Raw genomic sequence first — 115,343 nt, forward strand, 5'->3', positions numbered from 1 at the left:
GGTGACCGAGGGGTGGCCGGCCCACCAGGCGTAGTGCTGGGCGGCGGCCAGGGCCCGCTCCCGTACGTCGTCGGCGTACCCGGCGCTCTCCAGCTGGGTGAGCACACCGGCGGCCAGCCGGTAGCGGGAGCCGACCGGGGAGACCAGTCCGCAGTCGGCCAGCTCGCCGAGGGCGGCGTCCGCGTGGGTGTCGCCGACCAGCGCGGGCAGGTGCGCCTGGTGCGGCACCTCGCCGCCGAGCGCGACGGCGAACTCCAGGGTGGCGCGCGCGGCGGCGCTGAGCCGGGAGGCGAGCAGCGGTGCGGGCGCGGCGGCCTCGCCGAGGGACGGCAGGGGGACGTCGTCGGTCTCGGCGGGATCGTAGGGGGTGTCGTCGGCCGGGCGGGCGTCGGCGAAGACGCCGAACTCGTCGACGGCGTCGGCGCCGGCCCGTTCCCGGTCCCGGCGGCGCAGCAGGGCGCCGGCCTGGACGAAGCGCAGCGGCAGGCCCTCGGACTCGAACCAGAGGTCGCCGGCCCAGTTGGCCTCGTCCTCGGTGAGGGTGCGGCCGGCGGCGCGCTCCAGCAGCACAACGCCGTCGGAGCGGTCCAGCCCGGTGAGGAAGACCTCCTCGACGGCCGAGTCGGCGGAGGGTGCGGGCACGTCCGGGGTGGCGCCGAGGAGGAAGGCGCACTCGGGGGTGGCGTCGAGGAGTTCGTCGAGGGCGGCGCCGCCGAACTCGACGTCGTCCAGGACGACGACCGCGCCCACCTCGCGCAGGTGCCCGAGGAGTTCCGTGCGGTCCGGGCGGTGCAGGGGCGCGCGGTGGACGGCGCGGAAGAGGTCGTGGAGCAGGCCGTCGGCGGTGCGGTGGTGGCCGCTGAGCCGGACGACGCCGTCGGGGGCGAGACCCGCGCAGTCCTCGGCGACGACGTCGAGGAGGCTGGTGCGGCCGGAGCCGGCCGGGCCGGTGAGGCGGACGGAGCGGCCGCGGGCGAGCAGCCGCACCAGGCGTTCGCGTTCGTCCTCGCGGGCCAGCAGGCCCAGGACCGTGCGGACCGGCCCGGGCGGGACGGGCGGGCGCGCGGCGCGCTCGGCCTCGGCGCGCTCGGCCGCGGTGAGCTTCTCGGGCCGCTCGGGCCGCTCGGTGGGCGGGCAGACCTCGATCTCGCTGCCGTCGACGGGGTTGACGGTGAGCAGGAAGTCGCCGGACACCAGTCGCACCGTGCGGGCGAGGGCCGGCGCGTGCTGTCCGAAGTCGGAGGTGAGGGGATCCCTGGGCGGGCGCGGGCGCGACGGCTGGTGGTCGCCGTCCTGGCCGTACTCCTCAGGGCCCCGGTCGTTCGGGTCCATAGGTTCCTAGCCCCCCAAAAGCGTCGTGTGCAGGGCCCCGGTCGGGACCACCCTCCCGGCCTTGCCGCACACCGCGCTGTCGCTTCTGGTCCGGGCCCGCCGGTGGGTCGCAAGTGAGCGGGCAGCCAGACCCTAAACCTTCGCCCAGTATCTCCGACAGCCCGGGGTGCCGGACCGCCCGAGAGGTCACGGTCTCGTGAGGATTGCGTGTGTCGGACGTGTGGCCGCGCTCTTCACACCCGGGGCAGGGTCTCCACGCCGATGCCGCCTTCGATGGCCAGGATCCGGTGCAGCCGGGTGGCCACCAGCAGACGCTGCATCTGCGGCGGCACGCCGCGCAGCACCAGGCGCCGGCCGCAGCGGCCGGCCCGCCGGTGGGCTCCCATGATCACGCCGAGTCCGGTGGCGTCCCAGGAGTCCAGCTCGGACAGGTCCAGCACCAGGTCGCCGACTCCGTCGTCGACGGCCGAGTGCAGGACCGTACGGGCGTCCGCCGCGCTGCGGACGTCGAGGCGGCCCCCGACGACCAGCTCGACGTGGTCGCCCCTGATGTGCATATGCGCTCCCCGGCGTGCGTCTTCTCTTCGTCGTCTCTGCGTGGTGATCTCTGGGCGGCAACAGGTGTTGCACCCTCTGACTGGCCGGAACGACCGGAGGTTGCCGCCTGTAAGCGAACCGATACCGAATTCACCCCGGCGTGTGATGTCCGCCGGGACGGGTGCGACCTCAGTGCTTGTAGAAGCCCTGCCCGCTCTTGCGGCCGATGTCACCGGCGTCCACCATCCGGCGCATCAGCTCCGGCGGGGCGAACTTCTCGTCCTGGGACTCGGTGTAGATGTTGCCCGTGGCGTGCAGCAGGATGTCGACGCCCGTCAGGTCGGCGGTGGCCAGCGGTCCCATGGCGTGGCCGAAGCCGAGCTTGCAGGCGAGGTCGATGTCCTCGGCGGTGGCGACGCCCGACTCGTACAGCTTCGCCGCCTCGACGACGAGGGCGGAGATGAGACGGGTCGTCACGAACCCGGCGACGTCGCGGTTGACGACGATGCAGGTCTTGCCGGTGGACTCGGCGAACTCCCGCGCGGTGGCGAGCGTTTCGTCACTGGTCTTGTAGCCGCGCACCAGCTCGCACAGCTGCATCATGGGGACCGGCGAGAAGAAGTGGGTGCCGACGACCCGCTCGGGGCGCTCCGTGACTGCCGCGATCTTGGTGATCGGGATCGCGGAGGTGTTGGACGCGAGGATCGCCCCGTCCTTCACCAGCTTGTCCAGGGTACGGAAGATCTCGTGCTTGACTTCCAGTTTCTCGAAGACGGCCTCGACGACGACGTCCGCGTCGGCGGCGGCGTCCAGGTCGGTGGTCGCGGTGATGCGCCCGAGGGCGGCCTCGGCGTCGTCGGCGGTGAGCTTCCCCTTGGCGACGAACTTGTCGTAGGAGGCCCTGATGCCGTCGGTGCCGCGCCGCAGCGCCTCGTCGGTGACGTCGCGCAGGACGACGTCCCAGCCCGCCTGAGCGGAGACCTGGGCGATGCCGGACCCCATGAGACCGGCTCCGATGACGGCGAGCTTCCGTGCCACTGTGCGACTCCCCTGATACGCGCTGATTCTCGTCTCTCGGCCGGAGATTAGCGGGCGTGAGGCGCTGTGTGACCGGTTAGTAACGCGCGTCACGTCTCAAATGACGGACGTCACACCGAGGGGTGTCGTCCGGGTGTCACTCGGCGCCCCGTACGGCGTAGTTGAGCACCTTCTCGCTCAGCAGGTCCTCCATCTCGTCCAGCAGCACGAGGACGTCGCGGGACACTTCGGCGGGTTTCCCGCCGGCCGTCATGCGGCGGCCGATGCTCGCCATCACCGTGCTGTGCAGCCAGCTGATCTGACCCGCCATCAGCGAGGGGACGGGCTCGTCGTCCGGGGCGCCGGTCTCCTCGCGCAGGGTGCGCTCGAGGTCGTCCTGCACCTCCTGGCCGATCGCCCAGAGCCGGGAACGCAGCGCGGGCGAGGAGTGGATGACGCCCATGAAACGCGCATATCCGTCCATCAGGCCGATCCGGGGCGAAACCGACTCGACCTCCTCGCGCAGTTCCCGGAGCACGGCCCGAGCGGCCGACTCCCCGTCGCGCCGGCCGCGCACCCACCGCGACAGCCGGTCGACCACGCCCCTGGAGCGGTCGAGGAACAGGTCCTCCTTGGCCGGGAAGTAGTTGTAGACGGTGTTGACGGAGACGTTCGAGGCGTCCGCGACCTCCGCCACCGTCACGGCCTCGAAGCCGCGCTCCAGGAACAGCCCCGTGGCGACATCCGAGATGTACTGCCGGGTCTGCCGCTTCTTCCGTTCCCTGAGTCCCTCGGCCATGCCCGCATCCTAGCCGCGCCGGCCTCATCGACTGATGTCGATGAAAACTTGGGGCCATTGCAAAATTTCAGTGTCTCTGTTTTTCTGGGCGGCATGGCAATCATCAGTACGGCCCGGCTGGCCCGCACCTTCACGACGAAACGCGGCCCGGTCGAAGCGGTGCGCGGCATCGACCTCACCGTCCGCGAGGGCGAGATCCTGGGCCTGCTGGGGCCCAACGGCGCGGGCAAGACCACCACCCTGCGGATGCTCACGACGCTGCTCGCCCCCACCGGCGGCGTGGCCACCGTCGCCGGGCACGACCTGGCGACCGACCCGGCCGGGGTGCGCGCGGCCTGCGGTTACGTGGCCCAGTCGGGCGGCTTGGACACCCAGATCACGGTGCGGGAGGAGCTGGTCACCCAGGGGCGCCTGTACCGCCTGCCCCGGGCGCGGGCCGGTGAGCGCGCCCGGGAACTGGCCCGCGACCTGGACCTCACCGAGCTGCTCGACCGCAAGTGCGGCACGCTCTCCGGCGGGCAGCGGCGCCGGCTGGACATCGCGATGGCGCTCACGCACCGCCCGAAGGTGCTCTTCCTGGACGAGCCGACGACCGGCCTTGACCCGGGCAGCCGCGCCGGCCTGTGGGACCTGGTCCGCCGGCTGCGCGACGAGTACGGCACCACGGTCTTCCTGACCACCCACTACCTCGACGAGGCCGACGCCCTCTCCGACCGCCTGGTGGTCGTGGACGGCGGGGTGGTGGCCGCCGAGGGCACGCCCGCCGCCCTGAAGCAGGAGTACGGCGGCTCGCCGGAGGCCTCCCTCCAGGACACGTTCCTGGCCGTCACCGGCCGCGGCACCGCCCCGGCCGACGCCGCCCCCACGACCGTATGAGACACCGAGGACCCGAGGACCCGAGAATCCCGATGCTGCTCCACGACACCGGCCTGATCTACGGCCGCTACCTGCGCCAGTCCCTGCGTTCCCGCTTCGCGCTGCTGTTCGGCGTGCTGATGCCGCTGCTGTACCTGCTCTTCTTCGGCCCGCTGCTGACCGACCTGCCGCTCGGCGGGCGGGGCAGCTCCTGGCAGGTCCTCGTCCCCGGCCTGCTGCTGCAACTCGGGCTCTTCGGCGCCTCCTTCGCGGGCTTCTCGATCATCATCGAGAACGGTCAGGGGGTGGTGGAGCGGATGCGGGTCACGCCCGTCAGCCGGCTCGCGCTGCTGCTCGGGCGGGTGCTGCGGGACGCCACCGTCTTCGCCTTCCAGGCGGTGCTGCTGGTCCTCGCGGCCCTGGTGATGGGCCTGCGCGCGCCGCTGCCCGGCGTGCTGATCGGCTTCGTGTTCGTCGCCCTGCTGACGGTGTCGCTGGCGTCGCTGTCGTACGCGCTGGCGATGAAGGTCCGCACCCCGCAGGAGTTCGGGCCCGCGGTCAACGCCCTCACCATGCCGTCGATGCTGCTGTCCGGTCTGATGCTCCCGATGACGCTCGGCCCGGCGTGGCTCGACGTGCTCTCGCACCTGATGCCGTTCCGCTATCTGGTGGACGCGGTGCGGGACGCGTATGTCGGCTCCTACGCGACGGCGCACATGCTGTACGGCACCCTGGTGGCCCTCGGCTTCACCGCGCTGGCCGTGACGGTGGGCACACGCGTGTTCCGCACCGCCGGGGCCTGACTACGCTGGCCGGATGGTCAACCTGACGCGCATCTACACCCGGACCGGCGACCAGGGCACCACCGCCCTCGGTGACATGAGCCGGGTCCCCAAGACCGACCTCAGGATCTCCGCGTACGCCGACGCGAACGAGGCGAACGCGGTGATCGGTACCGCCCTCGCCCTCGGCGGCCTGTCCGAGGACGTGGTCAAGGTCCTCGTCCGCGTCCAGAACGACCTGTTCGACGTGGGCGCGGACCTGTCCACGCCGGTGGTGGAGAACCCGGAGTACCCGCCGCTGCGGGTGGAGCAGTTCTACGTCGACAAGCTGGAGGCGGACTGCGACCGCTACCTGGCCGAGGTGGAGAAGCTCCGCTCCTTCATCCTCCCCGGCGGCACCCCCGGCGCGGCCCTGCTGCACCAGGCGTGCACGGTGGTCCGCCGGGCGGAGCGCTCCACCTGGGCGGCGCTGGAGGTGCACGGCGAGTCGATGAACCCGCTCACCGCGACCTACCTGAACCGCCTCTCCGACCTCCTGTTCATCCTGGCCCGGGTGGCCAACAAGGAGGTCGGCGACGTGCTGTGGGTGCCGGGCGGGGAGCGCTGAGCGCTCCGCGGGCGGGGACCGACGGCCGCCGGTCGTCTACCGCTTCGTGGTGGTCGATCGCGCCGTTCCCCGCGCCCCTTCGGGGGCGCCCTCGCCCGTCTCCGCCGACGACGTGCCCGCCGGGGCCTTCTTCGGCCAGATCAGGTACGTGAGGGCGATCAGGCCGTGGATGCCGGTGACGCGCAGGGCCGTCCACTGGAAGGACCGCAGGGACGAGACGTCGCCGTCGCCGCCGACGTACCGGACCGCGCCCTGGAGCAGGGCGCAGGCCACGGCGGCGCCCAGCAGCGTGCGCAGCCACAGCGCGCCCTCGTGCCGCGCCCGGGGCATGCCGTGGCGCGGGGGTCTGACCGGGGGCGGGCCGCCGGCCAGGCGGTGGGCGGCGTGGCCGTCGAGCCAGCGGATCGTGTAGTGGCCGTAGGCGACGGTGTAGCCGATGTACAGCGCGGCCAGGCCGTGCTCCCAGCCGGGCTCGGCGCCGGTCTTCAGGTCGTACGCCGTGACGGCGAACAGCACCAGTTCCAGCACGGGCTCGCACAGCAGCAGGACGACACCGGTGCGCCGCCACTTCAGCAGGTAGCGGGCGCCCAGGCCGAGGGCGAGCAGGACCCAGAAGCCGACCTCGCAGGCGATGATCAACGCGACGACCACGACGCACTCCCTTCGTTCACCGTTCCAGGCTCCTTCGGGAATCCGCCGGGGTCGTCGTCGCCGGTGACGAACCTCCGGTACATCGAAAGATGCAGTGCGGGACCCTTCCCGGGGATCAGGCGGGCGGCGCGGGGGCCGTGTTGGATGGGGGCATGGCCCCACGACTCCCCCGCCCGCGCCGCTTCGACGTGTACGCCGCGTCGGCCGGGCTGCTCGGCGGGCTGCTGCTGTGGGGCATCGGTCTGGGGGTGCGGCCGGCCGACGAGCCGGTCGTCCTGTTCGACGGCCGCTGGCCGCTGCTGGTACCGCTCGTCGTCATGGCGGGCTGCGAGCTGCTGCGCCGGGCCGCGCCCCGCACCGGCCTGCTGGCCGGCACCGCCGCCCTGATCGCGGACACCCTCACGCAGGGCAGCCTGGTCACGGTGATCATGTACACCGACCTGATGTACGCCGCCGTGCTGTACGGCCCGCCCGCCTCGGCCCGCCGCATCCCGTGGATCACCGGGCTGCTCACCGTGGCCGGCACCGTCGTGCCGTTCGCGCTGTGGCGGGTGCCCGAGGCGCTGCTGATCGGTGTCGCCGTCGGCATCGTGTCGTTCGCTCCCGCCTCCACGGGGCTCATCGTCCGCAGCCACCGCGAGGCCGCCGACGCCGCGCTGCTGCGGGCCGAGCAGACCGCGCTGCTCGCCGAGATGGACCGGTCCCAGGCGGTGACGGCGGAGCGCTCCCGGATGGCCCGCGAGCTGCACGACCTGGTGGCGGGCCACCTCTCCGCGATCGCCGTCCACTCCACGGCCGCCCTCTCCCTGGACGACGCGGCGACCACCCGGCAGGCGCTCGGCGTGATCCGCGAGAACAGCGTGGCCGGCCTGGCCGAAATGCGCCGCCTCATCGGCATCCTGCGGGACGAGGGCGCGGACACCGAACCGGCCGCCGCACCCACCCTCGACGGGCTCGGCGCGCTGGTCGACGGCGCCCGCGCCAACGGGCTCGACGTCACGCTCGACGCCGCCCTCGACGCCGGCCCCGGCTCCGCACCCCGCGCCGGAGCCGGCGAGAACCTGCCCGCACCGGTCGGGCTGGCCGCGTACCGCATCGTGCAGGAGTCGCTCACCAACGCGCTCAAGCACGCCGCGAAGGGGACGGTCCGTGTACGGCTCGACCGGCACCAGGGCGCCCTGCGGGTCGAGGTGACCAGCCCGTACGGCGACCGGGACACCCCGCGCGTCCCCGGCTCGGGCGCCGGTCTGGTCGGGATGCGGGAGCGGGCCGCACTGCTGCACGGCACTTTCGAGGCGGGACCGGCGCCGGGTCCCGGTCCTGCGGGCGGCACGATCTGGGCCGTACGCGCCTCCCTGCCCGTCACCGAAGGAGACTCCGCATGATCCGCGTCCTCGTCGCCGAGGACCAGTCCGCCGTCCGCGCGGGGCTGGTGCTGATCCTGGGCAGCGCACCGGACATCGAGGTGGTGGGCGAGGCCGCCGACGGCGAGCAGGCGGTGGCGCTCGCCCGCGAGCTCCATCCCGACCTGGTGCTGATGGACGTGCAGATGCCCCGCCTGGACGGCGTCGCGGCGACCCGGATCGTGGTCGGGGAGCGGCTCGCCGACGTGCTGGTGCTGACCACCTTCGACCTGGACGAGTACGTCTTCGGGGCGCTGCGGGCGGGGGCCGCCGGGTTCCTGCTGAAGAACACCGAGGCCGAGGACCTGCTCACGGCCGTGCGCACGGTGGCGGGCGGCGAGGGCATCGTGGCCCCGGCCGTCACCCGGCGGCTGATCGCCGAGTTCGCCGCGAAGCCGGTACGGGAGCCGGCCGTCGATCCGGCGGTGCTGCGGGACCTGACCCGGCGGGAGCGCGAGGTGCTGTCCTGCCTCGGCCAGGGACTCTCCAACGCCGCGGTCGCCGAGCGGCTGGACATGGCGGAGGCCACGGTGAAGACGCACGTGAGCCGGCTGCTGGGGAAGCTGGGGCTGCGCAGCCGGGTGCAAGCGGCGGTGCTGGCGCAGGAGTTGGGGATCTAGTTTCCCCTCTTCACCACCGGCCCAACCGCCGCCCGCCACATTGGTCCAGACCTATTGACCTATGGTCCAGACCTTTCTATTCTCGCGGCACTGCGGGCATGAGGCTCAGTCATGCCCTCGACAACATCCCCATATAAGGAGGCGCACATGCGCTTCAGACACAAAGCCGCGGCACTCGCAGCGACCCTGGCGCTTCCCCTCGCCGGCCTGGTCGGCCTCGCGAGCCCGGCGCAGGCGGCCACCAGCGCGACGGCCACCTTCACCAAGACGTCGGACTGGGGCACGGGCTTCGGCGGCAGCTGGACGGTGAAGAACACCGGCACCACCTCCCTCAGCTCCTGGGCCGTCGAGTGGGACTTCCCCTCCGGCACCAAGGTCACCTCCGCCTGGGACGCCACCGTCACCAACTCCGGCGACCACTGGACCGCCAAGAACGTCGGCTGGAACGGGACGCTCGCCCCCGGCGCCTCGGTCTCCTTCGGCTTCAACGGCAGCGGCCCCGGCTCCCCGTCCAACTGCAAGCTCAACGGCGGCAGCTGCGACGGCACCTCGGTGCCCGGTGACGCGGCCCCCTCCGCGCCCGGCACGCCCACCGCCTCGAACGTCACCGACACCTCGGTGAAGCTGTCCTGGTCGGCGGCCACCGACGACAAGGGCGTCAAGAACTACGACGTGCTGCGGGACGGCGCGAAGGTCGCCACCGTGACCGGCACCACCTACACGGACACCGGCCTCACCAAGGGCACCGCGTACTCGTACAGCGTCAAGGCCCGTGACACCGCCGACCAGACCGGTCCGGCCAGCGGCTCCGTGAAGGTCACCACCACCGGCGGCGGGGACGGCGGCAATCCCGGCACCGGTGACGAGGTCAAGATGGGCTACTTCACCAACTGGGGCGTCTACGGGCGCAACTACCACGTGAAGAACCTGGTCACCTCCGGCTCCGCCGCGAAGATCACGCACATCAACTACGCCTTCGGCAACGTCCAGGGCGGCAAGTGCACCATCGGCGACTCCTACGCCGACTACGACAAGGCGTACACCGCCGACCAGTCCGTCGACGGCGTCGCCGACACCTGGGACCAGCCTCTGCGCGGCAACTTCAACCAGCTGCGCAAGCTGAAGGCCAAGTACCCGAACATCAAGATCCTCTACTCCTTCGGCGGCTGGACCTGGTCCGGTGGCTTCCCCGACGCCGTGAAGAACCCGGCCGCCTTCGCCAAGTCCTGTCACGACCTGGTCGAGGACCCGCGCTGGGCCGACGTCTTCGACGGCATCGACCTGGACTGGGAGTACCCGAACGCCTGCGGACTCAGCTGTGACGAGACCAGCGCCCCGAACGCCTTCAGCAGCATGATGAAGGCCATGCGCGCCGAGTTCGGCCAGGACTACCTGATCACCGCGGCCGTCACCGCCGACGGCTCGGACGGCGGCAAGATCGAGGCCGCCGACTACGGCGAGGCCTCGAAGTACATCAACTGGTACAACGTGATGACGTACGACTTCTTCGGCGCCTGGGCGAAGAACGGCCCGACCGCCCCGCACTCGCCGCTGACCGCGTACGACGGCATCCCGCAGCAGGGCTTCACCACCGCCGACGCGATGGCCAAGTTCAAGTCCAGGGGCGTGCCGGCCGCCAAGCTGCTGATCGGCATCGGCTTCTACGGCCGCGGCTGGACCGGCGTCACGCAGGCCGCACCCGGCGGCACCGCGACCGGCCCGGCGACCGGCACCTACGAGGCGGGCATCGAGGACTACAAGGTCCTCAAGACCAGCTGCCCGGCCACCGGCACGATCGCGGGCACCGCGTACGCCCACTGCGGCAGCAACTGGTGGTCCTACGACACCCCGGCCACCATCAAGTCGAAGATGGACTGGGCGGAGCAGCAGGGCCTCGGCGGCGCCTTCTTCTGGGAGTTCAGCGGCGACACCACCAACGGTGAACTGGTGAGCGCCATCGACAGCGGCCTGAAGTAGGAACCGTCCCGTAGCCGCATTCGCCCTCCCGGTCTTCGTCCAGGGGAGGGTGAGTGCGGCTACGCCACGTTCACCCGCTGTCCGGGCGGGGCTGCCTCCAGCCACGCGAGGAAACCGGTCAGCGCGTCTTCGCTCATCGCCAGTTCGAGCCGGGTGCCCCGGTGCAGACAGGCCAGGACCACGGCGTCGGAGAGCAACGCCAGCTCCTCCTCGCCGTCCGGCACCCGGCGGCCGGCCACCTCGATCGCCGAGCGTTCGAGCACGCGGCGGGGGCGCGGGGAGTACGAGAAGACGCGGTACCACTCGACCCGGTCACTGTTGTAGCGGGCCACCCCGTAGGCCCAGCCCTTGCCGCCCGAGTCGCCCTCCTCGGGGGCGTCCCAGCGCAGGGAGCAGTCGAAGGTGCCGCCCGAGCGCTGGATCAGCCGGCGGCGCAGACCGAAGACGAAGAGCCCGATCACCACCAGGGCGACCACGATTCCGCACACAGTCAGAGCGAGGGCCATCGACACCGACCTCCTCGTCTCCTAGGTAACGGAACGGAAAAAACACCCGGATCTGCCTCAGCCGCGGCCGGGTCCGGATGACTCCGGTCCCAGCCGCGGCTGAGTGACGTCATGGCACGACGCTATCGCACAGTGCTGTGGATCAGCGTCCCGCCGCCGCGCGCAGTCGGACGTCCGCGCGGCGCTCGGCGTGGGCGTCGCCCTCCGCCTTCGCGCGCTCGAGATCGCGCTCCACGCGGTGCACGTCGATCTCGTCCGCCAGCTCGGCGGTCTCGGCCAGCAGCGACAGCTTGTTGTCGGCGAACGAGATGAAACCGCCGTGCACGGCGGCGACGACCGTCCCGCCGTCACTCGTACGAATGGTCACCGGGCCCGACTCCAGCACACCGAGCAGCGGCTGGTGACCGGGCATGACGCCGATGTCGCCGGACGTGGTGCGCGCGACGACCAGGGTGGCCTCGCCGGACCAGACCTCTCGGTCGGCCGCGACCAGCGCGACGTGCAGCTCAGCAGCCAAGGTGGCTCCTCGGGTCACCACCCGGCGGGAGAGCCGGGTGTTGGTTACAAGTCTAAGGGGCGTGCCGGAGGGGACGGGACGCGCCCGCCCCCTCCGGATGATGAGCCGTGCGGCTCACCGCGAGCCGAGGCTCAGGAGACGCCCAGCTCCTTGGCGTTGTTCTTCAGGTCCTCGATGCCACCGCACATGAAGAACGCCTGCTCCGGGAAGTGGTCGTACTCGCCGTCGCAGATCGCGTTGAAGGCCGCGATCGACTCGTCCAGCGGGACGTCCGACCCGTCGACGCCGGTGAACTGCTTGGCGACGTGGGTGTTCTGGGACAGGAAGCGCTCCACGCGACGGGCACGGTGGACGACGAGCTTGTCCTCCTCGCCGAGCTCGTCGATACCGAGGATCGCGATGATGTCCTGCAGGTCCTTGTACTTCTGCAGGATGTTCTTCACGCGCATCGCGGCCTGGTAGTGGTCCGCCGCGATGTACCGCGGGTCGAGGATGCGGGACGTCGAGTCCAGCGGGTCCACGGCCGGGTAGATGCCCTTCTCGGAGATCGGACGGGAGAGAACCGTCGTCGCGTCGAGGTGGGCGAAGGTGGTGGCCGGGGCCGGGTCGGTCAGGTCGTCCGCGGGGACGTAGATCGCCTGCATCGAGGTGATCGAGTGACCACGGGTCGAGGTGATGCGCTCCTGGAGGAGACCCATCTCGTCGGCCAGGTTCGGCTGGTAGCCCACCGCGGAGGGCATGCGGCCGAGCAGGGTCGACACCTCGGAGCCCGCCTGGGTGAAGCGGAAGATGTTGTCGATGAAGAACAGCACGTCCTGCTTCTGGACGTCACGGAAGTACTCGGCCATGGTCAGGCCGGCCAGCGCGACGCGCAGACGGGTGCCCGGCGGCTCGTCCATCTGACCGAAGACAAGGGCGGTCTTGTCGATGACGCCGCTCTCGCTCATCTCGTCGATGAGGTCGTTGCCCTCACGGGTGCGCTCACCGACACCGGCGAACACGGAGACACCGTCGTGGTTGTTGGCGACGCGGTAGATCATCTCCTGGATGAGCACCGTCTTGCCGACGCCGGCGCCGCCGAACAGACCGATCTTGCCGCCCTTGACGTACGGGGTCAGCAGGTCGATGACCTTGACGCCGGTCTCGAACATCTCGGTCTTCGACTCGAGCTCGTCGAAGTTCGGCGCCTTGCGGTGGATCGGCCAGCGCTCACCGGTGTACTGCTCGTCGACGTTCAGCACCTCGCCGAGGGTGTTGAACACCTTGCCCTTGGTGAAGTCGCCGACGGGGACGGAGATGGCCGCGCCCGTGTCGGTCACCGCGGCCTGGCGGACCAGACCGTCGGTGGGCTGCATGGAGATGGTGCGGACCAGGCCGTCACCGAGGTGCTGGGCGACCTCGAGGGTCAGCGTCTTGAGCTCACCCTCCTTGGCCGGGTCGGCCACCTCGACGTGCAGCGCGTTGTAGATGTCCGGCATCGCGTCGACGGGGAACTCCACGTCGACGACCGGGCCGATGACCCGGGCGACGCGGCCCGTGGCCGTCGCGGTCTCAACAGTGGTGGTCATTAGTTGTCACTCCCCGCGTTCGCGTCGGCCAGGGCACTGGCGCCACCGACGATCTCGCTGATTTCCTGGGTGATTTCGGCCTGGCGGGCCGCGTTGGCAAGACGGGAGAGCGTGTTGATCAGCTCGCCCGCGTTGTCGGTGGCCGACTTCATCGCGCGCCGGGTGGCGGCGTGCTTGGAGGCAGCCGACTGCAGCAGCGCGTTGTAGATGCGGCTTTCGACGTAGCGCGGCAGCAGGGCGTCGAGGACGTCCTCCGCCGACGGCTCGAAGTCGTACAGCGGGAGGATCTCGTCCTTCGCCGCCGACTCCTGCGCCACCTCTTCGAGGCTCAGCGGCAGCAGTCGGGAGTCGACCGCCGTCTGCGTCATCATCGAGACGAACTCGGTGTAGACGATGTGGAGTTCGTCCACGCCGCCCTCGGCCGTGTCCTTCTCGATGGCCTCGATCAGCGGCGCCGCGACCTTCTTGGCGTCCGCGTACACCGGCTCGTCGGTGAAGCCCGCGAACGACTCCACGACCTTGCGCTCGCGGAAGTTGTAGTGGGCCAGACCGCGCCGGCCGACGATGTACGTGTCGACCTGGCGGCCCTCACGCTCGAGGCGCTCGGTCAGCTGCTCCGCCGCCTTGATGGCGTTGGAGTTGAAGGCGCCGGCCAGACCGCGGTCGCTCGTGAGGAGCAGGACCGCGGCACGGACCGGGTTGTCCGCCTCCGTGGTGAGCGGGTGCTTCGTGTTCGACCCGGTACCGACCGCCGTGACCGCGCGGGTGAGCTCCTGCGCGTACGGCGTGGAGGCCGCCACCTTGCGCTGCGCCTTGACGACGCGCGAGGCGGCGATCATCTCCATCGCCTTGGTGATCTTCTTGGTCGCGGTGACGGATCGGATGCGACGCTTGTAGACCCGGAGCTGGGCTCCCATGAGTCAGGTCCCTTCCTTACGTCACTTGGCGACGGACGGGGCGTCCTCGCCGAGCAGCTTGCCGTCCGAGGTCTCGAACTGCTTCTTGAACGCCGCGATCGCCTCGCCGACGGCCTGCAGGGTGTCGTCGGACATCTTGCCGCCCTCGCGGATGGAGGTCATGAGGCCCTGCTCCTGGCGGTGCAGGTACTCGATCAGCTCCTTCTCGAAGCGGCGGATGTCGTTGACGGGAACCTCGTCCATCTTGCCGGTGGTGCCGGCCCAGACGGAGACGACCTGGTCCTCGGTGGCCATCGGCTGGTACTGGTCCTGCTTCAGCAGCTCGACCATGCGCTGACCGCGCTCCAGCTGCGACTTCGACGCGGCGTCCAGGTCGGAACCGAAGGCGGCGAACGCCTCCAGCTCGCGGAACTGGGCGAGGTCCACGCGCAGTCGGCCGGAGACCTGCTTCATGGCCTTGTGCTGGGCCGAGCCACCGACGCGGGAGACCGAGATACCGACGTTCAGGGCCGGACGCTGACCGGCGTTGAACAGGTCGGACTCCAGGAAGCACTGGCCGTCGGTGATGGAGATGACGTTGGTCGGGATGAACGCCGACACGTCGTTGGCCTTGGTCTCGACGATCGGCAGACCGGTCATCGAGCCGGCGCCCTCGGCGTCGGAGAGCTTCGCGCAACGCTCCAGCAGACGGGAGTGCAGGTAGAAGACGTCACCCGGGTAGGCCTCGCGGCCCGGCGGGCGGCGCAGCAGCAGCGACACGGCGCGGTAGGCGTCGGCCTGCTTCGACAGGTCGTCGAAGATGATCAGGACGTGCTTGCCCTCGTACATCCACTGCTGGCCGATGGCCGAGCCGGTGTACGGCGCCAGGTACTTGAAGCCGGCCGGGTCGGACGCCGGGGCGGCCACGATGGTCGTGTACTCCAGCGCGCCGTTCTCCTCCAGCGCACCGCGCACGGACGCGATGGTGGAGCCCTTCTGGCCGATGGCGACGTAGATGCAGCGGACCTGCTTGTTCGGGTCGCCGGTGCGCCAGTTGTCGCGCTGGTTGATGATCGTGTCGACGGCCAGCGCGGTCTTGCCGGTCTGCCGGTCGCCGATGATCAGCTGACGCTGACCGCGGCCGATCGGGGTCATGGCGTCGACGGCCTTGTAGCCGGTCTCCATCGGCTCGTGCACCGACTTGCGCTGCATGACCGTGGGGGCCTGCAGCTCGAGGGCGCGGCGACCGCTGGTCTCGATCTCGCCGAGGCCGTCGATCGGGTTGCCGAGCGGGTCGACGACGCGGCCGAGGTAGCCCTCGCCGACGGCCACGGAGAGGACCTCACCGGTACGCGAGACCGGCTGCCCCTCCTCGATGCCGCTGAACTCACCGAGGACGATGGCACCGATCTCGCGCTCCTCGAGGTTGAGGGCGAGGCCGAGGGTGCCGTCCTCGAACTTCAGCAGTTCGTTGGCCATGGCCGAGGGCAGGCCCTCGACCTTCGCGATGCCGTCGCCGGCAAGGGTGACCGTACCGACCTCCTCGCGCGAGGCCGCGTCCGGCTTGTACGACTGGACGAAGTTCTCCAGTGCGTCCCGGATCTCCTCCGGCCGGATCGTGAGCTCCGCCATCTGAGTTCCCTGCTCTCCTTGTTGGGCCCGAAGTTTCACTTGGGGGGTATTCCACGAGTCGGGACTCCCCCCAATGAGAGGTGAATCCTCTGCACGGCCCAACCAGGGCCGTCGTAAGTACGTACTGCTACTGCTCTGTTACTGCTGTGCTGTTGTAGCGACGTGCATCGCGTGAGGCTCAGCTCGCCAGCCGGCGGCCGGCGTCCTCCAGGCGGTCCGCGATGGAGCCGTTGATGACCTCGTCGCCGACCTGCACCCGGATTCCGCCGAGAACCTCGGGGTCCACGTCGAGGTTCAGGTGCATCGGACGGCCGTAGACCTTCGCGAGGGCCGCGCCGAGGCGCTGCTTCTGCGTGGCGCTCAGCGGCACCGCCGAGGTGACCACGGCGACCATCCGGTCCCGCCGGTCGGCGGCGAGCTTGGACAGGGACTCGAGTCCCGACTCCAGGCTACGTCCCCGCGGCGCGGTGACAAGGCGCGTCACCAGACGCTCGGTGGTCCGCTCCGCCCGGCCGCCGAGCAGGCTGCGCAGCAGCTCGCCCTTGGCCGCGGTGGTGGCCGACCGATTGGTGAGCGCGGCGCGCAGCTCGGTGTTGGAGGAGACGATCCGGCCGAACCGGAACAGCTCGTCCTCCACGTTGTCGAGCCGGCCCCGCTTCTGCGCGGCGGTGAGGTCGGCGGTGTTCGCCAGCTCCTCCAGCGCGTCCACCAGGTCGCGGGACTGCGACCAGCGGGAGCGCACCATGCCGGCCACCAGGTCGACGGCCTGGCCGCTGACCTGGGTGCCGAGGAGACGCTGGGCGAGCTCGGCCTTGGCCTCGCCCGCCTGCGCCGGGTCGGTGAGGACCCGACGCAGCGACACCTCGCGGTGGAGCAGCGCGGTGACGGCGGCCAGCTCGTCGGCGAGCGAGCCGGCGTCCACGGACGTGGAGTCCGTCAGCGCGTCGAGACGCTCGCGCGCGGCCGCCAGGGCCTCGCGGCTCGCTCCGTTCATCGGGTTGCCTCTGCCTTCGTCGCCTTGTCGTCCAGCTCGTCCAGGAACCGGTCGATCACACGGCTCTGGCGGGCGTGGTCCTCCAGGGACTCGCCGACCAGCTTGCCGGCCAGCTGGGTCGCCAGCTGTCCGACGTCCTGACGCAGCGCGGACGCGGCGGCCTTGCGGTCGGCCTGGATCTGGGCGTGACCGGCGGCGATGATCTCCTCACGCTGCCGCTGGCCTTCCGCGCGCATCTCGGCGATGAGCGTGGCGCCCTGCTCCTGCGCCTCCTGACGCAGGCGCGCGGCCTCGTGCCGGGCCTCGGCGAGCTGGGCCTTGTACTGCTCGAGGACGCTCTGGGCCTCGGTCTGCGCGGCCTCGGCCTTCTCGATACCGCCCTCGATGGCCTCGCGACGCTGCTCCAGAACCTTGTTGATGTTCGGGAGGAGCTTCTTGGCGAGGAAGCCGAAGACGATGACGAAGGCGATCAGGCCGATGACCAGCTCGGGCCACGGCGGGATGAGGGGGTTCTCCTTCTCACCCTCAGCCGCCAGGAAAACCAGGGCGGAAGTCACATCAATGCCTTTCGTCGAAAGGGTCGGTCGTCAGTCTTCGTCTTAGTAGACGAAGGGCATGACGAGACCGATGAGGGCGAGCGCCTCACAGAACGCGAAGCCCAGGATCTGGTTGGCGCGGATCAGGCCGGCCGCCTCGGGCTGGCGGGCGAGGGCCTGGGTGCCGTTACCGAAGATGATGCCGACGCCGACGCCGGGGCCAATGGCGGCCAGGCCGTAACCGACGGAGCTGAGCGAACCTTCGACGGCAGCAAGGGTCTGGGACATGCCAGTTCTTCCTTCTCTTTACGGACCGGTGGGGGTTGGCCACCGGACGGCTGGGGTGTGGTGCGGGACGGACTCAGTGGTGCTCGGCGAGCGCGCCCTGGATGTAGGTGCAGGTCAGCAGCACGAACACGTAAGCCTGCACGGCCTGGATGAAGAGCTCGAAGGCCGTCATGATGATCGTCATCACGAACGAGACGCCCGCGTAGGCGATGCCGATGCCGTTCAGCATGTACCAGCTGGCGATCGTGAAGAGGAGCAGCAGCGTGTGGCCCGCGAACATGTTCGCGAAGAGCCGGACGGCGTGGGTGAAGGGGCGGACGATGAGGTTCGAGAAGAACTCGATCGTCATGGCCAGCGGCAGCACCGGGCCGAGCGACTTGTCGTAGCCGGTGACGTTCTTGAAGAAGCCGACGAAGCCGTGGCGCTTGAAGGTCAGCGAGACCCACAGGATGTAGACGATCGCGGCCATGCCCGCGGGGTAGGCGATGATCGACGTCACCGGGAACTGGGCGACCGGGATGACCGACCAGAGGTTCATCATCCAGATGAAGAAGAAGAGCGTCACGACGAGCGGGACGTACTTCTCGCCTTCCTTCTTGCCGATGGTCTCGTAGACCACGCCGCGGCGGATGAAGTCGTATCCGGCCTCGGCGACCATCTGGAGCTTGCCCGGGACAACCTTCGGCTTGTTGAAGGCGGCCCAGAAGAAGCCCACGATGACGAGCGAGCCGAGCAGGGCGAGCAGCATCGGCTTGTTGAAGTACATGCCGTTGCCGTCTGCGTTGCCCCAGAGCGGCTCGAAGAGGAACGAGTGCAGGCCGGGAGCCGGGAAGCCACACCCGTCGAACAGGTGGCAGTCGGTCTCGAAGGCGAGCACCTGCGTCGGGTCAGCACTCACCGCGGGCTCCTTCATCGTGGCGCATGGGTACGGCAACCTCGTTGTGTCGGCGCGGCGCGTAACCGCTGTTCGGCACGGGACTGGTGTTTCGGGTGTGGGGGCGGCTGGGGGGCATCTCGCCTCGCGATTCAGCAGGCGTCAGCCGAGATGCCCGCGCCCGCGATGCCGCAGTTGGCACCGGACGATAGCAGGACTTCACATGCCTCTTTATCCCGGCCCTACCCCTCACGACGAGTGGCCCGTCTTTTCGGGCTTTTCGCCCTTAGGTTCGGGCTCGACGTAGAGGATCTTGGCCTTCATGTGCGCGCGCGTCTGCGCGGCGATCCACGCGAGCGTGACGGCGACCAAAGTGATCGCGAAGGACCGGGGGTTGAACAGCGTCGTGTTCTTGAACGCGGCGAGGAAGACGAACAGCAGCAGGATCTGTGCCGCGTAGAGCATCAGGCCCATCGCCTGGAAGAGGTGCGGAAGCGATTTGGCGGTGCGCTGGAGGACGTAGAGGCCGATCCCCATGAAGAGCATCGCCACCACGGTCGCGACGACGGCTCCGACCGCGCCCTTGCCGCCGGCGACCACGGCGCTGACGACGGCGGCGACAGCGCCGACGGCAGCCGTGGGCACGGCAGCCTGAAGCAGGATCCGGACGTCATTGGACGGCATGGCGGCAACTCCGCTTTCAACACACAGGGGGCAGGTGTCGTCATGGACGAGCGTATCCCCGGGTCGGAGGGTGTCCGCACACTCAAGAGACCGTCGCACTACGGTCCTTGGGCTCTACCCCGGGATTACTCGTGAACCGTATCACAAACTATTTGATGAGGTCTTTACCTGTGGGTGTGCTTGCTGTCACACATGAGAGTGACTGTGCGCGTCTGTGCAAACACCGCGCCAACTTGTCTGGTAATGGGGCGCTTTGCCACCCGGCCCGTCGGCCCACGGGACGCGTGCACTGCACACTCATTTTCACCTGGTCCGCGTGCGGGACCCGACGGCGGTCGCCCCGTTGACGCCCGAGACGCCCACGGTGACGGGGACCCGCTCCTCGTCCGCGACCTCCGCGACGGCCTCCCCCTCGGCCCCGCCGACGGCGGCCGCCCGGCGGCGCCGGTAGCGCGGCGGCACGAAGCCCTCGGCCCAGCGGGGGGCGCGCGGGGTGAAGCGCGGCAGCAGGAGCAGGACCAGGCCGATCGCGCTGAGGAAGACGACGCTCAGCACGATCCACATCGACGCCGCGTTCACGGAGTAGGCGAGCGCGCCGAAGGCGATCAGCGCCGAGAAGAAGTACATGATCAGCACCGCGCGGCTGTGCGAGTGGCCGATCTCCAGCAGCCGGTGGTGCAGGTGCCCCCGGTCCGCGGCGAACGGCGACTGGCCGCGCCAGGTGCGGCGCACGATCGCCAGGATCAGGTCGGCGGCCGGGATGGCGATGATGGTCAGCGGCATCAGCAGCGGGATGTAGACCGGCACCATCTGGTGCACGGCGTTGCGCTCGGAACCGGAGAACAGCTTCATCACGTCCGGGTCGACCTGACCCGTGACGGAGATGGCGCCGGCCGCCAGCACGAGGCCGATCAGCATGGAGCCGGAGTCGCCCATGAAGATCCGGGCGGGGTGCATGTTGTGCGGCAGGAAGCCGAGGCACATGCCCATCAGGATGGCGGCGAAGAGCGAGGCCGGGGCGGCGGCCTCGATGCCGTACGAGTACCAGATCCGGTAGGCGTACATGAAGAACGCCGCCGCCGCGATGCACACCATGCCCGCCGCGAGTCCGTCCAGGCCGTCCACGAAGTTGACCGCGTTGATGGTGATGACGACCAGCGCCACCGTCAGCAGGGTGCCCTGCCACTGGGTGAGCGCCACCGTGCCGACGCCCGGCAGCGGGATCCACAGAATGGTCAGGCCCTGCACCACCATGACACCGGCGGCGATCATCTGGCCGCCCAGCTTGATCAGGGCGTCGATCTCGAACTTGTCGTCCAGGACGCCGATCAGCCAGATCAGGGCGGCCCCGGACAGCAGGGCCCGCGGTTCGTTGGACTTCTCGAAGACCTCGTGGAGGTTGGTGAGGTGGTCGGCGACCAGCAGGCCGGCGCACAGCCCGAAGAACATGGCGATCCCGCCGAGACGCGGAGTGGGCTCCCGGTGCACGTCGCGTGCCCGGATCTCCGGCATCGCTCCCGCCACGATCGCGAACTTCCGTACCGGCCCTGTCAGCAGATACGTCACCGCGGCCGTGATGCAGAGCGTCAGCAGGTATTCACGCACGGGCTTCCCCACAGGTCTCGCTGGCCATCCTCAACCCCACACCCTAACGATGCGCTCGGCGATGCGACGCATACGGTGGAGGACTTCCGGGTACCGACGATGGTTGCACGGGTGGCCGGGTACGCCGGTACGCCTACCCGTCCTCAGTCCGGGTAGGGCGGGAACTGCGCGGTCAGGTCCCGTACGTCGGCCCGTGCCGCGGCCGGGTCCGTGGTGCCGCGCAGCACTCCGGCGAGCAGGGTGGCCACCGCCCGCATCTCCCGCTCCCCCATGCCCTGCGTGGTCACGGCGGCCGTGCCAAGGCGCAGGCCGCGGGCGTCGCCGTGCGGCAGGGCGCAGCAGTCCAGGACGATCCCGGCGGCCGCGAGCCGCCCCCTGGCGGTCTTCCCGTCGACGCCGAGCGGGGCGGGGTCGGCGGTGAGCAGGTGGGTGTCGGTGCCGCCGGTGGTGACGACCAGGCCCTCGGCGGCCAGGTGGGCGGCGAGCGCCCGGGCGTTGGCGACCACCTGGTGGGCGTAGGCGGCGAAGGCGGGGGTCGCCGCCTCCCCGAAGGCGACCGCCTTGGCGGCGACGGTGTGCATCTGGGCACCGCCCTGGGTGAACGGGAAGACGGCCCGGTCGACCCGCTCGGCGAGTTCGCTTCCGCACAGGATCATGCCGCCGCGGGGTCCGCGCAGCACCTTGTGGGTGGTGGCGCACACGATGTCGGCGTACGGCACCGGGCTGGGCGCCGCTCCCCCGGCGACCAGCCCGATCGGGTGGGCGGCGTCGGCGATGAGGTAGGCGCCCACCTCGTCGGCGATGTCGCGGAAGGCCGCGTAGTCGAGGTGGCGGGGGTAGGCGATGGAGCCGCAGACGATCGCCTTCGGCCGGCGGGCGCGGGCCAGGGCACGCACCTGGTCGTGGTCGGTCAGCCCGGTCTCCGCGTCCACGCCGTAGCCGACGAAGTCGAACCAGCGGCCGGAGAAGTTCGCGGGCGAGCCGTGGGTGAGGTGACCGCCGTGGGGCAGCCCGAGGGCGAGGACGGTGTCACCGGGGCGCAGGAGGGCGGCGTAGGCGGCCAGCACGGCGGAGGAGCCGGAGTGCGGCTGCACGTTGGCGTGCTCGGCGCCGAAGAGGTCCTGGGCCCGCTGCGCGGCCAGCCGCTCCGCGACGTCCACGATCTCGCAGCCGCCGTGGTGGCGGGCGCCGGGATAGCCCTCCGCGTACTTGTTGGCCAGGGGCGAGCCGAGGGCGGCCAGCACGGCGGGGGACGTGAAGTTCTCGGCGGCGGTCAGCTGAAGCGTCGTCGCCTGCCGGCGGCCTTCCGCGAACAGGATCTCGGCCAGCTCGGGATCCTGGCGCGGCAGGACTCCGAGCGAGCTGTCATCGGCCTCGATGATGTCGTGGGTGACCGACATGGTGCGCTCCGGGCGTGCGTCGACGGTGACGTACGACCAATGTAGGCCCGCCGCGGCGAAGGCGCCCGGCGTGCCCGGGCGGCGCGCTACGTCCGCGCGGGCACCCCGGTCAGCGCGGTCACGACCGGGTCCAGGGCCTGGTGTATCTCGTCGCCGATCGAGCGGAAGAACGGCAGCGGTGCGCCGTACGGGTCGTACACCTCGTCCGCCTCCACCGTGGGGGCGAGGAGCCACCCGCGCAGCGCGGCCGCGGCGCGGACCAGGGCACGGGCCCGGGTCACCACGCCGTCCTCCAGGGGCGGCAGGGTGGCCGGGTCGATGGCGTTCACCAGGCGGGTGAACTCCTTGAGGGTGAAGGTGCGCAGGCCCGCCGAGTGGCCCATGGAGATGACCTGGGCCCGGTGGTCCCGGGTGGCGGTGAGCACCAGGTCCGCGCGGATGACGTGCTCGTCGAGCAGCTCGCGCCCGGTGAACCCGGCCGGGTCTGCGCCGAAGTCCGCGAGGACCGTCTCGGCGTTCGCCTCCATGGGGGCGCCCTCGTGGCCCCAGGTGCCGGCGCTCTCCACGATCAGGCCGCCGCCCAGGACGCCGAGCCGCTCCTTCACCGCGTGCCGGGTCAGCCGCTCGGTGATGGGCGAGCGGCAGACGTTTCCGGTGCTGACGTGGAGGATGCGGAAGCTGTCGCGCGGCAGTCCGACGAACGTGGTCGTGATCTCCGCGGCGCGTTCCGGGTTGCCTATGCCACGCCCCGTCTCAGGGGCCGTCAATTCGCCACCTCGAGGTCGGGTACCACCTTGCGCAGTTCCTCCGCCGACAGCGCTCCCGCGCGCAGCAGGACCGGCACCTCGCGGGTGACGTCGACGATGGACGACGGGACGTTGCCGGGCGTGGGGCCGCCGTCGAGGTAGACGGAGACGGAGTCGCCGAGCATCTGCTGGGCCGCGTCGCAGTCCTCGGGGGACGGGTGGCCGGTCAGGTTGGCGGAGGAGACGGCCATCGGGCCGACCTCGGTGAGCAGCTCGATGGCGACCGGGTGCAGCGGCATGCGGACGGCGACGGTGCCCCGGGTGTCGCCGAGGTCCCACTGCAGCGACGGCTGGTGCTTGGCGACCAGCGTCAGCGCACCGGGCCAGAAGGCGTCGACCAGTTCCCAGGCCATCTCGGAGAAGTCCGTGACGAGGCCGTGCAGGGTGTTGGGCGAGCCGATGAGGACCGGGGAGGGCATGTTGCGGCCCCGTCCCTTGGCCTCCAGCAGGTCGCCGACGGCCTCCGCGGTGAAGGCGTCGGCGCCGATGCCGTACACGGTGTCGGTCGGCAGCACGACGAGCTCGCCCCGGCGGACGGCGGAGGCGGCCTCGCGCAGACCGGTCACTCGGTCGGTCGCGTCATTGGTGTCGTAACGCCGTGCCATTTAGCGGGCCTCCTCGTACACGTACTGCGGGGTCGAAGTCAGCGGGGTGCGGTCGCTCACGGCAGTGCCTTGCGGGCGGTCGCGAACCTGGGCCGGTTGTTGAGGTCGGGGTGGTCGGCCGCGTCGGCCCAGCCCCGCTCCTCGGTGAAGATCCACGGCACCTGGCCGCCCTGGGTGTCGGCGTGCTCGACGACGACCACTCCGCCGGGGCGCAGCAGGCGGTGCGCGGTGCGCTCCAGGCCGCGGATGAGGTCGAGGCCGTCCTCGCCGGAGAACAGGGCCAGCTCCGGGTCGTGGTCGCGGGCCTCGGGGGCGACGTACTCCCACTCGGTGAGCGGGATGTACGGCGGGTTGGAGACGACCAGGTCGACCTGGCCGTCGAGGTCGGGGAAGGCGCTCAGGGCGTCGCCCTGGCGCAGATCGACCCTGGACCCCTCCATGTTCTTGCGGGTCCACACCAGGGCGTCCTCGGACAGCTCCACGGCGTGCACGCGCGAGCGCGGCACCTCCTGGGCGAGGGCGAGCGCGATGGCTCCGGAGCCGGTGCACAGGTCGACGATGCAGGGCTCCACGACGTCCATGGCCCGCACGGCGTCTATGGCCCAGCCGACGACCGACTCGGTCTCGGGACGGGGCACGAAGACGCCGGGGCCCACCTGGAGCTCCAGGTAGCGGAAGTAGGCGCGGCCGGTGATGTGCTGGAGCGGTTCACGCGCCTCGCGGCGGGCGACGACCTCCCAGTACCGGGCGTCGAAGTCCGCGTCCGGCACGGTGTGCAGCTCACCCCGCTTGACGCCGTGCAGGTGCGCGGCGAGCTCCTCCGCGTCGGTGCGCGGCGAGGGCACGCCGGCGTCGGCCAGCCGCTGGGTGGCCTGGGCCACCTCCATGAGCAGCAGGTTCACGCTGGTCCTCCGGGCTGTCGTACGGGGGGGCTTACGCGGCGGCGAGCTTGGCCGCCGAGTCCGCGTCGACGCAGGCCTGGATCACCGAGTCGAGGTCGCCGTCCAGGACCTGGTCCAGGTTGTACGCCTTGAAGCCGACGCGGTGGTCCGAGATGCGGTTCTCCGGGAAGTTGTACGTGCGGATCTTCTCGGAGCGGTCGACGGTGCGGACCTGGCTGCGCCGGGCGTCCGCGGCCTCCTTCTCCGCCTCCTCCTGCGCCGCCGCGAGCAGCCTGGAGCGCAGGATACGCATCGCCTGCTCCTTGTTCTGAAGCTGGCTCTTCTCGTTCTGGCAGGAGGCGACGACTCCGGTCGGCAGGTGCGTGATGCGCACCGCGGAGTCGGTGGTGTTGACGGACTGGCCGCCGGGTCCTGAGGAGCGGTAGACGTCGATGCGCAGGTCGTTCGGGTTGATCTCGACGTCGATCTCCTCGGCCTCGGGCGTGACCAGCACGCCGGCCGCGGAGGTGTGGATCCGGCCCTGGGACTCGGTCGCGGGGACCCGCTGCACGCGGTGCACGCCGCCCTCGTACTTCAGGCGCGCCCAGACGCCCTGCCCGGGCTCGGTGGCGCCCTGGCCGCCCTTGGTCTTCACGGCGACCTGGACGTCCTTGTAGCCGCCCAGCTCGGACTCGGTGGCGTCGATGATCTCGGTCTTCCAGCCGATCCGCTCGGCGTAGCGCAGGTACATGCGCAGCAGGTCGCCCGCGAAGAGCGCGGACTCGTCGCCGCCGGCGCCGGCCTTGATCTCGAGGATGACGTCCTTGTCGTCGCTGGGGTCGCGCGGGACGAGCAGCAGACGCAGCTTCTCGGTGAGCTGCTCGCGCTGCTTGTCCAGCTCCTTGACCTCGGCGGCGAAGTCCGGGTCGTCGGCGGCGAACTCGCGCGCGGTCTCGATGTCGTCGCCCGTCTGCTTCCAGGAGCGGAACGTGGCGACGATCGGGGTCAGCTCGGCGTACCGCTTGTTCAGCTTGCGCGCGTTCGCCTGGTCGGCGAAGACCGACGGGTCGGCGAGCTTCTTCTCCAGGTCGGCGTGCTCGGCGACGAGTTCCTCGACGGCCTCGAACATCTTGGGCTCCTGCTACTGCGTGGGAAGGGAAGGCGGGCGACCAAAAACGCCGGTCCCGGCGCTCCCCGGGGAGGGGATGCGGCCGTGGACCGGCGGTTGGGGGCTCGCTACTTCTTGGAGCCGGCGGCAGCCTTGCCGAAGCGGGCCTCGAAGCGGGCCACGCGGCCACCGGTGTCGAGGATCTTCTGCTTGCCCGTGTAGAACGGGTGGCACTCGGAGCAGACCTCGGCCCGGATGGTGCCGGACTGAATGGTGCTGCGGGTGGTGAACGACGCGCCACAGGTGCAGCTGACCTGCGTCTCGACGTACTCGGGGTGGATGTCGCGCTTCAAGGTGTCTCCTACTGTTCCGGGAGGGCGCCGGGTCGCAGCCGCGGGATGCGGGAGCGTGAACCGGAGCCGACGTACCAGTCTGCCAGGACCGGCGTCATCTCCCAAAACCGGGGGGCGGCGGGATCTATTCCCCGGCGCCGACGACGCCGTCGGCCTCGCCCGTGGCCGTGCCCTCGGTGGCCGACTTCGGGATCGGACGGTCGTTCCTCAGGGCCGTCCAGACCTGCTGGGCCTTGTCCTTCTCGACCAGGACGCGGTTGGCGTCGGCGGGGTCGTAGACCACCGGCATGGTGACCATGTGCATCTTGTCGGGGCCGATCCCCTTCAGGCCGGTCGCGAAGGACATCAGGGAGTTCACCGAGCCCAGGTCGGAGTCGGTGGTCACGGTCTTGGTGGCGGTGTCGGCGATGTCGTACAGCTTCTTGGGGTTGCCGAGCAGGCCGACGTCCTTGACCTGGTCGACCAGGGCCTTGACGAAGGCCTGCTGGAGCTGGATGCGGCCGAGGTCGGAGCCGTCGCCGACGCCGTGCCGGGTGCGGACCAGGCCGAGCGCCTGCTCGCCGTCGAGCCGGTGGGTGCCGGCCGTGAGGTCGAGGTGGCTGTCGGGGTCCTTGATGTCCTCGGTGGTGCTGACCTGGACGCCGCCGAGGTCGTCGATGAGGTTCTGGAAGCCGCTGAAGTCGACTTCCAGGTAGTGGTCCATGCGCAGGCCGCTGACCGACTCGACGGTCTTCACGGCGCAGGCGGCGCCGCCGGTGGAGTACGCGGAGTTGAACATGACGTCCGAGGCCGCGGGGTGCTCGGCGCCGTCGGTGCCGGTGCAGTCGGGGCGGTCGACGAGGGTGTCGCGCGGGATGGAGACCACGCTGGCGCTCTTGTGGCCGTTGTGGACGTGCACGATCATCGCCGTGTCCGAGCGGGCGGTGCCGTCGTCGGTGCCGCCGCCGAGCTTCTTGTTCCCGCCCGAGCGGGTGTCGGAGCCGAGGACCAGGATGTTCTCGGAGCCGTTGTCGGTCTTCTCGGGCCGGTCGGCGCCGAGTGCCTGGTCGATGTCGACGCTCGTCAGGTTGCCGTTGAGCTTGAAGTACAGGACTCCCGCTCCGGTGCCGCCCAGGACGACGATGCCGGCGGCGCTCCAGGCCGCGACGAGCAGGGCCTTGCGCCGCTTGGCTCTGGGCTTGCGGCGTCGGCCCTTGCCCCGGTGGCCGGGTCCGGTGCGGGACCTGCCGGGGTCGGGTACCGCGGGATCCGGCGTGCTCTCGGCGGACATGGGCTCCTCGGTGTTCGTCCGGTCGGTTACCCCCTGGGGTCGGGGTCGGGTCGGCCGGCTCCGTCGGTGTCGGGGCCGCTGCCTCACCATGGTCCCCCCGTGACGGGGACGAGGGGAACTCGGGACAGGGTTGCACAACGGACTGTGGCGACCCGGTGCGGAAACGGTGACGGAGCGTATTCACCGTGCGGTCCTTCGCCTCGCTGACCTGCGCGTCGGCGGGCCCCGGCCCCGCCGCGCCGGGGCGCCCGCCGGGACGGCGCGTGTGGCGAAGGTCGCAGGCGGGCGCATGACGAAGGGGCCGCCCCCGAAGCGGAGGCGGCCCCTGGCGCCGTTCTCAGCCGAACAGGTCGAACGCGTTCCAGCCGGCCCCGACGCGGGTGCGGGCCTTGAACGTGGCCGTGCCCGACTTGCCGGTGCCCTTGTACAGCCACATCACCCCGGAGGAGTCGCGGGTCAGCAGGTCGGGCCTGCCGTCACCGGTGGTGTCACCGGCGGTGGCGAAGGCGCCGTAGACGGACCAGCCGCCGCCGACCTTGACCCGGCTGCCGAGCGCCGGCGCGGCCTTCCCGGTGCCCGGGTACAGCCACAGGACGCCCGATCCGTCCCGCGCCAGCAGGTCGGCCCTGCCGTCGCGGTTGTAGTCGCCCTTGCCGGTGATCGTGTACGAGGCCCAGCCGCCGCCGATCCGCACGCGGCTGCCGAACGTGCCGTCGCCCTTGCCCGGGTAGAGCCACAGGACGCCGTCCTTGTCCTTGGCCACCAGGTCGGGCAGGGCGTCCCCGGAGAGGTCGCCCGGGACGCGGATGTCCTTCATCACGTTCCAGCCGCCGCCGACGCGGATCGACTCGTAGCGGTCGACCCCGTTGAAGGCGAGCGTGTACAGCACACCGCCGGACGTGCGGTACACGTAGTCCTGGTAGAAGTCGCGGTCCAGGTCGCCCTGGCGCACCAGGCCCCACCCGCTCCAGTCACCGCTCAGCGCGAGGCGCTTGCCCAGATAGGGCCACTGGTCGCCGAGCGAGTAGTACTCGTACCCCTTGCCGCCGGGGGTGCGGGCGAACAGGTCCGCCCGGCCGTCGAAGTCGAGGTCCGTGTCGTCGACGCGGGCGTTGACCTCACCGACGTAGGAGCTGGTCTTGGCGTAGACGCTGTAGGCGCCCAAGGCGACGCAGTCCTTGACGCCCCAGGACACCACACCGGCGATCCGCCCGTTGACGACCAGCGGACCGCCGGAGTCGCCGTTGCACGCGGAGACCGTACCGGCGTCCTGGCCGCTGGCCGGGTCGCCGGCGCAGGCCATCTGGCCGGGCACGAAGTCCGGGCCCCAGTACGAGGTGCAGGGGGCGTCCGAGCGCATCGGCACGGTCGCCTTCCTGAGGGTCGGCGAGATGTCCTGGCTGGTGGAGCTGGTGCGCCCCCAGCCGTACACCGTCGCCGGGGTCCCGTTGGCGTACGAGGCGGTGTCGCCGCTCGTCGTCGTCCGGAGCGTCTTGTACGGCAGCGCCTCGGTCAGCGTGAGCACCGCGAGGTCGCCGCCCGAGGTGTTGCTCGGCCGGTACGTGGGGTTGACCCACTGGCGGTACACGCCGGCGACCCGGCCGCCGTGCAGGTCGTCGCCGTCGGGCAGCTGGGCGGTGCCGGCGAGGACGGCTCCCTTGTCCGTCCAGTCCAGGCCGTACACGCAGTGCGCGGCGGTCAGGACCTTCGCCGGGGCCACCAGGGTGCCGCCGCAGAAGTAGCCCTCGTCGTCGTCGGGGTCGTCGGTGCCCTGGTCGTCGTAGTAGTGCAGCTGCACCATCCACGGCGCCTCGGAGAACGTGGCGGCCTTGCCGCCGATGATCTTCGGGTCGATCCGGCCGGACGGGGCCTCGGCGCTCTCGCCGGCCTCGGGCCGCGTGCCGGGGGCGGTCGCGGTGCCGTCCTGGAGGGCGGCTCCGGAGTCCTGGACACGCCGCGTCAGCTCGGCGGGGGACGCGGCGGCGGGCCGTTCGGTGACGGCCGGCCGGGGCGGGACGGGAGCCCCGCCGGAGGCCTGGGCGGGGGCGGCCGCGAGGACCGCGCCCGACAGGGCGAGTGCGGCGGTGGCCGCGGGAAGAGCCAGCCGGGCTCTTCGGGGGGTAGATGTCACTCAGGTCTCCTGTCGCGGATAGACGCGGACAGGAGAGAACAGCCCATGGGTGCGGGCCCGTGAAGGCAGCACTGATCACCCTGTGGGCGTATCCGAAAACACGTTCCCCCCCACCGCGGTGCGCTGATCCTACAAGCCCCGTACGTCAGAAGTCCCGCCCCGTCACGAGTGACGAAGCGGGACTTCCGTGCCGCTGACCGGCCGGCGGTGACTCAGTCGCCGTTGCCGGGCGTCGGCGTCGTCTTCTGGATCTGCATCAGGAACTCGACGTTCGACTTGGTCTGCTTCATCTTGTCGAGGAGCAGCTCGATCGCCTGCTGCTGGTCGAGGGCGTGCAGCACCCGGCGCAGCTTCCAGGTGACGGCGAGCTCCTCGTTGCCGAGCAGGATCTCCTCCTTGCGGGTGCCGGACGCGTCGACGTCCACCGCGGGGAAGATGCGCTTGTCGGCGAGCTTCCGGTCGAGCTTGAGCTCGGCGTTGCCGGTGCCCTTGAACTCCTCGAAGATGACCTCGTCCATGCGGGACCCGGTGTCCACCAGGGCGGTGGCGAGGATGGTCAGCGAACCGCCGTCCTCGATGTTGCGGGCCGCACCGAAGAAGCGCTTCGGCGGGTACAGGGCGGTCGAGTCGACACCACCGGACAGGATGCGGCCGGAGGCCGGGGCGGCGAGGTTGTACGCACGGCCCAGACGCGTGATCGAGTCGAGCAGCACGACGACGTCGTGACCCAGCTCCACCAGGCGCTTGGCACGCTCGATGGCCAGCTCGGCGACCGTGGTGTGGTCCTCGGCCGGACGGTCGAAGGTCGAGGAGATGACCTCGCCCTTCACCGACCGCTGCATGTCGGTGACCTCTTCCGGACGCTCGTCGACCAGGACGACCATCAGGTGGCACTCGGGGTTGTTGTGCGTGATCGCGTTGGCGATCGCCTGCATGATCATGGTCTTGCCGGTCTTCGGCGGGGCCACGATCAGACCGCGCTGGCCCTTACCGATCGGCGCGACGAGGTCGATGATGCGGGTGGTGAGGACGCCGGGGTCCGTCTCCAGACGGAGGCGGTCCTGCGGGTACAGCGGGGTGAGCTTGTTGAACTCCGGGCGTCCGCGGCCGTGTTCGGGCGCCATGCCGTTGACCGAGTCCAGGCGCACCAGCGCGTTGAACTTCTCGCGGCGCTCGCCCTCCTTGGGCTGGCGCACGGCACCGGTGAGGTGGTCGCCCTTGCGCAGGCCGTTCTTGCGGACCTGGGCGAGGGAGACGTACACGTCGTTGGGGCCGGGCAGGTAGCCGGAGGTCCGGATGAACGCGTAGTTGTCGAGGATGTCGAGGATGCCGGCGACCGGGATGAGGACGTCGTCCTCGTTGATCTGCGGCTCCGAGGCGATCTCGTCGCGCCCGCGACGGCCCCGGCGGTCGCGGTAGCGGCCCCGGCGGCCGCGGCGGCCGCCGCCGTCGTCGTCGAAGCCGTCGTCGTGCTGCTGGCGGTCCTGGCGTCCGCCGCCCTGCTGCTGACGGTCCTGGCGACCGCCGCCCTGGCTCTGCTGGTCGTCGCCCTTGCCGCGCCGGTCACGGCCGCGGTCACCGCGGTCGCCCCGGTCATTGCGGTCGCCGCGGTCGTTGCGGTCACGGCCGCGGTCGCGGCGTCGGCCCTCGCCGCCCTCGCCGTCGGAACGCGCGTCGCCCTGGCCCTGCTGCTGCGACTGCTGGGCCGACGCGTCGGCCTTCGCCTCGCCGCGGGTGTCGACGGCCACCGTCTCGGTGGCGGCGGACGGGCTGCCCGCGTCGGCGGTGGCCCGGCGACGACGGCGCTCGGCGGGGGCGTCGTCGGCGGGGGCGGTCTGCTCGGCCGAGGCGTTGACCTTGGGGGACGGCTGACCGGGGATCTCGATCTGCTGCTGGGCGGCGGCCTTGTCGGCGGTCGCCTTGTCCGCCTTCTTGTCGGCCTTGCCGGCCTTCTCCGCCTTCTCGGCGGGGGCCTCGTCGCCCGTACGGGCCCGGGAGGTGCTGCGGCGCTTCGGCTTGGTCTCGCCGGCGGTGTCCGCGGCGGACGCGGCCTTGGCGGGGGCTCCCCCCGCGGCCTGCGCCTCCTTGATGACCTCGATCAGCTGGCTCTTGCGCATCCGCGCGGTGCCCCTGATGCCGAGGCCGGATGCGACCTGCTGCAGCTCGGCCAGCACCATGCCCTCGAGGCCGGTACCGCGGCGCCGCCGGGAGCCGGCACCGGCGGCAGGCGCGGAGGCGTCCGTGGCGGGCGCGGCAGCGGTCTCCTCGACACGTGCGCCCATCAGATCGGTGGTGTCGCTCACGAAGGGTCCTTCCCTGGAGCGGACGTCGGCCTGTCTGGCTCGGCGACCGGTTGTGCTGTCCGGCTTCGGTCCTTGCTGTGCGAACCGTGCCGGGGCGGTGGTCCGCCTGAACGGCGGAAGAGATATCTGGTGATGGCGCTTCCCCTAGCCGTGGCACCCGGTATCTGTGTCATGCGGCGTGGTCGCACCGGTTCCGAAACTCCCCCAGCGGGGGGTGACCCCCACCGGCGGGCCGCTCAATGCCCGTGTCGGCCGTACTGATCACGTACGACATCCACTGCACGATGCGGCTTGGGGGGCTCCCGGAAGAATGTCTGTCCCGGACGGGGACACGAGGCACCTCGCCATGGTGGGGTCGGGTGCAGACTTGAGGTTAACACTACCGGATCCAACAAACATTCCCCCTCTCGAAATCCGGCAACCGCTCGCGCGTCTAAATGTCGCCGGATGTCGCCAGCGGCAGGACACTCGCGCCCTGCCCGTCCAGACTCAGCCGATTGGCCGCCCAGTCCGTCCCGGCCAGCGCCTCGACCTTGTCGGCCGTGTCGGCGTCGGCCAGGGCCATCACCGTGGGTCCGGCACCCGAGATCACCGCCGGGATGCCGTCGCCGCGCAGCCTCTCCACCAGCGCCGCGCTCTCCGGCATGGCCGGCGCCCGGTACTCCTGGTGGAGACGGTCCTCGGTGGCCGGCAGCAGCAGCTCGGGGCGCCGGGTGAGGGCCTCGACGAGCAGCGCGGCGCGGCCGGCGTTGGCGGCGGCGTCGACGTGCGGGACGTGACGCGGGAGCAGTCCGCGCGCGGTCTGGGTCAGTACCGGCTTCCCGGGCACGAAAACCACCGGAACGATGGAATCGGAGGGCTCCATCCTGATCGCCCGGGCGGCGCCGGACTCCATCCAGGACAGGGTGAAACCGCCCAGCAGACAGGCCGCCACGTTGTCCGGGTGACCCTCGATCTCGGTGGCGAGGTCGAGCAGCGCTGCGTCGTCGAGGCGGGCCTCGCCGCCTATGGTCACCGCGCGCGCGGCGACGATGCCGGCGCAGATGGCGGCGGAGGAGGAGCCGAGGCCGCGGCCGTGCGGGATGCGGTTGGCGCAGACGATCTCCAGGCCGCGCGGCTGTCCGCCGAGCAGGTCGAAGGCGGTGCGCAGGGAGCGGACGAGGAGGTGCTTCTCGTCGCGCGGGAGGGTCTCGCTGCCCTCACCCGCGATGTCGATGTGCAGCCCGGAGTCGGCCACCCGGACGACCACGTCGTCGTAGAGACCCAGCGCGAGGCCGAGGGCGTCGAAGCCCGGACCGAGATTGGCGCTGGTGGCGGGGACGCGCACCCTGACGGCGGCGGCGCGGAACGCTGGACCGGCCATCGCTCGATGACTCTCCTTGAGCTGCGGGACTGTCGAATGACATTCGATGACGTACATGAGCCCTGGGGCTCGCCGCTTCCTGTCGAACGGCCGGCCCGTACCGACCGCGGAGACGGCGCGGCACCGCGGCATATGCGGCAGGCGGATTAGGTACAGCCTATCGAAGGAAGGTTCTGTGGCGACATAGGGCGCACAGGAGGCGCACGATGCGTGTCGTAAGCCCCCCGTGCACCCCCCGTACTGGGCATTCCCGGCCGGGCGTCGCTTACGCCCTCTTACGCCGGGCGCCTTCCCCGGCGCCGTCGCCTGCGGTCCTCAGACCAGGCCGAGCCGCTCGGCCGCCGTCGCCGCGTCGACCGGGACGGTGACCGGCTGCGGGGCGCCCGCGACGGCCCAGTCCGGGTCCTTGAGCCCGTTGCCGGTGACGGTGCACACGATGCGCTGCCCCGGGTCGACCTTGCCCTGCTCGGCGGCCTTCAGCAGACCGGCCACCGACGCGGCGGACGCGGGCTCCACGAAGACGCCCTCCTGGGAGGCCAACAGCCGGTAGGCGCGCAGGATCTCACGGTCCGTCACCTCGTCGATGGCGCCGCCGGACTCGTCCCGCGCGGCCAGCGCGAAGTCCCAGGAGGCGGGGTTGCCGATCCGGATGGCGGTGGCGATGGTCGACGGGTCCTTGACGACCTCACCGCGCACGATCGGCGCGCTGCCGGAGGCCTGGAAACCCCACATGCGGGGCGTCTTCGTGCTGACCCCGTCGGCGGCGTACTCCTTGTAGCCCTTCCAGTACGCGGTGATGTTGCCCGCGTTGCCCACCGGGAGGACGTGGACGTCGGGCGCGTCGCCGAGCATGTCCACGATCTCGAAGGCGGCCGTCTTCTGCCCCTCGATGCGCACCGGGTTGACCGAATTGACCAGGGCCACCGGGTAGTTGTCGCTGAGCGCCCGGGCCAGCGTGAGGCAGTCGTCGAAGTTGCCGTCGACCTGGAGGATCTTCGCGCCGTGCACCAGGGCCTGGCCCATCTTGCCGAGGGCGATCTTGCCCTGCGGCACGAGCACGGCGGACACCATGCCCGCGCGCACGCCGTACGCGGCGGCACTCGCGGAGGTGTTGCCGGTGGACGCGCAGATGACGGCCTGCGCACCCTCCTCCTTGGCCTTGCTGATGGCCATGGTCATGCCGCGGTCCTTGAAGGACCCGGTCGGGTTCGCCCCCTCGACCTTGAGGTGGACCTCGCAGCCCGTGCGCTCGGAGAGCACCTGCGCGGACACGAGCGGGGTGCCGCCCTCGCGGAGCGTCACGACGGGCGTGCTGTCGGAGACGGGCAGCCGGTCCCGGTACTCCTCGATGATTCCGCGCCACTGGTGGGTCATTGCTGGTTACTCTCCTTCAACCCGCATGATGCTGGCGACACCCCGCACGGTGTCGAGCTTGCGCAGCGCCTCGACGGTACCGCCGAGGGCGGCGTCGGACGCGCGGTGGGTGACGACGACGAGGGATGCCTCGCCGTCCTTGCCGGACTGCCGCACGGTGTCGATGGAGACACCGTGCTCCGCGAACACGGTCGCGACCTGGGCGAGCACGCCCGGTTTGTCGGCCACGTCGAGGCTGATGTGGTAGCGCGTGACGACGTCGCCCATCGGGGAGACGGGCAGCGCGGCGTACGCGGACTCGCCGGGTCCGGTGGCTCCGCCGAGCCGGTTGCGGCACACGGCCACCAGATCGCCGAGGACGGCGGACGCGGTCGGCGAACCGCCGGCGCCGGGCCCGTAGAACATGAGCTGTCCGGCGGCCTCGGACTCGACGAAGACGGCGTTGTAGGCCTCGCGCACGTTGGCCAGCGGATGGCTCAGCGGGATCATCGCGGGGTGCACGCGCGCGGTGACGGAGCCGCCGTCGGCCGCCCGCTCGCAGATGGCGAGCAGCTTGATGGTGCAGCCCATCTCCTTGGCGGAGGCGAAGTCGGCGGCGGTGACCTCGGTCATGCCCTCGCGGTAGACGTCGTCGAGGCGCACGCGCGTGTGGAAGGCGATCCCGGCCAGGATGGCGGCCTTGGCGGCGGCGTCGAAGCCCTCGACGTCCGCGGTCGGGTCGGCCTCGGCGTACCCGAGGGCGGTGGCCTCGTCGAGCGCCTCCTGGTACCCGGCGCCGGTGCTGTCCATGGCGTCGAGGATGAAGTTGGTCGTCCCGTTGACGATGCCGAGCACCCGGTCGACCTTGTCGCCGGCCAGCGACTCGCGCAGCGGCCGGATCAGCGGGATGGCACCGGCGACGGCGGCCTCGTAGTACAGGTCCCTGCCGTGCTCGTCGGCGGCGGCGTGCAGGGCGCCGCCGTCCTGGGCGATGAGCGCCTTGTTGGCGGAGACCACGGAGGCACCGTGCGCGAAGGCGGTGGTGATGAGCGTACGGGCGGGCTCGATCCCCCCGATGACCTCCACCACGACGTCGATGTCCCCCCGCTTGACGAGGGCGGTGGCGTCGGTGGTGACGAGGGCGGGGTCGATCCCCTCACGCACCTTGTCGGGCCGCCGTACGGCCACACCGGCGAGCTCCACCGGGGCCCCGATCCGGGCGGCGAGGTCGGCGCCGTGCGTCGTCATGATGCGCGCCACCTCTGAGCCGACCACTCCACAGCCCAGCAGCGCCACCTTCAGCGGACGCGTACGCATCATCCGACCTCGTTTCCTCATACCGTCTACGGTTGGACCAGTCTCACGCACCGGACGGGATTTTCTGCCTTTCGTCCGGATCGTGAGACGTTTATTTCATTTTCGGACGGGTACCGGGCCGAAAAATCTTCGCCCGTTCCCTCCTCTCCCCCCAGCCTCTCCCGCGGAGTGTCACCCGACGTCGAGGCGCAGCAGATCGTCCTCGGTCTCCCGCCGGACGATGACCCGCGCCGCGCCGTCCCGCACGGCGACGACCGGCGGCCGCAGCGCGTGGTTGTAGTTGCTGGCCATGGAACGGCAGTACGCCCCCGTCGCCGCCACGGCGACGAGGTCGCCGGGGGCCAGGTCCCCCGGCAGGAAGGCGTCCTTCACCACGATGTCCCCGCTCTCGCAGTGCTTGCCGACGACGCGCACGAGCATCGGCTCGGCGTCGGAGGTGCGGGAGGCGAGGGCGACGCTGTACTCGGCGTCGTACAGCGCGGTACGGATGTTGTCCGACATCCCCCCGTCCACCGAGACGTACGTCCGCAGCCCGTCCAGGGGCTTGACGGTGCCGACCTCGTAGAGCGTGAACGCCGTCGGCCCCACGATGGCCCGCCCGGGCTCGACGGAGATGCGCGGCGTGCGCAGCCGGGCGCTCTCGCACTCCCGCGTCACGATCTCGGTCAGCGCCTTGGCGATCTCGTGCGGCTCGCGGGGGTCGTCGGCACTGGTGTACGCGATGCCGAGGCCGCCCCCGAGGTCGATCTCGGGCAGCTCGACGCCGTGCTCGTCCCGGATGTCCTTGAGCAGCCCCACCACGCGGTGCGCGGCGACCTCGAACCCGGACATGTCGAAGATCTGCGACCCGATGTGCGAGTGGATCCCGATGACCTCGAGCCCGTCGAGCTGAAGCGCCCGCCGTACGGCCTCGGCGGCCTGTCCGCCGGCCAGCGGGATGCCGAACTTCTGGTCCTCGTGGGCGGTGGCGATGAACTCGTGCGTGTGCGCCTCGACGCCGACGGTGATCCGGATCTGCACCGGCTGCCGCCGGCCCAGCGACTGGGCGATGTGGGCGACCCGCACGATCTCCTGGAACGAGTCGATCACGATCCGCCCGACCCCGGCGCGCACCGCCCGCTCGATCTCCTCCGGCGACTTGTTGTTGCCGTGGAAGGCGATCCGCTCGGCGGGCATCCCGGCGGACAGGGCAGTGGCCAGCTCCCCCGCGGAACACACGTCGAGGTTCAGCCCCTCCTCGTGCAGCCACCGCACCACGGCCCGCGACAGGAAGGCCTTCCCGGCGTAGAAGACGTCGGCGTCGTTCCCGAAGGCGGTGCGCCAGGCCCGCGCCCGGTCGCGGAAGTCGGCCTCGTCGAGGATGTAGGCGGGGGTGCCGTACTCCTCGGCGAGCTGCGTGACGGCGATCCCGCCGACGGTGACGACACCGTCCGCGTCCCGTCCGACGGTGTGGGCCCAGACCTTGGGGTCGAGGGCGTTCAGATCGTCCGCCGGGGCGGAGTAGTGCCCCTCGGGCAGGACATCGGCGTGACGGGGCCCGGCGGGGTGTGCGGAACGGCTCATGGCGTCTTCTGTGCTCTCTCAGAGGTGGTCGGGTGCGTCGATACCGAGGAGGGACAGGCCGCCGGCCAGCACCGCCCCGACGGCTTCGGCCAGGGCCAGCCGGGCACGGTGGGCGGCCGAGGGTTTCTCCCCGCCGCGCGGCAGCACGGTGAGCAGGAAGGGCAGCGCGGCATCGGCGACGGCGACGAGATGCCGGGCGAGCCGGTCGGGCGCACGGTGGTCCGCGGCGGCGGCGAGGACGCGGGGGTGGTCGGCGAGTACGGCGAGGAGTTCCGGCGCTGCGTCTGCGAGGGGGCCGGCTTGGGCGGTGAAGCCGAGGTCGGCGGCGTTGCGAACGGCGGCACGGGTACGGGCGTGGGCGTAGCGCACCCTGAAGAGGGGATTGCCCTCACGCTGGACGAGGTGCTCGCCGCCGGTCCGGGGCCGGTCGTGCGCCGCGGGGTGCAACAGGGCCCACCGTCCGGCGTCACGCCCGAGGGCGAGCAGCTCGGCGGAGGCGGATGCGGGGACGGGCACCGGCCGGACGTTGACGGGCAGCTCGGCGGGGGCGGGGGCGGGCACGGGCCGGACGTTGACGGGCGACTCGGCGGGAGCGGAGGCGCGCACCGGCCGGACCTTGACGGGCGATCCTGCGCGAGCGGTCCCGACGGCGTCGACCCGCACCCCGAGCGTGGTGGTCCAGGCGGGATCGAACCCCTCGGCGGTCACCCGCACCGGCGCCCCCTGGGAGCGCAGGAGCCGCGCCGACACCTCGGCGACGACGACGGCACGGAGGTCGCGGGGACAGTGCAGCTGGACGATACGGGCGCGGTGACCGTCGGGCCCGTCGTCACCGTGGGCGGACTGGGCGTATCCGGACTGGGCGTACCCGTACCGGGTGCCCTGGTTCAGGATCTCGCCGACGAGCCGGGCGGCGGAGGCGGCACCATCGAGACTGATGTTGAGGAACCCCGGCCCGGTGAGCACGACGTCCGTGACCCCGTCGGCCCCGGCGAGATACGGCCGCAGCACCTCGGCGACCCGGAGCGGGGCCTGCCCGGCCGGCCGGGCCAGCTGGAGGGCGATGTTGGTCGCGTAGTCCCCGCACCCCCCGGGCCCCGGCGGCGCGACGACGGCCCGCGACGGCACGACCACGCTCAGCTCCCCCGCGTCGACGGCGCGACGCACCGCGTGCAGCACGGTGCGGGAGAGCTCTACGGGGGTCACGGGTCAAGCGTATGGGAGGAGGGGGGTGCGCACGCGAACCGATTCCCGGCAGTCCCGGGATATGGACGGGGCGGGGGAAGGGGATCGGTGTCCCGGAGAATCGCCCCCAGCGCTGGACGCTGGCGTCGGGCGCTGTCATTGGACATTGGCATTGGACACTGGCGTTGGGTACTGAGCCTTGAGTGCTCACGCCTGAGGCGACGTCTCGCTCTCCCCGGCAAGCCCACGAACGGCCCGCACCGACGAGACAGGGGACGAGGCGGCAGCCGCCCCGCCCACTTCACCATCTTCCCCTTCGGCCAACTGCCGGACGAGCCGGACGAGCTCGGCGGGCTCGAAGGGCTTGGCCAGGAAGGCGTCGACCCCCACGGCGAACCCGGCGTCGACCTCGTACTGCGTACAGGCGCTGACGATCGCGATTGGAAGGTCCCGGGTATGCGGATCGGCACGCAGCCGGGCAGCGGTCCTGAGCCCGTCCAGCCGAGGCATGACCACGTCCAGTGTCACGACGTCGGGCCGCACCTGATGGACGACTTCCAGACACTCGGCACCATCGCCCGCGGTCACGACCTCGAAGCCCTCCAGCTCGAGGTTGACCCTGATCAGCTGCCGGATGACCTTGTTGTCGTCCACAACAAGAATCCGGCCGGACGCCCTAGGCACAACCCGAGAGTAGGTCCGCGCCCGCCACCGCGTCCGGGTTTTCCCCACTTCCACCCCCTGCGGGGGACGCCCTCGCGTTCCACCCGTCGCGGGGCGCCCTCTCGACTTGCCTGGCACGGGGACCGCGCCCTCCACTGGTCGCCCCGACGACCCGCGAAAACCCGTTCATGACCACCCCGGACGAGCTGGTAGTGTTCTACCCGTCGCCGCGAGCAACATCGCCCGCGACGGACACGCCCCCGTAGCTCAGGGGATAGAGCAACGGCCTCCGGAGCCGTGTGCGCAGGTTCGAATCCTGCCGGGGGCACCCCCTTGTGAGGTGCCTAAAGACCCCGTCACCAGCGGAAACGCTGAGAACGGGGTCTTCGCGTATGTGCAGACGTGTGCGGCCCGGAGCGGCCGTATGTCGGGGTCTGTGGACGAGGCGTGGACGGGATCTTGAAGCATCGCCGCAGGTGAGGTCCAGGAAAAGACGAGGCCGCACCAACGTCGGTCACCTCCGCCCGGCAGGGATCGTCACGCCGCGGGGCCGCCGGCTCAGGCCCGGGCCCAAGCCTGACGATGACGAGCGACGCCGTACACCTGCTCCACCTGGTCAGCCGTGAGCGAGCCTGAGAGTGGAGCGAGTGCCGCTACCTGGCGCTCCTCGTAGACCCGGACACTGAGCTGTGTGGCAACCACCTTCAGCTCGGAGACACCGACGAAGACCAGCACCGGCTCCACCGGTACCGGGAAGTCGCAGTAACGCTCAAGCACGCGGACGACCTGGTTGGCCTCCGCCCGGCTCTTGCGCGCGTAGGGAGCCGGTTTCCCGTGATCAACTTTCACGGAATCGTCCCCGACCCACACGGCCCTCTTGTGGTGGTGCTTCGTATTGATGCTGAACACCCCACCAGGCCCGATCAGTAAGTGATCGATATCCACTTTGTTGGCCAAGGGGATGGAGTGCAGGACACGCCAACCGTGGCGCCCCAAGCGGTTCAGCTCGGCTCCCACTCGCCGCTCCCCCTCCAATCCCTTCCGCCAGGAATCCCACTCAGTAGGTCGCCGAAGAACCCGCGCGATCATTCGCTCCAACAGTCCCGGTCCGGATTCGTCGAGCAGATCACGCAAGGAGGCCCCGGGAGGGTTCCCGGCCAGATCGTCCGCCGGCGTCAGAGGCGGCAGCTTCGGACGCTCTGCAACCCCGGGCGCACTGTCTGGCGAAACCGGCTCCGTGAGCTTCTGTAAGTGCTGTGTGAGCACGGTAATCACGTCGTCCTGATACTCCGCCACCAAAACCGTGATGTCCCCCGTCATGACATCTGCCCAACCGGCCGCGGTGCCGTCCGACGGGTTGGCATACAGGCGATCACGCCCGTACCGCTTCCAGCGCGTGACGCGCAGCTCCACAAGGCCCCCTGTACTCTCGCATTGACGTTGCCGACATGCCAGCAGCAAGCGAGAGAGGGCCACAAGACCGCGGGGCAAGCAGCGCGGCCGAGCTCGCTCTTTCCGGATGCAGCACCGTCCCCGGTAAGGCATGAAACGACTGAGGCCCCAGGCGGCATGCCTGGAGCCTCAGTGTGGGTGCGGGTTGTCTCACTCGTACTCGCGGAGCATGTCCTCGATGCGGCGGTTGGCGACGTCCTGCCGTCCGTCGAGATACTTCGCGTAGCGGGTCAGCAGGACCTCAACGCTGTTGCCGGCACGCTCGGCGACCTCCGTCGGATCCACTCCGGCATTGAGCCACGTCGACAGCGCCGAGTGTCGAAGGTCGTACGGCTCGCTCGCGAGCGGCGAGGCGGCGACGGCCGACGGAAGCGCCAGGAGCCGGGCCTCCTGCCACACGCGGTAGTAGGTCGAGGACGGGACGACCGAGCCCTTCTCACTGAAGAACAGCCGCCCGTCGTCCGCCGTGCCGAAGGTGGCCAGGTGCTCGCGGAGCACGGCGACGAGGTGGGGCGGAATGGGCACCCGCCTGACGTCCTCGGTCGGCCGATTCTTCAGCCCGCGGTCGTCATGGGTCTCCCCCGAGTCGGTCCACTGCTTGCCGACGGACGGACGAGTCCGGTGGAGCAGCGCCGAGCCCCAGCCCTGCCCGGGAAGGTGCAGGTCCGTCTCGACGAGGCCGACCGCTTCCGCCGGCCGGAGACCGCCGAAATACATGGCGGCGAACAGACCCACGAGGCGACGACCACGGGCACGCCGGTACCCACCCACGTAGGAAACCGCCGCCAGCAGGTTCCGTGCTTGCTCCGGGTTGGCGACTACCCGCGGATCGACCTGGTTGGACACCTTCGCCTTCTGCCAGCGGACAGCCGTGATGGGGTTCTCCCGCAGCTCCCCCAGGTCGACGGCGTAATTCGCGGCATTGACGAGCGTCCGACGCTTACGCCGCACGGTCTCCGCCGCTGCCGCCGCGCCGTCGAGCTTGAGCTTCAGCGAATCGAGGACCGCGCGAGCCGTGGCCGGTTCAGCAAGATCAGCGAGCGGCCGGGACGCCTTGGACACCCAGTGGAGAACGTTCCGCACGTCGTCCGGGACTTCCCGGTCATCAGGCCCAGTTGCGCAATGCTCTGCGAATCACCTCGTCGGACGGCCGTCCGGCGCGCTCGTCGAGGAGCCCCAGCGTCACGCTGGTAAGGGCTTCGTTGATGCAGTCCCGTGTGTTGGGGGCGGCATGGGGCCACTTCATGGCGAGGTACCTGAGAGCGAAGGCGTACCACGACACGGCCGACTTCTTCTCTTCCATCGAAGCCGGAAGGCCCGACTCCGTGTCGAACTCCTCGCCGTCGCGCATCGCGCGCATGAGCTTCGTGCGGTAGTGGTCGGCGAACGCCTTGGTCCGGAAGGTCCCGCTTACGAACGCTCCAGACCTTCACAGCAAGGCGGCTCGCTCCGCTCCCCGCGCGCGGCCCGGCCCCCGGCCGGGCCTGCGCTCCTGTCTCCGCCCCGCTCCAGCCCGGCCGGCGCCCATGCCGCGCACGCAGCAATCAGCCGCCTGCCGGATGAGGGGTTGTAGTAAACGGTGACCGGCCGAACACCAGGGGGCTCGCTGCGCAGTTCGCGCGACTGATCAGAACGGCTTCACCCCGGACCGACCTTCCAGACCTAGCGGCCTGGTACCAGGTAGTCAGAGCGTCGTGGGTCAGTTGAGCTTTTTCCGCTCCTCCAAGAATGCGTCAAGTACCTCTTGATTGAGAGTGATTTCGAGCTTCAAGTTGATATTAATTGATGCTACTTCACTGGATGCATACCGATCACCTAGGGCGTCAATTTCATCAAAGTATTGCTGGATGAAAGTCTTCACTTCGCGGACCGGAGTGTCCGCAATGAGGGCAGTCATTTCAATAAGACGGGCCGCCTTATGAGGCGCAACGATTCCCCTGATCGTCATAGCCCAATCCATATAGTCCTCATAAACGCCAACCAGATCGCTCGCCATTCGCTTGATAAGGTCAGGATCAGCCTGCTCCGCCGACTGCTCGAAGGCTTTATCCTGTAGTTCCTGACTCAAACATTCGTCAATTCGGTCAGTAATCCTTTGTAGCTTGTTCAGAGAACTCTCGACGTAGTGGCAAAGTTGTGCAACACTCATACGGCGAGACCGAGATGAACGACCAGCCTCGTATTGCGCCCACTTTTCATTCAGGGACTCCAGCCCGAGCCGCAAGGAAGACGCATAAAGGAGGTAATCCCATTTCGGCGGTTTGATGCGAACTAGTTCGTCCCGTCCAGCAAGCGTTCGCGGGACGCGCGGCACTTCCACCACAGCATCATCGACAAATGTCCCTGAACTGAGAGGATGCACACCGGATGCAATTCCTCCAGGAGATACGATCACAGGCTTTTCGTAATCTCGCACACTATGGTCGAATGCCGCATTTCTAGCCAAAGCCATAACATCGGCATTTTCGGTGATCTGCTGCTGAGGGATAGGATTTCCACTGGCCCGGAGCGAAGATTGCAGATGCTTGTAGATAGAATTCAGCGCCAACAGGCTTTCGGCTCCCGGAATCCCCTCTCGCAGGATTCGCAGAAGTTCACCGGTGAACGCTGTGAACGGATGTCCAGGGTGGACCTTTGCCACCCCGTGTCCGGGCGAGGCGGCAAGCACATAGGTGCCAGCCACTTGAATCTGATTAAAGAAGACGGCATCTGATTCAGAGGCAGAAAGCGCACCCGAGATTGCTCGACCTGAATAACAGCAATCTAGAATTACTACGCGAGTCCTAGCACTGCTTTCCATGCAGGCGTCGCGAATATTCGAATAATCTACCGCAGTGAACGGAAGCCGCGAACCCGGTGATGTATTGGTGGTGGACAAGAATAGCTCATGACGAGCAGAACTAAGAAGTCCATGCCCCGCATAATAGATCAGAAGAAGATCTTCCGCTTCCTCTGACGCGGAGGTTACTAACTCGCCGACACTGGACTGATCTTCGGGATTCAGAAGAGTGGTGCAATTTTCTGGAATGATGATTCCTGTGGATTTTGCCGTGAAAGTTTCGAATAGTGTCGACACGTTGTTCTCAATAGCTGAAACGTCGGGAAGTTCCGCCGATCCGTAGCGAGATGAGCCGATTAAAACAATACGGGATTTTTCGCTATCCGGAAGCCTCATTCGGTCGCTCCCTCTTCAGCTCCCAGTGCCTTATTAAGTAGCTTAGCTACTTCTTGCAGAGTGGCACGCTTGGCGTCAATTTCCACGGCGGTTCCGTTCGGTCGTGTGACCTTCAATGTGATGTCGGCTTTTCTCGGTTGCTGAAGCCATGCGCTCAGCGACGTCGCGAGAACCGAGATTACGCCGCCGCTACCGATGGCGACAGTCAGTAGCTCACCTGCTGTTCCTAGATCACCTTCTGAAGGTGTACCGGAAAGATTTGTCCGCCCCCTGAAATTGGAATCCAGTCGCAGCCAGGAATCCAGAGATTCGAGGTGCTTCCGTTCGTCAAGTTTGGTGACACTAATCTGAGCCTCAACAGGCCATTGCGTAGTCAACGGTTCGCTTACCCTTCAGGTGTACGATTAGGGCTCTTCGTGATTCTACTGTCAACGTTGGGTCTCGTGGCTGCTTTGTGTAATTTGGTCACTCGGAACAATCTCAGCCATTGTCAAGGAGCGCGTCTCGCAGTTACCCAAGCTGAGGGCTCAGGCATCGTCGTTACGGGACAGCCGTCACGACTTGCTCTGGTCGACGGCAGTGGCAGCGTGGCGAAGGCCGGTGGAGATGCAGCGAGGCATACGCGCGCCCGGTCGGTCGGTGCGCCCGCCGTCGTGGCTGACTGTCGTCGGCTGAGGTTCGTGCCACAGCCGTGCCAGATGCAGGGGTCAGCCACGGTCAACACCGGCGGCCCGCGGTCGAGTACCCGCCCGCGGCCCCGGCCGGTGAAGCCACAGCTCAGCACGCAGATCGCCCAGCCTCTCTCCTAAAGCGGTGATGGGCCGCCCGCCCGCCGTACGCCCGTGCAGGCCACCAGTGCACCGCCGTCTTCGGTGAGGAAGAGCATGAAGACCCATGCTCCATCGGTAGCTGTGACCCGCCCCAGGCGCACCGGCTGGTCATGCCCACCGAGGAGGTGCACCGCTCGTTCCAGTCCCACAGTCTCGACGCCCTTCCGCCGCGTGCTCCGAAGTCGGCGCGCATAGGTCCGGGCAAGCCACTCAGCAGGCACAGTTCCATCCCACTCCACGTAGGAAGCACCGCTGAGCACGGCAGCCAGGGCAGCCACGGACGCATCGTCATCACCCGCCAGCAGTCGCACCAACCGATCCCAGTCCATAGTCACCACCGTGTTCTAGCGGCTGGTATCGCCGGGATCTGACAGTGCGGCAGGATGCTGCCGTGCACTGGATACCGACCGTTGACACCAAGCTCAACATCTGGATGATCGCCGCGGTGTTCGGCGCCTACGTCGCCCTCTACAACACGCTGCGCGGATGGTGGCGCGGCACGCTCGGCAAGCGGGCGTTGTTCATCAGGAACTACCGGAAGCTGGCTCCGCACGTCCGGCATGAGTACGTCAAGGAGCTGTTCGGCGAGCCTGCCTGGCAGTACAAGCAGAGCGTCGAGCAGTTCGTCGGGGACCCGGAGCCTGAGGGCACAGGCATCAGCATCGCCGAGCAGGAGATGACCGTCCGCACCTGGCCGCTGGGCAGGATGGCCTACCTAACCACATGGTGCACAGAGGACGACGAGGTCGCGATGTACAGCCTCACGACCCGCAGTAGGACCTTCCGGCCGGCCATCCGAATCGGCACCGAGCATGTCATCCGCCTGGGGAAGTCGCACCTCTCCTCCCTCCCTCACCCCGAGGTCGCCGGTCCTCCCCTCTGGGCCGTCGGCGCCCAGCGGTACTCCTACTCCGAGTCTCACTACTTCGGGAGTCCTGGCGGCTACCGGACCTGGGTAGTGGGAGTCTCCGATGCCGGACACCCCGCCGCTGCCCCCGTCGGTCTAGGCGGCAACTCGGAGGCGTGCGAGGACCCTTCGCAGATCGAGGGTTACCGGGCACTGGCCCGGATCAACTCCGTCCTCATCGCGGGCGGCAGCGCCCTCCGCCTCGAATCTATCTGCCCTCAGCAGTCGGCCCGGAGATCGGCCGCGTCATCCTCGTCGAGCCCGAATACGGCCTGCGGTCGCGCCTGGATCGGCTGCGCTGGAAGGTCCGGTTCGCCGCAGCACGCCTGCGCGAGCTAAGGAGCAACGCGGAGTGATGGTTGGATCTTCCGAAGCGCGGGATACAGCGGCGGGCCCGGACAGTGGCCGTATTCCCTTCGCCAGGTGCAGGCCGTCTACGACTGGCCATGTCAGAGACCGCTTCCATCGCGCGATGAGGGAAGTGCAGTACAGCAGCGAGGTACAGCAACCACCGCGACCACGGACAACCATCAACGGCCCTCGATGGCCGGCTGACCAGCCCGCCAATCCCCGATGACCTCCCAGCCGATAGTTCGGGACGAAGAGGTCGTGGTTTCAGATCCCGCCATCTCTACAAGAAAACGCCAGGTCAGGCTGGCGCCCTCACGTGAGAACGCTGGCCTCATTGCTCAGCGGGCGTAGGGAACACGCCTTCAGCAGCGGATTTCGGTCAGCGCCCCGCATTGCCCGGCACCTGCTGTGCCATGGCCGGTACGGTCGATCAGTTCTGGCGTGCGAAACGGTCCGAAGGGGGAACCGTCCCATGTACGAAGAAGCAGTGATGGCCGTGAGCACAGGAGCTGCCAGCGGCGTCCTCTCCTACCTGCTCCAGGGCCAGGCCGACGCTTTGCGCACCCGGATCTCGGCAATCTTCCGTCGCGGTGGCAACCCTCAGGAGGAGGCCGCTGTCCTACAGATGCTGAACGAGCACGTGGCAGCCCTGGCCCGGCGTGAAATCACTGGGCGTACTGTCACCGACACCTGGACCGAGCTGCTTGCCGCCTTTCTCGACGCTCACCCCGACGCCCGAGCCGACATCGAGGAACTCAAGACGACGGCGCCGACGAAGACGGTCAACATCGGCTCCCAGCACAACCACAGCTCCGGGGCCTTCATCGGCAACGACCACTACGGCGACATCAACATCAACACCCGAGACGACCGGTGACCACCGACGACCCGGCGCCTCCGGAGCAGCGCACCGTCCAGAACAACTACGGCGACGGCGCCTTTGTCGGCCGTGACCACATCGGCGACATCAACATCCATCACGAGATCGACCCGCAAACCAGGGCCACACTCGCGAAGCTGGGGAAGTCCGCGCCCGCGCTGTCACAGATGCTCGAAGATGCTCTGCGAGACGGTGTTATCTCGCCTGACACAGTCAGTCAGCTCTCCTTGGCCGCCCGGAGCATCAACGAGGACGTCGCCGGTCAGATCTCACGCGCCTCTCACCGGATCAATGAGGACGTCGCTGGCCTTCTCACCCATGCAAGCCACAGCATCAACGAGGATGTCGCCGGCCAGCTGACCCACGCCGCAGACCGTCTGTCCAAAGCCTCCGCGAAGCTCGACTTTGACGCGCTTGACCTGCTCGTCAGACGGTTGGAGGGGGTTCTCGGCCACCACGACGGCAGCGATCTTAACGGGCTCGCCGCCCGGCTGGAGAACAGCCTGGAGGATCTCAGTACGGCGACACACCGAGTCGGCAACCTGAAGGGTGACAGCACCCAGGCGGTCAGGCTCGAGCAGGTGACGAGGTCGCTCACGGACATCGCGGAGCGAGTCGAGGCAAGGGTGACCCCGCCTCCACCGGTGGTTCTCCCCGACTGGGAGGGTCGATTGCGGTGGTTCGGCGCCGGCGTTCTACTCGGCATCCTTATATCTGTCCTGTACGCGGCCTACTCGTAGCCGTCGACATCACCAAGTCCGTTCAGCGTCCCAACTCTCCAGATCTGATCGTCCGACGCACTTGCCATCGTCGTTGACGTTCGTCGTCTGAGGGCTCAGACATTCAAGACCCAGCCTCCAGGGACGACGGGGGCAAGAAGCGTGCCATCCGTGTGCCAGAACCTGTGGGACTCCCAGGAGACAACGGGGAATCGACCGCGTACCGCCATGGGCCGGAGCACAGTTCCACCGCAGGTCAGCACCGTAGTGGCAACCAGAAGACCCAGGCTTCCCAAGCTTATGGTCGTGTGGTGGTCTGGCCGCGCTTGGCTAGCGCAACGATTCCTGTTCAGCAGACTTGGGTATCGCTGAGGGGTGCCCGGCAGGGGAGCCGTGGTGTGCGTGCAGCTTTCGAAGGTGGCGGGAGTGCAGGTGGGGGTCTCGTGGCGCGCCGTAAGTCAGTGATGCAAGTGCTTGCTGAGGCGTACAAAGCGAAGCAGCAGGCCAAGGCCGCTGAGTTAGACCTCGTCTTGATTGGCTGCGATAGGGGACCGAGCGGGATCGTGGACCTGGGTACTTCCTCTGGGCCTTCGGTCAGATTGTGCCGGCAGCGCCGTGTGGACGATCATGCGTCGATGGACATGGGCTACTGGGCGGTGCTCGCGGACTCCGAGCGGGAGCAGTGGGACTACGTCCCCTGCCAGACGGTTGGGCCGCTGAGCTTCGGAGATGATCGACATGAGGCAGTAGCGATCATGACGGGGCATGGCTTCGCTGCCGAGGAGCGTGAGATTGAGCGGTGGAATCCGCAACGGGCCCAATGGCGCGTGGAGTTTCGCAGGGCCGGGTCGGACAAGCATCGCGCCGCTGTGAAGTGCTATTTCGTCGAGGACGTGGGCTTGACCTGCGTGCTCGTTGATGGGCTGCGCGGCCCCCAGGTCACCTGCGAGGGAATCCGTCTGATCGGCCGTGTGCCGTCGGAGCTGGACGCGGAGATGGAGGCGTGCGCTGTTGAACGTGGCCTGGGCATCTCGTTTTGCCTCACGGGGGACCTGTGCTGGCCGAACTTCGCGTTCGAACGGGGCGGGCAGCGTGCTGGCGATGCGGTCCTGAGCTGGGCATCGTTTTTCAACACGGGAGAGATCGCGGGCAGCTCCTGGGACATCACTCCCGCAGAGGTTTGGCACCACTGGTAGATCGCCCCTGCGCTGGGTCGCGGAGAAGGTGGGCCTCAGCGGCTGAGTCGGCGGTAGCAGATGAGGGCGCTGGCGATGCCGACGAAGGCGAGGAAGTGCTCGGCCGTCCGCTCGTAGCGGCGGTGCAGACGGCGGCAGCCGTTCAGCCAGGACATCGTGCGCTCAACCACCCAGCGATGCCGGCCCAGGCGGCTGGACGGCTCGACGCCGCGGCGGGCGATGCGTGGCACGATCTGTCGACGGCGCAGCCAGCCTCGCAGGTGGTCGAAGTCGTAGCCCTTGTCCGCATGGAGCTTGGCCGGGCGGCGGCGACGGGGCCCGTAGCGGGAACGGATCGGCGGGATGCCGCGCATCAGCGGTATCAGGGCCTTGCTGTCGTGGAGGTTGGCGCCGGAGATGCCCACCGAGATCGGCAGCCCGTTGCGCTCGAATATGACGTGAATCTTCGACCCGAGCTTGCCGCGATCGGTCGGATTTGGTCCAGTCAGGGGCCCCCTTTGACCGCCCGGACACTGGCCGAGTCGATCGCGCAGCGCGACCAGTCCAGCTCGCCGCTCCCGCCGAGCCGGTCCAGCACCACCCGGTGCAGCTTGGCCCACACCCGGGCCGTGGACCAGTCGGTGAAGCGACGGTGGACCGTCTGCCAGGAGGCGCCGAAGACCGGCGGCAATTGCCGCCAGGTACAACCCGAGGTGGCAACGAAGATGATCGCGGCCAGTACCGCGCGGTCATCACACCGCCGCCGGCCTTCACCCTGGGTGCGTACCGGCGGCTCCGGCGCCACCGTCTGGAGGATCTCCCATAGCCCGTCCGGCACCAGCCGCTCAACTATGTCCATGCCCGGCGCAACGAGCCGGGCGCCAATCAAGACACCGTCTTAAAGCGTGCTCAGCAGAAGGAGCAGGCGGCTGCGAAGGCCGCTGAGGAGCGTCGGCGCCGTCAGAGACGGGAAGCCGCCAAAGCCGAAGCCGAGCGCGCCCGTCTGGTGGCCGCAGGACAGAAGCATCTGGAGCGGGGCCAGGGGGCACAGGCGCGTGAGGTCGCCCGTATCGAGCGCGAGTTGGCCAAGCGCCAGGCCGAACGGCAGCGCGCTGCTGAGCAGCGCGAGCGGGAGCAGGCTCGTGTGGAGAAGGAGCGGCAGAAGCAGGCGCGAGAAATGCACTTGCTGGAGCTGAAGGCTGATGCCGAGAAGCGCACCCGCCAGGCCCAAGAGCGCCTGGCGGAGCTATAGGCGGTGCTGACGGACCGGCCCAGGAACCTGAAGAGCTGGCACCCCTATGTCGAGCAAGCACTCGCCAAGCAGGCCCCGCAGGGCGTTGCAGAGGCTGTGGAAGAAGTGCTGCGCGGCTCTTCCGTGCCCAAAGGGTGCCGTGTCGATGCGGGAGCGGCGTACATACCTGAGGCTCAGCAGCTCCTCATTGAGGTAGAGCTACCTCAGCTTGACGTAGTGCCGGCCGTGGTGGCCTACCGGGTTGTGGCCCAGCGGACTGAGATCGTCGCTCAGCCGCGGAAGGAGGCCGAGACGAAGAGGGTTTACCGCACTCTGGTCGCCCGCCTTGCCCTGCGGGCACTGGACGAGGCCTTCTCCACCACCCCACCTGATCTCGTCACAACGGTGGTGTTCAACGGGCATGTGAGTGCGAAGGATCGCGCAACCGGGCGGCCGGTGCGACCTTGCCTGGTGAGCGTGGTCGCCCAGCGCGAGCAGTTGGACGAACTCGTATTAGACGAGCCCGAACTCGATGCGCAGGAGAGCCTGAAGTACCTCGGCGCTGTCGTCTCCCGCCATCCGCACGATCTGGAGGCGGTGCCCCCAGTCGTTGAGATCGATCTGTCGCGATACCGCATTACGGCGGATGTCGGCGCCGTGGCAGGGCTCGACAGCCGCCCCGACCTCCTGCAGGTGGACCCCTACGCCTTTGAGCGGCTTGTACGCGAACTGTTCGAAGCCATGGGCCTCGAGACGTGGCGAACTCAGGGCTCGCGAGATGACGGTGTGGACGCCGTCGCGGTCCAGCGGGACCCGGTCGGGACCACTGTCTTCGCCATACAGGCGAAAAGGTCTAAAAACGCAGTGCCCGTTGAGACGGTTCGGGCATTGGCGGGGGTGATGCACGACAAGGCTGCTAGTCGCGGAGTCCTGGTAACGACCTCTTGGTTTGGCAAGGCGAGCGCTGACTTCGCTCACCGAAACGGCAGGATGCAGCTCATCAACGGGCGCAATCTCAAGGCGCTGCTCAAGGAACACCTGAACATGGACGTCCTGATCGGCCTTCCCAAGACACCTCCAGGTTGGCAGCCCTCTGACATCCAATGAGCCGCCGTCCGGGAGTAGCGAAGGCCAAGCCGCAGCACTGCACCACAACCGCACCAGATCGAGCGGGGAAGAGCGGGGAATCACGGTGAAAGCGGCCAGCTCGATCGAGCCACGATCCAACCGTTCGCCCAGGTCAGCGCCCAGACCGGCCCCACGAGATCGCAGCTTCCCAAGCTGCGAGCGCGAGTTCGATTCTCGTCACCCGCTCCACACGAAACCCCCAGGTCTGTGATCTGGGGGTCCTTTGTCGTCTTCTCCCACGCGGAATGGAAGTTCCCCCCCACCTGACGATCACTCGGTTCAGCGTTGTGGATAGTTAGCGATCAGGATCTGAGGGAGGGGTTGAAGACAGTCGTAGTTCTGATCCTGTACCGCTATTCGTCGATGCCCTCGAAGTCGGTCACCATGGAGACAATCTTCGCGGGCGCCTTATCGAGGAGGAAGTCGTCGGCGAAAACGACCTCAGGGATGCCTCGGCTGTCTGCAGCCGCGGCTCGCCTGACCGCAGAGATCCGGGGGGATTCAAGTTGGTCGTCAGCTGCCTCGAAGGGACTCTTGGCGGCCACCCACATACGCTGCTCAAACAGGACGGCCGGGCCTGCCCCACCGAGGTCCGGTACGAACTCGGCATCGCTCTCCGGGAAGTCAGCCGCCCAGTTCTGCAGCAGCCGACTGGGCTGGCGCGGCTCGATACGGTTACCTGTGGCCTCCCCGGAGAGGATGGCAAGGAGGTCGTCGGCGAGCCGCCAGTCCAGGAGCGAGTGGTAGGCCATGTTGGTGTAGTCGCGCAGGCACTCGTAGCAGGAGCCCCGGCAGTCGCGGCCATGGCTGCCGTCACGGAACTTCTCGACCATGCGGTTGGCGGCGGCCAAGAGGTCGTTGAAGACCTCGGGGTCGGCCAGGTGGGTGCAGTAGCCCGCGCCGTTGTCGAGGGTGTCGGAGAGGAACGCGAACGTCCGAGCTCGGGAGCCGGCGGATCCGGCACCGTGGATACCGGAGGCAATCTCGTTCGGCTGGACCTGGAGGATATCGCCGGCGGCCACACGGAGGAGCGCGGCCAAGGAGTACCAGCCGGCACGGCGTCCGGAGCGGTCATCCGGGAATCCAGTCGTCTGGGCGACCGAGGCGAGGTTGAGGCGGAGGCCGTGTTCCAGACTTTCACCCGAGGCCGGGCCGAGGAGGAAGAGGTCGGTGTGCTGGACCGCGCCGATCGCTGTGCCAGGGGTGCTGCTGGCGTCTTCAGCGGTTCCGACCAGCCAGGGCGCGTAGACGGCAGCTTCTGCCTCTACCAAGGCACCGGACCAGTTGGAGGTCGCCTTGGCTGGGGAGAAGTGGAAGAGCCGGCCGCCGTTGTCGTTGACCGCGTAGCGGCGGCCCTTCCCGGCATGCACCACCATCCCGGATTGGGTAATCCGTTGAGGAGCACCGGACTCCAGGTCCGCTGCCGTACGCGGGGAGAGTGATCTGGCCCTCCAGGCGAAGTTGCCGTCGAAGTCGCGCGCCTTCCCTCCAGTCAAGAAGCCCGCCGGCTGATGGAGGCCGACCTCCCGGTACGAGCCGTCGGATGCTCCGCAGGCGGGGCACTCCGCAATCCGCTCTTCATCTCCGCCCGGCTCGGGAACAGTCTTGGCATCCTCGTCGAGGTGCCCGCACGCACGGCACATACCGATGTGCTGCGCTTCGCCGAGGGGGTCGGCCACAGCTTTCGGGGTTCTGCCTCCAGGCACATACCCGGCCACACCGACCGCTGTGTGGACCTTTCCGTCCTTTACGGTCTCCGCACCAGGGGCGAACTGTGAAATCGCGATGTCGAGCGAGCGGTCGACAACACCCGGCGGGGGCCACGGGTAGGACTCTCCCGGCCGCCTCGTGTAGAGGTAGCGGACCGATGTCGGGAAGCCGAACATCGGGAGGAGGCCGGACTCGGCCAGGCGCTGGCTCAGATCGTGGTGCCCACGGGTTGATTCAGCGACAGCGGTTACTTCGGCAACGAGGCGCTCCGTCGCCCATCGAAGTGCCGCTTCGAGAGAGTCGGTGCCTTTCGTGTGGCTGACGAGGGCCTCGGCCACCGCACGGATCTGTGCGGCCTCGGATGCAATCCACGCCTCGACTGCAGGGCGGACAGCATGCCAGTCGCGGACGAGTCCGAACTGGCCGTGGACGTTGCGCGTCGGGTCGAGCTCAGCGTCGCCCGTGGACTTCGCCTGTGCGGATTCGAACGCCCGACGGAGCACCTCAGAGGCGAGGACCCGCTGGTAGATGTCCTTCATATCCGTAGAGAGGTACGGAGGCGGGGTCGGAGCGTCAACAATGCGCTTGGGGTCTTGGAAGTAGTGCTCGTCGTGACTGCGCCCGCGGCAGACCGTGAGCGCAAGGGCTACGGGCGCCCCGCGGCGGCCCGCACGACCGACCCGCTGCTGGTAGTTGAAGCGGGTGGGCGGCATGTTGGCCATCAGCACGACGGAGAGCGGTCCGATGTCCACGCCGGCTTCCATCGTCGTGGTCACCGAGAGCACGTCGAGGGTGTCGGGCCGGGGGTGTTCCTCATCGTTGAGGAACACACTCTGGAAGCGGGCTTGGCGCCCTTGGGCCTCGATCCGGTCGGTCTGACCGGTGAGCTCTGCGGTATTCAGGCGAAACTTCCCAATTCCATTCTTCGCCATCCACGCGTAGTAGTCGTCCTCCGGCGCGTCGAAGTGCTCCGCCTCGGGAGGCAGCGGCCCTCCGCATTTCGTACAGATGCCGGTCCCGGGATGCAGGTGCCGACGGTGGCATACGCCGCACTCCCACGCGAGGCCTTCACCGTGGCGGAGGGACACCTCCTCCGGCTGGATCACGTACCCGATGACGGCCTTGCCCCAGGCACGCTCGGCTCGATGCCGGACATCCTCCTCGTCTTGGCCTGTGACCGCTGCAACCTTCTGCCAGTAATCGCGGAGGCGACGAGGGGGAGTGTCCGCAGCGGTACGGAGGCCTGCGAATCGGCGCAGGTGACCGAGGACACGCAGGCTTCCCCGTACGAGTGCGATCTCCGAAGCCTGGTCGCTGGTGAGGACCGACCTGTCTGACGCCAGCGAGAGCCAGCCGAGACCGAGTGATTCGAAGTCCCTGCCCGCACTGCCGAACAGTCCCATGAGGAGCTCCCGGCTGAGGGACTCCCGTATGTCGTCGCGGAGATCACGCTGCCGCGCGCTGAGAACCGTGCCGGACTCGTCGCGGACCTTCCCTTCGGGATCATCGGGCCATCGGTACAGCGACGACCACCGCCGTGTCTCAGCGTCCTTCTCATAGCGAGCCGTCTGCAGCGAGGCGTTCGGCCCTCCGGGATTCACTCCGAGGTGGACTAGCCTCTCGGCAACGGTGGCGGCGTGGCTGTCCAGACTCGGAACCCTGCTCAGACTCGCGTAGAGCTCCGCCTCCGTGTCGGGTTCTGAATCATCGGCGAGGTCGTCGAGACTGTCGGCAGAGGGCGGCTTCTGGAGCTTCTCCCATTGGTCGTATGCGGCGGGGTCCCTGGGCCGGATCCGCTTACGGGCGGCCTGAGCTGCCGCTAGGTCCTCCTGGGTCCGCGAGGCACTCTGGTAGAAGCTCTGGATTGCTGCCAGGTCGGTTGCGGGGTCTCCTTGGTCTGCGACTTCCTCGGCAAGAAGGAGACGCAGGAGATCCTGGTAATGACGCAGGCCGAGGCCGGCTGCGAGCTTCGCAGCGTCCTGGCGGCTGTCGGAGAAGACGACGGCCTGACGCGTGGGCAGTGGGGCGAGGACGGCGGTGGTGAGTACCTGGTTGACCTTCTCGAAACCGGTGCGCATCGAACGGACTGGGGTCCGGAGGCGACGGGGGTCGCTCAGGCTGAGGTGGTCGTGCCCGATACGCCGGACCTCCCAGTTGTCGCCGCAGCCAGGGCACTGGGACGGAGCAGCCGGAAGGTCTTCGAGCCGGAGGCGGGGGCGGCCGCGCTTCGGCTCTGGAACGCTGGTGTGAAAGGACCAACCGGTGTGGTCCCTGTGGTTGCGCAGCATGCCGGTGCGGGGGTCGTACGCACTCCGCTTGAACTCGAATCCGGCGCTCATCGCCCCCTTGTCGGAACTCGTCTCCCAGTCCAACTTGTCCGCGGCAGGGTGCTTCTTCCTCGGCCAGTAGACGACGTAGTTAGCCGCGTTGGGGCCGAGGGAGCCCCCGTCCGGTAGCGAGTCGAGGTCAGGCAGGTCGGCAAGGAGACCGGCTTCGAATCCCTTCCCCCTGCGCTGCTTGAAGGCGGATTCCGGGGCATACCCGCCCAGCAGCACATCGCCGCAGTTCTGGCAGTAGAGCAGTTCGAGGACCCGGGCTCCGCAGTCGCATCGCGAGGTCGGCCGCGAGAAGAGCTTTCCGACGGTCCGGTCGCTGTCCTCTCCGTGGGTGGGCTCTCCGTCAGCGGGTTCTCCTGCGGGGATCTGCGGGCACTCAGGATCTGAGCACGCCCAGACTCCAGGGATGTTTCTGAAAAAGAGGTGGCCCCGCAGAGTCGGCAACTTGGACAGCCCGCTGCGGCGAAGCGCGGCCAAAACGCCTGCCAGAGCTTCTGCTTGCTGCTCCTTCGCCACCGCCGGGAACATCCTGGCGGCGACTGCGTCGTCGAAGTCGGCGGTCAGCCGGTCGCCGTCCCGAAGTGCATTAGTGAGCGCGTCGCCGGCACCGGTACGGGCCAAGAGGTCGTCAGCCTCGGCCACTCCGGGCTCAGAGCCGAGACGCGCGAACTCGGCAGCATGATCCGACAAGTCGAAGTCCGTGGATGCAGGCAGGTCCAGTCGTCCGCCGAGCACCTCAAACCGGTCGCGTTCGATCCCGAAGAACTCCTGGAGGAAGTCGAGGTCCCGGGGTGCTTCGAGGGAGGCAGAAGCTGCGATGACCCGGAACTTGTCAGGACGGTCGGTGAGGCCCAGGCGGTGGCGGAGGTTCCTCAGCAGGTACGCGATCTCCGTACCGGCTGTGCCGCGATACGTGTGGAGCTCGTCGACCACCAGGGTGAAACGGGCGTCAGGGACCTGGTGCAGCCACTGGCGCGTCTTCTCGAAGACAGACGCTTCCCGGGACCGCATCAGCATGACGTTCAGCATGCTGTAGTTGGTAATCATGATGTCCGGGGGCGCCTGAATCATGTCCCAGCGGGAGCGCATCTCCGCACCATCGAGCCGGGGGATGAAGTACTTGCCGTCACCGTCGCCGCTCTGGGCCTGGCGGGAGCGTGCCTCAGTAGCGGCAAACTCCTTGCGGAGGTTCCTGACGCCGACAGCAGAACCGATGTCCCCCGGGACAGGTGTCGCCCCTGTGTAGCGGCCGAAGTAGAAGCGGTGGCCAGGGCGCTTGGCCTCAAACCACGCGCGCACGCAGTCGCTGTCCAGGGCCTTGCGCAGACGCATCATCTGGTCGTCGACGAGCGCGTTCATCGGGTACAGCACGAGGGCGCGAACGGCGGCGTGGCGGCCGCGCTCGCCAGCCCTCTGCGGCTGGAAAGCACCGTCGGGCGAGGTCCACCAGCGGTTGGCCGGGGCTGACGTCGCACTCCACGACTCGGACTCCCGCACCAGGTCAGCAAGGATGGGGAGCAGGAACGCCTCCGTCTTACCTGATCCGGTACCGGCAGTGATGACAACGTCGCGCCGGTCCCTGATCGCGGCGGCGAGCGCCTGGTGCTGGTGCTCGTGGAGAGAGCGAACACCCTTGAGGAGGCCCAGCTCAACGAGTTCGGCGAGTTGGGGGTGGGCGGCGGCCTCGCGGGCCGACGCGGCGATGCTCACTCCGGCAGAGACGTACTGCGGCCGGACCTCGATCAGCGGGCGGCGCCAGGCGCCCCCATCACGATCGAACAACCGACGCCGTTCCTTCTCCAGTTCATCGTCCGCCAGCCCGAAAGGGGTGTCGTAGTAGCGGAAGAGCGCATTCTTGAGGTGATCAAAGGAGCCGACGATGTCCAGTCCGTGATCTGCTGCGGGTTCTTTCGCCGCGTTGTCATGCATGAAGGTCTCCGAGCGTCTGCCCGAGCGATGCGGCGATCTTCAATGCCACGTCCCCCGGGACGTTGTCGTACGCAAGATTCTGGGCTGACTCCTGAATGCGGGGTGCGAGGCCGGAGCACATGGCAGCAACCCTCCGCTGCAGGTCCGGCAGCGGATAGCCCCAGTCCACGAAGAGCGTCCCGATGCCGTCGCGACCGCAGTCGGCCTCGGGGCGCCACCGCAATACGTCGGCGGCGCAGTTCTGCTCGGATAGCAACGTGTAGATGCCGTACTCGTGCGTGGTCTCGAACCAGGCCCCGTCGCGGAGAACTTGGCAGACCCGCTTGCTGTCCCTGCGCTTCAGCCGGTACAGACCGTCCCCCTGCGGACGGACGGTCGGCATGTACCGCCGTTGCGCCAAGTCGTAGCGCTCCAGCGGTGCTCCGTACTCCGGCGCCGAGGTGCGCTCCGCCAGGTCCAAGCCCGGCAGCAGGGTTGCACCTTGGTAGGCGAAGGTGGGAGCGAAGACAGCTCCGAGGTCTTCCGCCAGATCGCGAAGTTCGCTTTCGTCTCCGAATCGGACGAAGTACGAAGAGGGAAGCGGGATGTCCCGAGGCGGCCGGTCCGACGAGGCCCGGTACAGCTGGACGAGCCCCTCGTCCTTCAGCTCGTCGAGTCGCCGGTCGAAGGAGGCCGTGCGGCTGCCCGTGATGGTGGCAAGGCCCTGTGCTTTAGGCAGCGGGGTGAGCACTGGTGGTGCAGCGGACCAGCGGCGCCCGCTCCAGTCGACGTCGAGGTATGCCAGAGACACGGCATCACGGAGCCAACGGCCTGGTGCGCCGGACTCGATCTCGTCGGACTCCTTGGCACCGAGCCACCACAGACTCTGCTTTGCTTCGGTGAGACTCCCCGCCCCCTCTTCGCTAAGCCAGCGCAGCAACAGGTCTCCCGCGCCGATTCCCGTGCTCATTTCCCACCCCGATCGCGCGTGTTGCTGATTTCTGCGGCAGCAGCCACGTACTCGGCCCAGCCTGCCACCCGGCACGCATCGGCGGCGCTGAGTACGACGTATGCCCAGCGGTAGTCCTCCCGGGTCGGTACCGGGGCAGGAGCCGGAGTACCGGGATCAGCTGGCCGCACCCACCATCGCTGTGGAGTGCGGTAGACGAACCACACAGCACCATTAGGGATCTCTGCTTCCAACGCGGGGGTTTCGGACGCCTGGGGGATGCGCTTGCTGACCCACGACGGTGCTTCCTGCCTCCGCACCGGCGTCACGGTTCCGTGCTGGTCGAGGAAGCAGGACTCCATAACCTCGAGCTTGACGACGACTGTTCGGGCCGGGGCGGGAGCAGAAGTTGCATCCGCGCCCCGGATTAAGGCTCCGCTGTCCTCGCCGTCGCACTCGCTGACGCGGTGTGCGGAAGTGCCTACGCACCGGTAACCGAGCGAACCGGTGCCCTCCGGGAGTCCTTCGTGGAACCCGTCGTAGACAGTGAAGATCTGGCGGCTCGAAGACGTGCCTACCTCGTGCTGGCCTTCCTCGAAGGCGAGGCAGTTGAGGGGGAAGGGCACCCGGGGGTCAGCGCGCAGGTTCTCAGTCTGACCGTCGAGGGATACCTCGACGGTACGGTCGGGAGTGTCGGAGGCCGGCAGGAAAAGGTCGGGTTCCCCGCCCCTGAGGTAATGGCCCGCGACGCCGGATCCGGTGCGGTACTCGCGGGCGATGCGGAGTCCGCCGATCAGCTTCGTGTGCTGCCTGATCTGGGGGTGCAGGACGTAGCTGTGCTCAGCGCTGGAGTCCAGCGCCTGCTTGAACGCGGAGGTGTCGGCAGCTCGCACGCCCTTGAAGAGCCGCCACCCGGGGACAGGGGCGGCAACCTCCCGCACCGTCTTGGACCGGAGCCCGCTAAGCACGGCGCGTACCTGGGCTGCCGACGACGAGGACGCCAGTATCCAGTGCGGCTCACCGGGTTCGAAATACTCTGTGCTCACCCACTCGCCGAGATCCGCGTGCATGCGGAGCAGTACGACCTCCTGAGGCACCCATTCGATGACGAGGTCGTCGCCGTCGAGATGGACACCGAGGCGGAGCTGGGGCTCTGAAGGCACCAAGGTCTCAAGCCCTGAGTAGACCCCCCCGTAGTCGGTGCGGAGGGTGAAGGACCGGCCGTCGTGAATCCGGACGGTCGTCTCCTCTACACCTTCGGCAGCGTCCGCAAGCCACTCCAGCCGACGGCCCTTGTCCGTCACCGCGATACGCAAGCCCAGCGCCCGGCGCCGCTGCTGCCGCTCCGGCTCATGGAGGGTTCCGTCCCAGTCGGCGGCCAGCCGCTCCAGAAGGGCGACGATGAGTGGATCGCCGGCCTCGGCGCTACTGGGCGCAGATGCGAACTTCAGCTCCTCCATAAGCCGGGGAGACAGGCCTCGGCCACGCCCCGCACTCCACGCGTTGAGCCGCCGCAGGAGCTCTCGGCCTGGTACCTCGGTCGAGTTGTGGGGCCGCAGCCGGGTCGTGGCGAAGAAGCGTGTGAGCGCTTGGCGGTCCGACCTGCGGACGAGCGCCTGGGAGACCGGGTATCCCACGCGCCAGTAGAACTCGTCCGTGCTCACTGTGCTCGCCCCGTACAGGCCGCCGGTTTCTTCGAGCCAGGAGTCCAGTTCTTCCCACATGGCCGCTACGTCGTCCAGGGCCTTGTCGAGGCGGTTCGCTTCAGGTCCCTCCTGCGGGACGCCGAACATCTGGTACCAACGTCCGCGGAAATTCGTTCGGCGCATACCGTCCGAGGTCGCCATCCGGGTGGCCGCGAGGACCGACGCCGCCAGGACCGGAAGGCTCGGCGGCGGGCCGGGGCTTCCTTTCGCCGCCCATACCTGGCACTGGCTCATCACGCGCCAGAGCAGAGCCTTGTCCGACCCCGACCAGTAGAGCTCGTCCGCGACGGCGCTGCTGAGCGACTCCTCGATGCCGAACCGCTGGGCGAGTTCCCGTTCAACCTCGTCGTCGACATACAGCACGGTGCTCTGCAGGGCATGGTCAGCACCGAAGAACTCGTCAGAGAGGACTTCGTGCCACCGGTCGTACGCTCGCTTCATCTGCCTGCCTCTGCCCACAGCGCTGTCCGCATCTAGATCTTGCGTGGCGTGGGGGGACGTGCCCTCGCCGCGGCCTGTTCCCGGCCCGACTGTTGCGCCGCGTGGTGGCGGCGGCTTGGCCAGGTGGCTGCAACGTGGGGCGCGCAGAGAGGGACGTCCGTGGTGAGTGCACTGATGTCGGCAACGATACGACAGCACGCGTTCCCTGTCAGGAGCTTCCGCAAGCCGGTGACCTGCGCTTGCGTGACCGGCACGGGTGTCGCTACAGGTCTCCGGGCCAGCTTTCCATCTGGCGAAGGCTCCGGCGTACATCGGCACGGAGCGCTTCCGACCTTTGAACCGAGTTCTGGGCCAGGTTCGCCAAATAAGCGTCGGACATGGCCAAACGCGCACATGCGAGCTCAAACTCTTCCAAGAGGTTCGTCTCCAAGAGTCCGCGGGCGACCTAGTCCGCGCCGCCGCCCCGGAGGAACGCATCCCCGCCGACTGAAAAGGCGCCCAGGGACCGGGCCACCCGGCAACCGAGGCCGTACGCGCGGACCTTAGCAGCGGACGACAGCGGTCGCGAGCGAATCAAGGTGTACATCCGCGCCAGGCTGAGATGGCTTTGCCCCGCATTACCCAAGCCGGGTTCGAAAGCGGTGCGCAGCCATCCATGGACTATCCGTGGACTGGTCTCGCCTGATCTACCACGTGCAGGGCCGTGACCTGCAGCGTTAACCAGTTCCCAAGCGGCCTCCGGAGCCGTGTGCGCAGGTTGGAATCCTGCCGGGGGCACCCAACATGAGGTGCCCAGAGACTCTGGCACCAGCGGTAACGCTGAGGCCGGGGTCTTCGGGTGTGTGCAGGTGTGTGCTGCTCGGAGCGGAGCCGGGCCTCCCCCGGTTCTGCTCCAGTGCCTCCCCGCGGTCGGGCGGGTCCTCACCGCTCCCAGTAACCCTGATGAGGCGCGTGCTGATCACGCGCTCACCCCCGTCTGTGGGGCGGTTCGGCGGAACGCGGGTGTATGGCGACCTCAAGCTCTAGGCTCCCCGTTGCCGCTCGCAAGGTTGGTGCGACGAGGGGCAACTCGGACTTCAGTCATCCAAGTGCTGCGATGCGCAGCTGAAGCGGTGCCCGGCACACGGTCCCTAACGGCGGAATTCCTCGCAGGTGCCCGCCCGGAGCGGGTGTCAGCCGGCGTCCGGCCACTCCTCCGGGGGTGGGGGCGGCTCCGGGCTGTTCTTCCGTTCCGCTTGCCGTGCGTTCTCCTCCCGTAGGGAGGTCAGCCACGGGCAGAGGTCCGGCAAGGGCTGGGCGGGGCAAGCGAGGCGGTGGCCGACGCGGCAGCGTTGGGACGGGTCCGGTGGGCACACGCCGTAGACCGTTACGCGACCGTCGGACAGTTCGATCCAGCGGTGCTCCGCCGGGACCGTATGAGCCAGAGGTCTCATGTCCGGCTCCAGGAGCACCCAATCCTGTTCGAGCGTCGGTACCCGGTCCTGCGGTAGCCCGCAGACGGGACACGGGGACTGCCCGCCCTTCAGCCGCCTCGGTTGCTTCTCCCATCGCCCCATACCGTGAGGGTCGCCAGTCCGTGAGTCCGGGCGTAGAGCGCGAATCGGACGGGACTGTTGGGGCGGCGGTCCGTCGGTGGGACGCATGGCGATGCGGCAGGTGCGGCGGGCAACGACCGACCAACGGCACACGGCCGAGAAGTGGTGAAGGCTCGGCCAATGATGCGCGCGTGTGGGTCACTTGTGCGTCCCCGGTGGTTCTTCGGACTGGTTGGGGGCTTCGGTACCGGGGGACGGGTGGTGTGCGCCCCAGTCCCACAGGGCTTGGAGGACGGGGCCCAGACGGTGGCCACTAGGGGTGAGGGCGTAGTGGACGCGTGGGGGCCATGCGGGGTGGCGGTCGCGGTGGACGACTCCGGTCTTGGTGAGGTGGGACAGACGGTCGGACAGCACCTTGTCCGAGAGGGCGGGCAGAGCCGCGCGCAGCTCGGTGTAGGAGCGGGCGCCGCGCAGGAGTTCGCGGACGATCAGTGTCGTCCAGCGGCCGTGCAGGGCTGCCAGCGTGATCTCTACGGGGCACTCGGGGGTGGGGGCGGTGACGTCGGCGCGGGGGTCGTCGGGGAGGCCTGCGGGGTGGCCAACCGTTGGGTGAGTCACGGGGTCGCCTCCTAGCGTGTGCGGCAGTTCGTTTCCCGGTTGGAAGGAAGTTCTGTCGATCATGCGTGCCTTGGCCGAACAGCCCGAAGACGTGCCCGCGGTGTTCGCCGAGCGGTTCAACAGCGGGGATCCCGATGCGTTGGCGGAGATGTACGAGGAAGAGGCGGTGCTCGTTCCGGAGCCGGGGGTGCCGGTGAGTGGGGCTGATGTGCGTGCCGCGAATGGGCGTCTGCAGGGGCTCGGGGTTCCCATCTCGGTGCGTCCGCGGCATGTGTACGGGTGTGGGGATCTGGCGTTGTTGATCGTCGACTGGGTGATTGAAGGGGTCGGGCGGGACGGGCAGACCGTGCATGTGGAGGGTACGGCCACGGACGTCGCCCGGCGGGGTGAGGACGGTCGTTGGCGGTATGTCGTCGACAATCCCTTCGGCATCCGTACGGAGCCGGTGTGCTTCTGACGCCGCGTTGTCAGTAGGCGGTGAGACCCTGCGGGCATGAGCGGTGGATCTTGCAGCGGGGCTTTCGACTGGCGTGGGTTTCTTGAGCGTTGGCAGGCGGAGTGGGTGCCGCGGCCGGGCGATGAGGAGGGCGGTGAGTCCCGGGCCGTCGCTTTGGGGCGGGGCGGGGCTAGTGAGGCGGCGATCGGCGCGGTGGAGGAGCGGTTGGGGGTGCGGTTGCCGGCGTCGTACCGGGAGTTCCTGGCCGTGAGTGACGGGTGGTACGTGGATCAGATGGCCGGTGTCTATCAGCTGGGCGGGGTCGGGGAGATCGGCTGGTTCGGGGATCCGTTCGACATGACGTCCGTGTATGGGGAGGGCTTGGGGGATAACCCGTCGCCGGAGGAGGTGTTGTTGGCCGGGATGTGGCGGCGGGCGTTGCGGCTGGAGACGGATTCCGACATGTCGTATGCGTTGCTCGACCCGGGGGACGTGGGCGCGGACGGGGAGTGGGCGCTGTATGTGTACAAGGGGTGGGGCGGGGAGTTGCCGGATCGGTATCCCTCGTTCCGCGCGTACATGGAGGCCATGTACCGGCACTTCCACGCGAACCGGGCCGAGCGGGCCGACTTCGTGAACGCGACCACGCGTGAGCAGGACGCGCGGGTGGAGCGGGCGCGGCTGCTGGCTCTGCGGGGGCGGTACGAGGAGGCTGTGCCGTTGCTGGAGGAGGCGTTCGACTTCGGACGGCCGCACAGTGCCGTGCTGTTGCAGCAGGTACGGCACTTCTCGGCTCCGCGGGGGACTGAGGGCTACGGCGGTCTTGTGGCCGATGATCGGTATCAGGCGGAGATTCTGCCCGTGGAGGCCATGGGGCCGGCTCAGGGGCAGTGGCGGTTGGGGGGTGACGACCACTGGCTGGGGATGATGGCCGCGCGCGGTGTCGACCGGGAGGTGGCCGAGGCCGTGTTGGGTGCGGTGCGGGACGGGACCCATTGCTATGCGCCTTCCGGCGCCTGGGGGCAGGCTGTCGGTGAGGCGCGGGCGGCGGCTCTCCGGGGGGCGTGTGATGTGGCGTGGCGGGTGTTGCGGGGGGCGCTGGCGTTGTGGGAGCAGCCGGGGCCGTCGCTGATCGTTCCGCTCGGGCTGCTCGCCGATCCGGTGCTGGGACCGCTGGTGACCCCGGAGCGGGGGCGGGAGGTGCTGGCCACGCCGCGGGCCGGGGAGTCGGGGCCGGCTCCCGAGCCGGTGCCGGATCTTGATCCGCCGGGGCTTGCTTGGCTGGCGGGGCCCACCGACGGGTTCCGTTCCTCGTTCGGCGGTGGCTATCGCTGTGTCTGGGTGGAAGGGGTTGAGCCGGAGCGGCTGCCCGAGCTGGTCGGGGAGGAGGGGGCGGTCCTGAGTGCTCCCCGGCGGCCCTTCGACGTGGCCCGGTCCGCGCGCCGGGCTCATGAGCGTGAGGACGAGGGGGTGGAGCTGTGGGAGGACCGGGCCGTGGTGGCCGCGGGGCGCTCCGAGGGGGGTTGGGCCTTCGCCTTCGACGGTTACGGCCCGCACTGCATGAACCATCTGTTCCGGTCCCCGGTGACGGACGCCTCGGGGGGTGGGCGGGCCGTGGTGGTGTGGTCCGAGCGAGGGCGCGCGGAGGCGGGGGAGCGTCCGGACGTCTTCCACTTGTCGGTGGCCGAAGGGGGTGTGGAGTTGTACGGGTTCACGCTGCGGGGTACGGAGGTCGAGCGCTCGGGTGCGGTGCCTGAGGCCTTGGACCCGGACCGGTTGTTCCTCGCGGGGGACGCCGGTGCGGGCGGGCAGGTGCGGGCGCTGGATGCGCTGCACCGTGAACTGGGGCTCTCACTGCCCCGCTTCGCGCTCACCCAGGGGCGGCTTCCCACCTTCACCACCCGGTCCTGGACCCGGGCGCCCCGTGAGGGTGAGGGGTTCGCCTACCTCGGCTTCAGCAGGTCCAGGTCCAGATCCAGTTGCAGGTCCAGGTGATGGCAGCGCCCGGGGTGCGGGGGGCACCCCGGGCGCCCCGGGCGTGGGTCGACCGGTGAGTCGGCCGCGTCAAAAGGGCCTCAGGCGCGGGACAGTACCGTCCCGGCCACCTGGCGCAGCATCGACTCCGGGTCGGGGACGGGGCCCGGGGAGCGCCAGGCCACGAAGCCGTCGGGGCGGATCAGGACCGCGCCGTCGCGGGTCACCCCGTGGGCCCGTGCCCAGTCGGTCTCCTCGTCGTCCGGGATCAGGTCGGCCTGGGGTGTGCCGCCCACGCGGTACGACTTCAGCGGGATGCGCATGGCGACGGCCACCGCGGTCGCCGCCTCGTGCCAGCCGGTGGACTGGGCCGCGTCGCTGAGCAGGACGAGGGAGTCCTCGTAGAGGTCCAGGGTGGAGAGGCGGGCCTCGCCCCGGCGGAGCCAGAGGTGGGGGGCCCGGCTGCCGGGTGCGCCGGTGAGGTCGAGGCCCTCCGGTACGACCGGCGTCGCCGGGTCGGCGCCGACCACCGCGCCCTGGGGGTAGCGGTAGCCGAGGGCGACGTTGAGGATGCCGCGCTGCGGACCGCCGCCGGGGCCACCGCCCCCGGGGCCACCGCGAGGCGCGCCTCCGGGACCACCACGGGCCACGTCACCCGGGCCGGGCCCGGTGCCACCGCGGGCCGCCTCCCCACGGTCGGCCGCGCGGTCGGCCCCGGGGCCACCACGGGCCACGTCACCCGGACCACCACGGGCCGCGCCACCGGGACCGCCCTCGAAACCACCACCGGGCGCCCCGGACCCCCCGGACACCCCACCCGCGCCACTCCCCGCACCAGGCCCTCCGGGACCGCCAGGGCCGCCACGACCGCCAGGGCCCCCGGCCCCTCCGGGACCGCCGAGCCCGCCAGGACCGCCACGCCCCCCGGGACCGCCCGGGCCCCCGGCCCCTCCAGGACCGCCGACACCCCCGGACCCTCCACCCGGCCCCCCGCCCCCCATGACCGGCGGCGGTGCGAAGCCCGGGTGGCTGTGTTCCACCGAGCGGTGGGCCGCTCGGGCGCTGGTCGCCTCCGCGACCGGGCGGCGTTCCATGTCGTAGGTGTCCAGGAGGGCCTCGCCCGCCCAGCCCTCCAGTACCGCGGCGAGTTTCCAGGCGAGGTTGTGGGCGTCCTGGATGCCGGTGTTGGAGCCGAAGGCGCCGGTGGGGGACATCTCGTGGGCCGAGTCGCCGGCCAGCAGGACGCGGCCGGAGCGGTAGCTGCGGGCGACGCGCTGGGCGGCGTGCCAGGGGGCCTTGCCGGTGATCTCGACGTCGAGGTCGGGATCGCCGATGGCGCGGCGGATGTGGGCGGCGCAGCGCTCGTCGGTGAAGTCCTCGACCGTCTCGCCCTGCTCGGGGTGCCAGGGGGCGTGGAAGACCCAGTTCTCGCGGTTGTCGACGGGCAACAGGGCGCCGTCGGCGTTCTCGTCCGTCAGGTAGCAGACGATGAAGCGGCGGTCCCCCACGACGTCGGCGAGGCGGCGGGAGCGGAAGGTGATGCTGACGTTGTGGAAGAGGTCGCCGGGGCCGCTCTGGCCGATGCCGAGCTGTTCGCGGACGGGGCTGCGGGGGCCGTCGGCGGCGACCAGGTAGTCCGCGCGGATGGTGGTGTGCTCGCCGGTCTCCCGGCTCTTGACGATGGCCGTGACGCCGTCGTTGTCGGCCTCGAACGACAGCATCTCCGTGCCGAAGCGCAGGTCGCCGCCCAGGCCGGCGGCGTGGGTGAGGAGTTCGGGCTCCAGGTCGTTCTGGCTGCACAGGCACCACGAGCTGGGGCTGAAGCGGGCCAGGCCGTTGCCCGGGTCGATCTGCTTGAACAGCCACTCCCCCGCGTCCCCGGCCAGGGTGGGTGCCTGGAGGATGCCGTGGTTGTCGGCCAGGGTGGCGGCGGCCCTGCGGATGTCCGGCTCGGCCCCGGCCACCCGGAAGAGTTCCATCGTGCGGACGTTGTTGCCGCGTCCCCGGGGGTGGATGGAGGTGCCGGCGTGGCGTTCCACCAGGGTGTGCCGGACGCCCAGCCGCCCCAGGAACAGCGAGGTCGACAGGCCCACCAGGGACCCGCCGACGACGAGGACCGGGACGCGGTGGATGCGCTCGCCCACGGGGGCGGCCCCGCCGGACCGGTCGGCTCTTTCCTTCATGGTTGCTCGTCCTCCGTTGCGACAGGCGTGAGTGACAGGCGCGCCCCGCGACAGGTGTGCGCCGGGGCCTTCATGCATGCCCCGTGCGGCCCGTGGAGGCCCGCGCGGACGCAGGCTTCACCCGCTTAACCCTCACGGTTCGCGGACCTCGCGGGCACGGCTCACGATCGTGCTTACGCGACCGTCGCACCCCGCCTGCCTGGCGCGCGCCGTCGACGATCGCCCCAGTCCACGAGGAAGACCCGGAGAAGAGGTGGGCCGGATGACGGTCTCTCCCGTCGTAACGACGGATGTCCCGACCACGGACGTGAAGGACGCGACGGATGCCGCGACGGCATCGGCTGCCGTGGCGGCCGAAGCGGGTGGCGTGTCGATATCCGCGTTCGACGGTGCCCGTGTGCGGGTCGTCCTGATGCTGGACGTGCACGACGGCATGCAGCAGGAGTTCCTGGACGCCTACGAGCGCATCCGCGACCGGGTCGCCGCCGTTCCGGGACACGTCAGCGACCAGCTGTGCCAGTCCCTGGAGAACCCGACCCAGTGGCTGCTGACCAGTGAGTGGGAGAGCGCCGCGCCCTTCCTGGCCTGGGTCAACAGCGACGAGCACCTGGACACCGTCGAGCCGTTGCAGGACTGCGTCCGCGACACGCACTCGCTGCGCTACAGCGTCCTGAGGGAGACCGACGGCGCGCGTCCCGCGCCCGGGGAGCCGCGCTCGGCGCCCCGGATCGGCGGGAACGTCGTACGGCACGCGCTGACGTTCACCGTGAAGCCGGGCAGTGAGACCGAGGCCGCCCGGCTGCTGTCCGAGTACGTGTCGCCCGACGCCCATGTGGACGGTTCCACGCGGCTGTTGCGGACCTCGCTCTTCATGCAGGGCAACCGGATCGTGCGGGCCGTGGAGGTGCGCGGCGACCTTCAGCGGGCGCTGCGCCACGTGGCGCGGCAGCCCGGGGTGCGGGCCGTCGAGGAGGCGCTGAACCCGTACCTGGAGCAGGACCGGGACCTCGGCGATCCGCGTTCGGCCCGGCGGTTCTTCACCCGGGCCGCCATGCCGGCCGTCCATCACGCGACCGCCCTCGACCAGGACCGGTCCGCCACGCACACCGAGCGGGTCGCGCTGCTCTATCCGGTGCGCGCCGGCGCCGGTGGGGAACTGGCCCGGCTGCTGGCCCGCCGGGACGCGTCCGCGGCGCAGGCCCCGGGCAGTCCGGTGCTGGCCGCCACCGTCTTCCACCGCGACGACCTCGTCGTACGGCTCGTCGACGTGGCCGGTGATCCCGAGGCCGCGCCCGCCGCGGTCCTGGGTCTGGACGACCCCGAGAGCGCCGCGGCCGCCGAGCGGTTGCTGGACGGCGCCGCGATCGGCGTCGACGGGTCGCCGGCCGAGGAGGGCACGCAGGCCCGGCTGCTGGCCGCGCTCCGTATGACTCCCCTGACCGACCGGCGCTCGGCCGGTTCCTGAACCAACGCCCCCCGCGCGGGCGGCCGGGTCCGACGGTGTACCCGGTCGCCGGTCCGCGCGGAACGCTCCCTGCTTTTCCCCGCCACTTCCCCCTTCCTCCCGTCTCCCCGGAGTGAACGACATGACAGATCAGCAGGTACGCATCGTCTCCCTCGGCGACATCGCCCCGAACCGCCGTCGCGGCGGAGACCTCCGCGCGCTTCTCACGCCCACCACCGCCGGGTCGACCAGCGGCTTCATGGGCGTGGCCATCGTGCAGCCCGGCGACCGCATCGCCGAGCACTACCACCCGTACTCCGAGGAGTTCGTGTACGTCACGGAGGGCGCCCTGGAGGTGGACCTGGACGGGGTGCCGCACTCGCTCGCCACCGGCCAGGGGCTGCTGATCCCGCAGGACATGCGCCACCGGTTCCGCAACGCAGGCGACGTCGAGGCGCGGCTCGTGTTCCACCTGGGGCCGCTGGCCCCGCGTCCGGAGCTGGGCCACGTCGACACGGAGGACGCGGAGGGCAACCCGCTCGCCTGCGACGGGGCGCACGCGGGCCACGCCGGGCACGAGCGGCCCGCCGCGGCCGAGGTGGTGTCGTGAACCGGCGCCGGGTCGCCGTCACGGGCATAGGCGTCGTCGCCCCGGGCGGGATCGGCGTGCCCCAGTTCTGGAGCCTGCTGTCCGAAGGCCGTACGGCGACGCGCCGCATCTCCCTGTTCGACCCGGCCGGTCTGCGTTCGCAGATCGCCGCCGAGTGCGACTTCGATCCGTCCGCGCACGGGCTCGATCTGGCCACGGCCCAACGCTGCGACCGGTACGTCCAGTTCGCGCTCGTCGCGGCGGCGGAGGCGGTCCGGGACGCGCGGCTGGACATGAGCCGTGAGGACCCCTGGCGGGCCGGTGCCACGCTCGGCACGGCGGTCGGCGGCACCACCCGGCTCGAACACGACTACGTCCTGGTCAGTGAGCGCGGTACGCGCTGGGACGTCGACGACCGGCGGGCCGAGCCGCACCTGGAGCGCGCGTTCACCCCCGCCACCCTCTCCTCCGCGGTCGCCGAGGAGTTCGGGGTGCGCGGGCCGGTGCAGACCGTCTCCACCGGGTGCACGTCCGGTCTCGACGCGGTCGGGTACGCCTATCACGCGGTCGCCGAGGGACGCGTCGACGTGTGCCTGGCGGGTGCGGCGGACTCGCCGATATCGCCGATCACGATGGCCTGCTTCGACGCCATCAAGGCGACCTCGCCGAACAACGACGACCCGGCGCACGCCTCCCGGCCCTTCGACGCCGACCGCAACGGCTTCGTGATGGGCGAGGGCGCGGCGGTGCTCGTCCTGGAGGACCTGGAGCACGCCCGGGCCCGCGGCGCGCACGTGTACTGCGAGATCTCGGGCTACGCCACCTTCGGCAACGCCTACCACATGACCGGGCTCACCAAGGAGGGCCTGGAGATGGCGCGGGCCATCGACACGGCGCTGGAGATGGCCGAGCTGGACGGTTCGGCGATCGACTACGTCAACGCGCACGGCTCCGGCACCCTTCAGAACGACCGGCACGAGACCGCGGCCGTCAAGCGCTCGCTGGGCGAGCACGCCTATGCGACGCCGATGAGCTCCATCAAGTCGATGGTGGGCCACTCGCTCGGCGCGATCGGCTCGATCGAACTGGCCGCGTGCGTGCTGGCGATGGCGCACCAGGTCGTGCCGCCCACGGCCAACTACACGACCCCCGACCCCGAGTGCGACCTGGACTACGTGCCGCGTGAGGCACGGGAGCGGACGCTGCGGAACGTGCTCTCCGTGGGCAGCGGCTTCGGCGGGTTCCAGTCCGCGGTCGTACTGAGCGGCAGTGAAGGAGGGCAGCGATGAGCGGACCACAGCGGACCGGCACCGGCGGCGGTAACAGGCGCGCGGTCGTCACCGGCCTCGGCGTGGTGTCCCCGCACGGCACCGGTGTCGAGGCGCACTGGAAGGCGGTCGCCGACGGCGCCAGCAGTCTCGGTCCCGTCACCCGGGAGGGCTGTGCGGACCTGCCGCTGCGGGTGGCGGGCGAGGTGCAGGGCTTCGACGCGGCCGAGACGGTCGAGGACCGCTTCCTCGTCCAGACCGACCGGTTCACGCACTTCGCGCTGGCCGCCACTCAGCACGCGCTGGCCGACGCCCGGTTCGGCCGGGGCGACGTCGCCTCGCCGTTCTCGGTGGGCGTGGTGACGGCGGCGGGTTCGGGCGGCGGCGAGTTCGGGCAGCGGGAGCTGCAGAACCTGTGGGGCCAGGGTTCGCGGCACGTCGGCCCGTACCAGTCGATCGCCTGGTTCTACGCGGCCAGCACCGGCCAGGTCTCCATAGTCAACGACTTCAAGGGCCCCTGCGGAGTCGTGGCCGCCGACGAGGCGGGCGGTCTCGACGCCCTGGCGCACGCGGCCCTGGCCGTGCGCAACGGCACCGACACGGTGGTCTGCGGCGCGACGGAGGCACCGCTGGCCCCGTACTCGATCGTCTGCCAGCTGGGCTACCCCGAGCTGAGCCGGGTCGCCGAACCGGACCGTGCCTACCGTCCGTTCACCGACGCGGCCTGCGGGTTCGCACCGGCCGAGGGGGGCGCCGTGCTCCTCGTGGAGGCGGAGGGGGCGGCCCTGGAGCGTGGGGCGGACGTGCGGGCGACGGTGGCCGGGCACGCGGCGACCTTCACCGGGCCCGGCCGCTGGGAGCAGTCCCGGGAGGGGCTGGCCCGTGCGATCCAGGGTGCGTTGGCCGAGGCGGGCTGCCGGCCCGAGGAGGTCGACGTGGTCTTCGCGGACGCCCTCGGTGTCCCGGAGGCCGACCGGGCCGAGGCGCTGGCCCTGGCCGACGCGCTGGGCCCGCACGCCGCGCGGGTGCCGGTGACCGCACCCAAGACCGGGACCGGGCGGGCGTACTGCGCGGCGCCGGTGCTGGACGTGGCGACGGCGGTGCTCGCGATGGAGCACGGGCTGATCCCGCCGACTCCGCACGTGGCCGACGTGTGCCACGACCTGGACGTGGTGACCGGCCGGGCCCGCCCCGCCGAGCCGCGCACCGCCCTGGTCCTCGCCCGAGGGCTCATGGGGTCCAACTCGGCACTCGTCCTGCGACGGGGTGCCGTGCCGCCCGCGGGCCGCTGACGGACGAACGACCACCGGCGGACGACCACCGGACGACCACCGGCCGACCTTCGGCGGACGACCACCGGACGACCACCGGACGACCACCGGCCGACCTTCGGCGGACGACCTCCGGCGGACGACCTCCGGCGAACGACCACCGGCGAGCGACCACCAACGAACGACGCACGAGACCGACGGCCACGGGGGAACACCCGTGGCCGGCCAACCCGAGTCAAGGAGGACACCCATGACCGACCAGCTGGACTACCAGGTGACCGTCGAGGAGCTGTCGGAGCTGATGAAGCGCACCGCCGGTGTGCACGTCGACCCGGTCACCCTCCGGCAGCAGGCCGCCGACGGCTTCGACACCTTCGGCCTGGACTCCCTGGGCCTGCTGGGCATCGTGGCCGAGCTGGAGAAGCGGTACGGCCTGGGCCTGCCCGAGCAGGCCGAGCGCTGCAAGACGCCCGCGGATTTCCTGGCGCTGGTCAACGGCGCCCTGAAGACGGGAGTGTGAGCATGGCAGGGCACACCGACAACGAGATCACCATCGCCGCGCCGATGGAGCTGGTCTGGGAGATGACCAACGACATCGAGAACTGGCCGCGGCTGTTCAGCGAGTACGCCTCCGTCGAGGTGCTCGACCGCGACGAGGACCGCGTGACGTTCCGGCTCACCATGCACCCGGACGCCGACGGCAAGGTGTGGAGCTGGGTCTCCGAGCGGGTCGCCGACCCGGTCACCCGCACGGTCCGCGCCCAGCGCGTCGAGACCGGCCCCTTCCAGTTCATGAACATCGTCTGGGAGTACGCGGAGACCGCCGACGGCGTCGTGATGCGCTGGACGCAGGACTTCGCGATGAAGCCGGACGCGCCCGTGGACGACGCGTGGATGACGGACAACATCAACCGCAACTCCCGTACGCAGATGGCGCTGATCCGGGACCGGATCGAGCAGGCGGCGGGCGAGCGGCGGACCGCGTCGGTGCTCGCCGACTGACACCGGCACCCCGACACCGACCGACACCCGCGGAAGGCAGCACCCATGCACCACACACTGATCGTCGCCCGGATGGCACCCGGCGCGGCACCGGACATCGCGAAGGTGTTCGCGGAGTCCGACAGCGGCGAACTGCCGCACCTGGTGGGCGTCAACCGGCGCAGCCTCTTCGAGTTCGGTGACGGCGTGTACCTGCACCTCATCGAGAGCGACGAGGACCCGGCCCCCACCATCGGCAGGCTGACCGGACATCCGGAGTTCCGCCAGGTCAGCGAGCGGCTGGAGCCGTACGTCTCGGCGTACGACCCGGCGACCTGGCGCGGTCCGAAGGACGCGATGGCGCGCTGCTTCTACCGCTGGGAGCGGACTCCCGCCGGCTGACGGCACCCCGCCCCCCGTGCACGTGGGAGTCACCCGGTCGGCGGACCGGGTGACTCCCACGAAGACGTTCCGGCGCACCGGTCGGTTGCATCCCGGAGCCCAAGGCCCCCGTGAGAAGGGACACTTGGGAAAGAGTGTGGTTTTCGCACGTGCGTCCGCTTGGATCTTGGAGGTACGACAGCGCACCGGAGTCCGCTGTGCGTGCCGCCGACGACCGGCAGAGAGGACGCACACCGTGGGACGATCCACCGCCCGCCGGGACAGCCGAAGAACCGGGCCGGACGGCGCCGGGGGCGGATCTCCCCTCCGTCGACGTGGACGCCGCGGGCCCGCCCGCGCGGTACTGGCCTGCGTCGCCCTGGGGGCCGTCCTGCTCACCGCCGGGGGCGCCGTCGCGTACTGGCGCGAGACGCGGCCGCCGGTGACGGACGACCAGGTCGCCGACGTCACGGACGCCCTGGACGCCTCGACCCGGACGCCGTCCCCGTCCCCTTCCGTGAAGACCTCACCGTCGGTGACGGCCTCCCCTTCGCCGACGGCCTCCCCTTCGCCGTCGGCCTCCGACTCCCCCGGCACGATCGCCGTCCCGGCGACCGGTCCCGGCACCTTCGTCACGGCCCGGGCCGACGGTTCGACCGTGGGCACCGGCAGCCGGGTGCGCCGCTACAAGGTTCTGGTCGAGGAGGGACTCGGCGTCCGGCCGAGCGCCGCCGCCGCCGAGATATCCGACGTGCTCGCCGACCGGCGCGGCTGGACCCGGGACGGGACGAACTCCTTCCGGCTGGTCAGCGGCGGGTCGTACGACTTCGTGGTGAAGATCGCCACGCCGGGCACCGTCGACCGGATCTGCGGCGCGGCGGGGCTGCTCACCCGGGGCGAGGTCAACTGCAGCGTCGGCACCGACGTGGTGGTGAACCTCAAGCGCTGGGTGCGGGGTTCCCCGGAGTTCGACGGCCCGATCCACGAGTACCGGGCGCTGATCGTCAACCACGAGGTAGGCCACCGCATCGGCCACGGCCACGAGACGTGCCCCGGCGCCGGGCGGCCCGCGCCGGCGATGATGCAGCAGATCAAGGGCCTCAAGGGGTGCGTGGCCAACGCCTGGCCCTACACCGAGGACGGCGGCTACCTGGGCGGCCCCTCGGTGGCCTGAGCCCCTTGGCGTTCTCTCGGTGGCCTGAGCCCCTGGGCGTCCCGCGGCCCGCGCGGCGCCGTCCGGCGGGCGGTTCGCGGGACAGGGCGCGGGGCCGGGGGCGATGATCGGACCATGACCACCGCATCGCGCTTCGACCCCCGTGCCCTGCTGGCCGAGAGCCGGCTCGGCGTTCTGGCGACGATCAAGTCCGACGGCCGCCCGCAGCTCTCGCCGGTGATGCCCGCCTACGACGCGGAGGCGGACGTCGTCCGCGTGTCGACGCGCGAAGGCCTCGCCAAGACGGCCAACCTGCGCCGGGACCCGCGGGCCGCCCTGGAGGTGACCGCCCCGGACGGCAGGTCCTGGGCCACCGCCGAGGGCGTCGCCACCCTCACCGGGCCGGGCACCGACCCGCACGGGCCCGAGGTCGAGGCGCTGGTGGAGTACTACCGCGCCGCGGCCGGGGAGCACCCGGACTGGGACGAGTACCGGGCGACGATGGTGTCCGACCGCCGGGTGCTGCTCACGATCACCGTCGAGCGCGTGTACGGCGCCGACATCGGCTGACCGGGTGCGGGGCGCGGCCCTGCCGGGCCGGCGAAGTTCCGCTCCCCGGCGGTGAAGGATTCGCCCGCCGTTTGCGTACCTCCTGGCGTACCGGTACGAGCACGCGCCCGCGTGTGCGTCCTTCGCGTCGCCCCTGGAGGCACCATGCGCCCGTCCCGCAGCAGGATCGGAGTCGTCGTCCTGTTCGGTGCGATGACCCTGACCCTCACCGCGCTGGCCTTCCCGGCCGTGCTCGGTCTGGACAAGGCCGACGGCAACCAGAGCCGGGTGGTGGCCAGTACGAAGTTCGGGCCGCTCACCGAGGCGGACCGCGACTTCGTGGTCAAGGTCCGCGCCGCCGGGCTGTGGGAGTACCCGCTGGGCGAGATCGTGATGAAGCGCGGTACGACGAAGGCGATGAAGACGGCCGGTGAGCACCTGGTCGTCGGGCACGCCGGTCTGGACGCGATGTGCCGTGAGATCTCCCCGGAGTTGGGCATCACGCTGCCCAACCGGGCCTCGCCGCAGCAGGAGGGCTTCGTGGCGACGGTGGACGCCAAGAGCGGCACGGAGTTCGACTCGGCGGCGGTCAACATCATGCGGGTGACCCACGGGCAGATCTTCCCGGCGATCGCCAAGATCCGGGCCAGCACCAAGAACACGCTGGTGCGGCAGCTGGCGGACCTGGCCAACGACACCGTCCTGGACCACATCACCGTGCTGGAGAGGACCGGTCTCGTCGAGTACGACGACGTCACGTTCAAGCAGACCGGCCCGCCGAAGCTGCCGCGCGACAGGGTGACCCCGCCCCCGCCGCAGCCGGGCGAGCGGGTGCTGGTGCTCAAGCCGCGCCCCGACCTGAACGTGAACACCGCCGCCCCGGCCCCTTCTCCGTCCGCCGCTACGCCCTGAACCCGGGCGGGCCTGAACCCGGGCGGGCCTGAACCCGGGCGGGCCTGAACCCGGGCGGGCCTGAACCCCGGCGGGCCTGAACCCCGGCGGGCCGGGCGGCGCGGCGGAGTGACCATCACGACCGCGTCACGACCGGCCACCTGGGGAACGGGCCGTCGGTGCCGGCCGTCTCACCAGGTGGCGGCCGACCGAGTCCGCCGCACCACGACCATCCGGCGCCGGGCCCGGTGGCGGGCGGGCCCTCCCCTTCTTCCCGACCGCGTCCGCCCGGGGCCGACGACGAGAAGAGCGGGACCATGACCGCCACCGGGCCGGGCAGCGGCGACGACGACCGGTGCGAGCCGGACGGTACGCCGTCCGTGCCCGAGTACGTCTGGCGGCTGTTCCTGGAGGACGACGAACGCGCCATCCGCGCCTCCGCCCCGAGAGAGCCCGCTGCCCGGGACCGCTTCCCCGGTGGGCTGCCGGAGCCTTCCGCCGAGCGGCCCGGGCGGTCCGGAACCGACGACCACCCTGGGGCCTCCGGCCGTCCTTATCCCTCCGACCGTCCTGATCCCTCCGGCCGGCCCGAGCCCCGTGACCGTCCCGGTCCCGTCGAGACGGTCGGTGAGGCGTGGTGCCCGGAGGACGCGTGGGCCGGGCCTGGCCGCCGCGAGCGGGACGGCCGGTCCAGGGGGCGGCGGCTCGCCCGGGTGTTCGGCACGGCCGCCGCGCTCGCCGTCGTCCTGGGTGCGTGGTCGCAGCTGTCCACCGGCCCGGCCACGCCGGGCGGCAACCCGGCAGAAACGATTGGCCAGCGTCTGGAGGAGAGCCCCGCGCTACCCACGCCCGGCTCCGTCGTCCCCCGCGCCTCCCTCGACCCGGACGCGGACTCCCTCGCGCCGACGGTGTCCGGCGCCGCGAGTCCGGCCGTCTTCGACCCCGCTCCGTCCGCGACGTCCGGGACAACCGGCTCCCCCGGAACGGTCGGCTCCCCCGGGACGATCGGCTCCCCCGGGACGGTCGGCTGAACGACGGTCGGCTGACGGCGGTCCCCGCCCGGGGCCGCCCCGTATTCGGGGAGCCCGTCAGGCGCTGCGCCGGCGGGAGGCCGTCTTCTTGGGGGTGCTCCTGCCCGTGCTCTTGGCCGTCTCCTTGGCCGTGCCGCGCCCGGCGGCCTTCTTGGCGGTGCCCTTGGCCGCCGTCTTCTTCGCGGGCGCGGCGGACTTCGCCGTCGACTTCTTCGGCTCCGCCTTCTTCGCCGCCGTCTTCTTCGCGGCCGTCGACGTCGACTTCTTGCCGCCGGTCTCCTTGGGGGCCCGCCGGGACGAGGTCTTGCGCTGCGGCAGGGACCTGACCTCGGCCTTCTCGGCCGGCGCGGTCTCCTCGCCGTCCCGGGACTCCCGGGCCGCGCGCACGCTGCTCTCCAGGGCCGCCATCAGGTCCAGCACCTTCCCCGGCGCCGCCTCCTGGCGGGCCTCCGGGGGCCGCTCACCTGCGGCCTTGGCGGCGACGACCTCCTCGACGGCCTCCCGGTACTCGTCGTGCAGGTCGTCCAGGTCGATCTCGCCGAGGGTGTCCATGAGGGCGTCGGCGAGGTCCAGTTCCTGGTCGCGCACGGTGATGCCGCCTTCCGGGGCGACGCCTTCGGGGGCCCGCACCTCGTCCGGCCACAGCAGGCCGTGCATCGCGATGGCGTCGCCGACGACGCGGAGCATGCCGAGACGCTCCCGGCCGCGCAGCGCGAACTTGGCGATGGCCACCCGGTTGCTGCGCTTGAGCGCCTCGCGCAGCAGCGTGTACGGCTTGGCGGCGGGGGCGCCGCTCGCCGCGAGGTAGTAGGCCGACCCCATCTGGAGCGGGTCGATGCGGTCCTCGGGCACGAAGGCGACGATCTCGATGGTGCGGGCCGTCGGGATCGGCAGCTGGGACAGGTCCTCGTCGGTGATCGGGATCATCGAGCCGTCGGCGTCCTCGTAGGCCTTGCCGATCTCGGCCTGGGTGACCTCGCGGTCCTCCAGCTCGCACACCTTGCGGTAGCGGATCCGGCCGCCGTCCTCCGTGTGAATCTGGCGGAAGGACACCGCGTGGCTCTCGGTCGCGTTCACCAGCTTGATCGGGATGGTGACCAGGCCGAAGGAGATGGCGCCGTTCCAGATGGAGCGCACGTGCAGCACCGTTCCTTTCGGGCGTTTTGTACCTGTTTCGTGAGATTCTCATGGTATGGCGCCGATGACGGAAGTGGAGGGGCGGCGGGTGGCTCTCAGCAACCTGGACAAGGTGCTGTATCCCGCGGCCGGCTTCACCAAAGGGGAGTTGCTGCACTACTACGCGACGGCCGCGGAGGCGCTGCTGCCGCACCTGCGGGACCGTCCGGTGTCCTTCCTGCGGTATCCGGACGGTCCCGACGGCCAGGTGTTCTTCACCAAGAACGTGCCGCCGGGTACGCCCGACTGGGTCACCACGGCCGAGGTGCCCCGCTCGGAGGGCCCGGCCCGGATGGTGCTGGTGCAGGACCTGGCGAGCCTGATGTGGGCGGCGAACCTGGTCACCGAGTTCCACACCCACCAGTGGACCGCGGACGACCCGGGCGAGGCCGACCGGCTGGTGTTCGACCTGGACCCCGGGCCGCCCGCGACCGTGGTGCAGTGCTGCGAGGTCGCACTGTGGCTGCGGGAGCGGCTGGCGGCGGACGGGATCGAGGCGTACGCCAAGACCTCCGGCGCCAAGGGACTGCACCTGCTGGCGGGGGTACGGGGGTCGTCCTCGGAGCGCGTGTCCGACTACGCGAAGGCGCTGGCGGTGGAGGCGGAGCGGGCGCTGCCGAAGCTGGTGGTGCACCGGATGACGCGCAGCCTGCGGCCGGGGAAGGTGTTCGTGGACTGGAGCCAGAACGCCGCGCGCAAGACCACCGCCGCCCCGTACACCGTGCGGTCCCGGGACGTGCCCGCGGTCTCCACCCCGGTGACGTGGGAGGAGGTCGCCGGATGCGGACGGGCGGAGCAGCTCGTCTTCCTGCCCGGGGACGTCGGGCCCCGGGTGCAGGACCACGGCGACCTGCTGGCGCCGCTGTTCGACCGGCGCCGGGCGGCGGCGCTGCCCTGACGCCGGGCGCCGCGCAGGGGCGGGCGCGGACCGGGCGGCGCTCAGGGCGGGTGCGGACCGGGCGCCGCCCGGAGGCGGGTGCGGACGGGGCGCCGCTCAGAGGCGGGTCCAGGTGGCGCGGTCGCGGGCCAGGGCGTGCAGGGCCTCCACGTCCGCCGGTTTCAGCGTCCCGCCCTCCCGGGCCAGCTCCGGCAGGTCCCGGTCGGTGAGCAGGCGCACGGAGCGGGGCGGGGCGGCGACGGTCACCCGCGCCGGTTCGACGAGGACGAGGACGGGGCGGACCTGCGCCGTCAGGGCGTACGAGGCCCGGTCGGCGTCGGCGCGGACCCGGCGCAGCAGCGGGAACGGCGCCCCGCGGCCGAGCGCCACCAGGGGGTCGGCGACCCGTACCCGCTGCCGGCGGGCCGGCAGCACGTGGAGGGCGAAGAGGCCGCCGGGTCCGATCAGCAGGTGGTGGACGCGGTCGCCGCCGGGCAGCGGGAGAGAGTGCAGGACGTGGTGGCCCGCGCCGTCGAGACGGTCGAGGGCGCTCCCCGTGGTCTGCTCGGCGGCCAGCGCCCGGCGGCGCGGATCGGGGCGCGGTGGGCGCAGCCGGTGCGCGGGGCCGGGGTCGCGCTCCAGGGCGACCAGGAGGGCCTCGCCGGGCCGGTTGGGGGCGAGGTCGTCGTCCGGGTGGAGGGTGAGCCGGGCCAGCTCGGCCCGGGTCGGGACCGGGGGCGGACCGACGGCCACCCGGCCGGTGAGGAAGGGGGCCAGGGCTCGCAGGACGTCCTCGCGACGGTCGTCGTTCAGCAGGCTGACGCGGGCCGCCTCACGGTCGTACCAGGCGAGGTTCCCGCCGTCCGGGAGGCAGACGCACAGCTGTTCCCGGCCGTGCCGCCAGGTCGGTACGACGCGCAGTCCGTCCACGCACAACACCCCCCTCCATGGGACCAGGCGGGGCACCGCGGGGGCAAGAACCCGGTCGAAAGGGGTGGACCGGGGCAGCCCCCGGGCGGGACCGGAGAGGCGCCTGTGCGTATCCGTGGGAACGGCCCGGGCGGACCGGCCCCGGATCGGCCGTCGGCCGTCGGCCGGGACGGTGCCGGGGTTCCGGACGGGCGGGCACGCGTTCCGGCGGGCGGCGGAAGGCTGGAGATCGCCAGGGGCCAGGACGGGTTCGACCCGGTGCGACCCTGCCGCGGCTGCCGCGGCTGCCGCGGTGTGGCGTACCCGCGGGCCGGTCTGCCCACCGTGCGGCTCCCCGCGGAGCGGGCCGAGTGGCCCGGCGGGCCGGGGCGCACGCAAAATGGCCTTCCGTACGAAGACGCGTACGACGCCGTCCGCAGCCGTGCGGGACCACCGGCGCCGATCACCGAACCCAGGAGTGCAGTGCTGCCGAGCCGCCGCGGCCGTCCGGCCCGCGTCCCCGCCGCCCTCGCGCTGCTCCTGGCGACGGCGGCGGCGGCCGGTGCGCTGGCGGGCTGCGGAGACACCGGCGGGCTGCGCGCCGCCGGTGCGACGCCCGCCGCGCGGAACCCTGCCCGGCTGTGGCCCGGTCTGACCCCGGCCTCCAGTCCCGCCTACGACATCGGCGAGGTGGAGCACGCGGTGGTCGAGGGCGTGGCCGTGCCCGGCGGCGACATCCGCAGGGTGGACCCGGTGGCCGCGGTGCGCGCCGAGATCGCCGCGCACCCGGGCGACTACGCGGGCGCGAAGGCGCCGTACCACGAGACGTCCGTGCGGATGGCGGACTGCGGCGCGGACGGTGCCGGTGACGAGTCGAGCGGGTGCCCGGTGCTGCGGCCGTACTACCGCGACCTCACCGGGGACGGGCGGCCGGAGATGACGCTGGGCTTCCGGCTGCTGCCGGACAAGCTGACCGCGGTGCGCGTCTACACCGTGGAGAAGGACCGGCTCGTGCGGATCATGTCCTACGAGGACGCCGTGAGCGCGGTCGAGCTGGCCGGACGGACGGTGATCGTCCGCTCGCCCTCGGAGGTGGCCGGCTACGAGTACCGGCTCCAGTGGACCTGGGACGCCGACCAGGGCGCCATGCTGCTGACCAGCGACGAGATGCTGCGCACCGACGACGGCGGTCAGCACACGAAGCGCCCGTCCGCGCCCCCGTCGCCCGTTCCGTCCGCCTCGTCCTCCCCGTCGGCGTCCTCCCCGCCGGCGTCGTCCCCCTCGTCCTCGGCGAGCGCCCGGTGAGGCTGGCCCTCCCCCGGTGGGCCGGACCGCTCGCGGTGAAGGCGGCCGTGTTCATCACGGTGATGTGCTGCGCGCTCGCCGCGCTGCTCGGCGTCCTGGTGCACGTCTCGGTGACCGATCAGACCGTCGGCCAGGCACGTGACGTGGCGCTGTCCCGGCTGCGGGAGGCGACGGAGGCGTACGAGGCGGGCGACCCGCTGCGGCGCGGGGCCGGCGTCGACCCGGCGGGACTGCCCCGGCGGCTGCGCGAGCTGGCCGTGTCGGGGCGGCGCGGCACGATGGTCGCCGAGTACGCCGGACGGCCGACGATGTGGGCGGCGGGCCCCGCCGACGGCGGCCGGGCGCTGGCGGTGCGGGTCGACCACTCCCAGGGCCGGGCCACCATCGAGGGGCTCGACCGCGCCATCGTGTGGTCGTCGGCGCTGGCGATCGGGGCGACGCTGCTGGTCGGCGCGTTCGCGGTGACGCGGGTGACGCGGCGGCTGCACACGACGGCGCGGGTGGCCCGGCGGATCAGCGCCGGTGACCTCGACGCGCGGGTCGGTGACCCGCGCGCGCAGGACCCCACCCGTCCGCAGGACGAGGTGGCGTCGGTCGCCGCCGCGCTGGACTCCATGGCGTCGTCGCTTCAGGGCAAGCTGCTCGCCGAGCAGCGTTTCACCGCCGACGTGGCGCACGAGTTGCGCACTCCGCTCACCGGTCTGCACGCGGCGGCGGAGCTGCTGCCGCCGGGCCGCCCCACCGAGCTGGTGCGGGACCGGGTGGCGGCGCTGCGCACCCTCACCGAGGACCTGCTGGAGATCTCCCGGCTGGAGAGCGGGCGGGAGACGCCGACCACGGAGCCGGAGGAGCTGGGCGCACTGGCCCGGCGGGTGGTGCGGGGCTCGGGCACCGGCACGCGCGTGGACGTCGTACGGGACGCGCGGGTGGAGACCGACCGGCGGCGCCTGGAGCGGGTGCTGGGCAACCTGGTCGCGAACGCGCACCGGCACGGGCGGGCGCCGGTGGTGCTGACCGTGGACGGTGCGGTGATCACCGTAAGGGATCACGGGGACGGTTATCCGGAGTACCTCCTCGCGCACGGGCCGCAGCGGTTCCGCACCGAGGGCGGTACGAAGGGGCACGGCCTGGGGCTGACGATCGCGTTGGGGCAGGCCGAGGTGCTCGGGGCCCGGCTGGAGTTCACCAACCCGCCGGACGGCGGGGCGCTGGCCCGGCTGACGCTGCCTCAGCAGCCCTGATCCGGCCCGGCAGCCGTTCCGGCCCGGCTGCCCCGATCCGTTCCGGCAGCCCTGATCCGGCCCGGCGCGCGGCGCCCCGGCCTCGGGGTCCGCCCCGATGGCGCAGCACGGCGGGCGGTCCGCGCGGGACGCTCCTAACGTGGCGGTCAGTCAGCTGAAGGGCCGTTCGCTCCCGGGAGGTACTCCCATGTCGCTCCTGTCCGCACCGACCACCTCGCGCTCACCCCTGGCCCGCACCCTGGCCACCGCCCTCGCGGCCGGCGCGCTCGCCACCGCCGTCGCCGTCACCCCGGCCGTCGCGGACGACGGACGGGGCGGCGACACGAACCTCGCGGCCGGTGCCGCCGCGAGAGGAACGGACGGCGGCGCGGGCGGCGACGACCGCCGCGAACAGGGCCGCTACCGGGGTGTCGTGACGGCCGACCGGCTCGCCCTGCGCACCTCGCCGACCCGCGGCGCGGACGTCGTCCGGTACGCCCGCCGGGGCGAGGTCGTCTCCATCTACTGCAAGACGCCCGGCGACACGGTGCGGGGCAACCCCCTGTGGTACCTCCTCACGGACGGCACCTGGGCGTGGGGCGCGGCCCGCTACATCGACAACATCGGCCCCGCGCCGCGCTGGTGCTGAGCCGGACGACGCGCAGACCACACCATCTGGGTAAGTTCCGGACATGACCAAGGCCGGAACCGGAACCGGAATCACCGTGGCCCCGGCGGACACCCCCGCTCCCGTCGCCCGGCTCCCCCGGCGCCGGGGCGTCGAACTCGCGCTCATCGTGATGGCCGTGCTGCTGTCGGTCTTCGGCTACTGCAACGTCGGTCTCGCCCGGCACGGCTCCCTCCCGCCCGGTGCGGCCGGCTACGGCGCCGGGCTCGGTGTGCTCGCGCTCCTCGCCCATCTGGCGGTGCGGCTGCGCGCCCCGTACGCCGACCCGCTGCTGCTGCCGATCGGCGTGCTGCTCAACGGCCTCGGTCTGGTGCTGATCTACCGGCTCGACCTGGAGACGCCGGGCGACCGGGCGGCCCCGACCCAGCTGGTGTGGTCGACGCTGGGCGTCGCCCTGTTCATCGTGGTCGTCCTGCTCCTGCGCGACCACCGCGTCCTGCAGCGCTACGCCTACGTCTGCGTGGCCGCCGCGCTCGCCCTGCTCACCCTGCCGATCTTCTTCCCGGCGGTGAACGGCGCCCGCATCTGGATCCGGGTCGAGGGCTTCTCCATCCAGCCCGGCGAGTTCGCGAAGGTGCTGCTCGCGGTGTTCTTCGCCGCCTACCTGGCCGCCAACCGCAGCGCGCTGGCGTACGCCGGCCGCCGGGTGTGGCGGCTGCAATTGCCCACCGGGCGCGTTCTCGGCCCGATCGTGGCGGTGTGGCTGGTGAGCGTGGGAGTCCTGGTCCTGGAGCGGGACCTGGGCACCTCGCTGCTCTTCTTCGGCCTGTTCGTGGTCCTCCTGTACGTCGCCACCGGCCGCACCGGCTGGATCGCCGTCGGCCTGGTGCTGGCCTCGCTGGGCGCGGTCGCCGTGGGCTGGCTGGAGCCGCACGTGCACGGCAGGGTGGAGGACTGGCTGCACCCCTTCGCGTCGATCGAGGCGGGGCACGGCCCCAACCAGCTGGCCCAGTCCCTCTTCGCCTTCGCGGCGGGCGGGGTGACCGGCACGGGCCTCGGCCTCGGCCACTCCGTCCTGATCGGCTTCGCCGTGAAGTCGGACTTCATCCTGGCGACGGCCGGTGAGGAGCTGGGCTTCCTGGGCCTGACCGCCGTCTTCCTGCTGTACGGGCTGCTGGTGGAGCGCGGCTACCGGGCGGGCCTCGGCGCCCGCGACCCGTTCGGCCGGCTGCTGGCGGTCGGCCTCTCCTCGATCGTGGCGCTCCAGGTGTTCGTCATCGCGGGCGGGGTGACCGGGCTGATCCCGCTGACCGGCATGGCGATGCCCTTCCTGGCCCAGGGCGGCTCCTCGGTCGTCACCAACTGGGCCATCGTGGCGCTGCTGATCCGGGTGAGCCACGCGGCACGGCGCGGAGCGCCCTCGTGACCCGGAACATCCGGCACGCGGCCGTCTTCTGCGCCCTGCTGCTGGTCGCCCTGGTGGTCAACGCGGCCCGGGTGCAGATCGTCCAGAAGCCGGAGTACGACGACAGCCCGGCCAACCGCCGCCCCGACATCGCCCGCTACCAGCAGCCGCGCGGCGACATCCTGGTCGGCGGCGAGGCGGTCACCGGTTCCCGGGACACCGGCGAGCACCTGCGCTTCGAGCGGACCTACGCGAACGGGCCGATGTACGCGCCGATCACGGGCTTCGCCTCGCAGGCGTACGGGACGACGCTGCTGGAGCACGCCGAGGACGGCCTGCTGTCCGGCGCCGACCCGATGCTGGCGCCGCTGCCGCTGTGGAACGACGTCACCGGGGCCCACAACCCGGGCGGCGACGTGGTGACGACGATCGACGGGGCCGCGCAGCGGGCGGCGTTCGAGGGACTGGGCGGACGCAAGGGCGCGGTGGCCGCGATCGAGCCGGCCACGGGCCGTGTCCTGGCCCTGGTCTCCACCCCCTCCTACGACCCCCAGCTGCTGTCCGGCAACAGCGCGGCCGCCACCCGCACCTGGCGCCGACTGAACGGCGACCCGGACAAGCCGATGCTCAACCGGGCGGTGAGCCGGACCTATCCGCCGGGCTCGACCTTCAAGGTGGTCACCGCGGCGGCGGCGCTGGACGCGGGCCTGATCCGCGACCTGGACGCACCGACCCGCTCCCCCGACCCGTACCTCCTGCCCGGCACGCGGACCAGGCTCACGAACGAGGCCGACGGCTGCCGCGACGCCTCGCTGCGGGAGGCGTTCGAGTGGTCCTGCAACACGGTGTTCGCCAAGCTCGGAGTGGACGTGGGCGTGCGCGGCATGACGGCGACGGCGGAGGCCTTCGGCTTCAACGACGACGGGCTGCGGGTGCCCTTCCCCGTGGCGCGGAGCACCTTCGACACCTCGGTGGACCGGGCGCAGCTGGGCCTGTCGTCGATCGGGCAGTACAACACCCGGGCGACGCCCCTGCAGATGGCGATGGTCGCGGCGGCGGTGGCGGGCGGCGGCCAGGTGCGCGCGCCGTACCTGGTGGAGCGGACGCTGCGGGCGGGCGGCAGCCTGGTGGCGGCGGCCGGGTCGCGTCCCTCCCGGGAGGTGATGCGCCCCTCCACGGCGGCGCGGCTCAAGGAGCTGATGACCGGCGTGGTGGACAAGGGAACCGGCGCGAACGCGGCGATCCCGGGTGCCACGGTCGGCGGCAAGACCGGCACGGCCCAGCACGGCGTCGGCAACTCGGGCACGCCGTACGCGTGGTTCATCTCCTGGGCGCGGGGCGACGGGGACGTGGAGCCGAAGGTCGCGGTCGCGGTGGTGGTGGAGGGCTCGGCGGCGGACCGCGGGGGTGTCAGCGGCGGCGGGCTGGCGGCGCCGATCGCACGGGGGGTGATGGAGGCGGTGCTGGGGGGTTGAGGGCGAGTGCTATCGACGCCGGTTCACGGCGGTGAGGTCGATGTCGATGAGGAAAGGCACGGTGAGTTTGAGGCGGTTGTGGAAGATGCCGGTGGGCACGTAGGTCTTCGTCGTCGACTCCAGCTCATAGACGTAGACAACGGGAAGCCCGTTGTTCTGCTCGACCCGCCAGTAGTGAGTGATGCCCGCGGCTGCGTACTTGCGCGGCTTGGTCTCCCGGTCCCGGTCAACTGAATCCTCAGAGACCACTTCGGCGGCCAGGATGACATCTCCGTGCAGGAGCCGGGTCTGCTTGGGCCCCAAGTCGGCACCGGCGTGCGCCACGAGTACGTCGGGCTCCGGACGGTTCCGGTCGTTGAGTGTCACCGTGAACTCACGGTAGATCTCGAATTCGTTTGGCGCCTGATCGAGGAGGGCGCGGTCCAGCAAGCGGATCGTACGCATGTGAAAGACGGTCTGCGGACTCACGAAGACGAGGCTCCCGTCGATCAGCTCCGTGTGCGGAGGCAGGTTGGGAAGCTCGTCGAGGTCGTCCGCCGTCCAGCCGCCCTCCGGCGGACGGGGCCACTCGTAGTCGTCGTCCAGCCCGTAGTCACGTGCGGCGCTCATGATCGCTCCCATGTACCGGAGTCTGACGGACATGGCCAGCGTACCCAGCACGAACGCCGGCGGAGTGCTCCATCGAGTGGTCCCGCGCCGAGGCGTCGACAGCGCGCCGTCTTTACTCGCGGTCAACAAGTTCCGTCCGGGGGATTGACGAGCTTGCTGACACGCAGTCTCATAAGACGGAGCAAGCTGGAGTGACCGCGGGTAACACGATCTGTTCGACGAGGTGGGACACAGCCATGACGACCCTGACGGAAGCCGACGCGCTCGAGGGCCTGCGCGACGCGCTCGGCCTGCTGAAGGACCGGGAGCAGGTGGCCGAACGGCTGCTCGACTCGTCCGCCAAGCACTCCTTCGACCCGGACAAGGAGCTGGACTGGGACGCGCCGTTCGAGGACGGCAAGTGGTACTGGCCGCCGGAGCTGGTGTCGCTGTACGACACGCCGCTGTGGAAGCGGATGAGCGAGGAGCAGCGGATCCTGCTCTCCCAGCACGAGGCCGCCGCGCTCGCCTCGCTCGGCATCTGGTTCGAGCTGATCCTGATGCAGCTCCTGGTCCGGCACATCTACGACAAGGCGGCGACGAGCGCCCACGTGCGCTACGCGCTCACCGAGATCGAGGACGAGTGCCGGCACTCCAAGATGTTCGCCCGGCTGATATCCCGCGGCGAGACCCCCTGGTACCCGGTGAGCCCGATGCACCAGCACCTCGGCCGCCTCTTCAAGACGATCTCCACCACGCCCGGCTCCTTCACCGCCACGCTGCTCGGCGAGGAGGTCCTGGACTGGATGCAGCGGCTGACCTTCCCGGACGAGCGGGTGCAGCCGCTGATCCGGGGCGTCACGCGCATCCACGTGGTGGAGGAGGCGCGGCACGTGCGGTACGCCCGTGAGGAGCTGCGCCGGCAGATGGTGACGGCCCCGAAGTGGTCCCAGGAGTTCACCCGGGTCACCTCCGGCGAGTTCGCCCGGGTCTTCTCCATCGCCTTCATCAACCCCGACGTGTACACGAACGTCGGCCTCGACAAGCGCGAGGCCCTCGCCCAGGTCAAGGCCAGCGGCCACCGCAAGGAGATCATGCAGACCGGCGCGAAGCGCCTGACGGACTTCCTCGACGACATCGGCGTACTGCGCGGCGTCGGCCGGAGGCTGTGGCGGTCGTCGGGGCTGCTGGCGTAGTCCGGCCGGTCCGCTCCGTGGATACGGGTGGGCGCCCGGCCGTGCGGGTTACGCTGCGGTTCATGACCCCGCAGGCCTCCACCCCCGCCTACCGCCGCCTCAGCGTGGAGGAGCGCCGCGTCCAGTTGCTGGAGGCGGCGCTCGCCCTCTTCGCGCACCGGGCCCCGGAGGAGGTCTCCCTGGACGACGTGGCCGAGCGGGCGGGGGTCTCCCGGCCGCTGGTGTACCGGTACTTCCCCGGCGGCAAGCAGCAGCTGTACGAGGCCGCGCTCAGGTCCGCCGCCGACGAGCTGCGGCACTGCTTCGACGAACCCCGCGAGGGCCCGCTGCTGCCCCGGCTCAGCCGCGCCCTGGACCGCTACCTGACCTTCGTCGACGAGCACGACACCGGCTTCAGCGCCCTGCTGCGCGGCGGCAGCGTCGTCGAGACGTCGCAGACCTCGGGCATCGTGGACGGCGTACGCCGGGCCGCCGCCGACCACATCATGAGCCACCTGGCCGTCACCGAGCCGGGCCCGCGGCTGCGGATGACCGTCCGGATGTGGATCACGGCGGTGGAGGCGGCCTCCCTGATCTGGCTGGACGAGGACAAGCAGCCGCCCTTCGGCGAGCTGCGGGACTGGCTGGTGGAGCAGTTCCTCGCCGTGCTGACGGTCACCGCCCGCCGGGACCCGCAGACCGCGGCGCTGGTCGAGGCGCTGGCCGCCGACCTCTGACACCGGGCGCAGGCCCCTCACCCCGGCCTCTGACACGGGCGCGCGCCGATCACCGACACTGGTGCTGTGAAGAGCGAAGACACCCCCTTCGAGGGCGGCCCCATGGACGGGCGCGTGCTGCCCGTGCTGGTCGGGATGACCGGCCACCCGCCGAAGACGTACCGCATCCCCGTGCCGGACCCGGACGGCGGCCCGCCCACCGTGCTGGTGTACCGGCGGCAGCCCCGGGACGCGCGCGGCGGGCTGCGGTTCGCCCGCTGGAAGTACACGTACGACCCCTCGGGCCGGCAGGGCTCGGACCGGAAGTGGCCGTGGTCGAAGCCGGACCGCCCGGCGGGCGCCGATCCAGACGCCACGCCGGGTGGCAAGCCGGACGACGCCCACGGGTGACCCGGTTGCGCCGAACCGCGCACACTCGGCGCGCGGAGCCCCGGAAGGCGCCCCATGCTCGCCGTGCGGAGCGGACCCGCCGCCCCGCACCGGAGGTGATGGCGTGTCAGGAAGGCTTCTGCGTCTGGTGTGCACGGCGGCGCTCGCGGCCGGGATCGTCCTCGCACCCGTGCCCGCCGCGGCCGAACCGGGACCCGGCGCGGCCGGCGGTCCCGAGCCGGCCGGCGGCGCGCGTTCCGTGGCCGGGCTGCTGACGGACCTTCAGCGGCTGTACCAAGAGGCGGAGAAGGCCACCGAGACCTACAACGGCACCGAGGAGCGGCTGAAGGCGCAGCGCGCCCGGGTGCTGCGGCTGAACGCCGAGCTGACCCGGACCCGGCTGTCCCTGAGCGACAGCCGGGTCGCGGCCGGGCGGCTGGCCCGCCAGCAGTACCAGAGCAGCAGCGACCTCTCCCCCTACCTGCGGCTGCTGCTGGCCCGCGATCCGCAGCACGCCCTGGAGCAGGGGCACGTGGTCGGCCGGCTCTCCGAGGAGCGGGCCAAGACCGTGGGCCGCCTGACCGGCGACACCAGGAAGGCCGACGAGCTGGCCGGACGGGCCCGTGCCGCCCTGGACCGGCAGGTGGCTCTCGCCGCCCGCCAGGAGAGGGAACGGGACGCCGTGCGCGAGCGCCTGCACGCCGTCGAGGAGATGCTCGCCTCCCTCACCCCCGAGCAACTGGCCGCGCTCGCGGAGCTGGAGAAGAGCGGGGTCGCCGAGGAGCAGGAGCGGTTCCTGGCGTCCGGGGCGCTCGGTGACGACGCCAAGCCGTCCGCCGAGGGCGACCGGGCGGTGCGCTTCGCGGTGGAGCAGCTCGGCAAGCCGTACGAGTGGGGCGCCGAGGGCCCGGCGTCGTACGACTGCTCGGGGCTCACCTCCGTGGCCTGGCAGCGGGCCGGGACGCCCATCCCGCGCACCAGCCAGGAGCAGTGGGCCCGCCTGGACCACGTCCCGATGGACCAGCTGCGCCCCGGAGACCTGGTCGTGTACTTCCCCGAGGCCACGCATGTCGCGCTGTACCTCGGGGACGGCATGGTCGTCCAGGCGCCCCGCCCCGGCGCCGACGTCAAGGTCTCGCCGATCGCCGCGAACCCGGTGCTCGGCGCCGTACGCCCCGACCCGGGCGGGCAGCCCGTACGGCGGTACACCCCGCCCGCGCTCCCCGTCGGGGCGGCGGACGGGCAGGACCAGGGGTACGCGGCCCCTTACGCGCCGGCCGCGCCCGAGACCTCCATCAGGTAACCCTCGGTCTTCGCCGGGTCGTAGAAGAAGTTCTCGAAGTCGGACGGGTCGTTGAAGCCGTTGGCGAAGCGGTCGGCGATGGGCTGGAGCTGTCCCGCGGCGCCGAACAGGTTGAGGATGTGCTCCGGCGGCGGGGCGAGCATGGTGTTCGTCCACTTGGTGACGTGCTGCGCCGTCTCCCAGTAGCGGTCGAAGGTCTGCTGCATCCAGGCCTCGTCGAACTCCTTGTCGCCCTGCTCCAGGATCGAGGCGAGGTAGGAGGCGGCGCACTTGGAGGCGGAGTTGGAGCCCTGGCCGGTGATCGGGTCGTTGGCGACGACCACGTCGGCCACGCCGAGGACGAGACCGCCGCCGGGGAGGCGGCCGATCGGGTTGCGGACGGTGGGCGCGTAGCGGCCGGCCAGGGTGCCGCCGGCGTCGGTCAGTTCGACCTTGGTGGCCCGCGCGTACTCCCAGGGGAGGAACTTCTCCATGAGTTCCAGGGTCAGCGAGAGGTGCTCCGCCGGGTCCTTGACGTCCTTGAAGGCGTCCAGCGGGCCGCCGGGTATGCCCTCCCAGAAGAGGATGTCGGCGCGGCCCGAGGTGGTGAACGTCGGCATGATGAACATCTCGCCGACGCCCGGCACCAGGTTGCAGCGCACGGCCTCCGTCTCCGGGTGCTCGGGGCGCGGCGCCATCCCGTGCACGTAGGCGACGGCGAGGGCGCGCTGCGGCTCGGTGTACGGGGAGCGCGAGGCGTCGCGGCCGAACATCTGCACCAGCTCGCCCTTGCCGGCCGAGACGAGGACGAGGTCGTAGGCGCGGGAGAAGTAGTCCAGGTCGCCGACGGCCGCGCCGTGGATGACCAGTTGGCCGCCGCGCTGGGCGAAGGTCTCCATCCAGCCGGCCATCTTCACCCGCTGGTCGACCGACTGGGCGTAGCCGTCGAGGCGCCCCAGCCAGTCGATCGCGCGCTGCGAGGGGCCCGGGTCGAAGGAGCCGGGGGCCGCCACCGAGACGCCGAGTCCCTCGATCTTCGGGGCCTGGGACTCCCAGAAGTTCAGCTGGAGGTCGCGCTCGTGCTGAAGTGCCGTGTGAAACATGCACTGCGTCGACATCACCCGGCCGGTGCGGATCTCGTCCGCGGTCCGGTTGGACATCAGGGTGACCTCGTAGCCGTGCGACTGCAGGCCGAGGGCGAGCTGGAGACCGGACTGGCCGGCTCCCACGACGAGTATCTTCCGCATGCGGTTCTTTCCTTCTCCTGCTCGGGGTTCGACTACTCGGGTGTTTCGTCGAGCGCGTGGCCCACGAGGGACAAGAGGGTCTCGATGGCCGAGATCCGACGGCGCGCATCCATGATCATTACAGGTATGTGCGCCGGGATCGTCAACGCCTCCCGCACGTCCTCCGCCTCGAACAGCTCGCTGCCGTCGAAGTGGTTGACCGCGACGACGTAGGGCAGTCCGCAGCTCTCGAAGTAGTCCAGGGCCGGCCAGCAGTCCTTCAGGCGGCGGGTGTCGGCCAGGACGACGGCGCCGATCGCGCCGCGCACCAGGTCGTCCCACATGAACCAGAACCGCTGCTGGCCCGGTGTGCCGAACAGGTAGAGCACCAGGTCGTCGTCGAGCGTGATGCGGCCGAAGTCCATGGCCACGGTGGTGGTGAGCTTGCCCGGCGTGGCGGTGAGGTCGTCGGTCTCCTCGCTCGCCTCGGTCATCAGCGCCTCGGTCTGCAGGGGCGTGATCTCCGAGACGGCGGTGACCAGCGTGGTCTTGCCGACGCCGAACCCTCCCGCGACGACGATCTTCGTGGCGACCGGGGCGCGGGTGGGGTCCGTCTGCCAGGGCTGTACGGGCCCGTCGGTGTCGACGAGCGGGGGGACGCCGGAGGCGGCGGCGTCAGAGACGACGGAGTCCACTGAGCACCCTTTCGAGCAGTGCGCGGTCCGGGCGGCCCGTGCCGTGGCCGGTCCCGGTGCCGTACACACGGATCTTTCCCTGGTCCGCGAGGTCGCTGAGGAGGACCCGGACCACGCCGAGCGGCATCTTCAGCAGCGCGGCGATCTCGGCCACCGTACGCATACGGCGGCACAGTTCGACGATGGCCCGCATCTCCGGCATCACGCGGGAGGTGAGGCCCCCGTTCGTCAGTTCCTTGCGCTCCTCGGCGGCTTCGAGGGCGGCGGTGCCCGCGGTGGCGCCGACGAACGTCTCGACGAGCAGGACGTGGCCGAAGCGGGTGCGCCCGCCGGTGAGCGAGTAGGGCCGCACGCGGGCGGGTTTGCGGTCGGCGCCGCGCACCGGGAGGTGGCCCCGGCTGATCGGTCCGGTCTTTCCGGGACTGCTGCTCATCGGGCGCTCCCCGTCGGCTGGGACGACACGGACGACTCGGACGGCTCCGACTCCAGGGACTTGCGCAGTTCGCTGCGGAGTTCGGGGGTCAGGACGTGGCCGGCGCGGCCGACGAAGAGCGCCATGTGGTACGCGACGACGCTCATGTCGCACTCCGCGGAGCCGTGCACGCCGAGCAGCGAGCCGTCGCTGATCGACATGACGAACAGGCTGCCCTCGTCCATGGCGACCATCGTGTGCTTCACGGTGCCGTAGTCCATGAGCCGGGCGGCGCCGACGGTCAGGCTGCCGACCCCGGAGACGACGGTGGCGAGGTCGGCGGCGGAACCGCGCGGACCCGTCCGGGGCGTCTCGCGGCCCTGCCGGGCCTCCTCGTTGCGACCGGGGTCGGAGGACAGGAGCAGGAGCCCGTCGGAGGAGACCACGGCGACCGACCGGATGCCGGGCACCTCCTCGACGAGGTTGGTCAGCAGCCAGTGGAGATTGCGGGCTTCACTGCTCAGTCCGAAGGTACTGGGCGCGGTCAACTGCTTGCCTCCTCGACGGTGCCCCCCGTGGCTTCTTCGGTTGTGTCCGCCGCCGCGTCCGGTGCCCGGTTCTGCCCGGTGCGGTCGGCGATCTCCGCCTCGACGTCCCGGCGGCCGGCCTCCGCCCCCCGGCGGAATCCGCCCAGGCGCCTGCGGAGCGCGTCGGCGTCGACGGACCCCGACGTGCGCGGCCGCGGCACCGCGGCGGGGGTGGTGAGCTTCGGGGTCCGCTTGGGCAGGCCCTTGTCGGTGACGCGGTCGTGCGGTTCGGGTCGGTCCGGTTCCGGTCCCGCCCGGTGCGGCGCGTCCGGTTCCGGGGTCTCCGGCCGCGGTGCGGCGGCCGGGCGCGGTGCGTCGGGTTCCGGTGCGAACGGCTGCGGGGCCGGGGCGGTCGTCCCCGTGGGGTCCGGCACGCGGTCGTGGGCGTCGGGTCCGATGGCGTACGGGTCGCCCGCGGGCGCCGGCCGGGTCTCCGGTTCCCCGAGGGCGGGCAGGAAGAGGGCCATCGTGGCGTCGTCGGGGAGGTCCCGGCCGGGGGCGCGGGCGGCCTCGGGGCCCTTGGAGTCCTCGCCGGTTGCGGAGTCCTCGGACGAGGGCCTCGTCTCCGGCGCGGGCTCCGGGCCGGCCGCCCCGGCGGGGTGCTCGCGCTCGTCCGGTTCCGTGGCCCGGGGCGGGGCGGTGCCGGCGTGGGGGACGCCGGTCCGGGACGCGTCCGTCTCCGCCTCCGCCTCCGCCGCCTCTGCTTCCGCTTCCGCTTCCGCACGGCGTACGGCCTCCTCGGCCGAGGCGACCAGCGGATCGGTACCGGGGGCCGGCCGCGGGGCGTCGGCTTCCTGCCCGGCGCCCTGACCCGCCGAGTCCGCCCGCTCGGCCTTCTCCGCCCGCCCGTGCAGGACGTTGGAGTTGGCCTCCGCGTCGGCGCCGGGCAGGGAGAAGGAGCCGGTGCCGTCGGAGACCGGCACGGTCGGGGCCAGCGCGGCCGGCGGGGCCGCCGCGAGCAGGGGGCCGGGGAGCACGACGACGGCCGCGACCCCGCCCTGCTTCTGCTCCCGCAGCCGCACCCGTGCCCCGTGCCGGTGGGCGAGCCGGGCGACGACGTAGAGGCCGAGCCCGAGACCGTCCTCGCCCGCGTCGCCCTCCCGCTCGTAGGGCGCCTCGGGGTCGAACTCGGTGAGGCGGGCGTTGAGCCGCTGGAGGCGTTCGGTGGCCATGCCGATGCCCTCGTCCTGGACGGAGAGCATCACCTCGCCGTTCTCCAGGAGCCAGCCGGACACCTCGACGGGCAGGTCGGGCGGCGAGAAGGAGGTGGCGTTCTCCATCAGTTCGGCCAGCAGGTGGGAGAGGTCGTCGGCGGCGAACCCGGCCACGTGCGCGTGCGGCGGCAGCGCGGCGATGCGCACCCGCTCGTACCGCTCGATCTCGCTGACCGCGGCGCGGACCACGTCGACCAGCGGCACCGGTGAGGCGCTGTGCTGAACGTGCTCGGTGCCGGCCAGGACCAGGAGGTTCTCGCTGTGCCGGCGCATGACCGTGGCGAAGTGGTCGAGCTTGAACAGGGTCGCGAGGCGGTCCGGGTCCTGCTCGCGCTCCTCCAGGCTCTCGATGACGGCGAGCTGCCGCTCGACCAGGCCGAGGGTGCGCAGGGCGAGGTTGACGAAGGTGGAGCCGATGCTCTTGCGCACCACGTCGAGGCGGGCCGTGGACTCGGCGAGTTCGGCGCGCAGTTCCTCGCGGGCGTCGGCCATCTTCTGCCGCTGGCCGACCAGGTGCTTGCGGTCGGACTCCAGCGTCGCGACCCGTCCGGCGAGCGTGGCGGCCTGTGTGTGCAGGGCGTTGACGGAGCGGACGACCTGCGCGAACTCGTCGTTGCGGCCGGTGAAGGCGACCGGCTCCTCGGTCGTCGGGTCCTCCGCCCCGGCCAGCCGGGCCGAGCCGCGCCGCAGCACCGACAGCGGGCGGGTGAGGGTGCGGGCGAGGGCGGTGGCGATACCGACGGCGAGCAGGACCAGGGCGCCGAGGACGGCGATCCGGATCTCCAGCGCCGTGACGTCGTCGTCGCGCAGCTGCTCCAGGCCCTGGACGCGCTTCGCGTACAGCGCGGACTCGGCGCCGCGCATCGCGTCGACGCGGGCGGAGAGGGCGGCCTCCAGCCGCTTGGTGCTGGTGCGCAGGTCGCCGTCGGAGAGCGTCGGTTCGTCGGTGAGGCCGGCGAGGTACTTCTCGGCGGAGTTGACCTCGGGCCCGGCGACCGTGGCGTCGAAGCTGCTCCGGGCCTCCTTGGGAGCGCCCTCGCGGAAGCCGGCGAGGGCGGCGTCGGAGCGGACGCGCGCCTGCTGGGCGGCGGCGGAGAGCGCGTCGCGCTGTTCGGCGTCGGAGTCGGAGGTGGTGCTCGTCTCGGTCGGCAGGCCGGTGACCGGGTCGATGACCGTCCGGGTGGTGCTGGGCACGGACAGGGCCGCGAGCAGCAGTCCGCGGGTGGCGGCGGCCTGTTGGACGGCGGTGTCCAGCTCGGCGAGCGCGTGGGCGCCGGCGCCCGCGCGGGGCGGCATCTTCTCGCCCAGCTCCTCGGCCAGGGCGTGGAGTTCGGCGATGGCCTTCGCGTACGCCTGGTGGGCTTCGAGGGCGGTGCTCTTGCCGGTGAGCGCGGCCCGGCGCAGCGCGGCGACGGAGTCGAGGTCCTCGCGCAGGGAGGCGGGCGTGTCGGGATCGGCGCGCAGTTCCTCCACCTGGCGGTCGACGCGGGCGCTGCGCTGCTCCGAGGGCGCCTTGGACTTCGGGCGGCCGGCCGCGATGTACGGCGTGACCTCGTCGCGCTCGTCGGCGAGGGAGTGGGCGAGGGTCAGCGCGCCCTGGGTCTGCTCGGCGAGCGTCACCAGTTCCTGGGAGTCGTTCAGTTGCCCGGAGGCGGTCACCAGCGAGGGCGCTCCGGCTCCGGCGACGGCGGCCGCCACGACGGCCACGGCGACGATGAGGCGGTTGCGTACGTGGGTGGGGCGGCCCTTGCCGACAGGGGCCTGTGGCGGCGGAGGGGTGGAGGTGCCGGGGGTGCGCTCCACGCTCCCCGCGGGGGCCGCCTGCTTGCCTGTGCGACGAGGCCGCGTCTTCTGCACCGGTGCTCGCATTCCTGACTCGTGTACCCGTGGGCCCGGGTGGCGCTCCGTCAACTGGCCGGTCGGGGGCGCGTACGCCCGCCGCCGGGCGCTGGGCTGTCCCCCGGCCGCCGGCAGCGCGCCGGGCGGGGAGACCGCGTGAGCGGGGCAGGCCCCCCACCGGTTCCCGACCCTCCCAGTGCCGGTGGACGGTGAGCGCACATCATCCGACCCGCCACCCGAAGGAGTGAACCCCGGAGGGGAGTTGGGGAGCAAGTTCCCCTGGCTCGTGCCGAACGGCTGTCCGGTGAGCCGGTTGGACGTCTGCGACAGGCGGTGGCACTATGTGCCGCCACGCGCCGTCGGGCCATGGGATTCCACCCCAAATCCGGCGCCTGACCTGCGTCACTGCGGTGATCCCGGGGAAGTTGCCAGTCTTCTGCGGACACTGTGAAGGGGTCGTGCAGACTGGCCGGATGCGAACGGAACTCGTCTCGGAACCCGGCCTCGCCGACCACCCCAACGAGGACTTCGCGAGCGTCGCACTGCCCGCCTCGGGGCAGGGCGGCTCGCTCGTGGTGCTGGACGGTGTGACACCGCCGCGGACCCCGACGGGCTGTCTGCATTCCGTGCCCTGGTTCACGGCGCGCCTCGGTGGAGCACTGACCGAACTGACCGTTTCACTCCCGGATCTTCCCCTCACCGAAACCCTGTCCCGCGCCATCGCTCGTACCGCTGCAGCCCACGCGGAAACCTGTGACCTTTCTCACCCGCGTACGCCGCAGGCAACCGTGGTTCTCGCCCGCTGGTCCCCGGCCTCGGTCGAGTACCTGGTCCTGTCCGACTCGGCCCTGCTCCTGGAGGCCCCGGACGGTGCCCTCACAGCCGTGCTGGACGACCGGCTCTCCCGGCTGCCCCGCTCGGCCCTCGTGAGCGACGCGGTGATCGACGCCGAGCTGCGCAACAAGGAGGGCGGCTTCTTCACGGCGGCGGCCGACCCGGAGGTGGCGGCGCGTGCCGTGACGGGGGTGCTGCCGCGCGGCGCGGTGCGGACGGTGGCGGCGCTGACGGACGGCGCGGCGCGGTGGGTGGAGCGGTTCGGGGAGGGCGGCTGGGCCGACTGCCTCGCGCTGGTGCGCAAGCAGGGTGCCCAGGCCCTGGTGGACCGGGTCCGGGAGCTGGAGCGCGCGGACGCCGCGGGCGAGCGTGCCTTTCCGGGGCGCGGCAAGACGCACGACGACGCGACGGTGGTCTACGCCGAGCTGTGAGGCGGGCGGCGTCGCCGCCGGGGTCCGGCGCTACTTCTCCATGCCCCGGTTGAGTTCGTGCAGCAGCCGGGCCAGCTCCGTCACCTCGCGCGGGTCCCAGTCGGAGAGCCGGCCGGCGTACCGGGCGCGGCGGGCTTCCCGGACCCGGCCGACGCGGTCCTGGCCCTCCTGGGTCAGGGTGACCAGCCAGGCCCGGCCGTCGGCGGGGTCCGGCTCGCGGGCGACGAGCCCGAGTTCCTCCAGGGCGCGCAGCTGGCGGGACATGGTCGCCTTGCCGACGCCGATGTAGGCGGCGAGGTCGGTGGCGCGCTGGCCGCCGCACTCACCGAGCCGGACGAGCAGGCCGTACGCGGACGACTCCAGGTCGGGGTGGACCTCCCGGGCCATCTCGCCTTGGTTGGCCCGGGCCCGCCGCAGCAGGACCGTCAACTCCCGCTCCAGGGCCAGGAACTCCGGCTGGTTCACACCACTGCCGGACAGGTGGGATTCAACTCCGCGACCGCCGCCGTTGCCGTCTTCGTGCACGTCAGCCCCTGCCTCGATTTTCGGGTCCTGAAAGTTTCCGCCATGCGCCGCCATCGCCGCAGCTCGCCAAGTATTTCGCAGGCTTAGACCAACGGCGGCTTCCGGCCCCTCTTCCCCCGCCCCGTTCTACGTGCGTAGCGTCTTCACCGGACCCCCGGATGGCATGCGCACGCCAGCCGCGGGTTCTCCCCACTCGCGCTTCCCCCACCGAGCACCACCGAGCCATCGGAGGGCACGTCATGCTCGTGCACAGATCCGGATCGGCCCGCGGACGGCGCTTCGCCGTCACCGGCATCCTGCTCGCCGCGTTCTCCCTCGTGTTCACGCTCCCCGCCGACGCCTCGTCGTCCGCGGACGTCCCGGCCCGCGGCTCCGCCCACATGGGCATGGGCGTCGCGGCCCACGACGGCGAGCACGGCACCCCCGTCCCGGGCCGCGCGGCTCAGACCGAGGGCGTCGACGTCTCCAGCCACCAGGGCAACGTGGCCTGGTCGACGCTGTGGAACAGCGGCGTCCGGTGGGCCTACGCCAAGGCCACCGAGGGGACGTACTACACCAACCCGTACTTCGCCCAGCAGTACAACGGCTCCTACAACGTCGGCATGATCCGCGGCGCGTACCACTTCGCCACGCCGGACACGACGAACGGCGCCGCCCAGGCCAACTACTTCGTCGACCACGGCGGCGGCTGGTCCCGGGACGGCAGGACGCTGCCGGGCGCGCTGGACATCGAGTGGAACCCGTACGGGGCCGCCTGCTACGGCAAGACGCAGAGCGCGATGGTGACCTGGATCCAGGAGTTCCTGAACCAGTACAAGGCCCGTACCGGCCGGGACGCCGTCATCTACACGGCCACCAGCTGGTGGACCCAGTGCACCGGCAACTACGGCGGCTTCGCGGCGAACAACCCGCTGTGGATCGCCCGGTACGCGACGGCGGTGGGGACGCTGCCGGCCGGCTGGGCCTACCAGACGATGTGGCAGTACACGTCGTCCGGTCCGACGGTCGGCGACCACAACAAGTTCAACGGAGCGCTGGACCGCGTGCAGGCGCTCGCCAACGGCTGACGGCGGCGCCAGGACAAGGGGAAGGCCCGGACTTCGTGCGGAGTCCGGGCCTTCCCCCTTCTCATCCGGCCGCGTCCGTCACGCCGCGACCGGAACCTCGGGCCGCGCACCGTTCGTCGCCGGTGCGAGCGCCAGTTCCAGGACCTGGCGGACGTCGGTGACGGCGTGGACGTCGAGCTTGTCCATCACCTCCGCCGGGACGTCGTCCAGGTCGGGCTCGTTGCGCTTGGGGATGATCACCGTGGTGATCCCCGCCCGGTGCGCGGCGAGCAGCTTCTGCTTGACCCCGCCGATCGGCAGCACCCGCCCGGTCAGCGACACCTCGCCGGTCATCGCCACGTCGGTGCGGACCAGCCGGCCCGACAGGAGCGAGGCGAGGGCCGTGGTCATGGTGACGCCGGCGCTCGGGCCGTCCTTGGGGACCGCGCCCGCCGGGAAGTGGATGTGCGCTCCCCGGTCCTTGAGGTCGCCGACCGGCAGCTCCAGCTCGGCGCCGTGGCTGCGCAGGAAGCTCAGCGCGATCTGCGCCGACTCCTTCATCACGTCGCCCAGCTGACCGGTGAGGGTCAGACCCGCCGCGCCCGTCTCCGGGTCGGCCAGCGACGCCTCGACGTACAGGACGTCACCGCCCGCGCCGGTCACCGCGAGGCCGGTGGCCACGCCGGGCACCGCGGTGCGCCGCTCCGCCGGGTCCTGGGCGGACTCGGGCACGTGGTGCGGCCGGCCGATCAGAGCGCGCAGGTCGCCCTCGGTGACGGTGAACGGCAGCTCCCGCTCGCCCAGTTCGTGCTGGGCGGCCACCTTGCGCAGCAGCCGCGCGATGGACCGCTCCAGGGTGCGCACGCCCGCCTCGCGGGTGTACTCGCCCGCCAGCTTGCGCAGCGCGCCCTCGTCGACGGTGACCTCGTCGGCGTCCAGTCCGGCCCGCTCCAGCTGGCGCGGGAGCAGGTGGTCCCGGGCGATGACGACCTTCTCGTCCTCGGTGTAGCCGTCGAGGCGGACCAGCTCCATGCGGTCGAGCAGGGCCTCGGGGATGGCCTCCAGGACGTTGGCGGTGGCGAGGAAGACCACGTCGGACAGGTCCAGCTCGACCTCCAGGTAGTGGTCCCGGAAGGTGTGGTTCTGGGCCGGGTCGAGGACCTCCAGGAGGGCGGCGGCCGGGTCGCCCCGGAAGTCCGAGCCCACCTTGTCGATCTCGTCGAGCAGGACGACCGGGTTCATGGACCCCGCCTCCTTGATGGCCCGCACGATCCGGCCGGGCAGCGCGCCGACGTACGTGCGCCGGTGGCCACGGATCTCGGCCTCGTCGCGGACGCCGCCGAGGGCGACGCGGACGAACTTGCGGCCCATCGCGTGGGCGACGGACTCGCCGAGCGAGGTCTTGCCGACGCCGGGCGGGCCCACCAGGGCCAGCACCGCGCCGCCGCGCCGGCCGCCGACCACGCCGAGGCCCCGGTCGCCGCGCCGCTTGCGCACCGCGAGGTACTCGGTGATGCGCTCCTTCACGTCCTCCAGGCCCGCGTGCTCGGCGTCGAGCACGGCCTGGGCGCCCTGGATGTCGTAGGCGTCCTCGGTGCGCTCGCTCCACGGCATCTCCAGGACCGTGTCGAGCCAGGTGCGGATCCAGGAGCCCTCGGGCGACTGGTCGGAGGAGCGCTCCAGCTTGTCGACCTCCTTGAGGGCGGCCTCGCGGACCTTCTCGGGCAGGTCGGCGGCCTCGACCCGGGCGCGGTAGTCGTCGTTCTCCTCGCCGTCCCGTTCGCCGTTCAGCTCGCGCAGCTCCTTGCGCACGGCTTCCAGCTGGCGGCGCAGCAGGAACTCCCGCTGCTGCTTGTCGACACCCTCCTGGACGTCCTTCGCGATGGTCTCGGCCACGTCCTGCTCGGCCAGGTGGTCGCGCAGCTGCTGCGTGGCGAGCTTCAGCCGGGCGACCGGGTCGGTGGTCTCCAGCAGCTCGACCTTCTGCTCAGTGGTGAGGAAGGGCGAGTAGCCGGAGTTGTCGGCCAGCGCGGACACGTCGTCGATGGCCTGGACCCGGTCGACGACCTGCCAGGCGCCGCGCTTGCGCAGCCAGGCGGTGGCGAGCGCCTTGTACTCCGTCACCAGCTCGGCGACCTGGCCGGGCAGCGGGTCGGGGACGGTCTCGTCGACCCGGGTGCCCTCGACCCACAGCGCGGCGCCCGGGCCGGTGGTGCCGGCGCCGATCCGCACCCGGCCCCGGCCGCGGATGAGGGCACCGGGATCGCCGTCGGCCAGGCGGCCGACCTGCTCGACGGTGCCGAGCACGCCGGTGGCGGCGTGGGTGCCGTCGATGCGCGGGACGAGCAGGACCCTGGGCTTGCCGGGTTCGGACCTGGCGGCGGCCTGGGCGGCCTCCACCGCGGCCCGTACCTCGGCGTCGCTCAGGTCCAGGGGGACGACCATTCCGGGCAGGACCACTTCGTCGTCGAGCGGCAGCACGGGCAGGGTGAGCGGTGTGAAGGCGGCGGACTCAGCAGCCATGATCTCCCCTTCGGCAGTCAAGTTGAGTTACATCGACTCAATGAACGGGAGCCTCCGAATGTTCCCCCGGGGATGTTCGCTCTGAGCGATCACATGGCGGCCGGGCGTTCCGCCTCCCGGGAGAGCACCGCGAAAACGACCGGCATTCCCCGCCGGGCGGGTGCCAGGATGGGCCGATGCCCCTCACTTCCCACGACTCTCCCGACGCCCCCGAGGTGCTGGACCGCCGGGACGGCCCGTACGGCGAGGTGGTCCTGCGCCGGCACGGGAGGCTGCTGCAGATCATCGCGAACGGCTGCTTCCTGATGGACACCTCCGACGGGCGCTCGGAGCGGCGCCTGGTCGACGCGGCGGCCGACGCGCTGGCCGCCTCCGGCGGGCAGACCGCGCCCCGCCTGCTCATCGGCGGGCTCGGCGTCGGCTTCTCCCTCGCGCACGCGGCCGCCGATCCCCGCTGGGGCCGGATCGCGGTCGTCGAACGCGAGCGCGCGATCGTCGACTGGCACCGCACCGGGCCGCTGGCCGAGCTGTCCGCCGACGCGCTGGCCGACCCGCGCGCGGAGATCGTCGAGGCGGACCTGGTCGCGTACGTCCATGAGACATCCGACACGTACGACGCCCTGTGCCTGGACATCGACAACGGCCCCGGCTGGACCGTCACCGAGGGCAACGACGGGCTGTACGGACCGTCCGGACTGGCGGACTGTGCACGGCTGTTGAGGCCCGGCGGGGTGCTCGCCGTGTGGTCCGCACAGCCCTCTCCGGAATTCGAAGAAACCTTGCGTAATGCCGGTTTCCAGCAGGTGCGTACCGAAGAGATCCCCGTTGCCCGGGGCGTTCCGGACGTCATCCACATCGGCGTCGGGCCTGGATAGCAAAGGCGCGGTGACTCCCCGTACGCTGCTGCCCTGGCGCGGATCATTCAAGCGTCAAGCGCAGTCATGGGATCACCCCACGGATTCCGGAGAGCACACCTCAGGGGCGGGCGATGGAGCAGACACAGACCTCCCACAACGGCACGGCCACGCAGGGCGCACAGCGCCGGGTACTGGTGGTCGAGGACGATCAGACGATCGTGGACGCCATCGCGACACGCCTGCGCGCCGAGGGATTCCTGGTGCAGACGGCGGGCGACGGTCCGTCCGCCGTCGACACGGCCGAGGCCTGGCAGCCCGACCTGCTGATCCTCGACATCATGCTGCCCGGCTTCGACGGTCTGGAGGTCTGCCGCCGCGTGCAGGCCCAGCGGCCGGTGCCGGTGCTGATGCTCACCGCGCGCGACGACGAGACGGACATGCTGGTCGGACTCGGCGTGGGCGCCGACGACTACATGACCAAGCCGTTCTCGATGCGCGAGCTGGCCGCCCGTGTGCACGTGCTGCTGCGGCGGGTGGAGCGGGCCGTGGTGGCCGCCTCGACACCGCGCAGCGGCATCCTGCGCCTGGGCGAGCTGGAGATCGACCACGCGCAGCGCCGGGTGCGGGTGCGCAGCGAGGACGTGCACCTCACGCCGACCGAGTTCGACCTGCTGGTCTGCCTGGCGAACACCCCGCGCGCGGTGCTCTCCCGTGAGCAGCTGCTCGCCGAGGTGTGGGACTGGGCGGACGCCTCCGGCACCCGGACCGTGGACAGCCACATCAAGGCGCTGCGCCGGAAGATCGGCGCCGAGCGCATCCGCACCGTGCACGGCGTGGGCTACGCGCTGGAGACGCCGACGCCATGAGCCGGGGACGGGAAGCCGCACGGAGGAGCCCCGGCCGCCGGACCGCCGGGGATCCCTGGGGCGGCGTACGCCCGTTCTCGATCAAGACCAAGCTGGGCGCCCTCGTCGTCACGTCGGTGCTGATCACCACCGGTCTCTCGGTGATCGCGGTGCACACCAAGACGGAGCTGCGCTTCATCACGGTGTTCTCGATGATCGCCACGCTGCTGATCACGCAGTTCGTGGCGCACTCGCTGACCGCGCCGCTGGACGAGATGAACGCGGTCGCCCGGTCCATCTCGCACGGCGACTACACGCGCCGGGTGCGGGAGAACCGCCGCGACGAGCTGGGCGACCTGGCCGTCACCATCAACCGCATGGCCGACGACCTGGAGGCGCAGGACCTCCAGCGCAAGGAGCTGGTGGCGAACGTCTCGCACGAGCTGCGCACCCCGATCGCGGGGCTGCGCGCGGTGCTGGAGAACATCGTGGACGGCGTCACCGAGGCCGACCCGGAGACCATGCGCACGGCGCTCGGGCAGACCGAGCGGCTCGGCCGGCTGGTGGAGACGCTCCTCGACCTCTCCCGCCTGGACAACGGCGTGATACCGCTGCGCAAGCGGCGCTTCGAGGTGTGGCCGTACCTGTCGGGCGTGCTCAAGGAGGCCAACATGGTCGCCTCCGCCCGCGCGGGCATCGCCTCCGGCTCCGGCAGCCACACCCGCACCGACGTGCACCTGGCCCTGGACGTCTTCCCGCCGGAGCTGACCGCGCACGCCGACCCCGAGCGCATCCACCAGGTCGTCGCCAACCTCATCGACAACGCCGTCAAGCACAGTCCGCCGCACGGCCGGGTGACGGTCCGGGCGCGGCGCGGGGAGCTGCCCGAGTCCCTGGAGCTGGAGGTGCTGGACGAGGGTCCCGGCATCCCGCGTTCGGAGTGGCGCCGGGTCTTCGAGCGGTTCAACCGGGGGTCGGTGTCGCGGCCGCACGGTCCGGGCAGCGACGGCGGCACCGGTCTCGGCCTGGCGATCGCGCGCTGGGCGGTGGATCTGCACGGCGGCCGGATCGGGGTGGCCGAATCCGAGCGGGGCTGCCGGATCCTCATCACTCTTCCGGGCCTGCCGTCGACCTCCGGTTGACGTAGGGTGCGAAGCGGAGTGTCAAGATCCACTGCATCCGCCCAGGCGGACACGTGTGATCAGGCACGGACCCGCGTTTTCGAGGCGCCGGGTCCCGCTCTCCCGATCCCTCACGCCACAGAACCTCGCTTGTTTCCCGCCATTTCCAGCGCCGAAACACGGTCCGCGATGTGACTTACGCGACGATGAACGGGCCCGGTCTGACCTTCGGGGTCGGCAAGGCGTAGCCTTGATTCCCGCTGTCCACCATCTTGTGAAGCGGAAGAGGGCGGTTCTCGCCGTGTCGCCACAGTCCCCCAGTAACTCGAGCATCTCGACCGACACCGACCAAGCGGGCACCGCGGGAAAGAACCCCGCGGCCGCGTTCGGTGCCAATGAGTGGCTCGTCGACGAGATCTATCAGCAGTACCTCCAGGACCCGAACTCCGTGGACCGAGCCTGGTGGGACTTCTTCGCCGACTACAAGCCCGGAGCGGCGGCGGCCCAGCCCGCCGCCCCCGCCACCGTGACCACGGACTCCGGCAGCGCGCCGCAGGCCGCCCCCGCCCCGCAGGCGCAGGCCGCCGCCCCGGCCCAGCCGAAGGCGGCCGCACCGGCGCCCGCCCCCGCGAAGCCGGCCCCGCAGCCCGCCGCCGCCGCGCCCGCCGCCCCGGCCGCGAAGCCCGCCGCCGCACCGGCCAAGCAGGCCGCCAAGCCGCAGGCGAAGGCCGCCGCGCCCACCAAGGACGCCGACTCCGCGCCCGAGGGCCCGGAGCTGGTGACCCTGCGCGGTCCCGCCGCCGCGGTCGCGAAGAACATGAACGCTTCGCTGGAGCTGCCCACGGCCACGTCCGTGCGCGCCGTCCCGGTGAAGCTGCTGTTCGACAACCGCATCGTCATCAACAACCACCTCAAGCGCGCCCGGGGCGGGAAGATCTCCTTCACGCACCTGATCGGCTACGCGATGGTGCAGGCCATCAAGGCCATGCCGGCGATGAACCACTCGTTCGGCGAGAAGGACGGCAAGCCGACCCTGGTCAAGCCGGCCCACATCAACCTCGGTCTCGCCATCGACCTGGTCAAGCCCAACGGCGACCGCCAGCTGGTCGTCGCGGCGATCAAGAAGGCCGAGACGCTGAACTTCTTCGAGTTCTGGCAGGCCTACGAGGACATCGTCCGTCGCGCCCGCGACAACAAGCTGACGATGGACGACTTCACCGGCGTCACCGTCTCCCTGACCAACCCCGGCGGCCTCGGCACCGTCCACTCCGTGCCGCGCCTGATGCCCGGCCAGTCGGTCATCCTGGGCGTCGGCTCCATGGACTACCCGGCGGAGTTCCAGGGCACCAGCCAGGACACCCTGAACAAGCTCGGTATCTCGAAGGTCATGACGCTCACGTCGACCTACGACCACCGGGTCATCCAGGGCGCCGCCTCCGGCGAGTTCCTGCGCCAGGTCGCCAACCTGCTGCTCGGTGAGAACGGCTTCTACGACGAGATCTTCAAGGCGCTGCGCATCCCCTACGAGCCGGTCCGCTGGCTCAAGGACATCGACGCCTCGCACGACGACGACGTCACCAAGGCCGCCCGCGTCTTCGAGCTGATCCACTCCTACCGGGTGCGCGGTCACGTCATGGCCGACACCGACCCGCTGGAGTACCAGCAGCGCAAGCACCCCGACCTGGACATCACCGAGCACGGGCTCACCCTGTGGGACCTGGAGCGCGAGTTCGCGGTCGGCGGCTTCGCCGGCAAGTCCCTGATGAAGCTGCGCGACATCCTCGGCGTGCTGCGCGACTCGTACTGCCGCACCACCGGCGTCGAGTTCATGCACATCCAGGACCCGAAGCAGCGCAAGTGGATCCAGGACCGCATCGAGCGCTCGCACACCAAGCCGGAGCGCGAGGAGCAGCTGCGCATCCTGCGCCGCCTCAACGCCGCCGAGGCGTTCGAGACGTTCCTGCAGACCAAGTACGTCGGCCAGAAGCGGTTCTCGCTGGAGGGCGGCGAGTCCGTCATCCCGCTGCTCGACGCGGTCATCGACTCGGCGGCCGAGTCCCGCCTGGACGAGGTCGTCATCGGCATGGCCCACCGCGGCCGGCTGAACGTGCTGGCCAACGTGGTCGGCAAGTCGTACGCGCAGATCTTCCGGGAGTTCGAGGGCAACCTCGACCCGAAGTCGATGCACGGCTCCGGCGACGTGAAGTACCACCTGGGCGCCGAGGGCACCTTCACCGGCCTGGACGGCGAGCAGATCGCCGTCTCGCTGGTCGCCAACCCCTCGCACCTGGAGGCGGTGGACCCGGTCCTGGAGGGCGTCTCGCGCGCCAAGCAGGACATCATCAACAAGGGCGGCACGGACTTCACCGTCCTGCCGGTGGCGATCCACGGCGACGCGGCCTTCGCGGGCCAGGGCGTGGTGGCCGAGACCCTGAACATGTCGCAGCTGCGGGGCTACCGCACCGGCGGCACGGTCCACGTCGTCATCAACAACCAGGTCGGCTTCACCGCCGCCCCGGAGTCCTCCCGCTCGTCCATGTACGCCACCGACGTGGCCCGCATGATCGAGGCCCCGATCTTCCACGTGAACGGCGACGACCCGGAGGCCGTGGTCCGCGTCGCGCGGCTCGCCTTCGAGTTCCGCCAGGCGTTCAACAAGGACGTGGTGATCGACCTCATCTGCTACCGCCGCCGCGGTCACAACGAGTCGGACAACCCGGCCTTCACCCAGCCGCTGATGTACGACCTGATCGACAAGAAGCGCTCGGTGCGCAAGCTGTACACCGAGTCCCTCATCGGTCGCGGCGACATCACCCTGGAGGAGGCCGAGCAGGCGCTCCAGGACTACCAGGGGCAGCTGGAGAAGGTCTTCACCGAGGTCCGCGAGGCCGTCTCGCAGCCGGCGGCCGCCGAGCCGTCGGACCCGCAGGCCGAGTTCCCGGTCGCGGTGAACACCGCGGTGAGCGCCGAGACCGTCAAGCGGATCGCCGAGTCCCAGGTCAACATCCCCGACCACGTCACCATCCACCCGCGTCTGCTGCCGCAGTTGCAGCGCCGCGCGGCGATGGTCGAGGACGGCACGATCGACTGGGGCATGGGCGAGACCCTCGCCGTCGGCTCCCTCCTCCTGGAGGGCGTCCCGGTCCGGCTCACCGGCCAGGACTCGCAGCGCGGCACCTTCGGCCAGCGTCACGCGGTCGTCATCGACCGGGAGACGGGCGACGAGTTCACGCCGCTGCTGTACCTGTCCGAGGACCAGGCCCGGTACAACGTCTACAACTCGCTGCTCTCCGAGTACGCGGTGATGGGCTTCGAGTACGGCTACTCGCTGGCCCGCCCCGACGCGCTGGTGATGTGGGAGGCGCAGTTCGGCGACTTCGTCAACGGCGCGCAGACGGTCGTGGACGAGTTCATCTCGTCGGCCGAGCAGAAGTGGAACCAGACGAGCGGCGTGACGCTCCTGCTCCCGCACGGCTACGAGGGCCAGGGCCCGGACCACTCCTCGGCCCGCCCGGAGCGGTTCCTGCAGCTGTGCGCGCAGAACAACATGACGGTCGCGATGCCGACCCTGCCGTCGAACTACTTCCACCTCCTGCGGTGGCAGGTGCACAACCCGCACCACAAGCCGCTGGTGGTCTTCACCCCGAAGTCGATGCTGCGCCTGAAGGCCGCGGCGTCGAAGGCGGAGGAGTTCACGACGGGTCAGTTCCGCCCGGTCATCGGCGACGACTCGGTCGAGGCGGCCGCCGTCAAGAAGGTCGTCTTCTGCGCGGGCAAGGTCTACTACGACCTGGACGCCGAGCGGAAGAAGCGCGGCCTGACGGACACGGCCATCATCCGCATCGAGCGCCTGTACCCGCTGCCGGGTGCCGAGCTCCAGGCGGAGATCGCCAAGTACCCGAACGCCGAGAAGTACCTGTGGGCCCAGGAGGAGCCGGCGAACCAGGGTGCCTGGCCGTTCATCGCGCTCAACCTGATCGACCACCTGGACCTGGCGGTCGGCGCCGACGTCCCGCACGGCGAGCGCCTGCGCCGCATCTCGCGGCCGCACGGCTCGTCCCCGGCCGTCGGTTCCGCCAAGCGGCACCAGGCCGAGCAGGAGCAGCTGGTGCGTGAGGTGTTCGAGGCCTGAGCCTCGGACGACCCGACCGCACAGGTCTGACCGGAGGGGCCGGTCCCGGAGACGGGACCGGCCCCTCCGGCCTGTCGCGGGTCAGATCGGCTGGGGTTCGAAGTCCCAGTAGGGGTGCCGGCGCTCCTGGATCTCCCGGATCTGCGGATGACCCGGGCCGAGCAGCGTGGTGAGCCGGGCGGTCACGTCCCGCCGCAGGGCCTCGGCCTCCTCGCGCTCGCCGGTGTCGGCGAGGTCGAGGGCGAGCCCGGCGCGAAGGCTGACGGTGAGGATGTGGTTCTCGCCCAGGGCGCGGACGGAGCGGGCGCAGGCGTCCCGGCCCAGGGCGGCCGCGGCCTCCTTCTCACCGGCGCCGACCAGCGCGGCCACCTCGTTCTTGGCGGAGCCGACGGACCACGGATGGTCCCGGCCCACCGCCTTCTCCATGTGGGCCGTGCACTGCCGGGACAGCTCCAGGGCGCCGCGCACGTCACCCGTCTCGCGCATGATCACCGCCACGTTGTCCCGGGCTCCCACGGTGTACGGGTGGTCCTCGCCGAGCTGGGCCGCGTAGTGCGCGGCGGTGGTCTCGGCCAGGCCGCGGGCCTCGTCCGTCTCCCCCAGCTGCCGCAGCAGCATCGCGTAGTCGCAGGAGACCAGGAGCGTCTCGGGGTGCAGGGTGCCGCGGCGGCGCAGCAGCTTGCGCCGCACGCCGCGCATCAGGGCGTGGGCGAACTGGAGGTCGCCGACCCGCCGGGAGCACAGGGCGAGATTGTGCTCCGCGTGCAGGGTCTGGCTGTGGTTGCGGTCGAGGACCTGGCTGTGCAGCCGGGAGTTGTGGCCCTGGATCTCCAGCGCCTCGCGGTAGTTGCCGAGCAGGCGCAGCATCCAGGCGGTGCGCAGGGCGGAGTTGAGGGTGAGCGCGTCCTTGCCGCCGAGGAGTTCCACCCGGGCCTCGAAGATCCTGCGGTGCAGGGCGAGCGACTCGGCGTAGTGGCCCTGGAGGCCGAGGGCCATGGCCAGGTTGCTGCGGACGGTGAGGGTGCGCGGGACCTGCTCGCCGCCCAGCTCGACGGCCGCGGTCTCGGCCGCCTCCTCGAACAGGGCGCGGGCCTCCGCGTACCTGCCGAGGGCCATGAGCGTGCCACCCAGGCCGTCCTTGGCGCGGATCATCTCGATGGGACGTACGCGGCCGGCCGCCTTCAGCCGCCGGACCGTCTCGCGTCCGGTCGCTTCCGCCTCGGTGTACCGGCCCAGCCTGCGCTGCATGTTGGCGAGCTGGTGGACGGCGACCAGGACGGCCCGGTCGGTGTCCTCGGAGGTCCGGCGCCAGCGGTCCACGGCGTGCCGGCTCAGCCGCCGTCCCTCGTCGTACTCGCCGCGCATCCGCAGGTACTCGATGCAGTTGAGGACGAGGTCCCGGACGTCCCCGTCGTCCGAGTCGAGGGCGCCGGAGGGTTCCAGGTGCGGGATGAGCGCGGCGTAGCGGGCCCAGTTGCCCGGCGTGGAGGAGTCGCGGGGGTCGGCGGAGACCAGGAGCCGGCGGGCGGCGGCAAAGTGGCGGGCGGCGTCCTCGGGCGACTGGACGTAGCGCACGAAGCGGTGGAAGAGCCGGTGCATGCGCAGCGTGCCGACGGTCTGGGTGTCCAGCCGGGGACCCTGTTCGTACTCGATGCGCATCGAGGTGATCTCGGAGAGCTTGCGCAGTGCGGAGTTCCAGCTGCTGGGCTCGGCGACCAGGTCCGCCAGCTCGGGCGGCAGGTCGGTGTGCCGGGCGGTCTGCAGCAGCCGTACGGGGACCACCTCGGGCGAGAAGCAGACCAGCAGGTTGAGCAGGTGCCAGGCGGACTCGGAGCCTTCGCGCAGGGTGTTGAGGAGCTTGGCCCAGGCGACCTGGAAGCTCTCGGGGTACTCCCGGGACGGCATCACGCCGAAGCGGTCGGGACGGCCGTCGCGGATGTCCCGCACGTACTCGTCGACGGACATGGCCGGGTTGGTGTCGAGCCACGCGGCGGTCTGGTCGAGCAGCAGCGGTACGTCCTCGACGGCGTCGGCGAGCCGGTCGGCCTGCCCGGCGTCGAGCCGCTCGGTGCGCCGGCCCACGAACGCGACGCTTTCCCGGCGGGCGAAGCCCGCGACCGGGAGGGTCTCCCCCTGCGCCGCCCACTCGCCGCGGTGCGTGGTGACCAGGACGTGTCCGCGTCCCTCCTCGGGGATCAGGTCGATCACCCGGTCCGGGTCGCCGGCGCCGTCCAGCACCAGCAGCCAGGGCCGGGCCGTGCTGCCGAGTTCCCGGCGCACGGCCTTGATGGTGGCCGCCAGGTCCCCGCCGTCCCCGACGCCCAGCTCGGGCGCCAGGTCGGCGAACTGCTGACGGGCGGTGACGCGCTGCGCGGCGGTGATCCACCAGACGACGTCGTACTCGCCGGCGAACCGGTGGGCGTATTCGAGCGCCAGCTGTGTCTTGCCCACGCCGCCGGGCCCCCGCAGCGCGAGGGTGGCGCCCTCGGATCCGGCGCCGGCGAGCGCCGCGTACATCTGCTCGAGCAGCTCGGTACGGCCGATGAACCGGCGGTTGCGCCGCGGGACGCGCCAGACCTCCGGGGGGTCGTCGGGAAAGCGCGGGCCGCGGCGCAGGTCGACCAGGACGCCGGGGGCCGGGACCGCCGCGCACTCCAGGACGCGGGCGCGGGCCACCTCGGGGCGCAGGCCGCGCAGTTCGACCGGCGCGAGCGGGGCGACCTCCTCGGGCATCGGCTGCGCGGTGACGCTCACGGCGGCGACGCGTTCGCGGAAGCCGGGCAGCACCTCGCGCAGCACCGCCGCCCAGGCCTCGAACCGCTCGGCTCCCAGCCGCTCGTACCAGTCGTCGATGACGAGCAGGATGCGGCCCGGGGCGCCGAGCAGGTCGGTCAGGGCGTGCGCGGCGGGCGGCCGGCGCAGCGGGTTCCACCGCACCAGGGTGGTGGTGCGGCCGGCGGCGCGGACCTGGTGGTCGATCCACTTGGCCCATGATTCGCTCTGCCCGGCGAAGACCACCGTGACGTGTACCGGCTCCGTCACCATCTCGCTGTCCCCTCGCCCGACCTGGTCACGACTGAGCACAGGTTAGTCAATTGTGCGTCAAAGCGGCCTGGTTCGCGCCGAGTTGAACGTGACATTCGGCTCATGTGGCGATACGGACGGTGTCCTCCAGGCGGTGGGCGACATGCCGGATCAGCCGCTCCAGATCGGCGCAGTACACGCTCGGGTGGCCGAACCCCGAGCCGGGCACGTACCGGTGCACGTAGTTGCCGCCCCCGCAGACCCGGCCGACCGGGCAGGCGCGGCACTCCTCGCCCAGGGCCCGCTCGCCCAGCTGGCGCGCCGCGATGCCGGGGTGGCGCAGGGCCGTGTCGAAGGAGTGCCGGAACACGTCGAGCCCGGTCTCGGCGGCGCCCCGGTAGGCGGTTCTGAGCGAGTCGACCTGCTCGATCGCGCCGTCCGTCTCGACCACCACGGCGGCCACCGGTGACAGCCCCACCGCCTCGGCCCGGCTGGGCGCCCCGAGGAGCAGGGCGACGATCTCCTGGAAGAGCCGCACCCGGGTGCGCAGCCGTCCCGCGTCCCACCAGGCGTCGAAGACCGTGACCAGCCAGTCCCCGTACGGCGTGGTCGCGGGCCGGTGCCGGCCGGGCGCGCCTCCGTCGAGACCCGGCGGCGGGTTTCCCCAGTTGGCGTGCGGCAGGAGGAGGTCCAGGCGCGGCGGGGCCAGCTCCAGCAGGGAGTGGTAGACGTCCAGCGGCTCGGCGGCGAGGTCGACGGTGCACAGGATCCCGGCGTACGCCCGCGGGTGCGCGGCGAGCCGGCGGGCGGCCGCGAGGGCGGCGGGCCAGGCGGGCCGGCCCGCGTGGTCGACCCGGCGCGCGTTGTGGGCGGCGCGTCCGCCGTCGAGGCTGAGGCCCACCCGGATGCCATCCTCGGTGAGCTGTTCCAGGCCGCGGTCGGTGAGGCGGGTGCCGTTGGTCTGCACGGTGGCGGTGATCCGGCAGCCGCCGGGGACGGCCCGGCGGACGGTGCGGACGTACGTCCGCACGGGCTCGGGGCCGGCCAGGAGGGGTTCCCCGCCGTGCAGTTCGACGCGGATGTGGTCGAGGCCGTGGGCGGTGACGTGCTCGGCGACCCGGGCCGCGGTGTGCTCCATGACGCGGGCGCCGACACGGGAGGGGCGGTCCCGCCAGCCGTCGTCCTGGCCGCGGTAGAGGTAGCAGTAGGTGCAGTCGAGGTTGCAGCGGCCGTGGACCTTGAGCACGAACTGCCGCAGGGGTGTCGGCACGTGTCCCCGGGGCTCCGGCGCGCCCCGCCGCTTCGCGGACCGGCAGGCGGGCGGCCGGGGCCGGGCCGTCACGGGGCGTCCTCGTAGTAGGCGACGACGGTGGCCTCGCCGTCGCGGGCGCTCAGTTCGGCGAGGACCGCGGCGAGCACCGGGTGGTCGGAGCGGACGGGCCGGTGGAGTTCGGGCAGGGGTGTCTCCGTCTCGTCGGTGGGGTGGCTCACGCGTCGGCCGTTCCGGAGGTGAGGCGGGCGATGTCCGCGCGGAGCAGCTCGGCGAGCCCGGGGTCGGGGGTCAGCCGCAGGGCCTCGCGGTAGTCGGCCAGGGCGGTACGGGAGCGGCCGAGCAGTTCCCGGGTGCGGCCGCGGCCCTGAAGGGCCAGGGCCAAGGCCTCCCGGCCGCCCGGGCCCTCCTCCCGGGCGTGCTCGCCGCTGCGCGTGTAGTGCTCCACGGCCTTCTCGGCGTGGTCGACGGTGCCGAACCGTGCGTGCAGCAGCTCGGCGACGATGCCGCGGTGCAGCAGGAAGAGCGCCTGGAACTGCGGCTCTTCGGAGTCGCGGACCGCCTCGCCGAGCAGCCAGTCCGCCTCGTACAGGTCGGACAGCACGTGCGCGACCTCGTAGCGCGCGACGTGGGCGTCGGCGAGCTGATACCGGCGGTGGGGCAGTTCGCGGTCGTCGGGAAGGGTCCCTTCGACGGCCCGCCGGAGCAGGTCCACGGCCCGGTGGACGTCCTGCGGCGTGTCGTCGCGGCCGGCCCGCTCGCGCAGCGCGGTGCCGCAGTCGGTCAGCACGGCGGGCAGCCGCGGGTCGTCCTCGCGCAGCAGTCGCAGTGCCGCCTCCCACGTGTCGACGGCCAGGTCGACGGAGGCGGGGTCGCCGGTGCGTTCGTAGCTCTCCCAGTGGGCGTTCGCGGCGCGGGTGCGGCACTCGACACGCAGGTCCTCGTCGTCACCGGCGACTTCCTCGGCCCGTGCCAGCGCGTGGAAGAGCAGCGAGCGGTCACCCTCTCGACCGGTCCCCGCGAGGTCCACGGCGGAGGCGACGTCGAGCCAGGCCCGGCAGCGCTCGCTGTCCGGAAGGTCGTTCTCCTCCCGCAGCACCGCCATGAAGTCCTCGGTGGCCGCGGCGGCCGCATCGGAGCTCCGGTCCGTCTCGGGGGCGGTGGCGGCGACGGCGCCCTGCCCGGCGAACTGCCGCGCCAGGTCCAGCCAGAGCCGTCCCCGTTCGACGCGGACGCGGTCGGAGCCCCGCACCTCGATGGCCGTGGTGGCGGCGTCGACGGCGCGGTACAGGTGGGCGACGTACCACTCCTCGGGGTGCGCGGCGGCCGGATAGGGTCCGCCGGGTCCCGGCCGGCTCGCGCCCACCAGCCCGACGAGGCGGCGCAGGTGCAGCAGGGCGCTGCCGGCGAAGTGCCGCCGGCGGTCGCTCTCCGTCTCCGCGGCCAGGACGGCGGCGAAGTCGCCCTCGGCCAGGTACAGCAGGACCGCCCGGGCGAACTCGACGGCGGCGCGCGGACTCTGCGGGGCGGCACCGACCGCCCAGTCCCGCAGGTCGTCGGGGATGCCCGGGAAGCCGATGCCCTCGTCCTGCAACGCGGAAGCCTGGTCCGAGCAGATCATGGCGCGGACGAACCTCCCGTGCCCGGTGATGCCCCGCAGGTCCGCGACCGCCTCCCAGGCCTCCCGCAGATCGTCGCCGCGCGCGCCCACCCGCCACCGGTCCATCAGGCACTCCGCCAGCAGTTCGGCGGCCTCCACGCGCCGCTCACCCGCGCGGGCCACCGTGAGCACCCGGCGCAGCCCACCGACGGCGGCGTCGAGATCGCGGGTCTGCCCCTCCGCCCGGAAACGGACGTGGGCGTCACGGGCCCGCTCCAGCAGCACCCCCGCGTCGGTCCCGGGGCCGACGACCGTCCTCGGCAGCCGGGCGCCGAGTTCGCGCAGCACCTCCGCCGACACCTCGGCGAACGCCCGCAGGCCGGGTGGCTCCGCCGGGCCGGCACCGGTCGCCGGACCGGTGCCGGGGACCGCCAGGGGGTCGGTCGCGGGGACGAGCTGCTCGCCCGGAGTGACCGCGCCGCGCAGGAACGCCCCCGCCAGGGCGGGGAAGTTGCGCACGCTGCGGCCGAACCGGCGCTCGACGTACTCGGAGCAGTGCTTGAACAGCAGCTCCACGTCCTCGACGGTCAGCCGGGCCCGCAGTCCCGTGGCGACGCCGGGCAGGAAGCGGTACCGCACGGCCTGCGGATCGTCCGTGTCCGACTCGCGGCGCAGCAGCCCGCCGAGGAGCACCTCGGACAGGACGTCGGGCCCGCTCCCGGCGAGCATGGCGTGCTGGACCAGCTGCATCACCGGCAGCTGGAGCGGCACCGCCGACAGGTACACGGCCAGGCGGCGCGCCTCCGGGGAGGCGGTGCGCAGGAAGGCCCCGACCCGCTCGGCCCCGCCGACGTCCTCGGCCGCGCGCACGGGCGCCGAGGAGGCGGGGTGGTCGGCGCGCACCCAGCCCGCGGCGGCGGCCAGGGACTGCCCGGTGGCACCGGACACCAGCCGCGCCCAGCCCTCCACCGACGGGCGGCGCAGCGCCAGCACGGGCACGGGCAGCGCGCCCGGCTCCGCCGCCGCCCGGTCGGGGCGGAACTCCAGCGCGCCGGCCGGACCCTCGCGCCGGTGCAGCGTCCCGCGCCGGGCCGGCAGATGGGTGCGGGCCCACATCCGCTGCGGCAGGGGCTGGGCGACCGCGACGGGGGCCGTCGCCGCCCAGCGGTGCAGCAGACGCTGCATGCGGCCGCTGCGCCACATCGGTCCGGCGCAGTCGCTGAGCACCAGGGTCACCCGGCGGCCGGTCGGATCGCTGAGCTGCTCGGGCGCGTGCAGCGGACCGTCCGGGCCCGGGCGGGAGGAGCAGCCGGGCCGGCCGCCGGGGCCTTCGTGCAGGTACTGCACCTGCAGTTCGCGGAAGGCACCGGCCCGCGCGCAGACCTGGCGCAGTTCGTCCAGGGCCTGCTGCCAGACCACGGTGGAGGTCGACACGTCCATCAGGAGCAGCAGCCGGGCCTCGCGGCGCCGGTCGGTACGCAGTACCGGCAGGACCAGACCGGACTCCGCGGCCCGTTCGACGGTGGCCCGTTCGTCCAGGGTGCGCGGGACCGGACGTACGGGGGCGCGGTACCGCTGGAGCGGGCGCAGGCCGCGTTGCAGGGCGAGGGGTTCGGGCAGCACGGGGGCGGCCGGGACCCGTACGGGCGCCGGCCCGGCGCCGGCACCTCCCGGGCCACCCGGGGGGCCGTCCCCTCCGGGGGCGAACAGCCAGGCGCCCTCGACGGTGGCGGTCTCACCGGGGCTCACGGACTGCCCGGCTCCCGGGGACTGCGGCGCCGACGCGGGCGGCCCGCCGGGCGGGGCTCCGGCCGGGCCCTCCGGGCGCGCGGG

General features: G+C 71.1%; 95 protein-coding genes, 1 tRNA gene and 3 pseudogenes (2 of these 99 cut by a window edge). 41 read left to right on the forward strand and 58 right to left on the reverse strand.

Translation table 11 applies throughout. The annotated features are described in order from the left end of the window. The 4 genes from ACIBCJ_RS18180 to ACIBCJ_RS18195 form a co-directional block, all read right to left on the reverse strand. Positions 1-1,332, reverse strand: the 5' portion of a protein-coding gene (locus ACIBCJ_RS18180) for an ATP-binding protein (protein ID WP_365979923.1). Its footprint begins 1,308 nt before the window's first position; only the first 1,332 of its 2,640 coding nucleotides appear in the window; its start codon is at positions 1,330-1,332; its stop codon lies beyond the left edge, outside the window. 233 nt (positions 1,333-1,565) lie between these two features. Further along, positions 1,566-1,889, reverse strand: coding sequence for an STAS domain-containing protein (locus ACIBCJ_RS18185; protein WP_003973611.1), 324 nt, complete (start codon positions 1,887-1,889; stop codon positions 1,566-1,568). Positions 1,890-2,058: 169 nt separating this feature from the next. Continuing rightward, entirely contained in the window at positions 2,059-2,907 is an 849-nt protein-coding gene (locus ACIBCJ_RS18190; protein WP_052840654.1) for a 3-hydroxyacyl-CoA dehydrogenase family protein, read from the reverse strand. A gap of 136 nt (positions 2,908-3,043) precedes the next feature. Beyond that, positions 3,044-3,685: a TetR/AcrR family transcriptional regulator gene (locus ACIBCJ_RS18195; RefSeq protein WP_365979924.1), complete on the reverse strand. Its 642-nt coding sequence runs from the start codon at positions 3,683-3,685 to the stop codon at positions 3,044-3,046. A 93-nt stretch (positions 3,686-3,778) separates the two neighbouring features. Here ACIBCJ_RS18195 and ACIBCJ_RS18200 point away from each other — a divergent pair, with 93 nt between their 5' ends. Genes ACIBCJ_RS18200 through ACIBCJ_RS18210 form a run of 3 tightly spaced genes read left to right on the forward strand, consistent with a single transcriptional unit; the run spans position 3,779 to position 5,929 of the window. Then, positions 3,779-4,561: an ATP-binding cassette domain-containing protein gene (locus tag ACIBCJ_RS18200; protein WP_365979925.1), complete on the forward strand. Its 783-nt coding sequence runs from the start codon at positions 3,779-3,781 to the stop codon at positions 4,559-4,561. A 32-nt stretch (positions 4,562-4,593) separates the two neighbouring features. After that, on the forward strand, positions 4,594-5,343 hold the full coding sequence (locus ACIBCJ_RS18205) for an ABC transporter permease (RefSeq protein ID WP_362102892.1): 750 nt from the start codon (positions 4,594-4,596) through the stop codon (positions 5,341-5,343). 13 nt (positions 5,344-5,356) lie between these two features. Beyond that, on the forward strand, positions 5,357-5,929 hold the full coding sequence (locus ACIBCJ_RS18210; protein ID WP_362102890.1) for a cob(I)yrinic acid a,c-diamide adenosyltransferase: 573 nt from the start codon (positions 5,357-5,359) through the stop codon (positions 5,927-5,929). A gap of 36 nt (positions 5,930-5,965) precedes the next feature. On the opposite strand, the gene ACIBCJ_RS18215 is transcribed toward ACIBCJ_RS18210, so the two are convergent. Beyond that, the gene (locus tag ACIBCJ_RS18215) at positions 5,966-6,580 is read right to left on the reverse strand and encodes a hypothetical protein (RefSeq protein ID WP_362505361.1); all 615 of its coding nucleotides are present in this window, start codon (positions 6,578-6,580) and stop codon (positions 5,966-5,968) included. A 152-nt stretch (positions 6,581-6,732) separates the two neighbouring features. On the opposite strand from ACIBCJ_RS18215, the gene ACIBCJ_RS18220 reads away from it, so the two are divergent. From ACIBCJ_RS18220 to ACIBCJ_RS18230, 3 genes are all read left to right on the forward strand, one after another. Continuing rightward, the gene (locus ACIBCJ_RS18220) at positions 6,733-7,965 is read left to right on the forward strand and encodes a histidine kinase (protein ID WP_365979926.1); all 1,233 of its coding nucleotides are present in this window, start codon (positions 6,733-6,735) and stop codon (positions 7,963-7,965) included. After that, entirely contained in the window at positions 7,962-8,603 is a 642-nt protein-coding gene (locus ACIBCJ_RS18225) for a response regulator transcription factor (protein ID WP_365979927.1), read from the forward strand. The genes ACIBCJ_RS18220 and ACIBCJ_RS18225 overlap by 4 nt, the downstream gene beginning before the upstream one ends. 147 nt (positions 8,604-8,750) lie before the next feature. Continuing rightward, a complete protein-coding gene (locus ACIBCJ_RS18230) occupies positions 8,751-10,580 on the forward strand; it encodes a glycoside hydrolase family 18 chitinase (protein WP_362102882.1) in 1,830 nt (609 codons plus the stop codon). A gap of 59 nt (positions 10,581-10,639) precedes the next feature. On the opposite strand, the gene ACIBCJ_RS18235 is transcribed toward ACIBCJ_RS18230, so the two are convergent. The 26 genes from ACIBCJ_RS18235 to ACIBCJ_RS18360 all read right to left on the reverse strand — a co-directional run bounded on the left by ACIBCJ_RS18235 (position 10,640) and on the right by ACIBCJ_RS18360 (position 39,002). Further along, positions 10,640-11,086, reverse strand: a complete 447-nt coding sequence (locus tag ACIBCJ_RS18235; RefSeq protein ID WP_362102880.1) for a DUF2550 domain-containing protein — start codon at positions 11,084-11,086, stop codon at positions 10,640-10,642. Positions 11,087-11,228: 142 nt separating this feature from the next. Continuing rightward, positions 11,229-11,603: a F0F1 ATP synthase subunit epsilon gene (locus ACIBCJ_RS18240; protein ID WP_362102878.1), complete on the reverse strand. Its 375-nt coding sequence runs from the start codon at positions 11,601-11,603 to the stop codon at positions 11,229-11,231. A 131-nt stretch (positions 11,604-11,734) separates the two neighbouring features. Further along, positions 11,735-13,171, reverse strand: coding sequence for a F0F1 ATP synthase subunit beta (gene atpD / locus ACIBCJ_RS18245; RefSeq protein ID WP_362102876.1), 1,437 nt, complete (start codon positions 13,169-13,171; stop codon positions 11,735-11,737). Next, positions 13,171-14,088: a F0F1 ATP synthase subunit gamma gene (locus tag ACIBCJ_RS18250; RefSeq protein WP_362102874.1), complete on the reverse strand. Its 918-nt coding sequence runs from the start codon at positions 14,086-14,088 to the stop codon at positions 13,171-13,173. Before ACIBCJ_RS18250 ends, atpD begins: the two co-directional genes overlap by 1 nt. A gap of 21 nt (positions 14,089-14,109) precedes the next feature. Then, positions 14,110-15,699 carry a F0F1 ATP synthase subunit alpha gene (gene atpA, locus ACIBCJ_RS18255; protein ID WP_362505355.1) on the reverse strand — a complete coding sequence of 530 codons (1,590 nt, stop codon included), beginning with the start codon at positions 15,697-15,699 and terminating at the stop codon, positions 14,110-14,112. Between the two features lie 178 nt (positions 15,700-15,877). Further along, positions 15,878-16,693, reverse strand: a complete 816-nt coding sequence (locus tag ACIBCJ_RS18260; RefSeq protein WP_365979930.1) for a F0F1 ATP synthase subunit delta — start codon at positions 16,691-16,693, stop codon at positions 15,878-15,880. Next, on the reverse strand, positions 16,690-17,250 hold the full coding sequence (locus ACIBCJ_RS18265) for a F0F1 ATP synthase subunit B (RefSeq protein WP_208298357.1): 561 nt from the start codon (positions 17,248-17,250) through the stop codon (positions 16,690-16,692). Before ACIBCJ_RS18265 ends, ACIBCJ_RS18260 begins: the two co-directional genes overlap by 4 nt. Positions 17,251-17,292: 42 nt before the next feature. After that, positions 17,293-17,517 (reverse strand): ATP synthase F0 subunit C, encoded by a 225-nt coding sequence (gene atpE, locus ACIBCJ_RS18270; protein WP_030545783.1) that lies wholly within the window; start codon positions 17,515-17,517, stop codon positions 17,293-17,295. Positions 17,518-17,590: 73 nt separating this feature from the next. Beyond that, a complete protein-coding gene (gene atpB, locus ACIBCJ_RS18275; protein ID WP_166661807.1) occupies positions 17,591-18,430 on the reverse strand; it encodes a F0F1 ATP synthase subunit A in 840 nt (279 codons plus the stop codon). A 210-nt stretch (positions 18,431-18,640) separates the two neighbouring features. Beyond that, complete coding sequence (locus ACIBCJ_RS18280) at positions 18,641-19,075, reverse strand: hypothetical protein (protein ID WP_030187255.1); 435 nt, start codon at positions 19,073-19,075, stop codon at positions 18,641-18,643. Between the two features lie 303 nt (positions 19,076-19,378). Continuing rightward, positions 19,379-20,680, reverse strand: coding sequence for an MraY family glycosyltransferase (locus ACIBCJ_RS18285; protein ID WP_362102865.1), 1,302 nt, complete (start codon positions 20,678-20,680; stop codon positions 19,379-19,381). 143 nt (positions 20,681-20,823) lie between these two features. Further along, positions 20,824-22,080: a serine hydroxymethyltransferase gene (glyA, locus tag ACIBCJ_RS18290; protein ID WP_362102863.1), complete on the reverse strand. Its 1,257-nt coding sequence runs from the start codon at positions 22,078-22,080 to the stop codon at positions 20,824-20,826. 86 nt (positions 22,081-22,166) lie between these two features. Further along, complete coding sequence (locus ACIBCJ_RS18295) at positions 22,167-22,847, reverse strand: protein-tyrosine-phosphatase (RefSeq protein ID WP_362102861.1); 681 nt, start codon at positions 22,845-22,847, stop codon at positions 22,167-22,169. After that, positions 22,844-23,491 (reverse strand): L-threonylcarbamoyladenylate synthase, encoded by a 648-nt coding sequence (locus ACIBCJ_RS18300; RefSeq protein ID WP_133887384.1) that lies wholly within the window; start codon positions 23,489-23,491, stop codon positions 22,844-22,846. The genes ACIBCJ_RS18295 and ACIBCJ_RS18300 overlap by 4 nt, the downstream gene beginning before the upstream one ends. A gap of 56 nt (positions 23,492-23,547) precedes the next feature. After that, positions 23,548-24,393, reverse strand: a complete 846-nt coding sequence (gene prmC, locus ACIBCJ_RS18305; protein WP_362102858.1) for a peptide chain release factor N(5)-glutamine methyltransferase — start codon at positions 24,391-24,393, stop codon at positions 23,548-23,550. Positions 24,394-24,424: 31 nt separating this feature from the next. Beyond that, on the reverse strand, positions 24,425-25,501 hold the full coding sequence (gene prfA / locus ACIBCJ_RS18310; protein ID WP_362102856.1) for a peptide chain release factor 1: 1,077 nt from the start codon (positions 25,499-25,501) through the stop codon (positions 24,425-24,427). 107 nt (positions 25,502-25,608) lie between these two features. Continuing rightward, positions 25,609-25,833: a 50S ribosomal protein L31 gene (gene rpmE, locus ACIBCJ_RS18315; RefSeq protein ID WP_030672379.1), complete on the reverse strand. Its 225-nt coding sequence runs from the start codon at positions 25,831-25,833 to the stop codon at positions 25,609-25,611. 124 nt (positions 25,834-25,957) lie between these two features. Further along, entirely contained in the window at positions 25,958-27,103 is a 1,146-nt protein-coding gene (locus ACIBCJ_RS18320; protein WP_365979932.1) for an LCP family protein, read from the reverse strand. 337 nt (positions 27,104-27,440) lie between these two features. Next, positions 27,441-29,234, reverse strand: coding sequence for a trypsin-like serine protease (locus ACIBCJ_RS18325; RefSeq protein WP_365979933.1), 1,794 nt, complete (start codon positions 29,232-29,234; stop codon positions 27,441-27,443). 212 nt (positions 29,235-29,446) lie between these two features. Continuing rightward, the gene (gene rho, locus ACIBCJ_RS18330; RefSeq protein WP_365979934.1) at positions 29,447-31,537 is read right to left on the reverse strand and encodes a transcription termination factor Rho; all 2,091 of its coding nucleotides are present in this window, start codon (positions 31,535-31,537) and stop codon (positions 29,447-29,449) included. 433 nt (positions 31,538-31,970) lie between these two features. Next, positions 31,971-32,900 (reverse strand): homoserine kinase, encoded by a 930-nt coding sequence (gene thrB / locus ACIBCJ_RS18335; protein ID WP_133887378.1) that lies wholly within the window; start codon positions 32,898-32,900, stop codon positions 31,971-31,973. 315 nt (positions 32,901-33,215) lie between these two features. Next, on the reverse strand, positions 33,216-34,274 hold the full coding sequence (gene thrC / locus ACIBCJ_RS18340) for a threonine synthase (RefSeq protein WP_365979935.1): 1,059 nt from the start codon (positions 34,272-34,274) through the stop codon (positions 33,216-33,218). A gap of 6 nt (positions 34,275-34,280) precedes the next feature. Further along, positions 34,281-35,573 (reverse strand): homoserine dehydrogenase, encoded by a 1,293-nt coding sequence (locus ACIBCJ_RS18345; protein ID WP_362102844.1) that lies wholly within the window; start codon positions 35,571-35,573, stop codon positions 34,281-34,283. Between the two features lie 168 nt (positions 35,574-35,741). Next, positions 35,742-37,133, reverse strand: a complete 1,392-nt coding sequence (lysA, locus tag ACIBCJ_RS18350) for a diaminopimelate decarboxylase (RefSeq protein WP_362102842.1) — start codon at positions 37,131-37,133, stop codon at positions 35,742-35,744. A gap of 18 nt (positions 37,134-37,151) precedes the next feature. After that, on the reverse strand, positions 37,152-38,339 hold the full coding sequence (gene nrtL, locus ACIBCJ_RS18355) for an ArgS-related anticodon-binding protein NrtL (RefSeq protein ID WP_365979936.1): 1,188 nt from the start codon (positions 38,337-38,339) through the stop codon (positions 37,152-37,154). 186 nt (positions 38,340-38,525) lie between these two features. After that, positions 38,526-39,002 (reverse strand): response regulator, encoded by a 477-nt coding sequence (locus ACIBCJ_RS18360; protein WP_365979937.1) that lies wholly within the window; start codon positions 39,000-39,002, stop codon positions 38,526-38,528. A gap of 235 nt (positions 39,003-39,237) precedes the next feature. On the opposite strand from ACIBCJ_RS18360, the gene ACIBCJ_RS18365 reads away from it, so the two are divergent. Next, positions 39,238-39,309, forward strand: a tRNA-Arg gene (locus tag ACIBCJ_RS18365). Positions 39,310-39,539: 230 nt separating this feature from the next. On the opposite strand, the gene ACIBCJ_RS18370 is transcribed toward ACIBCJ_RS18365, so the two are convergent. From ACIBCJ_RS18370 to ACIBCJ_RS18385, 4 genes and pseudogenes are all read right to left on the reverse strand, one after another. Further along, the gene (locus ACIBCJ_RS18370; protein ID WP_365979938.1) at positions 39,540-40,394 is read right to left on the reverse strand and encodes a nuclease-related domain-containing protein; all 855 of its coding nucleotides are present in this window, start codon (positions 40,392-40,394) and stop codon (positions 39,540-39,542) included. A 189-nt stretch (positions 40,395-40,583) separates the two neighbouring features. After that, positions 40,584-41,844, reverse strand: a pseudogene (locus ACIBCJ_RS18375) (tyrosine-type recombinase/integrase); the annotation flags it as partial. 288 nt (positions 41,845-42,132) lie between these two features. Next, positions 42,133-43,608 carry a caspase family protein gene (locus ACIBCJ_RS18380; RefSeq protein WP_365979939.1) on the reverse strand — a complete coding sequence of 492 codons (1,476 nt, stop codon included), beginning with the start codon at positions 43,606-43,608 and terminating at the stop codon, positions 42,133-42,135. Next, positions 43,605-43,985 carry a hypothetical protein gene (locus tag ACIBCJ_RS18385; RefSeq protein ID WP_365979940.1) on the reverse strand — a complete coding sequence of 127 codons (381 nt, stop codon included), beginning with the start codon at positions 43,983-43,985 and terminating at the stop codon, positions 43,605-43,607. Before ACIBCJ_RS18385 ends, ACIBCJ_RS18380 begins: the two co-directional genes overlap by 4 nt. An 844-nt stretch (positions 43,986-44,829) precedes the next feature. On the opposite strand from ACIBCJ_RS18385, the gene ACIBCJ_RS18390 reads away from it, so the two are divergent. The 4 genes from ACIBCJ_RS18390 (at position 44,830) to ACIBCJ_RS18405 (ending at position 48,491) form a co-directional block, all read left to right on the forward strand. Next, on the forward strand, positions 44,830-45,684 hold the full coding sequence (locus ACIBCJ_RS18390; RefSeq protein WP_365979941.1) for an ETEC_3214 domain-containing protein: 855 nt from the start codon (positions 44,830-44,832) through the stop codon (positions 45,682-45,684). Positions 45,685-46,168: 484 nt separating this feature from the next. Continuing rightward, complete coding sequence (locus tag ACIBCJ_RS18395; RefSeq protein WP_365979942.1) at positions 46,169-46,573, forward strand: hypothetical protein; 405 nt, start codon at positions 46,169-46,171, stop codon at positions 46,571-46,573. Further along, a complete protein-coding gene (locus ACIBCJ_RS18400) occupies positions 46,570-47,316 on the forward strand; it encodes a hypothetical protein (RefSeq protein ID WP_365979943.1) in 747 nt (248 codons plus the stop codon). Before ACIBCJ_RS18395 ends, ACIBCJ_RS18400 begins: the two co-directional genes overlap by 4 nt. Before the next feature lie 614 nt (positions 47,317-47,930). Then, complete coding sequence (locus ACIBCJ_RS18405; RefSeq protein WP_365979944.1) at positions 47,931-48,491, forward strand: hypothetical protein; 561 nt, start codon at positions 47,931-47,933, stop codon at positions 48,489-48,491. 35 nt (positions 48,492-48,526) lie between these two features. Here the strand turns inward: ACIBCJ_RS18405 and ACIBCJ_RS18410 are convergent. Together ACIBCJ_RS18410 and ACIBCJ_RS18415 are read right to left on the reverse strand one after the other, a co-directional pair. Next, positions 48,527-49,329, reverse strand: a protein-coding gene (locus tag ACIBCJ_RS18410; RefSeq protein WP_399282762.1) for an IS5 family transposase whose coding sequence is annotated in 2 segments (ribosomal slippage) — positions 48,527-48,978 and positions 48,978-49,329 — 804 coding nt in all. Because the reading frame shifts where the segments join, the coding sequence is not laid out codon by codon here. Positions 49,330-49,368: 39 nt separating this feature from the next. Next, positions 49,369-49,701: a hypothetical protein gene (locus ACIBCJ_RS18415; protein WP_365979945.1), complete on the reverse strand. Its 333-nt coding sequence runs from the start codon at positions 49,699-49,701 to the stop codon at positions 49,369-49,371. A 24-nt stretch (positions 49,702-49,725) separates the two neighbouring features. Between ACIBCJ_RS18415 and ACIBCJ_RS18420 the strand changes: the two genes are divergently transcribed. Then, positions 49,726-50,808 carry a restriction endonuclease gene (locus ACIBCJ_RS18420; RefSeq protein ID WP_365979946.1) on the forward strand — a complete coding sequence of 361 codons (1,083 nt, stop codon included), beginning with the start codon at positions 49,726-49,728 and terminating at the stop codon, positions 50,806-50,808. Between the two features lie 374 nt (positions 50,809-51,182). On the opposite strand, the gene ACIBCJ_RS18425 is transcribed toward ACIBCJ_RS18420, so the two are convergent. The 5 genes from ACIBCJ_RS18425 to ACIBCJ_RS18445 form a co-directional block, all read right to left on the reverse strand. Further along, positions 51,183-56,804, reverse strand: a complete 5,622-nt coding sequence (locus tag ACIBCJ_RS18425; protein ID WP_365979947.1) for a DEAD/DEAH box helicase — start codon at positions 56,802-56,804, stop codon at positions 51,183-51,185. Beyond that, positions 56,797-57,753 (reverse strand): hypothetical protein, encoded by a 957-nt coding sequence (locus ACIBCJ_RS18430; protein WP_365979948.1) that lies wholly within the window; start codon positions 57,751-57,753, stop codon positions 56,797-56,799. The genes ACIBCJ_RS18425 and ACIBCJ_RS18430 overlap by 8 nt, the downstream gene beginning before the upstream one ends. Then, positions 57,750-59,879: a hypothetical protein gene (locus ACIBCJ_RS18435; protein ID WP_365979949.1), complete on the reverse strand. Its 2,130-nt coding sequence runs from the start codon at positions 59,877-59,879 to the stop codon at positions 57,750-57,752. Before ACIBCJ_RS18435 ends, ACIBCJ_RS18430 begins: the two co-directional genes overlap by 4 nt. 1,172 nt (positions 59,880-61,051) lie before the next feature. Further along, positions 61,052-61,522 (reverse strand): DUF6083 domain-containing protein, encoded by a 471-nt coding sequence (locus ACIBCJ_RS18440; RefSeq protein ID WP_365979950.1) that lies wholly within the window; start codon positions 61,520-61,522, stop codon positions 61,052-61,054. A 90-nt stretch (positions 61,523-61,612) separates the two neighbouring features. Then, positions 61,613-62,032, reverse strand: a complete 420-nt coding sequence (locus tag ACIBCJ_RS18445) for a helix-turn-helix domain-containing protein (protein ID WP_365979952.1) — start codon at positions 62,030-62,032, stop codon at positions 61,613-61,615. Positions 62,033-62,093: 61 nt separating this feature from the next. Here ACIBCJ_RS18445 and ACIBCJ_RS18450 point away from each other — a divergent pair, with 61 nt between their 5' ends. Then, positions 62,094-62,489 carry a DUF4440 domain-containing protein gene (locus ACIBCJ_RS18450; protein WP_365979953.1) on the forward strand — a complete coding sequence of 132 codons (396 nt, stop codon included), beginning with the start codon at positions 62,094-62,096 and terminating at the stop codon, positions 62,487-62,489. Positions 62,490-62,525: 36 nt separating this feature from the next. Continuing rightward, positions 62,526-64,463, forward strand: coding sequence for an SMI1/KNR4 family protein (locus tag ACIBCJ_RS18455; RefSeq protein ID WP_365979954.1), 1,938 nt, complete (start codon positions 62,526-62,528; stop codon positions 64,461-64,463). An 80-nt stretch (positions 64,464-64,543) separates the two neighbouring features. Here ACIBCJ_RS18455 and ACIBCJ_RS18460 read toward each other — a convergent pair. Further along, a pseudogene (locus ACIBCJ_RS18460) lies at positions 64,544-65,074 on the reverse strand (polyketide hydroxylase); the annotation flags it as partial. A 123-nt stretch (positions 65,075-65,197) separates the two neighbouring features. Next, positions 65,198-66,625, reverse strand: a pseudogene (locus tag ACIBCJ_RS18465) (FAD-dependent oxidoreductase); the annotation flags it as partial. Positions 66,626-66,887: 262 nt separating this feature from the next. Between ACIBCJ_RS18465 and ACIBCJ_RS18470 the strand changes: the two are divergent. The 11 genes from ACIBCJ_RS18470 (at position 66,888) to ACIBCJ_RS18520 (ending at position 76,183) form a co-directional block, all read left to right on the forward strand. Then, positions 66,888-68,090, forward strand: a complete 1,203-nt coding sequence (locus ACIBCJ_RS18470) for a SchA/CurD-like domain-containing protein (RefSeq protein WP_362505273.1) — start codon at positions 66,888-66,890, stop codon at positions 68,088-68,090. A gap of 121 nt (positions 68,091-68,211) precedes the next feature. Beyond that, positions 68,212-68,679 (forward strand): cupin domain-containing protein, encoded by a 468-nt coding sequence (locus ACIBCJ_RS18475; protein ID WP_365979956.1) that lies wholly within the window; start codon positions 68,212-68,214, stop codon positions 68,677-68,679. Next, complete coding sequence (locus ACIBCJ_RS18480; RefSeq protein ID WP_362505267.1) at positions 68,676-69,947, forward strand: beta-ketoacyl-[acyl-carrier-protein] synthase family protein; 1,272 nt, start codon at positions 68,676-68,678, stop codon at positions 69,945-69,947. The genes ACIBCJ_RS18475 and ACIBCJ_RS18480 overlap by 4 nt, the downstream gene beginning before the upstream one ends. Further along, a complete protein-coding gene (locus ACIBCJ_RS18485; RefSeq protein WP_362102787.1) occupies positions 69,944-71,218 on the forward strand; it encodes a ketosynthase chain-length factor in 1,275 nt (424 codons plus the stop codon). The genes ACIBCJ_RS18480 and ACIBCJ_RS18485 overlap by 4 nt, the downstream gene beginning before the upstream one ends. Positions 71,219-71,447: 229 nt before the next feature. Next, positions 71,448-71,717: an acyl carrier protein gene (locus tag ACIBCJ_RS18490; protein ID WP_362102785.1), complete on the forward strand. Its 270-nt coding sequence runs from the start codon at positions 71,448-71,450 to the stop codon at positions 71,715-71,717. 2 nt (positions 71,718-71,719) lie between these two features. Continuing rightward, a complete protein-coding gene (locus ACIBCJ_RS18495; protein ID WP_365979957.1) occupies positions 71,720-72,199 on the forward strand; it encodes an SRPBCC family protein in 480 nt (159 codons plus the stop codon). 45 nt (positions 72,200-72,244) lie between these two features. Continuing rightward, a complete protein-coding gene (locus ACIBCJ_RS18500) occupies positions 72,245-72,580 on the forward strand; it encodes a TcmI family type II polyketide cyclase (protein WP_011030169.1) in 336 nt (111 codons plus the stop codon). Positions 72,581-72,815: 235 nt separating this feature from the next. Beyond that, complete coding sequence (locus ACIBCJ_RS18505) at positions 72,816-73,733, forward strand: DUF3152 domain-containing protein (protein WP_365979958.1); 918 nt, start codon at positions 72,816-72,818, stop codon at positions 73,731-73,733. Positions 73,734-73,847: 114 nt separating this feature from the next. Beyond that, a complete protein-coding gene (locus ACIBCJ_RS18510) occupies positions 73,848-74,282 on the forward strand; it encodes a PPOX class F420-dependent oxidoreductase (RefSeq protein WP_133887347.1) in 435 nt (144 codons plus the stop codon). Between the two features lie 144 nt (positions 74,283-74,426). Beyond that, positions 74,427-75,173 carry a DUF4142 domain-containing protein gene (locus tag ACIBCJ_RS18515; protein WP_362102780.1) on the forward strand — a complete coding sequence of 249 codons (747 nt, stop codon included), beginning with the start codon at positions 74,427-74,429 and terminating at the stop codon, positions 75,171-75,173. Between the two features lie 296 nt (positions 75,174-75,469). Then, complete coding sequence (locus tag ACIBCJ_RS18520; protein ID WP_365979959.1) at positions 75,470-76,183, forward strand: hypothetical protein; 714 nt, start codon at positions 75,470-75,472, stop codon at positions 76,181-76,183. Between the two features lie 57 nt (positions 76,184-76,240). Here the strand turns inward: ACIBCJ_RS18520 and ACIBCJ_RS18525 are convergent, their stop codons facing one another. Further along, complete coding sequence (locus tag ACIBCJ_RS18525) at positions 76,241-77,320, reverse strand: Ku protein (RefSeq protein ID WP_365979960.1); 1,080 nt, start codon at positions 77,318-77,320, stop codon at positions 76,241-76,243. 55 nt (positions 77,321-77,375) lie between these two features. Between ACIBCJ_RS18525 and ligD the strand changes: the two genes are divergently transcribed. Then, positions 77,376-78,257, forward strand: coding sequence for a non-homologous end-joining DNA ligase (gene ligD / locus ACIBCJ_RS18530; RefSeq protein WP_362505246.1), 882 nt, complete (start codon positions 77,376-77,378; stop codon positions 78,255-78,257). A gap of 96 nt (positions 78,258-78,353) precedes the next feature. On the opposite strand, the gene ACIBCJ_RS18535 is transcribed toward ligD, so the two are convergent. Beyond that, a complete protein-coding gene (locus tag ACIBCJ_RS18535) occupies positions 78,354-79,166 on the reverse strand; it encodes a nuclease-related domain-containing protein (protein WP_365979961.1) in 813 nt (270 codons plus the stop codon). A gap of 462 nt (positions 79,167-79,628) precedes the next feature. Between ACIBCJ_RS18535 and ACIBCJ_RS18540 the strand changes: the two genes are divergently transcribed. From ACIBCJ_RS18540 to ACIBCJ_RS18560, 5 genes are all read left to right on the forward strand, one after another. Further along, on the forward strand, positions 79,629-80,450 hold the full coding sequence (locus ACIBCJ_RS18540) for a hypothetical protein (RefSeq protein WP_365979962.1): 822 nt from the start codon (positions 79,629-79,631) through the stop codon (positions 80,448-80,450). Beyond that, the gene (locus tag ACIBCJ_RS18545; RefSeq protein ID WP_362102771.1) at positions 80,447-81,691 is read left to right on the forward strand and encodes an ATP-binding protein; all 1,245 of its coding nucleotides are present in this window, start codon (positions 80,447-80,449) and stop codon (positions 81,689-81,691) included. The genes ACIBCJ_RS18540 and ACIBCJ_RS18545 overlap by 4 nt, the downstream gene beginning before the upstream one ends. Before the next feature lie 187 nt (positions 81,692-81,878). Next, complete coding sequence (locus ACIBCJ_RS18550; RefSeq protein WP_365979963.1) at positions 81,879-82,319, forward strand: SH3 domain-containing protein; 441 nt, start codon at positions 81,879-81,881, stop codon at positions 82,317-82,319. 43 nt (positions 82,320-82,362) lie between these two features. Continuing rightward, positions 82,363-83,724, forward strand: a complete 1,362-nt coding sequence (locus ACIBCJ_RS18555) for an FtsW/RodA/SpoVE family cell cycle protein (RefSeq protein WP_365979964.1) — start codon at positions 82,363-82,365, stop codon at positions 83,722-83,724. After that, positions 83,721-85,178: a penicillin-binding transpeptidase domain-containing protein gene (locus ACIBCJ_RS18560; protein ID WP_365979965.1), complete on the forward strand. Its 1,458-nt coding sequence runs from the start codon at positions 83,721-83,723 to the stop codon at positions 85,176-85,178. Before ACIBCJ_RS18555 ends, ACIBCJ_RS18560 begins: the two co-directional genes overlap by 4 nt. Positions 85,179-85,187: 9 nt before the next feature. On the opposite strand, the gene ACIBCJ_RS18565 is transcribed toward ACIBCJ_RS18560, so the two are convergent. Further along, positions 85,188-85,787: a Uma2 family endonuclease gene (locus ACIBCJ_RS18565; RefSeq protein ID WP_365980092.1), complete on the reverse strand. Its 600-nt coding sequence runs from the start codon at positions 85,785-85,787 to the stop codon at positions 85,188-85,190. Between the two features lie 236 nt (positions 85,788-86,023). Here ACIBCJ_RS18565 and ACIBCJ_RS18570 point away from each other — a divergent pair, with 236 nt between their 5' ends. The 4 genes from ACIBCJ_RS18570 (at position 86,024) to ACIBCJ_RS18585 (ending at position 89,350) form a co-directional block, all read left to right on the forward strand. Continuing rightward, complete coding sequence (locus ACIBCJ_RS18570; RefSeq protein ID WP_365979966.1) at positions 86,024-86,962, forward strand: diiron oxygenase; 939 nt, start codon at positions 86,024-86,026, stop codon at positions 86,960-86,962. Between the two features lie 62 nt (positions 86,963-87,024). After that, on the forward strand, positions 87,025-87,678 hold the full coding sequence (locus ACIBCJ_RS18575) for a helix-turn-helix domain-containing protein (protein WP_362102759.1): 654 nt from the start codon (positions 87,025-87,027) through the stop codon (positions 87,676-87,678). A gap of 66 nt (positions 87,679-87,744) precedes the next feature. Further along, on the forward strand, positions 87,745-88,068 hold the full coding sequence (locus tag ACIBCJ_RS18580; RefSeq protein ID WP_365979967.1) for a hypothetical protein: 324 nt from the start codon (positions 87,745-87,747) through the stop codon (positions 88,066-88,068). Positions 88,069-88,171: 103 nt separating this feature from the next. After that, positions 88,172-89,350 (forward strand): NlpC/P60 family protein, encoded by a 1,179-nt coding sequence (locus ACIBCJ_RS18585; RefSeq protein WP_365979968.1) that lies wholly within the window; start codon positions 88,172-88,174, stop codon positions 89,348-89,350. On the opposite strand, the gene ACIBCJ_RS18590 is transcribed toward ACIBCJ_RS18585, so the two are convergent. Genes ACIBCJ_RS18590 through ACIBCJ_RS18610 form a run of 5 tightly spaced genes read right to left on the reverse strand, consistent with a single transcriptional unit; the run spans position 89,314 to position 95,332 of the window. Beyond that, positions 89,314-90,576, reverse strand: a complete 1,263-nt coding sequence (locus ACIBCJ_RS18590; protein WP_365979969.1) for a styrene monooxygenase/indole monooxygenase family protein — start codon at positions 90,574-90,576, stop codon at positions 89,314-89,316. The two genes, ACIBCJ_RS18585 and ACIBCJ_RS18590, sit on opposite strands and share 37 nt — an antisense overlap. Positions 90,577-90,608: 32 nt before the next feature. Beyond that, positions 90,609-91,250: an ATP/GTP-binding protein gene (locus ACIBCJ_RS18595; RefSeq protein WP_133887332.1), complete on the reverse strand. Its 642-nt coding sequence runs from the start codon at positions 91,248-91,250 to the stop codon at positions 90,609-90,611. Next, entirely contained in the window at positions 91,231-91,683 is a 453-nt protein-coding gene (locus tag ACIBCJ_RS18600) for a DUF742 domain-containing protein (RefSeq protein WP_362102747.1), read from the reverse strand. Before ACIBCJ_RS18600 ends, ACIBCJ_RS18595 begins: the two co-directional genes overlap by 20 nt. Continuing rightward, a complete protein-coding gene (locus tag ACIBCJ_RS18605; protein WP_362102744.1) occupies positions 91,680-92,210 on the reverse strand; it encodes a roadblock/LC7 domain-containing protein in 531 nt (176 codons plus the stop codon). The genes ACIBCJ_RS18600 and ACIBCJ_RS18605 overlap by 4 nt, the downstream gene beginning before the upstream one ends. Beyond that, positions 92,207-95,332, reverse strand: a complete 3,126-nt coding sequence (locus tag ACIBCJ_RS18610) for a nitrate- and nitrite sensing domain-containing protein (RefSeq protein WP_365979970.1) — start codon at positions 95,330-95,332, stop codon at positions 92,207-92,209. Before ACIBCJ_RS18610 ends, ACIBCJ_RS18605 begins: the two co-directional genes overlap by 4 nt. Positions 95,333-95,775: 443 nt before the next feature. Here ACIBCJ_RS18610 and ACIBCJ_RS18615 point away from each other — a divergent pair, with 443 nt between their 5' ends. Next, positions 95,776-96,567: a protein phosphatase 2C domain-containing protein gene (locus ACIBCJ_RS18615; protein WP_365979971.1), complete on the forward strand. Its 792-nt coding sequence runs from the start codon at positions 95,776-95,778 to the stop codon at positions 96,565-96,567. A gap of 30 nt (positions 96,568-96,597) precedes the next feature. On the opposite strand, the gene ACIBCJ_RS18620 is transcribed toward ACIBCJ_RS18615, so the two are convergent. Further along, entirely contained in the window at positions 96,598-97,092 is a 495-nt protein-coding gene (locus ACIBCJ_RS18620; protein ID WP_362102735.1) for a MarR family transcriptional regulator, read from the reverse strand. A gap of 239 nt (positions 97,093-97,331) precedes the next feature. Between ACIBCJ_RS18620 and ACIBCJ_RS18625 the strand changes: the two genes are divergently transcribed. Continuing rightward, positions 97,332-98,159 carry a lysozyme gene (locus tag ACIBCJ_RS18625; protein WP_362102732.1) on the forward strand — a complete coding sequence of 276 codons (828 nt, stop codon included), beginning with the start codon at positions 97,332-97,334 and terminating at the stop codon, positions 98,157-98,159. Positions 98,160-98,237: 78 nt separating this feature from the next. Here the strand turns inward: ACIBCJ_RS18625 and lon are convergent, their stop codons facing one another. Then, positions 98,238-100,661 (reverse strand): endopeptidase La, encoded by a 2,424-nt coding sequence (gene lon / locus ACIBCJ_RS18630; protein ID WP_362505212.1) that lies wholly within the window; start codon positions 100,659-100,661, stop codon positions 98,238-98,240. A 176-nt stretch (positions 100,662-100,837) separates the two neighbouring features. On the opposite strand from lon, the gene ACIBCJ_RS18635 reads away from it, so the two are divergent. From ACIBCJ_RS18635 to ACIBCJ_RS18650, 4 genes are all read left to right on the forward strand, one after another. Further along, a complete protein-coding gene (locus ACIBCJ_RS18635) occupies positions 100,838-101,536 on the forward strand; it encodes a spermidine synthase (RefSeq protein WP_365979972.1) in 699 nt (232 codons plus the stop codon). A gap of 113 nt (positions 101,537-101,649) precedes the next feature. After that, positions 101,650-102,384, forward strand: a complete 735-nt coding sequence (locus ACIBCJ_RS18640) for a response regulator transcription factor (RefSeq protein WP_003973686.1) — start codon at positions 101,650-101,652, stop codon at positions 102,382-102,384. Continuing rightward, complete coding sequence (locus ACIBCJ_RS18645) at positions 102,381-103,505, forward strand: ATP-binding protein (protein WP_362102722.1); 1,125 nt, start codon at positions 102,381-102,383, stop codon at positions 103,503-103,505. The genes ACIBCJ_RS18640 and ACIBCJ_RS18645 overlap by 4 nt, the downstream gene beginning before the upstream one ends. A 280-nt stretch (positions 103,506-103,785) precedes the next feature. Continuing rightward, the gene (locus ACIBCJ_RS18650; RefSeq protein WP_365979973.1) at positions 103,786-107,616 is read left to right on the forward strand and encodes a multifunctional oxoglutarate decarboxylase/oxoglutarate dehydrogenase thiamine pyrophosphate-binding subunit/dihydrolipoyllysine-residue succinyltransferase subunit; all 3,831 of its coding nucleotides are present in this window, start codon (positions 103,786-103,788) and stop codon (positions 107,614-107,616) included. Between the two features lie 81 nt (positions 107,617-107,697). Here the strand turns inward: ACIBCJ_RS18650 and fxsT are convergent, their stop codons facing one another. The 4 genes from fxsT to ACIBCJ_RS18670 form a co-directional block, all read right to left on the reverse strand. Next, complete coding sequence (fxsT, locus tag ACIBCJ_RS18655) at positions 107,698-110,661, reverse strand: FxSxx-COOH system tetratricopeptide repeat protein (protein ID WP_365979974.1); 2,964 nt, start codon at positions 110,659-110,661, stop codon at positions 107,698-107,700. 100 nt (positions 110,662-110,761) lie between these two features. Further along, positions 110,762-111,910: an FxsB family cyclophane-forming radical SAM/SPASM peptide maturase gene (locus ACIBCJ_RS18660; RefSeq protein WP_365979975.1), complete on the reverse strand. Its 1,149-nt coding sequence runs from the start codon at positions 111,908-111,910 to the stop codon at positions 110,762-110,764. A gap of 68 nt (positions 111,911-111,978) precedes the next feature. Further along, entirely contained in the window at positions 111,979-112,131 is a 153-nt protein-coding gene (locus tag ACIBCJ_RS18665) for a hypothetical protein (RefSeq protein ID WP_365979976.1), read from the reverse strand. Next, a protein-coding gene (locus ACIBCJ_RS18670) for a tetratricopeptide repeat protein (protein ID WP_365979977.1) crosses the window boundary here: on the reverse strand, positions 112,128-115,343 show its 3' portion. It continues 168 nt past the right edge of the window; 3,216 of the gene's 3,384 nt are visible here — the last part of the coding sequence; the start codon falls outside the window, past its right edge; its stop codon occupies positions 112,128-112,130. Before ACIBCJ_RS18670 ends, ACIBCJ_RS18665 begins: the two co-directional genes overlap by 4 nt.

Origin of the sequence: Streptomyces sp. NPDC051136 (genome assembly GCF_044455745.1) — a bacterium.
Lineage (GTDB): Bacteria > Actinomycetota > Actinomycetes > Streptomycetales > Streptomycetaceae > Streptomyces.

What these genes read in the sequence shown, in the direction of transcription:
- ACIBCJ_RS18185 (WP_003973611.1), bottom strand. Translation starts at nt 1,889, where the DNA reads ATGCACATCAGGGGCGACCACGTCGAGCTGGTCGTCGGGGGCCGCCTC.
- ACIBCJ_RS18195 (WP_365979924.1), bottom strand. Translation starts at nt 3,685, where the DNA reads ATGGCCGAGGGACTCAGGGAACGGAAGAAGCGGCAGACCCGGCAGTAC.
- ACIBCJ_RS18200 (WP_365979925.1), top strand. Translation starts at nt 3,779, where the DNA reads ATGGCAATCATCAGTACGGCCCGGCTGGCCCGCACCTTCACGACGAAA.
- ACIBCJ_RS18205 (WP_362102892.1), top strand. Translation starts at nt 4,594, where the DNA reads ATGCTGCTCCACGACACCGGCCTGATCTACGGCCGCTACCTGCGCCAG.
- ACIBCJ_RS18210 (WP_362102890.1), top strand. Translation starts at nt 5,357, where the DNA reads ATGGTCAACCTGACGCGCATCTACACCCGGACCGGCGACCAGGGCACC.
- ACIBCJ_RS18220 (WP_365979926.1), top strand. Translation starts at nt 6,733, where the DNA reads ATGGCCCCACGACTCCCCCGCCCGCGCCGCTTCGACGTGTACGCCGCG.
- ACIBCJ_RS18225 (WP_365979927.1), top strand. Translation starts at nt 7,962, where the DNA reads ATGATCCGCGTCCTCGTCGCCGAGGACCAGTCCGCCGTCCGCGCGGGG.
- ACIBCJ_RS18230 (WP_362102882.1), top strand. Translation starts at nt 8,751, where the DNA reads ATGCGCTTCAGACACAAAGCCGCGGCACTCGCAGCGACCCTGGCGCTT.
- ACIBCJ_RS18235 (WP_362102880.1), bottom strand. Translation starts at nt 11,086, where the DNA reads ATGGCCCTCGCTCTGACTGTGTGCGGAATCGTGGTCGCCCTGGTGGTG.
- atpD (WP_362102876.1), bottom strand. Translation starts at nt 13,171, where the DNA reads ATGACCACCACTGTTGAGACCGCGACGGCCACGGGCCGCGTCGCCCGG.
- ACIBCJ_RS18250 (WP_362102874.1), bottom strand. Translation starts at nt 14,088, where the DNA reads ATGGGAGCCCAGCTCCGGGTCTACAAGCGTCGCATCCGATCCGTCACC.
- atpA (WP_362505355.1), bottom strand. Translation starts at nt 15,699, where the DNA reads ATGGCGGAGCTCACGATCCGGCCGGAGGAGATCCGGGACGCACTGGAG.
- ACIBCJ_RS18260 (WP_365979930.1), bottom strand. Translation starts at nt 16,693, where the DNA reads ATGAACGGAGCGAGCCGCGAGGCCCTGGCGGCCGCGCGCGAGCGTCTC.
- atpE (WP_030545783.1), bottom strand. Translation starts at nt 17,517, where the DNA reads ATGTCCCAGACCCTTGCTGCCGTCGAAGGTTCGCTCAGCTCCGTCGGT.
- atpB (WP_166661807.1), bottom strand. Translation starts at nt 18,430, where the DNA reads ATGAAGGAGCCCGCGGTGAGTGCTGACCCGACGCAGGTGCTCGCCTTC.
- ACIBCJ_RS18280 (WP_030187255.1), bottom strand. Translation starts at nt 19,075, where the DNA reads ATGCCGTCCAATGACGTCCGGATCCTGCTTCAGGCTGCCGTGCCCACG.
- glyA (WP_362102863.1), bottom strand. Translation starts at nt 22,080, where the DNA reads ATGTCGGTCACCCACGACATCATCGAGGCCGATGACAGCTCGCTCGGA.
- ACIBCJ_RS18300 (WP_133887384.1), bottom strand. Translation starts at nt 23,491, where the DNA reads ATGGCACGGCGTTACGACACCAATGACGCGACCGACCGAGTGACCGGT.
- prfA (WP_362102856.1), bottom strand. Translation starts at nt 25,501, where the DNA reads ATGTTCGAGGCCGTCGAGGAACTCGTCGCCGAGCACGCCGACCTGGAG.
- ACIBCJ_RS18320 (WP_365979932.1), bottom strand. Translation starts at nt 27,103, where the DNA reads ATGTCCGCCGAGAGCACGCCGGATCCCGCGGTACCCGACCCCGGCAGG.
- thrB (WP_133887378.1), bottom strand. Translation starts at nt 32,900, where the DNA reads ATGGCCGGTCCAGCGTTCCGCGCCGCCGCCGTCAGGGTGCGCGTCCCC.
- thrC (WP_365979935.1), bottom strand. Translation starts at nt 34,274, where the DNA reads ATGACCCACCAGTGGCGCGGAATCATCGAGGAGTACCGGGACCGGCTG.
- ACIBCJ_RS18345 (WP_362102844.1), bottom strand. Translation starts at nt 35,573, where the DNA reads ATGATGCGTACGCGTCCGCTGAAGGTGGCGCTGCTGGGCTGTGGAGTG.
- lysA (WP_362102842.1), bottom strand. Translation starts at nt 37,133, where the DNA reads ATGAGCCGTTCCGCACACCCCGCCGGGCCCCGTCACGCCGATGTCCTG.
- ACIBCJ_RS18380 (WP_365979939.1), bottom strand. Translation starts at nt 43,608, where the DNA reads ATGAGGCTTCCGGATAGCGAAAAATCCCGTATTGTTTTAATCGGCTCA.
- ACIBCJ_RS18395 (WP_365979942.1), top strand. Translation starts at nt 46,169, where the DNA reads ATGTACGAAGAAGCAGTGATGGCCGTGAGCACAGGAGCTGCCAGCGGC.
- ACIBCJ_RS18405 (WP_365979944.1), top strand. Translation starts at nt 47,931, where the DNA reads ATGGACATGGGCTACTGGGCGGTGCTCGCGGACTCCGAGCGGGAGCAG.
- ACIBCJ_RS18425 (WP_365979947.1), bottom strand. Translation starts at nt 56,804, where the DNA reads ATGCATGACAACGCGGCGAAAGAACCCGCAGCAGATCACGGACTGGAC.
- ACIBCJ_RS18430 (WP_365979948.1), bottom strand. Translation starts at nt 57,753, where the DNA reads ATGAGCACGGGAATCGGCGCGGGAGACCTGTTGCTGCGCTGGCTTAGC.
- ACIBCJ_RS18435 (WP_365979949.1), bottom strand. Translation starts at nt 59,879, where the DNA reads ATGAAGCGAGCGTACGACCGGTGGCACGAAGTCCTCTCTGACGAGTTC.
- ACIBCJ_RS18440 (WP_365979950.1), bottom strand. Translation starts at nt 61,522, where the DNA reads ATGCGTCCCACCGACGGACCGCCGCCCCAACAGTCCCGTCCGATTCGC.
- ACIBCJ_RS18450 (WP_365979953.1), top strand. Translation starts at nt 62,094, where the DNA reads ATGCGTGCCTTGGCCGAACAGCCCGAAGACGTGCCCGCGGTGTTCGCC.
- ACIBCJ_RS18455 (WP_365979954.1), top strand. Translation starts at nt 62,526, where the DNA reads ATGAGCGGTGGATCTTGCAGCGGGGCTTTCGACTGGCGTGGGTTTCTT.
- ACIBCJ_RS18470 (WP_362505273.1), top strand. Translation starts at nt 66,888, where the DNA reads ATGACGGTCTCTCCCGTCGTAACGACGGATGTCCCGACCACGGACGTG.
- ACIBCJ_RS18475 (WP_365979956.1), top strand. Translation starts at nt 68,212, where the DNA reads ATGACAGATCAGCAGGTACGCATCGTCTCCCTCGGCGACATCGCCCCG.
- ACIBCJ_RS18485 (WP_362102787.1), top strand. Translation starts at nt 69,944, where the DNA reads ATGAGCGGACCACAGCGGACCGGCACCGGCGGCGGTAACAGGCGCGCG.
- ACIBCJ_RS18490 (WP_362102785.1), top strand. Translation starts at nt 71,448, where the DNA reads ATGACCGACCAGCTGGACTACCAGGTGACCGTCGAGGAGCTGTCGGAG.
- ACIBCJ_RS18495 (WP_365979957.1), top strand. Translation starts at nt 71,720, where the DNA reads ATGGCAGGGCACACCGACAACGAGATCACCATCGCCGCGCCGATGGAG.
- ACIBCJ_RS18500 (WP_011030169.1), top strand. Translation starts at nt 72,245, where the DNA reads ATGCACCACACACTGATCGTCGCCCGGATGGCACCCGGCGCGGCACCG.
- ACIBCJ_RS18510 (WP_133887347.1), top strand. Translation starts at nt 73,848, where the DNA reads ATGACCACCGCATCGCGCTTCGACCCCCGTGCCCTGCTGGCCGAGAGC.
- ACIBCJ_RS18515 (WP_362102780.1), top strand. Translation starts at nt 74,427, where the DNA reads ATGCGCCCGTCCCGCAGCAGGATCGGAGTCGTCGTCCTGTTCGGTGCG.
- ACIBCJ_RS18520 (WP_365979959.1), top strand. Translation starts at nt 75,470, where the DNA reads ATGACCGCCACCGGGCCGGGCAGCGGCGACGACGACCGGTGCGAGCCG.
- ligD (WP_362505246.1), top strand. Translation starts at nt 77,376, where the DNA reads ATGGCGCCGATGACGGAAGTGGAGGGGCGGCGGGTGGCTCTCAGCAAC.
- ACIBCJ_RS18550 (WP_365979963.1), top strand. Translation starts at nt 81,879, where the DNA reads ATGTCGCTCCTGTCCGCACCGACCACCTCGCGCTCACCCCTGGCCCGC.
- ACIBCJ_RS18555 (WP_365979964.1), top strand. Translation starts at nt 82,363, where the DNA reads ATGACCAAGGCCGGAACCGGAACCGGAATCACCGTGGCCCCGGCGGAC.
- ACIBCJ_RS18565 (WP_365980092.1), bottom strand. Translation starts at nt 85,787, where the DNA reads ATGAGCGCCGCACGTGACTACGGGCTGGACGACGACTACGAGTGGCCC.
- ACIBCJ_RS18570 (WP_365979966.1), top strand. Translation starts at nt 86,024, where the DNA reads ATGACGACCCTGACGGAAGCCGACGCGCTCGAGGGCCTGCGCGACGCG.
- ACIBCJ_RS18575 (WP_362102759.1), top strand. Translation starts at nt 87,025, where the DNA reads ATGACCCCGCAGGCCTCCACCCCCGCCTACCGCCGCCTCAGCGTGGAG.
- ACIBCJ_RS18590 (WP_365979969.1), bottom strand. Translation starts at nt 90,576, where the DNA reads ATGCGGAAGATACTCGTCGTGGGAGCCGGCCAGTCCGGTCTCCAGCTC.
- ACIBCJ_RS18600 (WP_362102747.1), bottom strand. Translation starts at nt 91,683, where the DNA reads ATGAGCAGCAGTCCCGGAAAGACCGGACCGATCAGCCGGGGCCACCTC.
- ACIBCJ_RS18610 (WP_365979970.1), bottom strand. Translation starts at nt 95,332, where the DNA reads ATGCGAGCACCGGTGCAGAAGACGCGGCCTCGTCGCACAGGCAAGCAG.
- ACIBCJ_RS18615 (WP_365979971.1), top strand. Translation starts at nt 95,776, where the DNA reads ATGCGAACGGAACTCGTCTCGGAACCCGGCCTCGCCGACCACCCCAAC.
- ACIBCJ_RS18625 (WP_362102732.1), top strand. Translation starts at nt 97,332, where the DNA reads ATGCTCGTGCACAGATCCGGATCGGCCCGCGGACGGCGCTTCGCCGTC.
- lon (WP_362505212.1), bottom strand. Translation starts at nt 100,661, where the DNA reads ATGGCTGCTGAGTCCGCCGCCTTCACACCGCTCACCCTGCCCGTGCTG.
- ACIBCJ_RS18635 (WP_365979972.1), top strand. Translation starts at nt 100,838, where the DNA reads ATGCCCCTCACTTCCCACGACTCTCCCGACGCCCCCGAGGTGCTGGAC.
- ACIBCJ_RS18640 (WP_003973686.1), top strand. Translation starts at nt 101,650, where the DNA reads ATGGAGCAGACACAGACCTCCCACAACGGCACGGCCACGCAGGGCGCA.
- ACIBCJ_RS18645 (WP_362102722.1), top strand. Translation starts at nt 102,381, where the DNA reads ATGAGCCGGGGACGGGAAGCCGCACGGAGGAGCCCCGGCCGCCGGACC.
- fxsT (WP_365979974.1), bottom strand. Translation starts at nt 110,661, where the DNA reads ATGGTGACGGAGCCGGTACACGTCACGGTGGTCTTCGCCGGGCAGAGC.